Source organism: Acidobacterium sp. S8 (assembly GCF_009765985.1).
GTDB lineage: Bacteria > Acidobacteriota > Terriglobia > Terriglobales > Acidobacteriaceae > Alloacidobacterium.
Genome location: NZ_LMUM01000028.1, coordinates 274,480 through 382,401, shown reverse-complemented (window position 1 = coordinate 382,401; position 107,922 = coordinate 274,480). Strand labels below are relative to the sequence as shown.

Genomic DNA, 107,922 nt, shown 5'->3' with positions numbered 1-107,922 from the left:
ACCATGGTTGTATTGGCGGAGTGTACGAAGACAGCCTCAAGCTGGCTGAGTCGGTGGCTTGGTTCAAACAAGCTGTCGGCGAGTATCGGCAAGTGCAGCCCTATTTCTATGGCGACTTCTACCCGCTGCTGCCATACAGCCTCGAAGCAGACGTCTGGACGGCATGGCAATGGGACAGACTGGAAAACAAAGATGGCCTAGTTATCGTCCTGCGCCGGCCTAAGAGCACAATCACGGCGATGAAATTAGATATTCAACATGTGAAGCCTGGGGCATCGTACGAAGTGGAAATACGCCGCACCTATGGCAAAGCCCTGATCAAAGAGATGAAGGGGAGCGAGCTTGCTCATCTGCGAATTGAACTAGCGGATGCGCCGAGCTCCGAGCTTGTTTTCTATCGGCAAAAGTAGTGGTTAAAGCTGTAGTAATTGGTGGTGCCAATGGCAATCACAGCCACTACCAAAAGGAATGACGGCCCTTCCGAAATTCGGACACTCGCGGTCGTTACCGACGCCTCCCGGGTTGCGTCGCTCCAGTCCATCCCGCCATTTCGGGCAAAGTAAACCCACAGGCGAACCACGACGCGTCAAGCCAGAAACCGGAATCACCAGCTGGGTTTGCCAAGCGTCGCTGTCGGTAGCGAGACACCGCAGCGACACGTCTAAGCTCAATATTCGCGTGAAGTCACGATCCCCGGTTGCGGCACAGGATATCGGCCGTCGGCATCAGCAACCAGTGGCGCCGGGGAATCCATGGTGAACTTGTCTGTGTTCGGCGACATTTCGAAGTCGCAGTTGAGCATCTGGTCAAATGTCACTTCCCGGCCGGTGTGGGCGGCCATGCGGCCCATGCTCGAAACCAGGCTGGCTTCCACCCCGCGCTGCACCTCATTGTAGGGCTTATCGTCTCGAATGGCGTCCACCAAATCATTCCATTCGTTTTGATAAGGGTCGTGCTCTTCCGGTTTCACCTTGGATTCCCAAAACATCTTGTTGGTCAGGTCCTGGCTTGCATATAGGCTTGACGGCTGTCCGCAATCGCCTGCCTTCGAGGCTATTCCCGACCCTTTGGTGCCATGCAGATAACTGGAATAGATCTGTTCGCATCCGGGGATGGTGCGCCCGTCGAAAAAGAACTTGGTGCCATCGGAATACGTGTATTCCACTGAGTATGTGTCGAAATTCTGATCCACATACATGATTCCTTCAGGACTGGAGCGGTACTCTCGGCCGCCTAGCGCCTGCGCCTTCACGGGCCACTCGTTCTTCATCCACCCTAACTGATCGATCAAGTGGATATAGAAGTCGTTGAAGCAGCCGCCGCTAGCCCAGATGAAACTGTGGAAGCGCTGCACCTGGTAAAGGAGGTCGGTGATACCGGCCGGTTTCGGAAGCGAGTTGAAATATCCGCCCAGCCCGTGCATCCGGTAGCCCCGTTGCAGAATGATCTCGCCAATCTTGCCATCGTGGACGCGCTTGGCCAGTTCCTGCATCGCGCGATTGTGACGCGACATCAACCCCACGCCGACCTTTAGGTTCTTGGCCTGGGCCTCGTGGCCCAGGTTGAGCATCCGTTTGCTGGTGGGCCCGTCAGCCGTAAGAGGCTTCTCCATAAAAACATTCACACCCTTCTGGATCGCGTAAGTAAAATGCACCCAGCGAAACGCCGGCGGCGTAGCGAAAATGGCGATGTCGCCCGGTTTCAAACAATCCATCGCTTTCTGATAAGCGTCGAAGCCGATGAACTGCCGTTCCTGCGGCACGTCCACCTGGCTGGCAAATTGCGTCTGCAACTTGGTCAGGTCCTTCTGCAGGCGATCCGGGAAGATGTCGGCCATGGCCACCAGCTTGACAGGGCCGCGCTTGACGGAAAGTGCGTTGGCTGCTGCGCCGCCGCCGCGCCCACCGCAGCCGATCAAGGCGACTTGGATCAGGTCGCTGCCGGCAGCGTGGACAGCGGGAATGGTCACGTTGGCCAAAGCCGAAACCGCGGCTAATTTGCCCGTGTTTTTAATGAATTCACGGCGCGACGCCGAGGCTTGCATGGACAATTTCATGGCTGTGCAATCTCCCTATACATATGGTTACCTTTTTGAGGGTACGCAAAAAACATCGAAGACGCTGTACGTCATTCTGGCGCGAGTTTCCCGTCGTCAAGAATAATCTCATTCCCGAGTAATAGCGGTCGAGCGACTGAACAGATCTCGCTAGACGGTGATTCGGCCGCAATGGTACGAAGTGCTACCGGAAGAACCTGAGAAGAATCCGTTTAGAGGTCCACAAATAACCCAAACCTAATGAAATAGAAGATTAGGTTAATTCCCGCTGTTACCAAAAGGTTGAACGCTGTTCGTCATTAACCGGCCATTCTTCCCAGAGTCAACTTAAGTAGAAATGTTTTTCTGCAATTCAAAATCCTGTAGGCTGTGACATGTCTGTTGAGTCTACTCTGCATCCAGATGCGTGGTTCATATTCTCGTTGTCGTAGGTTTGAGGCTCTATCCTCGCACCGCCATCCAAAGCAAGCTACGACTCGCTAGAAGCTCGTCGATGTAACGGCAGCCAGTGGAATTAAGTTTTCAGTACAAAGTTTCCCATACCCACCAAATTTCTCCTCGAGACCATGGGCGCGCTGGCGTGGTTTTGATTACGACTTTGAAGATCAATAGCCGACGCCGGCCAAGCGGAGTTCAGCCAATTGAACGCTGTGGCCGCGAAGCGGTCATATTTGCGATACTCCACCGTTACTGTCCTTTGGTGGCCCGAGATGAAGTCGATTCGCATGCTTCTCGTATTGCCCTATTTGTTGACCGGGATCTGTCACGCAGCGACAACGAGTGACAGCACGACTGCGGCACAACGGTGGGTAGCAGCCAGGTTTCTCGGGGTTAACGAGCCGACCCCTTCTGCAAAGTCATTTTTAGAGGCCCGGCTCAAGCCGAATGCGCTGGTGCGCGATCGTATTGAGGGGCACCCGCTACTGATCGTCGACCAAAAATTCGACAACGGGATCGCAATGCGCTCACCTGGTGAGATTATTGTCCGCTTGTCTGCGAGCGCAAGCAGCTTCCAGGGGACAGTGGGTGTCGACAGCAATGATCTCGGTTATTACGCCAACACCGGGCGAGGTAACGTGGTGGCTTCGGTTGAAGCGGGAGGACGGCAACTCTTCGAGTCACCCGTATTGCATGAAGGCATCAAGGGTATTCCGTTTCGGGTTGAACTTGGAGGCGCGCGCGAGATCACTCTTCGGCTGAAAGCGGTCGGCGAGCGCCCATCCACCTATCAGGCCGAGTGGGATCAGGCGGACTGGGGAGATGCCACTATAACGCTCGCCGACGGTAGCAAGCTGCTACTGTCATCTCTTCCCACCAGCTCTCTAGCGCAGGAGTATTCGCTCAACCCGCCTTTCTCCTTTCAGTTTGGGGACCAGTTATCTGCCGACCTGTTAAAGAAATGGCCCGTCGATCGTAAAACCCGCCAGATGGACGATCAGAGAACAGAGTACACATCGGTCTACCAGGATCCGGCGACTCACCTGGTTGTGCGCTGCGTGGCCGTTGCATATCACGATTTTCCCATCGTCGAATGGACGGTCTACTTCAAAAATGAAGGATCGAAGCAAACGCCGATTTTGCAAGATATCAAGGCCCTTGACGCCGATTTCGAAGGTGACGCGCAGGGCACGATGGTGCTTCATCATCCCCGGGGAAGCAGCGACTCGGCGAACGACTATGAGCCACTGGAAATAGCACTGCCCGCGGGGGCACAGGAGCATTTTGCATCGGTAGGCGGCCGTGGGACCGATGGCGAGATGCCTTACTTCAACCTGGCCGCCCCCGGAAGGGGAGTGATCTTTGCTCTTGGCTGGCCCGGACAATGGTCGCTCGATCTCTCACGCGATCAGTCAGCGCAGGTACACGTAAGAGGAGGGCAGGAATTAACACACTTCTGGCTGGCGCCAGGGGAAGAAGTCCGCACACCACTCGCCGTGGTCCAGTTTTGGGACGGCGATTGGATCTGTGGCCAAAATGTTTGGCGGCAATGGATGCTCGCGCATAATCTGCCCCGCTCCCGGGGAAAGCTTCCTGCGCCTTTTGTTTCCGGAGGAAGCAGCCGCTACACCATCGAGATGCAGTTTGCGACCGAAGAGAATCAAAAGAAATATATCGATCAGACCCTGCAGGACGGCATCCCTATCAACTACTGGTGGATGGATGCCGGATGGTATCCCTTTACGGCGGGATGGTGGAAGACAGGAACATGGGATCCGGATCTAAAGAGGTTTCCTAACGGGCTCAAAGCGGTCGCGGACTATGCTCATGCGAAGAACTTAAAAGTGATTCTCTGGTTCGAGCCGGAGCGAGTGACCCAGGGCTCATGGCTCGACCAGCACCATCCCGAGTGGCTTTTGGGCCCGGATGGAAAAGACAAGCTGCTTGACCTGGGAAATCCTGAAGCCTGGCATTGGTTAGCTGACCATGTGAGCAGCATGATTGCCGATACTGGCATAGACGTTTATCGCCAGGATTTCAATTTTCCGCCGCTGCAGATATGGCGTGCCCACGATGCTCCCGATCGTCAGGGCATTACTGAGATCAAACATGTCGAAGGCTACCTGGCATACTTCGACGAGTTGCGGCGTCGATTTCCGAACCTCTTGATTGACACCTGTGCGTCGGGAGGTAGACGCAATGATCTCGAAACTCTCCGCCGCGCCGTGCCGCTGTGGCGCAGCGACTACCCATACAAACCAATATCCCAGCAAGCGGAGACCTATGGCCTTTCGCTATGGATCCCTTTCTACGGCACGGCGATCAATTCGCTCGACCCATATATCTTCCGCAGCCAAATGACCCCCGCGCTTGGTTTTGGCTTAGATCACCAGCAAATCGAAGGTCAGCATCCGATTGCGGTTCACCTGCTTAAGCAGTGGCGCGACATTGTGGACTACTTTTATGCCAACTTTATCCCGCTCACTCCGTATAGTTTGGAAAGTAGTACATGGATGGCGTGGCAATGGAACCGGCCGGAGGATGGGAGCGGCGTAATTGAGGTGTTTCGCCGCGAGAATAGTCCCTTTACGACAGCGCAGTTTAAGCTGCAAGGCCTGGATCCTGCGGCACACTACAGCGTGAAGAATCTGGATTCGCCGGCGTCGACAGAGTTCACCGGTAAGGTACTGATGCAAGAAGGCCTCGCCGTCACGCTTCAGGATCAACCCGCATCTGCACTTCTCATGTATAGAAAGAGCGCTAAAAAATGACCAGTATCAGCAGGAGAAAGTTTCTTTCGGCCATGGCCATGGCGGGTCTCGGTCGGGCAGTCATGACCGCTTGGCCGGCAAATGCAGAGGAGCCGCTTCTTTCGCGTACGGACCAGGTGTTTCTGGGCGATCAGGCACGCGCCATTCTAGACTCGGCCCGTCTGATGCCGGGGCAAGAGAAAGGAAAGTATCGCAACCTTACTCCCTATGAAGTTCACGTGCCGGGCGGGAACATGGGCTACCCAGCCTTTTGGGTTCGTGATGCCGTGATGATGCTGGAGAGTGATTTTATTGAACTGGCCGAGCTCGAAGGGTGGATTCGCCTGATGTCATCGGTGTTGCGAGACCAGGACTGGAATGTGCGGCTTGGCGTAGTGGTGCCGGCGTACGCCGTTCCCGATCACATCAATCTGGATGGCAAACCCACGTTCTATCCCGGTAACTACGAGACAGGCTCCAAGCAGGGCGGAAATCCGTGGGGAAAGTATCCGCCGTTGGATGATCACTTCTATTACATCTTTGCCGCCTACTATCAATGGAAAAAATCTGGCAACACGGCTTTCTTTCGTTCTCAAATTAAAACCGCGTTTGGTGAGATGCAGCTCGCGGAGCTTTGCCAACGTGTCTATCACGTGGCGCCAAGCGATCCCGCGACGGCGCTGTGCATAGCAGGTGATGTGGATACTGAGAACGCGAAGGACTTCGGTTTTTGTGACAGTGTGTCGAAGAGCGGAAAGCTGCTGTTCGCTTCGGTGTTGAAATATATCGCTGCGTTGCGGCTTGCGGAGCTGTTGAGCGCCGCCGGCCTTGCTGAGAAAACGGCAGCGCTCCGTAGTGACGCCCGTAAGATTAAAGCCGCCATTCCCGCGACTTTTTTGCATCCTTCATCCGATGGAAAAGAAGCATGGCTTGATTCGGCAACCGAGGTTGGGCACCAACCCGATGTTTGGGGCAGCGCCTATGCGGTGTACAGTGGTGCCGTGGATCCCGCGACGGCCACGAAGATTGGCCGCGCTCTTGTCCGCGGCTACCGAGAGAAGACGGCAGTGCGCGAAGGATGCGTAAGGAGCGTGCTATCAAACGACACCGCCAACCCCAACGGTTGGCAAAAAACAGTTTCTGCTCCGGGCGTTTATCAGAACGGCGGATATTGGGGAACGCCGGTGGGGTGGTATCTGGTGGCAATGTACAAGCATGATCGCGCCGCCGCCGCGGCGATGGCGCGTGACTATATCGGATTCCTGCGAAACCACCATCGGGCGGATGGGCTAGCCGAGTCGTGGGAGTGGTTCAACCCGGACACCGGCAGAAATGCAAATCCACTTTATGTCGCAACGATCGATCTTCCTTATGGCTGTCTGTGCGAATCAGGCTTGATTGATCGCAAGAAGTAATCGGCGTGGTAAATTGGCGTGTGATTCGATTCCTGGTTCTGTTTCTTCCTTTGGCAGTTGCGCAGGCGCAGGAGGCCGCCGTGAGCCCGGCGGTCGAGCAACTGGTTGCGGAAGCGCACCAGGCGCAATCGCAAGGCGACCTTTCTACCGCTATCACCAAGTATCAAAAAATCGTGCAGATCGCTCCTCGTCTGGCTGCGGCCTACAACAACTTGGGCATGTTGTATTTGCAGCAGCATGATTTTCCTCAAGCAGTCGCCGTGTTGGAAAAGGGGTTGAAGATCGATCCCAGCGTCGTCGCCACTTCGGCATTGCTTGGGTCGGCACAGTTTTCCATGGGGCAGTACAAGGAGGCGCGTCCGCATCTCGAGGCGGCAGTGCGCGGAAATCCCAAGGACGATTATGCCCGCAGGTTGTTAGCCCGTGATCTGATCAGCCTTAAGGATTACGAAGGTGCAGTGGTCCAGTTGCGCACGATGGTTGCCCACGATCCCAAAGATCAGGATGCGTGGTACCTCCTGGGCAAAGCACATTTGCAGCTCTCTGAGTCCGCCCTGCGGAAAGTGAACGAGATCGATCCCAACTCGGCCCTGTCGCTGGTGATTGCAGGCGAGGTAATGCAGAGCATGGGAAACAGCGACGGGGCGTTGGGCGCTTATAAGAAAGCGGTCGAGATTGCTCCGCAGCAGCCCGGCACGCACGAGCATTTGGCGGATGAATATTGGACGCTGGGAAAATGGGAATCGGCGCGCGATGAATTTCAAGCCGAGCTAGCCAACGATCCAAATAATTGCCAGGCCCGTTGGAAGATGGCGAACTCGTTGCTTAGCATGCATGAGCCGCCTGATCAGGCGTTGAAAGAACTCAATAGAGTCATTGAGCAGTGCTCCGACCTGATGCAGGCTCGAGTAGATCGCGGCCGGGCTTTGATTGCTCTGGGCCAAGCAGGGGATGCATTGCCAGATTTGCTCCTGGCTGAAAAGGCAAACCCCGACGAGCCCACCATCCATTTCTACCTTGCCAATGCTTACCGGGCACAGGGACGCGCCGATGACTCCCACAATGAAATGCAGATTTATCAGAAGCTGATGGACAGCGCGACTCAGTCGGAATCTAAGCGGGCTGCCGAAGAACAGAAGATCATGAAGGACACCCATTAGTCAGAAACTCAAGCTATTGCGGTTTCACGTGTCCGAACCCTTCACGTAAAGTCACCAAGCGGTCGGCGTCGCCCACGTCGAAGATTTCAGTTCGCCCACCGGGCCAGCGAACTTCGATCCACTCCACCTTCGATCTTTGGCCCAGGCCAAAATGCAATCGCAGATCGTTGCTTGAATCGTAGCTGGAACCACTGCGTACTTCATCGACCCAGGTGCGTTCACCCGCGCGCAGTTTTACCCTGGCGCCAATGCCATCGCGGTTCGACTGCACGCCAACCAGGCGCATTCCCAGCCAATGGTTTGCATTCTTTGCCTGGTTTACCAGCACCATCGGATGGTCGTTCATATTGTTGACAACAGCCTCCAGCCGACCATCATTCCACAGGTCGCCGATCGCAAGCCCGCGGCTCGGTCCCGCTACCGTGATCCCTGGGCCGGAAGTCTTGGAGATATCCTCAAATTTCCCGTTGCCGAGATTGTGATAAACGATGCGCGGCTCTCGATAAGTAGATCCGAGCTTCGCGGTGTCCACTTCCGGGTATACGTGGCCATTCACGACTAACAGATCTGGCCAGCCATCGTTGTCTATGTCCATGAACGTCGTTCCCCAACCAAGATCCTGTGAATTGATGCCCACCCCACTTTGAAATGTCAGGTCTGAGAAGCTTCCATTCCCATCGTTGTGGTAGAGGGTAGAACTGTCATCAGAAAAATTTGTCTTGAATATGTCGAGCCTGCCGTCGCCATCGTAGTCGCCGATCGTAGAGCCCATGCCAGCTTGCTCACGGCCTTCTTCATCGAAAGCGACACCAGCATCGGCCGCCACATCGGTAAAAGTGCCATTGTGATTATTGTGATACAGCTGGGCTGGCGTGGAATCGCAAGCGATATAAATATCCGGCCACCCGTCGTCGTCATAATCGATGGTGGAAACGCTGAAGCAGTGGTGTCCGGTTGTATTCTGAATGCCGCTGCTTTTGCTCACATCCTCGAACTTGCCATTTCCAAGGTTGTGGTAGAGGGTGTTGGGAGCGCTGGGTAAGCCACGTGGCCCACAGAAAGTAGGCGCACCCTTCCAAGTGCAATAACTTGCCTGCCCGGGTGCCGGTGTTTCTGCAAGATTGAGATGGACATAGTTGGCAACTATCAGGTCCAGCTTGCCGTCGCGGTCATAGTCGACAAACGCGCAGCCGGTGCCCCACTCTTTTCCTGTACCGGCCACTCCGGCAGCTCCCGCGACTTCCTTGAAAGTTCCGTCTCCCGCATTGTGATAGAGCCTGTTCTTGCCGTAGGCGGTTACATACAGATCGTCGTATCCATCGTTGTCGTAGTCGCCGACGCAAACCCCCTGCCCCCACGCGGTACCAAGTAAGCCGGCGTGTTCCGTTACGTCGGTAAACGTGCCATCGTGATTGTTATGGAAGAGGTGGCTACTCGGCTTGGAAGACATTCCTTGTGATGAGTCATCAAGCGTTGTGCCATTTACAAAAAAAATATCGGGCCAGCCGTCGTTGTCATAGTCCAGGATAGCTACGCCGCTGCCGGTGGATTCAATGATGTAGCGCTTTGATTGAATGCCGCCGTTCACATCGGTCATCCTGACGCCGGCGCTATCGGCTACATCGACAAACCATGCTGGAGGTTGATGATCCCGAGTGGCAGGATAGATGCCGTTCACTGGCGTCGTTGCTGGGGAAGGGAGCAGAAGGAAGGCGGTGATGACCCAGTGGGCAAGGGAGTCCACGTTCCCTCGCAATGACAAGTATTGAAGCCCGGCAAGCATCGGTCCTGATCGTATCGCAAAGCCAGTCTATTCGGTCAGGATTCGTAGCGGTTGAAACTATCAACCGCCATTCCTTGCGCATTTTCTGTCCAACATGCTAATAATGCTGGCATCACAGGTTGACATCACAACAGTGTGCAGGCCAAAATTTGCGCATAGGAATGTACGAAAGAGGGAACGACATGAATCGCAGAGACATGATGAAGCTTGCAGCTACCCAAACGGCCATGGTTGCATTGCCCGCCGTCATAGTAGCGCCTTCGGCACGCGCTGAGTCAAAGTATGCTCCTTCGACGTTGAAGAACGCTCAATTTGAATTGACGGTTACCCCAGGGACGGGGCTTCAGTGCAAGCTGGTCCATGTGCCTACCGGCAAGATCCTTGCAGACGCTTACTCGTATTCTGGCGGCTCTCCCGTCTTTTCCGAGGCGAAAAAAGACGGTGCGTCGATCGTTCTTCAAGGAAAGACGGACCTGGGTCTGGAAATCGTGCATCGATTTACTGTCGACCCAGAGTCCTCATGGATCGAAGAGCAGATTACGTTTACGAACACTGGTTCAGCGCCGCTCGATCTTCACAATGCGCGAAGTGGGTTCGTGCTCCCGTTGCAGCTCGAACGCGGGAAGGTAGAAGACGGCTGGGCGCAACATAAGCTTATTGCCATTCCGTTCCGGCGGGAACCCAATGGCCACCGGCTGCAGTATGCGGACTTTTCTCTGGATCAGATTCTTACTGGACCATATTCATCTGAACTCTGGACGATGAATACTAGCGTGACGCCTGGGTTTGCTGCTGAAGGATGGGTATGGACGGATGGCAAGCAGGGCGTTCTCGTCTCGAAATTCAGTCCAGGCGGTTTGGAGTTTGCCGTTCTGGACCGGGTGGCTCTGCCGCAAAACAAAGTGGGGTTCCGCTGGGGCGGCATCGGCATTTACCGAGGCAATCCTGAGCACGGAGCGTGGCTCAAACCGGGTGAGTCACATAAATTCGGGGTTACGCGCGTCACGGCCTTTTCCGGCGATTGGATGCAGGGCTACTATACCTTTCGCGGTGAGATGGAAAAACGCGGACAGGGAGTTCCCGACGGATTCAACCCGCCGGTTCATTGGAACGAGCTCTATGACAACAAGCTATGGTGGCTTCCCGGCGACGAGCAGAATAATCCCGCAATGAGAAAAGAGTATTACACCCTGGCAAGCATGAAGGAGGAGGCCGCCAAGGCGAAAGCTATCGGCTGCGAAGCTCTCTACCAGGATCCCGGCTGGGACACGAGCTTTGCTTCGAAGGTCTGGGATGAGGAGAGGCTTGGTTCATACAAGGCATTCACAACGATGCTAAAGACAGACTACGGATTGAAGTCTTCCCTCCATACTCCTTTGTCCGGCTGGTGCGACCCAAGCTCATATCCGCAGGATGCTCACCGACTCGACCGTTTTGGGGAGCGAGCCATGTGGGATCGCTCCAGCGGGTTTCAGGATCCAGTGCTCTGCGGAGCATCGCAACAATACCTCAACGTCACGCTCGAACGCCTTAGAGCCCTTTGCCAAGGCGGCGCCGCCTTCTTCATGTTTGATGGAACGATGTACCACGAGGAGTGCTGGGACCCCAATCACGGGCATCAGGTGCCGTCGAGACTGGAAGAGCATTGCCAGGCCACATGCCGCCTGGCGCGGATGGTCCACGCTGAGTTTCCCGAAGTCTTGATCGAGATGCACGATCCGGCCCTCGGCGGGGCACCGATGCGCGGCTGCCCGATCTACTACGGTTACGGAAAGTGTCCTGAAGGCGAGGAGGTATGCCAGGCACTGGGCTTTGATACGGTATGGGCCTTTGAGTTGATGTGGAAGCCGATGGAAGATCTCACGAGCGGCCGCAGCATTGCCCTCTATTACTACAATCTCGCCTATAGCTTGCCGCTATATATTCACATCGATCTCAGGACCGACAATCAGAATGCTTTGGTGTTCTGGTGGAACGCCTCTACCAATCGGCACCTCGGCATCGGCGGCACCCACCCTGATCCCGCGGTTCGCCAGGCACAGAAAGAAGGCATGGCCAACTATCGGCGTCTGAAGCCCTATTTTGCAGTGGGCGGGTTTTATGGAATTGATGAGCAGACGCACGTGCATGCAGATCGGCAGGGAAAGACAGCAGTGATGAACTGCTTCAACTTGGATAACCATGCAATTGAAAAGGAGATTCGATTTGAACCGGCAAAGCTGGGCCTTACATCGGGTAAGAATTATCAATTTGTCGGCGCCGCATTCAGCCGATCCAGCGATGCCTACGTGGGCAAAGTGAGCATTCCCGCATTAGGGCATACACTCGTCGAAGTCACTTAGAAATATCGAGGGTCAAGAGAATGGATCTCAGCAATAAAGTAGCAATTGTGACCGGCGGAGCCAAGGGCATTGGTCTCGCCAGCGCGGAGTGCATGCTTCGCCAGGGTGCGGAGATAATGATTGTGGATTGGAGCAGAGATGCGGCGTCCGATGCAGTCAAGAGTTTAACTGCCCTATCCAAAGGCGTCGATTCCGTGGCTGCCGATATTTCCAATGTGGCTGACGTTGAGAAAGCAATCCTGGCCACGGTCGATCGTTTTGGCGGCATCGATGTTCTGGTAAACAACGCTGGTATTCAGACCTTCGGCGATCCGGTGACCACCACGGAAGAAGTCTGGGACAAAACCATGAACGTCAACCTGAAAGGGCACTGGTTGATGTCGAAGTACGCTATCCCGGAGATGTTGAAGCGCGGCAAGGGCTCGATTGTCAATGTCTCCAGCGTGCAGGGGTTGGCGTCTCAGAAGAACGTCGTCGCCTATTCCACCAGCAAACACGCCATGATTGGCCTGACGCGATCGATGGCAGTCGATATGGCGTCGCGCAACGTTCGCGTGAACTGTGTCTGCCCCGGCACCGTCAACACGCCCATGATCCAAAGCATCATTGAACTCGACACGAATCCGGGCAAACTGAAAAGTATTCTAGACAAAATGCACCCTCTGGGGCGTATTGCGCAACCATCGGAAATAGGAGAAGTGATCGCGTTTCTGGCCAGTGACAGGGCCAGCTTCATGACGGGTTCTATCGTTGTCGTCGATGGCGGCCTTCTCGTGCCGATTGCTGGTTCACCGGAATAAGAAGGACGATCGAGCTTGAATCTAAGTCTTACGGAAATCGGCATCGTCACAGGTTTTTTGCTGGTTCTGCTCGCGGCGGTCATGAACGGCGCCTATGCCATTCCCATGCGGCTCATGTCCCGCTGGAAATGGGAAAACATCTGGCTATTGTGGACGGTGTTGAGTCTGTGGGCTATTCCTGTCGCGATGACGTGGGCTGCCGTGCCTCACCCGATCGATGCCTTCCAACAAACACCGTTAGCATCTCTTTTGCGCATGGGTCTGATGGGCTTGTTATGGGGCGCGGGAGTTCTGCTACTGGGCATGTCTTTTCCGTTGGTCGGGGTTGCCGTGGGAGCAGCAGTCGGCCTGGGATGTGCGGCAGCCATGGGCACGCTTTTGCCCATTCTCTACGCCGGCACATCGATGCAGGCATCGACAAGTGTACTAGTTGCGTTGGGCGTTCTCATGGTGTTAATCGGTGTAGGCGTGTGCGGATTCGCCGGGCGAGCGCGTGAGCAACATCAAGGAACGGGAACCATGATAGCGGGCCACTCGATGCGAGGATTTTTGTATGCCGGAATAGGTGGTACGCTCACCGCCGCTCTCAATTTGGCGCTTGCGGCGGGTGCCACCATTACTGCCGCGGTCGCACAACAACATCCTTCAACATCCGCGGCAAGCATTGCTGTGTGGCTTCCGGTTCTTCTGGCAGGCGGTATTCCGGGAGTGGTATATACGCTCAGCCTCCTAGTCCGAAATCGTACCTTCGGCCTCTTTCGCGCAGGCGGAACGGCCGGCTATTGGCCGCTGGTAGTGATGATGGGCTTGCTTTGGCTGGGGAGCATTGTGGTCTATGGGAATGGGGTAATAAAAATCGGCGCGCTCGGCCTGGTGGTTGGATGGCCGGTGTTTATGTCCGGAGCAGTGATCGCCAGTGCGGGGTGGGGTTCGCTATTTGGAGAATGGAAGAACTCGGGCAAGACGGCGAAAGTTTCCATGACGGCAGGTGTTGTCTGTTTAATGATCGCCATCACGATCCTTAGCAGAGCGGGCCACTAAAACGTTTTCCACAAATGGTGTAAGCGAAGAAGCAGCATGAAACGCAAAGAATACTTGTACATCGCTGCTTACAAAACGCGATAATATTTGTGAGTCGCCGCTACTATATTCTTTCTGAGGTTGATTTTTGGTGTGGTGTCGATGTGGTAAAAAGTCGACGGATAAGGCGTGCTTACGTATCGCTGTGTATTTCCGCTCAGATTTTGTCGAGCGTATCGATTGTGCCGGCCCAGGATCAGTCAAAGCAAACTCCAACGATTTCCTTAGCTCCCGAGCGGCCGCAGCAAGTGGTGCCACCCTTATCGTCGGAGACGCAGGATCCGCTGTTACTGCGTGCTCACCAAGCTGCGGAAGACGGATCGTTTGCCAGCGGAGATGCTACGATTCGAGAATTTCTCAGGCAGCACCCATCTTCGGCAGACGCACATTACCTCTTGGGCTACATTCTCTACCGCGAACTTCGCGCGAAAGAATCCCTGAGTGAGTACACGCTCGCGGCGCAAGATCGAAAGCCGACCGCGCTGGAGTTGGAGATCGTCGCTCTGGACTATGTGCTTCTAGGTGACTTCGTCGACGCCGACCGTTGGTTGACCACGTCGCTTTCCTGGGAGCCGTCAAATGCTTTGGGTTGGTATTACCTCGGCCGTGCCAAATATAACGAGAATCGCTTTGCCGAGGCCATCGACGCCTTTAATTTTTGCTTGAGGCTAGAACCACGCAACGTGAAAGCCGAAGACAACATTGGCCTTTCAGAGCAAGGTTTGAATCGTCCCGAAGAAGCCGCCAAGGCATTTCAACTCGCGATCAGCTGGCAAGAGAGAACGAACGAGAAAAATGCGCAACCGTTTCTTAACTTCGGGAGTCTGCTTACGCAAGAGGGGAAAGCAGACACAGGCCTACTTTACTTGCTGAAAGCAGCGGAGATGGCTCCTCGAAATCCCAAGTGTCACGAGGCGTTGGGACGTGCCTACGCCGAGCTGAAACAGCTGAAAAGTGCCCAGGTAGAGTTTGAAGAGGCTGTGCAACTCGCGCCGAACAGTTCCAGCGTGCGCTTTGAACTAGCCATGAACTATCGCGAACAGGGATTGAAAGAGCAGGCAAAACAAGAGTTCGATCGCTGTGCGGCTCTCAACGCGACTCATTCATCGGTGGAGACGCCGAACCAATAGTCAATCATGATTTGATAATCAGTTTGGCGGTGCCCTGGTTCGTCAACTGTATCAATTTGCAAACGCCGAAAAAAGTGAGGCACCTGTAGCGCGTCCTATGCTACTGGAAAAAGCCGCGACTCCATTTGAAACCTGTCTGCCGCAATTGCGGAGTGTAGCTTTCGTTCACAATATTGAACTTGCTTGACACCCTTGCGAGCCAATTTCTACAAGAGACGGTTACGCATGCTCAGAGGAGAGAATCAAATGACGGAGTTCAAGTCTATTCTGGGAATCCTATCGGGGGGGCTGATCGTTCTGATGACCTATGCCGCAGCGCCTCCTACTCCGAACGCAGATACTCGACGGGCTTCGTCCTCCTCCGTTCAGGACCGCCTCACGAAAGCGGCGAATGACAACCTGAAGACAAACCACTTTCTTTTTACCGATTCAACAGACGGTTGGACGGCTTCTCCTGGACTGTACGATTACTCGTTTGCGGCGGATACAGGAATAACTATGGTGAACTATCCCAGCTACTTTACTCCCGCACAAATCCTGAATATTGCGGAGAAGTTTATCGCCGCGAAAAATGCCTCCGGCGAATTTCCGATTTGCCTGAAGAAGACAGGAGCTGCTGAGGTCTACTATTCGGCGTGGGATCTGCTGCACCACCATGCCACTGGAGATGGCGCTTTCTATGTGCCGCAGATGGAGTACCTGTACTACCAGAAAACAGGAAACAAGTCGGCGTTCTTAAAAGACGCTGCTGCAATGAAGACTGCCCTCCTTGCCGTTCCTGTGAATGAGGGGAATGGTCTCGTCCAGGTACTGGCCGGCGACCAATGGGTTCCGTGGGGCTTCCAGGATATGGTCCGAAAGACGGGCGACGATCTTATGGGTTCGGTGTTGTACTATCAGGCTTCGATTGACATGGTTCTTCTCTATAAAGCCGTCGGAGACGCCCAAGATGCCGCATTGTTCGCCGCGCGCGCCGGCAGGATTCGCGCTAGTCTTTCCGAACTTTGGGATTCCGGCACAGGCATGTTCTATGCAGCTACGGGCCAAAATAAGCAGATTGATATCGAGGGTTCAGCCTATGCGGTCTTCGTTGGCGCAGCGAACGCTACACAAATAACAGCGATCAGCACCTACCTGGTCAACAACTACGACAAGCTGACGATGAAGGGCTACATGCGAGAAAGCTCGACGGACTGGGCCCAGTGCTATTACATCCACGGCGGGGCTTGTTCCTTTGGTCCAGGTCAATATGACAACGGCGCCTGGTCGGTTGCCAATGGATGGATCGCCTACACATTGGCAAAAACAAAGCCGTCACTCGCGGTGAAATTCATCACCGACTTCGCAAATAGTACCGACCCCACGCAGGAATACTGGGCCTGGACCGGGGCCAAGCCGCCTCTCTCCGGACAAACAACCAACCTCGAATCGCCATCCGGAGCTTTGAGCTACGTCAGGGGAAACGCTCGGCTTTTCAGTTCTTCAACCACGGGTGCAGAGCATCATTGAGAGGTCAGAACGAGGAAACGGCATGAACCTCAGATACATTTCAATGCCCGCAGGCGGGAGCGTGTTCGTCTCACCGAACATTCCTGCCGGAGACAAAGAGAGCCGCAAGACGCTCTTTAATGCGCGCAGACAGGTCGAAGTGGCGATGGCGAGGCAGATCGCCAGGACTATAAACGATGCCGACCTGGCCAAATTGAAGGTGCCTTGGAAGCAATGAGTGTTGGGGAGAGACCGACGCGACGAGATCACTGAGCGGCTCGCATTTCAAGGCCATGCAAAGCCTACGATGCCGTTGACCAACGGGATCAGGATGCCGCACAACAGGCGATGAACCAGCATCTTTCCGCAGCCTGATCGAATTGAGCTCGGCAATTCGGAGGGAACTCAGAGAGCCCATCGTCAACGTACCCGGATGGCGAGCGACCTGCCCTATGTCGACATAACCTCACAGTAACTCAGGTACGCGTCGGCGCCTCCGTCTCCCCAGGTCTTCCCTAGCGACCGCTTTGACCAATGCCAGTGTTTGTATTAGGCTTTTATCGTATTAACCTATGATGCCAGTTATTCTAGTCTGCCAAATAACCGTACAAGGAAGAGCATGAGCTTCGAGGCGGCCAAGCGCGGGGAAGGCGCAGGTACGCGGCCAAAACGGGCAACCGCGGATCGAATCGATAAATTTGCCACTGCTGTGCTGGTTGCCGCTGGAACCGATCCCGCTGCAGCGCGCTCGGTCGCTGAGGCGCTCACTGAGACGTCTTTACGCGGTGTGGACAGTCACGGAATCCGCTTGTTGGTGCACTATGCCAAGGTGGTTCAAACGGGTCGAATCAATCCTAGGCCTCAACTCGCGTTTACCCGGACGGAGCGAGGTACGGGTATCGTCGACGCCGATAACGGCTTCGGCCATCACGCCAGTTACTTTGCCATAAATCACGCTGTCACGCTAGCGCAGGAATCCGGTATCGCTGCGGTTTCCGTGATCAACTCTTCACACTTCGGATCAGCTGGATGCTATGTCCTCCAGGCGGCCCAGCGGGGATATGTAGCGCTTGGGGTGTGTAATTCAGATTCGTTCGTCCTGCCCCACGACGGAGTCAAGCCGTTCCATGGAACCAACCCACTGGCTTTCGCCGCTCCAGTTATGGGAGCGCGGCCGTTTCTGATGGACATGGCGACCAGCGTCATTCCCTGGAACCGTGTGCAGGATCTGATGAATGAAGGGCTATCGCTTCCGCCGGATGTGGCGGTCGATACCGATGGAGCGCCCACCCAGGTTCCAGCCCATTCCGCCGCTCTTTTGCCTCTAGGTGGGATCAACTACGGTTACAAAGGCGCTGCTCTGGCAAGCATGGTCGAAGTGCTCAGTGCAGTCATGACCGGAATGCCTCATTGCAGTCGCTTGCTTGGCATGGCCGGCCCGGATTTTGCTACACATCGCCGTTTGGGGCACTTCTTCATCGTCATCGATCCCAGCCGCTTTGTTTCTTCTGAGGCCTACAACCATGCGATGGATGCCTATCTTGGCGATCTTAGAGCGATGACTGGACGGAAGGACATGATGGTCATGGCTCCCGGAGACCGTGAATGGGCAGTTGAGGAGGACCGGCAGTTATACGGAATTCCTGTCGCCGACCAACTCAAGATAGACCTCGACCAAATCGCCGACGGCTTGGGTGTGGCGCGGCTTGAGTATCTATAGCCCTGGTGAGCCGCTCGCGAAAGAGGGAACTGGTTAAACAGTAAAAAAAGGAGTTTTATTTTTGGCATAACAGGTTGACACCCCAAAAGCCTATGTGACACTATTGGTCCGCGAAATCAATGGATGTTTGCGTCGCTACCGGGTTGCACGCAGAAACCTGGGGTGGGAAGAGAGACAAGGGCAAACAGCGTATCGAGGCGCAGATCTATTTTTGTTTGGAGGGATTGTGCGATGCGGGGGTCGAGTTTCTTTATGCGTTGCCGGCAACAGTCAGTTTTTTTGTTAGTGCTCCTCACGTTTTGCGTAGCCGCTGAGTTGACGAGCCTTCGGGTTAACGCCCAGGTCGCATCCGGTATCAACGGAACGGTTGACGACGCCACAGGGGCCACACTTCCCGGCGCAACAGTCTCGGTTGAAAACCCTTCGACCGGCTTTGCCAGCAGTACAACAGCCAATTCGAGTGGAGACTTCATCATCACCGGATTAAATCCCGGGCACTATACGGTCACCGCTTCGGCAGGCGGCTTCAAGAAGCAAGTGCAGATGGATGTCCTGGTTGAAGTCGGCAAGATGACACCAGTCGAGCTGCATATGACACCAGGTGAGACTACTGAGACGGTAAATGTGGAAGCGCAGGCGCTTTCCATTAGCACCGCCGCGCCCGAGTTAGGCACGACTCTTGAACCCGCGCTGGTCAGCCAGCTGCCGATTGAAATTAACGGAGGCGCCCGTCAAATCGATGCTTTTGTCTTCCTTGCACCCGGTGTGCAGGGAAACTCGTTTAATAAAACCATCAATGGTGGAGTCAATTTCGAGAGTGAAGTGGAGTTCAATGGAATTCCTGCGGTTCAGGCGGAGACTCCCGGTTTCCAGACTCTGCTCAACCCGCCATTCGAAATGATCAATGAGTTTCGCGTGGTCAGCTCGGCTTTCTCCGCGCAGTATGGGCTGGCAAAAGGCGCCGTTACCTATCAAACCGCTTCCGGTACCAATCGGCTCCATGGAGATGCCTATGACATCCTTCGTAACCAGCTCTTTGACTCCGCCGGGTTTTTCCCTACTGCATTCAGCCCTGATGGGAACCCCAGAGCGCCGGTCAACCAGCAGAATAATTATGGATTCACCGTCAGCGGGCCAGTTTGGATACCTAAAATCTACAAGGGATTGAACAGGACATTCTTTCTGTTTACAGACGACTGGTACCGCGAGAATCTTGCCCAGAAGCAAGTGGGAACAGTTCCGACCGCCGCGATGAAGCAAGGCGACTTTAGCCATTTCGTGGATGCTACGGGGACAGTGATTCCTATTTACGATCCGCTGACCGGGCAGCCGTTCCCGGGAAATATCATCCCGCAATCTCGCTTCAGTCCCTTGTCTGCATCGATTCTGCAGGATATTCCTGATCCCAATCGATCGGGTCTCAATAGCGGTAATCTATCGAATATCGGTCCACAAATTCCGTCGCTAAGTATTAAGCAGAATTTGTGGGGATACACTATCGATCACAGGCTGACCGATTCCCAGACGATCCGCTTTTCCCAATGGCGCGCTCCGCTGGATTCCGCAACTCTCTCCTCGGCAAATGTGGCTCCCGCGACCAGTCCGATCTCCAGTCTGAATATTGAGCCGAGCCTCGGATCGGGCTGGCTGCTGAACTATGTCAAGACCTTCAATCCCAACCTGGTTATGACGTGGGGAGTTTCTGTCATTGGAGCGATCAACTCGCAACACAACGCCCTGCAGAATGTCAGCTTTCCCGCTGTCGCCGACAGTGTGATTTTTCCGAACGTCCTCTTCGACGGGCAGAACGCCCCGTCGACCTGGGGACAGGGCTTGATCAACTTGGTCAACCGCAAGCTGGGTATCTCGGTAGTGAATAACTATTTGTGGACTAAAGGCCGGAATAGCTTCAATATCGGTCTTGAATACCGCAAGGTCATCATGGATGACAATGAGTGCTTGGTGGCATGCGGCGGTACTTTCAACTTCAGCCAGCGGACCACGTCTGTTCCCAATGTAAACGATCCTAATTTCGGCACGTACGGCAGTTCGTTCGCGAGCTTCCTCTTGGGGCAAGCAGATGCAGCCAGCCGGCAATCCAACAACGCGCTTGCCATGCGTAGCTATAGCTGGTCGCCTTATATCGAAGACGACATCAAGATGAATGACCGCCTGACGGTTAACCTCGGCCTTCGCTGGGATATCCTAGTCCCGCTGACCGAGGACATCGATAACCGTATTACGTACTTTGATCCCAACATTGCCAACCCTGGGGCTGACGGCCTGCATGGCGCGGCATCGAAGCTCGGCACGTGCACAGGCTGCGCTGGCGTACGACGTGCGGACATCCACTGGCCGGCCTTTGGACCCAGAGTTGGTTTTTCCTACAGAATCAATGACAAAACAATGCTCCGAAGTGGATTCTTTCTGTCTATCCTGAACGGAGGCGCCTATGCCCCGGGAGACAACCGCGTCGGCCAGGACTACGACATCATTCTGAACGGCACTTTCTTCCGCAACTCAAACGGTACCGCTAGTCCAGCCTTTGGGAGCTGGGACGCGAATAGTCTTCCGCCCACAAATCCGGTTCCCTTCAGTCCTTCTGTGGGCAACGGGTCGGTTCTTTATGGCTTCGATGTCAAGACATCAGGTTTGTGGCCATATAACGAAGCGTGGAATGTAAGCGTCGAGAGGAATATTGGCTGGAATATGTTTCTTACGGCCGCCTATGTCGGTAACCGGGATGTTCACCTTCCTTCTCAGTTGAATCCCTACGACCAGTTAGATCCAGGCTATCTATCCTATGGCGGCCTGTTAGGTTCGCTGGTTACTTCACCTCAGGCCGTCGCCGCCGGGATCAAGGTTCCCTATACTAACTTCACGTCGGATTTCGGGTCTTCGGCTACTGTCTCACAAGCGCTCTTGCCTTATCCGCAGTATGCCGGGTTGCAGAACAATTTCGACTACAAAGGAAGTGCTTTCTATAACGCAATGCAGCTACAGGCAGAGAAGCGCTTCTCCAACGGTCTTAGCTTCCTGGTAGCCTTTACCCTATCGAGAAACCTGGCGAATGTGAACTCGGGTTTCGCAGCATTCGCAGCCAAACCATTGAACAAATTCAATCAAAAGCTTGAGTGGTCACCCTCGATTTTAGATCAGACCTACGCGAACAAATATGTGGCTACCTACGAGCTGCCCATCGGCCCGGGTAAGAAGTTCCTGAACAAGGACAATGTCGTCAATCGGCTCGCTGGGGGGTGGCAGGTCAGCACGATTCTGGACTATGAGGGCGGTATGCCCTTCGGTCCGACCGAAACATTCAACCCAGTCAATAACGGGTTTGACCGGCCGAACCTCGTAAGTGGAGTCAAGATACAAACTTTCAGCTATAGCCGCACTAAGAACTATCTAACTGGACACTCTTCGACCGCCCCGACACAGTTTTCAACAAATGCATTTGCGCTCACCAATCCATTCGCGCTGGGCAACACCTATCAGACGTATGGCGCTCTACGTTCGCCTCCTCTTAGGATAGAATCCTTTAGCGCAGTCAAGCGCTTCCCAATCACCGAAGGATTTTCGGCCAGCCTGCGCGTGGACTACTTCAACGCCTTCAATCGAACGCAGCTGCAAGGTCCGGACGCGACTGTCAACGATACGACATTCGGTCAAGTCACCAACTTATCGTCGCAAATCAGCAATCGACAGGGTCAGGCGACCTTCCGAATAGAATTCTAAAAAAGAAAACGGCAAAGACGGGGCGGCAATATCGCTTCGTCTTTCTGCTCCTGGGCCGCAAATTCTAACACCAACTGATAATGCGAAGCCCGTTTCTCGGCGCAAATTGTTACGTGCGGAGTGGGATTAGCTGTGGCTGCTGCGTTCCCTCGACACCGGGGACTCAGCCAACGCATCAGCGCGAGCACAACGAGCAATTCTTATAGACATATCCGCGGGTTCAATTACCAACCGAGTTGGAGTTCCAATGGGTTTGCCATCTGGCGGCAATTCAAGCAGGAGGACTTTCATCGGGAACTGGGTCAGGGAAAGAAATATTTCCCGGGTATCAATACCATCCGCCTTTGGCTCTCCTTCGATGCATATGCTGGCGCAGATGCGGCGGTGCAGAAGACTGTCGCCGCAAATTTCCAGACTGCGTTGCAAATAGCAGATAGTTACCACTTGAAGGTGATTCCGGTTCTATTCAACAACTGGCATAGCGTGCCCGATTTTGGCGGCATCGCTAACGAAATGATCGAGTACTGGATGAACGACCATGATCGCAATCACACCATTCCGGTCAATGTATTTATATCGTATCTGGAGGCATTCGCTGGTGCGCATGCGACCGACGACCGTATTTTGATTTGGGACCTATGCAACGAACCCTTCAACAGCGGAGTTACGCCCGCGCTCTCGGAGTGGCTTACATCCCTTTACCGCAAATGCAAAGAACTGAAAGTCCGGGCTCCCTTGACTGTGGGAATGGCGCCCAGCGTAGACAATTTAAGACTGCTCGATCCGGTAAGCGATGTCCTGACCATTCATCCTTATGGCAATCAAGAATTTCTTGATGCTGCCATCGCGTACGGAGAAAGGGTGGGCAAGCCGGTCCTGGCAACCGAATCTTGTTGGGGATCGCTCGACGATGCCGAGAGGGCAAGAATAGTGGCCATGGAATTGGGTCAACTACGAGACAGAAACCTTGGATTTCTAGCCCACGTCCTGCACCATAGCCAAGTGGCCGACTGTCACCGCCCAAAATACGGGCCCGTGAGCGGCGCCGGCTACATGGCTTTCATTGAGGAGGACGGATTACTGCGACCGCATCACGACATCTTCAACACGTTTGTGTGACGTCTATGTCGAAAACCTCAGCGCTGTTCCAGCTGCTTGGCCCATACAGACCACGAAGAAGATAGGTGCTTGTTCATGGCTTTTTCAGCCGCATCTGGGTCGCCCTTGCCGACGGCGTTGGATATTTGCACGTGACCCTGGTAGGCAAGTTTTTCCGTTGTGTCGGTGCGTTCGATCTTGCGCCAGCGCTCCATCAGCCAGTTCACGACGGCGGTATGCACCGCATCGAAGACCGGATTATCACAAACGCGAAAAAGAATGCGATGGAACTCGATATCCGTCTCCATGAAGCGAGTGCGATTGCCAATCGCCTGGCGATTGTCTTCCAGTGCCTTTCGTAGCTCGGCCAGATGGACCTTGTCGATCACTACGGCGGCTTGTCTGGCCATGGCTGCCTCAACGAACCTGCGTGCATCGAACAGATTTTTGAGACTTTCCCGCTTACTGATCATCATGCCGACGACGCTATCAAGGGTAGTAAAGATATTGTCGACGCTGGGTACCGTAACCCGCGCTCGCCGTCCCGATTCCGTCGTGATGAAACCCTTGCTCTGCAGGGAAAGGAATGCTTCGCGTACAGCTGGCCGGCCGATGCCATACGCGGCCATGATGTCGCGCTCCGATGGCAGTCTGTCGCCAGGTTTCAGTTCGCCCGACCGGATCATTTCTTCGAGCTTTTGCGAAACCAACTCGTGGAGCTTTGAGCGCCGTATAGGGCTTGGCTCGAGGATCAAATCGCGCGTCCCATCAGGGCACATTTGAAGACTTCCTCCGAACAGTGGTCCAACCGCAGACATATTTTATTATGTCGTTCTAAGCTTGCCTGGTTAAGATGCTTCGAGAACAGAGTATCGTTTTGCGGGCTGAATTGTCTTCATCATCGCCGCTCAACGCTTCTCAGAGAGTGCTCCTCCTAATATTAGACTTGGCAAGGTATCCCCATGTTAACCTGTGATGCCAGTATAATCTCGATCAAGAGAGGTAGAACAAGCTGCTCTCTTTCGAGTGGAGCCGCGGCTATGCAGAGCGTTATGAATAACCGAATTCGCTGCACGGCCTGAACAGCATGATGACTGGAAGATGAATTCTTCAGGTAACTATGTTTGTGTCTCCGTCGATCGGCTAATGGGGGATGGGCTATGGGATCAACTTCGCGAGAGTCGGCTACTGATGTCGGTGCTCTATCGGTCCGCTGGAATAACCGCGAGGCCGTGCGGCTGAGCAACGGTGTTGTTGAGCTTGTAGCCCTGACCAGCGGAGGGCACGTGGCCGAGTTGCGGTTCCTAGAGCATGACGGTTACGCGTCACTGAACACCCTTTGGAAGGCTCCGTGGGTTACGTTTGATCCGGAAGAGACACCAGGGGAAGATCTGCCGGCAACCTATGGGCCGGCAGACGTACGCAAGTTTTTCGTCAGCTTTACTGGGCATTGCTTGTGTTTGGATTACTTCGGCGTACCCTCGGCTGAGCAGGCTGCGGCTGGCCTGAGCTTGCATGGGGAAGCGGCCAATGCACGCTGGAACCTATTGTCGCCGGCGCCGTCCGGTGAAGCCCTCGCGAGGTGGCAGGTAAGGCTTCCAACAGCACATCTTGCCTTCGAACGAGAGATTCGCCTGGGTATGGGTGAGAGCGTAGCCTACGTACGCGAAACAGTCACGAATGAGAGCGCGGCGGAGCATACCTTCGATTGGGTGCAACATGTCACCTTCGGTCCGCCCTTATTAAAGGAGGGCGAGAGCACGCTATTCGCTTCCGGAAACCGCGGAATAACCTGGCCAGCCGACTACGACGGTGGCTCCATGCTCGCGAACGATCACGAGTTTGCATGGCCTCATGCACCGCTCGCCAACGGGAAGGGATTCGCCGATTTGAGTCAGCCTTTTGCTGAAAAAGGTTTCGGCTTTATCGCCGGCGTGCAACTTGATCCGCAGCGTAAGCAGGGGTATATGCTGGCAGTGAATTGGAAAGAGCGTCTGGGGATTGGCTACTGTTTCCGCCGGGCTGATTTCCCGTACATGACCATCTGGGAAGAGAATTACTCGCGGCTGGACCCTCCCTGGAATGGAAGAACGCAAGCGCGGGGCATGGAATTTGGTACAACCCCGCTACCGCTGGGCTCCGAGGAGACAGTTCGCCGCGGGCCCCTATTCGACACTCCCCAGCGGTGTGTTATTCCTGCCGGCGGGAAGAAGATAGCGCACTACATTATCTTTCTGTGCAAGCTGCCGACTGGGATTGACTCAATTACAAACATCGAGGCTGCAGGTGCAACGATAGTCCTCTCCAGCGTCAGCGATCGTCCATCGGTATTTATTTCGGCTGACGGGTGTGGGGATTTTCTAGCTTGATCGCGAGCGGCAGAAATTATTTATAAGCGATCTCTGCCAGCCGGGCGTCAAAATCCGCTGGCAAGGCAACTGTGCGCCTATCCCTTGTATGTTGGTATGACGCATTACTCGGTGATCTGGATTTGGGGCGACTCTGCCGAGAAGCACAGGCTGGCGACGAGAGGTTTTGCACTAGATGTGATCTGCAGAGTCGCGACCATGGTGACATTTGCCCGTTTAGTGATGATCGCGTATGACAAGCCCCGTACGGGCGTATTTGCGAGCAAGGTGGTGAGGGGAATTATCGCATACGACTAGGCCATGGGTAAGGTGAGTAAATCCATCGCATCCCAGGTAAACCAAGAGTCATTGGATACGCGAACATTAAGAATGTTAGTTCCCGTTTTCAGCGTCCCAGCAGGCAGTGCGAATTGCGCGGTTGCCGGGAAGGCCAGGTGAGCGGGGTCGGAGAGTTGGATACCGAGCCCGGATCCTAAATGCTCTTCGAATTTCTTACCGTTCATGCCTATCTCGATCAGCGGACCCTCACCGCTATGGCGATCGGCAGTATGAATTCTTAGTCGCGACTGAAGAGTCGCTTTAGAGCGGCTGACATCGAAGGAGAATCGTATATGTTGTCTAGAACCGCGTAGCAAGGATGGAACTAGAGAAGAATCCGGGCGACCACCTTTTAGCTCTACTACGCTTGTAGGCAGGGCTGCTCCGTATTCGCGACAGGTCGAGTCCCGCCTTCCGAGCGAAAGCAGAATATCCTCGCTTGGTTGAATCAAAATATCGTCTGCATTCCAACAGGAGATTCGCCAGCCGATCTGAACCAACGATAGTTCGTCCTTGATCGGTGCACGGAGCGAAATTGTGCCGGACTCTCCGGGTGGAACAAAAGCATGATTGTTGAGTATCGTGATGTCTGTTCGGTATTCCAATAACGGGTGCGGCTCGCAGAAGAGAGCCGTCATCTTACCCGTGTTCTTAACTTGAATATTAATCGTCTCGTCTTCGCCTTCGGTCATCGCGGGCGTGCAACGCGCTTCTAGGTTCGTCCGCCGCACTGGCCGAATCAGGCGGGTGTCCTTTTCCGGAAGACTAAATCCACTCACCACTTCATCCGAAGCTCCTGACAGCCAGAAGAGCAAACGTGCCATGAAAAAGGGAAAACCATCCCAGGATTGAAGACTCCAGCCCCAATCGACGTTGGCTCCTTCATAGCCGTCGATCATGGGGTAATTGACCCACCCATTGTTGCCAACGAGGCCCGATGCATATGCGACGGTCCGCCCTTTTCCGTGGGTGCTAGCGACCAAAAGACTGTCCCCATTGGTCGTTTCAATCAGGACATCCGCTTTATCTTTTGGCATAACGAGGTTATAGCCGCTGACGTTGGGAAAAGAAGCGCCTACCTTTCCGGATACGAGAGGATGAGCGTTATTTTTAACTTTAATGGCACTTCGACCACGTGTTTGCGCATTTCCTGCCCCCGCAAAGGTAACTGGCAATGCCTGAGCTAAAAGGGTGCTTTCCAGGCCTGTGTTCCCGTAACCGCTCCATCCGCCCTCGATACCAAGTCCCACGCCAGAAGCCACAGCTTTGGCAAGTATGGCAAGGCTCCTTGAGCCAAGCCTGGAGGCAAGCGAAGTCGCTTTCTTGTAATCGCCTTCTCCTAACCAGATGGCGTCGTAATCTTGTGCCAGTCCTGCGGCTACTTTTTCGATAGCCTCGGGGTTTGCGGAGATAAAGGTGGAACGAACCCCAAAGCGACGCAAAGACCACGCGACATCCCGGTATCGATCTTCATTTGTATCTTGAATCCATAAAACCCGGATGGTGCGTGCCCCGGATGCAATTAATGTCTGATCATCGCCATCGATGTCAGAATTTCGAAGCAGCCCATCAAAGGGCCAAAGGAACGTATTGTCTGCCCCAAAGATATGAAGACGCTCGGCCATAAGCGCCCCCTCACTGTCCTTCAACTGTAGTTCTATAAAGATCGGCCCTAAGGCTGTTTGCATGGGCGGCTTAACATTCAGTTGACCTAATGGAATGACTTGCTGCGGAAGAACTGAAGAGTTTCCTCTTGCTTGCGTGATCACATCTCCACGCCGATCTCGCGCGACCCACTGCCAGTTCAGTTGTGACAGCGGAGTTGGCGCGTCGCTGGTAAGCCACACTGTGGCATTCAGTCCTTGCGCTGGATCATAGAGGATAGAATCGTAACGCAGCGTCACGCTAACCGGAGCAAGAGCTTGCCTGACAAAATCGTACTTCATCAAAGTACGGCCGTCGTAGTCTACCAAGTAGCTGCCAGCTCCGTTGGTCCAAGGCTCATTGAAATCCCAGCTAGTGATGCTTCCAATACGGTTTCCTTTGCGACGTAGTTCATCGTAGGCGTAACGAAGTCCCTCGGCACCAATAAACTGACCGGCCTCGACAAGAGTCTGGAGGTCGTCCATGGGGCCGAAAAGCTCTTGTATTACAGGCTTCATCAGCCAATACAAAGGAGTGAACGCGGCTTGAACAACATTTTTGTGAATCAGTACCGGGTCAAGGAGATCATCCAGCGGCCATTGTGATGCAGGTGGGAAGTCTCTCAGAAAGACCTCAAGATTCGCCGGGCTCTGCGTGCCAAATTCACCATAGCGCATGGCGTTTATGGTATTAACACCCAAGTCAGGATTGGCACCAGAGATCGACTCCAAGACGGCGTTGTAGTGCTGATAGTGACTTCGCGGTTCGTAATTCCACGGACCGTGTAACGAACCCTGCATTGGATCTGTGGCTCGGAAGAGTCTTGAATCATTGAGTGCGCAGACTTGTTCCAGGACATGAAGAGCGGGATGGTCAGTTCCTTGTTGCCAGGGCATCTCATTGCCCCCGACCCATTCAACGATAGAGGGATGGTTGCGCAGCTGTTTTACGATGCAGGTGATGGTCTCTCTTAAATTAGCGAGAAAGACAGGTCCTGTTTCGGGCAACGAGTTAGCAAGGGGAAATTCTTGCGAAAGCATGATGCCGAGCTCGTCAGCCTGGTCATAGAACTGAGCGGGCAACGTAACTCCACCGCCCCATATGCGCAGAGTGTTCATGCCTGCTGCTTGGGCCAGTTGAACCAGCCGTGTAGCACGCTCAGCATTGCGGCCAAAGAACAGGTCGGGAGGAACGACATCCGAGCCCATCATGCGAACTGGCCTGCCGTTCACTAGAAGAGAGTAGGGATTGATAAAGTCAGGTGGGGCACCTTGAGTTGCCTGCCAGCGGATTTCCCGTATCGCGAATCGTGTACTTTTGAAGTCAAGCACGCTTCCAGAAGTACTCTCGACCAGCCGGACTTTTAAATTGTATAACGGTTGCTTTCCTTGACCGTTCGGCCACCAAAGCGCGGGCTGATCGAATAAGAGTTCAGCTTCAATAAAGTTGTTTCCCTCTTGCAATCGACTATCTACAGCCACGGTATTGTCGGGACCGTGCCCTTGGGCAAGGAAAGATGCTTGGGTATTCACAGCAACCTTGCTATCGACTTCGAGACGTACTCTTACCGTTGCGTGACGGTAGTCATCTGAAAGCAATGTTTCTATCTGCACCCATTGAATCGCGCTGGATCCGGTGGCCTCAAGCCAAACATCCTGCCACAGACCGAGGGTGTAGACGTTAAATCCCCAGTCGTAAGCGAAATTTGTAACGCTCTTGAGACCCTGCAATACCTGGCGTGTATGAACGTAACAAGCGATGAAGTCATTTGGTGTATCCGCACCGCTCAATGCGCCGTCAGAAACGGCGAGGCAATGACCAATCTCCTGCGGCATGTGCGCGATCTTCACCGCCAGTTTATTTTTCTCGCTGGTCTTCATGACATCGGTAACATCGAATTCAAACCGGCGAAACTGTCCCGCACAAGTGCCAAGAAGATGTTCGTTGACCCAGATCTCTGCCTCGAAATCAATGCCACCGAAGATCAGGCGCAGGCGCTTATTTTGTAATTCTTGAGGTAAATCAAACTCCTTGTGATACCACCAATCCTTCGTGGCGACCTCCCCCAAGCGAGGATCGCCAGTCCCATACCAAAGAGGAGTTAGCAATCGGGCTCTTTCGAGATCGGTCTGGATATTTCCTGGCACTTGCGCCGGTATTTGAGGTTTGTTTGTGCCAGCTGCCTGAATCCACCAGTCCGCACCGCTCAACACCAACGTGCGGTCAAATAACTGCGGGTCGACGTGGCTGCCGTTCTGATCCGATAAGGAGCTCGCCCGGGAAGAGAAGTGGCCTACTGAAGCCAAGACCAGGGTTGCCGTCGACGACGCAAGAAAGTCTCTACGAGTGAGACCAGTCGAAGTTGGCCGCTCGTCCTTCACGCGTATCCTTTCCCTGGGATGAGGCTATCGGCTACGCGGAGTCTCTTCACTTCCATCATCCCCGATTCCTGCGGGTGAAATCGTCTGGCTTAAGCAAGCCACACGGATCACGCTGGTGCGAAAGAAACTGTTTTCCTTCCAGCCTGTAAAAGGCCTTACCCCGTCAGGGGATTGCATCACTACGTGACCTCTATGAGCAAGTGTCCTTCGGCGGGGATGCTCACTTCGCCGATGTACGTGTCTCCAGAGCGATGAAAGCTTTCGCTGGAAAATTGATAGGTTTTGCCAGAGGCCATGCCCAGCTTTGCCGGGGCGAAGCGAATTGTCCTCTCGGCCGTTACCTTGCTGAGATTGAAACAATTGATCACTGCGGTGTTGGTCTTCACGTCAGTGTGCACATGTGTCTGTTCATCGATTCCATAAAATGTTCCCGCGGCAAAATAATGCTTGAGCCGCCGGTAGCTGAGCATGCCCTGCTTCTGCGCTTTGCGGACCGCCGCATCGGGATGAGTGCCGCCAATTCCCAGGTGCCGGCAGGTAGAAGCATTCCACCAGAAGACCAAAGCGTTTTGATTATCCGTTCTAAGATCGATGTGCAAATAGATGGGTAGGCTGTAGGCCAGGTTGTAGTAATACAGCGCGATGCTATGACCGCTGAGAAGGTCCTGCATAGGTTGCCACATCAATTCGAAGCCCCAAATGCTATCGAAACCCTCACCTTGACAAGCACCTTGACCTTCCGGACAGTGTCCATGTCCATAGTATAGAGGAGTTGGATTATGCATTTCGATTAATACATTCGGATATTCAGCATGGACCATGCGCGCTAAACGGCATTTTGCCTGATCGTGTTCTTCACGGCGTGCTGGCAAGCGGTGTCCGTGATTTGGATCCCAGCATTCTTCGTGATAGTTGGTGCCATCGAACATGAAAAAGGCCGCGCCGCCCCTCGCCAGGGTTTTCAGACGATCGGCTGTAGTGTTGATGTACTGATCAGAGGATCCGCATAATGGCGAGTCGAGAAACCCTTTTTCTCGTATCCACATGCGCCGTCGTCCAAAGCGATCTACGCGATTTGCAGAAGTTGGATAGGAACTGGGATCACACCATCCGGAAAGCGGAGTATGCAACGACGACTTTAAGCCATAATCCCGCTGCAGCATGGTAGTGAAGGAATCGTATGGGCCAAGTCGCTCTTCGTCCCAGATCTTTGATCCAAAGTTTGTGTCCCATCCGGGGTCCATGTACAACGCCTCACAACCAATCTCTTTAGCCTTTGCAGCTTCTTCTTTCATGCTGTCTAGTGAGTAATATTTTTTGCGCATCGCAGGATCATCCTGTTGATCGCCCGGCAACCACCATAATTTATTGTCGTAGATCTCGTTCCAATGAATGGGCGCGTTGAATCCTGGTGGGCAACCATGTCCACGCTGTTCCATCTCTGCGCGGAAAGTGTAATAGCCCTGCTGCCAGTCGCCTTTATATGCACTGATACGTGTAGCCCCAAAGCGATGGGACTCGCCCGGTTGCAGCCAGGCTCCATGTTCAGGATTTCCGCGATAAATGCCGACGCCTCCCCAGCGCAAGCCTGGCTTTCCCGGAGAGATAATTACACGATCTAAGAGGGCAAGCTCCAATCCCCCCGGGCTGTATTTCGTAATCAGAAATCCTTGTTTACCATCGGTCCATGCCCACGCTTCCGATGCAAAAGCTGAGGTGACAGTAGTCTCATCCCACCATAGTTCACAAAAATACTGCTCGCTTAACACCTGGTTTAAAGTGAAATCTGCATATTGTTCATCATGCCCCGCTGGGTCTCTTCTGAAAGGGACCGCAGTGAACTTAAATCCAGCCCAACTCGCCGGCACCTGCTTTCCCTGCAATGGAACCGGGAGCACGAATCCTGTTCGAACATCATGAAGATCGAGAGGAATATCCCCGTGATTGCTAAGTCCCAGTTGTTCCTCGATCCATGGGTTCGCAGGATCCGCCGTAAATCGGTGCTGAATCATCATGCCTGTTTTAGGGATGCTGCCTTGAAGCAACAAAGAGTTTCCCTCTTTCTGCACTCGGGAGAAAACAGGGGTTCCGAAAGAATAAGAATAGGCGTCTTCTGCCAAGACTCTGCCCGTAGGAACATGGAGCAGGCGGCACTGTAGGTTCTCACTCGGCGTGACAGTTAATTGAAATTGAGCATTGCTCACTGTTACGCTTTCAGCATTTTTAGAAGTGGCCTGAGCAGCTGTTTGCACAACTACGCCGCCTGGCACTGCGACCATAGCCGCCTGCGCGACGCCGAGCTTCACCAAATCTCTGCGATTCATTTTGTCTCCTCGTCCATTCATCCGCCGAAGGGCACTTCCGGCAGGCCAGCTACATCCGTCGAAAGGGCAAAAAGCGAGCCCGCGAGCGGTCCGTTCTTCAGCGCATTCCAGCCAAGCTCCACGCAAGCCGAGGTGATATATAACGTTTTCAGGTCGAGGCCGCCGAACATGCAACTGCTCGGCCTCTGCACTGGCATGCGTATTGTGCGCTCGATGGTGCCGTCGGGCGCATAGCGGAGGATGCGCCAACCGTCCCAGACAGCAGACCAGACGAAACCCTCGCTGTCGACGGTCAGTCCATCCGGAAAGCCGTCAGTCGCTGCCAATGTAGCGAATACTCGACGCTCCCCGAGCGTTCCAGTCGCCAGATCGAATTCGTAGGACCAGATAGTGCGGACCATGGAATCGGTAAAATACATGGTGCGATTGTCGGGACTCCAACCTAATCCGTTGGAACATACAAACCCAGTTGCCGTTTGGTTGATAGAGCCATCTGGATCGAGCCGATAGAGACTTCCAGTGGGCTCGGGGCCTTTCTCGTTCATGGTGCCTGCCCAGACGCGGCCACTGCGATCAACTTTCCCATCATTGAAGCGGTTCTGGGGAAGATGGTTTTCAGGATCACCGATGCGTGTGACCTCTCCCGTCTGGAGATCGAGAAAACCCAATCCTTCGGTGTCTCCGAATACCATGCCGCCGGATTGCGTCGGTGAAGCGAACCCTACTGGTCGAGGCATCGGCCAGAGGCCCGTTTGGCCACGCATAGGATCCCAACGAAAGATTGCAGGCCGTTTGATGTCCACCCAATAAAGCACGTCTTCAGCGCTGCTCCACGTGGGTCCTTCGCCCAAGAGTGCATTCGCCTGCTGCACACATTCAATTTCACCCCAACTCATGCCTTGCCCCGTTCATGCAATTAGTGATTGATATGCTTTAGGGGTGTTAACCTATCATACCAATTGGAATTGTGGCAAATAGTTTGACGGAAAATACCCGCAAGGGGATCCTGATCTCGAACGAGGTCGGCAACGATGTCGTCCCGGTCTATACGCTCGGTCGCCGCTTCCGTAACGTGTGGGCGCGAGAGCAACCAGCGCGGGAACCGAGTTCTCGGTTTCCAAGGCAAGGAAGTCGATTCGTGCAAGGTAGGATTCAGTGGGAACGCAATGCGAATCTTCCGCGTTTTCTGGTCGTCTTGATCCTGTGTGGCGCCCTGACTCAACCTACGCTCCCGGATTCTCCCTCATTTTCCTACCTAAGACAGGCGCATTGTTCTCTTTATTTAGGATCATTCATTCTCCGGCCGCAGGAGGCAGTTTTGTGCTTCCTTGGCGAACAAACCCCTCTATTTCTTGGCATTTCGCTACTGCATATCAACTGGGGCAGTGTGATCGTGAACAGAGGGCCGAATTCGGAAGTTAGGTGATATCCGTGAGCTACGTTTCGATCCTGTTATCGCATCGAAGCCCGCGAGCAATTTCTGGTTTGTATTGCAAAACGAAGCGCAGTTGCGTTATTTTGAATTTCGGACAATGTTGAAGCAAGTTACATCCCGCCTTTCCTGTTGTCTTCGTCTCGCATAAGACCTGCCCAGTGCGTTTCTTGAAATCGTTCTAATTTTTTTCCAGCATTTGGGTTGCGTATCTTCCTCGCTGTGCATTGTTTTGCTATACGTCGGAGACTACATGTATTCGTCGTCATTCGAGTCTGCTTTGCAAGGTCAAAGAGTCTGTTTTCGGCGATGTTTCTTCTCTGTCCAAGCCTGAGTATCTGGCATGAGCCCGGCCTCTGGACAGCGTCTGACGCTTAGCTTTGCTCAGAAAATGACGATCTGAGTAGGGTGACTAGCCAGAGATCTTTTCTCATTTTTACGGAGGTCAGAAAATGCACTTACGAATGACGCAATGGTTGCGGGACATTACTATCACTGTCGCAGTGTTCGCGATTTGGGCATTCCCAGTAAACGCGCAAACATTTCGAGGTGGAATCAGTGGCATCGTGACGGATGCTTCAGGAGCAACCGTCTCTAGTGCTAGTGTGCAGGCAGTTAATGATGGCACCGGGCAATTGCATCAAACCGTTTCTTCCAGTGCAGGCGAATTCACTTTCCAGGACCTACCGCTGGGCAGCTATACCATCACTGTTTCAGCGCCAGGTTTTGAAACGGTGAAGACGAACAGGGTCCCCGTATCGGCGGGGGCGGTCTATAGCCTGCCAGTCAAGCTTTCCCCCGCCTCGCAAAATACGACAGTAGAAGTATCTGCTTCCACTCTGGCTCTGGATACGACGTCTCCTACGCAGACCAGCACAATTGCAGAACGGTCGGTGCAGGATATTCCGCTAAATGGCAGAGACTTTACTCAACTGCTTGCACTGACGCCTGGTTTTGCAGGGTACTCGGCGAATGGCACAGACGGTTCCCTGAACGGTACTCGAACCAATCAAATCAACTGGCAGATCGACGGTGTAGATAACAATGACGCTTGGCACAACATCCCAGCTGTGAATCAAAGTGGTGTCTCAGGTATAGCCGGTGTGATAATGCCCGTCGATGCGGTCGAGTCTTTTTCCGTGCAAACGCAGTCCGCTCCGGAAGCGGGGCGCAATCCTGGTGGCACGGTCAACCTCGGCCTAAAGTCAGGCACAAATCAATTCCATGGCACCGCATATTACTTCAACCGGAACGAGTTCTTCGGAGCGGGCTCTCCATTCCAGGACACGAAACAGAAAGTTCGCAACTATAACGTCGGCGGATCTTTCGGCGGCCCGATCCTTCGCGACAAGTTGTTTTTCTTTGGAGCTTTTGAGAAGCAGAGGTTTGTCATAGGACTTTCAGGCAGGTCCACGCAACCTTCCCTCGCCTACCAGGCACAGGCTTCTGCTCTACTCACTGAGCACAATGTGCCGATCAATACTGCCACCCAAGCGCTGCTGAACACGCTTTGGCCAGCAAACGCACTCAACGGACCAGCATCTCCAAACAATTACAGCAGCTCCGATCCGGAGGATGGCTATAGCTACAACGGCATCATCAAAGCGGATTACAACATCAACGATCACAACAGTATTTCATTTCACTGGTTTTCAGGTGAGGGAAACTCCGCGGCTCCGGTTGGCTCGCAACTGCAGTGGTATTATCAGACCGCACCGACACATGTTCAGAACTATGCGATCGTTGTGAACTCACAACTCTCACCTACGATTACAAATCAGGTTCTTGTCGGTGTGAATTACTTTAATCAGGTATTTCTGGATTTCAATACCGATTTCGATCCAATTGCACTCGGCTTCAATACTGGCGCTAGCATTCTTGGAGCGCCCGAAATCAAGCTCGGTCAGCAGGCGACTTCGCAACTTGGAGAAGTCGGACTTACTCCGCCGCTGGGCCGTAACGATATCACTGGCCACATAACGGACGCACTTTCATGGACGGTCGGCGCGCATCAATTCCGGTTTGGCGGCGAATTTCGCCAAGTGCAGTTGGACGAGTTCTATCACACAAATCAACGTGGCACATTTACCTTCTCCGGCCAGCGTGGACCGTGGGCAACTGCGCCAACTCCAAGTGACTTGAATGCGGACACCAATACTCTTATCCTGGCGGATTTTCTCGGCGGATATCTTGATCGAGGTACGATTGCCCGTGGAGATCCAGAGCGTCAGGTGTTCGTAAACACGTTTGCTCTCTTCGGCCAGGATGCGTGGCAGCTTTCTCATAAGTTCAACCTGAACTATGGCATTCGGTATGACTACGAGGGTCCGCTGCACAATGACACCAAGGACCTCTCGGTTTTTGTTCCGGACAAGGGTGGTATTGTCTTTCAAGGCGCTGGTATCGGTTCGGTTTATCCAGCGGACTATATTAGTCTGAGCCCGCGTTTAGGTTTTGCCTGGCAGCCAGAGGACAATGGCAACACAGTGATTCGGGGCGGAGTCGGACTGTTTTTTGATACTCCAAATCTGAATATCTTCTTGTCCCAGAACCCTGGCAATGGCGGAGCCGTTGGTTTGCAGGGAAATCCGGCAGGCCCAAGTCCTGTCCTGACACTTGGTATTCCAACGCAAGTGATCGTGCCTGACCAATTGCTCGCTCCAACGGGCGTCGATCCCGAAACCGCTTGCATCGTCACATCTGATAATGTCAGCCCGTGCGGACTCTTCTCCGTAGATCAAAATCTCCGCAATCCTCACGATGTGAATTACAGCTTGAATATCCAGAAGAGCTTCGGGTCGAAAGTAGTTACGCAGCTTGGTTATGTGGGAAGTGCAGGCAGGAAGCTGATTTTATTGCGGGACATCAATCAACCGGCGTTCAATTCTGCAGGAGCAAATGTAGATGCGTATACCCAACAGATCAGTCGGCCCTACTATTCTGCATTTCCAAACTACGGCGCTATTAACGAGGCGGCCAGCGCCGGCAACTCCAATTACAACGCGCTGCAAGCCGTAGTGCGTCTGAGGAGTTGGCATGGGCTTAGTTCTCAAGCCTCCTATACATGGGGCCATAGCCTGGATGAAGGCACTCAATGGCGCAACGTGCTTCCACAAGACAGCACGAATATTCAGGGAGATTATGGCAACAGTGACTACGACGTCAGAAACACTTTCAGTGCCTATTTCATCTACGATGTGCCCGGATTATCTTCCGGACCACATTGGCTTTCGCATGGCTGGCAGGTAAACAGTCTTGTCTCACTTCATGGCGGAGAGCCGTTTTCTGTACTGAGTTCCAGCGACAACTCAGGAACAGGCGAGGGCTACCAGCGTGCGGTACAGGTACTGCGTGATCCTTATGCGGGCGTTAGTCACAAGTTCGCGGATCAGCAGGTAACCTGGGTCAATCCTGCTGCCTTTGCAGATGGGCCGGCGGGCACGTTCGTCGGAACTTCAAGGCGCAATCAACTCTTTGGGCAGGGATTTGAGGATGTTGACCTCTCCGTTTTCAAGACAGGCAACATCGGAGAATGGGTCAAAATCCAGTTCCGCGCGGAGCTATTTAACGTCTTCAATCGCAAGAATCTTGCTCCACCCTCGAATACAGTCGGCGATGGCTTCGGTATCATTTCCGACACGATTGGCGATTACAACGGTGCCCCGGGCATTGGGCCAGGAGAGCCTTTCAATACACAATTTGGATTGAAAATTATTTTTTGATCTGAGCCGGGTATGCATTCGTATTCAAAAAGATGCATTGTGAGCGCTCATTCTCGCCTCATGGTGAGAAAGACGCTACTTATGACCAGGGCCGCCCCGAACAGAGTTCGGAGGGTGAGCTGCTCCGATGCGAGGAAGTGACCGAGGGCAAGGGCCACGATTGGATTCACATAGGCATGGCTAGCAACTTTACTGGCGGGCATACGGCCCAACAGCCAGACAAAGGCGGTGAAACCGATGAGCGATCCTGCGGTGATGAGATAAACCAGCGAAAAAATGGCTTTGGCCGGAAACGCGGGAAAAGGGCGCAATTCGCCTGCAACTGCGGAGAGAATTAGCCGCCGAGCATCATCTCAGCTGCGGCGGTGACGGTACGAGATCGCGGTAGCGACAGGGCTTTGGTGAGCACCGAGCCAAGCGACCAGGCCGCGGAGCCAGCGAGAATGATGAAGCAGGGAAGAATGGGCAAGCCCGGACCACCATCGCGGAGCAGCATGAGCGCGACTCCGGCGAATCCGATTGTGACGGCGAACATGACACGCCAGCGAAACCTTTGTTGGCGGAAGACAAAGACTTCGAACAGAACGGTGAGAAGTGGCAAGGTGGATTCGAGTACGGAGGTGATCCCCGAAGGGACGTATTGCTCGCTCCAAAAGAGCGCTCCGTAAGTGACGGAAAACATCAGAAAGCCGATGATGGCGAGGCTTCGCCACTCGCGCAGCGATGGAGCTTCGGCGCCTCGCAGACGAACGAAGACGTAAAGGATAACGCCGGCAGTAAAAAACCTGATCCCAGCCGAAAACCATGGCGGTACCAGCAGCACGGCGGTGCGGATGGCCAGGAAGGTCGATCCCCAGATGACGTAAATGGCGAGGAACGCCAAGATGATCCGGATGTCAATGCGCCTGCGGGTGACCGGGGCTGTGACCAATATAACCACCATATGCTCTATAGATGGTTATAACTATACTTGGAGTTTCTTCACCTGTAAAATAAGTTTAGGGGGTTAGATGTTATGAAGCCTCACAAGCCAGTCAAAGAATTTCAGCTGCTGGCCGGAAACACGGCCCTGGACTTGGTGAATACGCTCGATAACCGCTTCCGCGAGAGCGGGCCGGATGAACTGCTGGTGAGCTATGACGATCTGCTACGCTTTGTCCAGCAGGCCGGGCTGCTCACCGCGGAGCAGATTCGCAGGCTGAGAAGAGCGGCAGGTGTGGAAGCAGAGCGCCGACGAGTTCTCGAGCAGGTTAAGGAGTTGCGCGAGGCCTTAGCCGGCGTGGGTTACGCGTTACTGACCGAGGAAGAACTGCGGAAGCATGAGGTTCATTTGCTGCAAAAGTATTTCCATCGTGCCAACGCGGCACGGCTGCTGGGCGACGATGGGAGGCGCTTGGCGTGGAGTTGGCCGAAGCGGGAAGAACTATCTGCTCCATTGTGGCTGCTGGCGCAAGAGGGAGAGAAGTTCTTTCTGTCGGAGCAGGCCGAGCGGCTCCGCTGCTGCGCCAGCGATACCTGCCGATGGCTCTTTCTAGACACCAGCAAGAACCACACGCGGCGATGGTGCGATATGAAGATTTGCGGCAACCGGATGAAAGCGCGACGGTATCAGGCGCGGTTGGCCAGCGATTAAAACTCCGTGAGCAGATCCAGCACCATATCGATGACCAATAGAACGACGGCTCCGTTGGGTTTGACGCACACAGGTATGACAGTAGATGAATTTTCTTTTCGGATCGACGGCCGGATTTAGCCGATAAGGAACTCTTATCTACGGGGATCTGCAGTGAATTGGCCAGGGCATTCGTTTCGGCTGCCATGCCGAGAACCGCCAGGAATTCAGCATATTGCTCATCGGAGAGACCTTTGGCGCGTGCCGAGGCCGTGTGCGAGTGGACGCAATAGCTGCAGCTATTCGCCATAGATACCGCTATATAGACCAGCTCTTTAGTAAGAGGATCGAGCGCTCCGGGCTCAATCATCACCTGTTTGACACTTGCCCACGTTCGCTCAAGGATGGCAGGCTGATTCGCGAGAGCGCGCCAGAAATTATTCACAAAATCTGACTTTCGCGTAGCGCGTATATCGTCGAATACGGCTTTCACGACTGGGACAGCTGTGGCCTCCTCATCGGTCCAGAGCTTTACAGTAGCCATCCGACAGTCCTCCAATTGCAATCATAGAGGTTGTCCGCCGTTCTCTTCCATTCGTGGCGAAAAAATATCGCAAGTGTGCGAACAAATTGGTCATCAGATGCCGACTTGGTTTACCCATAAGGATGTCGCGGGGATCGTTAAAGCACGGATGGAGCGGCGTCATCAATTTTTCGGCGATTCAGACTTTTGCGTGACAGCCCGCTGCCAATGAGTCATTATCGCGGACCAAAGACGGACGGATCGGCAATGCAATGGGCGGATCAACCCGGTTGACTTATTGCCTCTGGCTGGGCGCCGGCAGCGAATTGCTGGAATCTGCTCAAAGGCATAGCGCCGGCCGATGCTCAAACATTGACCCGATTCTTCGAGCTATGCTAGCGTCAAGTCATGGCGTTTCCTTTGTTCCATTGTTGTCGCTGCGACCAGCCTTTCGTTGGGTGAGCCGCGACATTCTCAGATATTCCTGAAACGCCTTCTCCAAAGCTCATCCGAAATCCGCAATCGTTAGCGCGTGGTGTCCGTCGACAGGCAGATATCCAATTCCGCGCTTTGTTTGCGACCGTTCAGCTATGGAGAGATCTTATGCAATTCGCTGCTTTCACTAAGCGCATCTTCTTGCTCTCATTTCTGGGAATTCTTTCGCTCCCTATCGCCGCCCAGACCAGCCATTCGAAACCGGAGACGGTGGAATGGGTTTACAGAGTCCGGTATGGCTTCGAGGACGAGTGGCTTCAGATTTTCCGCAAATATCAGCTTGCCATCCTTGAGCGGCAGAAGCAGCTTGGGTATGTGCTCGATTACACGGTCTGGACACCAAGCCTGCACACGAGCGAAGAATCACGTTGGGACTATCGCGTCGTCATCACCCGGGCGTCGCACGACGCGCCACTTGGACAATCCGAGGCGGAGGTCGGAAAGCAGCTTTTTCCCGACCAGGCAGCGTTTAAACGGGACGAAAACCGACGATGGGAGCTGACTGCGAACCATTGGGATCTCCCTATTCATCGGGTCAACCTGAATCAACCGGAGTAGCCGGAGGGCACAGCATGAATCAGAGTATGAATGATGTTCTGGACCTATCCGGCGCGGGCTCGAGAACGCCTGAGGAACTCGCCAGCTTCGTTGCGCGTTTCGCGTCGTCTGATGGATGGATGGACCGGGTTCGGCTGCGTGCCGAACGGCGCTGGTATGAGCGCCTATATCACGGTCCCGACTATGACATTTGGGTGATCAGCTGGATGCCAGGACAATCCACCGGCTTCCACGATCACGGTCCATCATCGGGAGCTTTCGTTGTGGCAACCGGGATTCTTGAGGAGCATTGTGTTGATGAGCGGACCCGCGTGATACATCCGGGCAAGCCGCGCGCATTCGGCCCCGACTACGCGCATGACGTTCGTAACGTCTCCCTCGCGCCAGCCATCAGCATTCACGCATACTCCCCTCCACTCAATGAGATGAACGAGTATGAGCTGGATGGAAGTCGACTGGTTCCGCGTGACGGCGGGTCTGAGCGGGCAGAGACGCTCGATGATGAGTGGAACGCGCAAATCCGGAAATCCGGAAACCGGACCGGTGTAGTGAGCATTGAGCACGTGCTTTCAGCGGCACGTACCCGGCTGCGACGACTATCTCCGAATGAGACCTATGAGGCGATGGTCAAAGCAGAGGCGACTCTCGTCGATATTCGTCCCGAGGGCCAGCGCGCGAGCGAGGGCAGTATCGCGGGAGCGGTGGTTGTCGAACGTAACGTGCTCGAGTGGCGGTTTGACCCGGGTTCCAGTGCGCGGCTGGCTGTCGCGACTGATCACGACCTACAGGTGATCGTGTTCTGTTCTGAGGGCTATGCCTCAAGCCTCGCGGCCACAACTCTGCAGGATCTCGGACTCTGGCGCGCGACGGATATGGTCGGTGGATTTCATGCATGGCGAGCAGCGGGTCTGCCGATTGTGCCACCAAGCAAGTCTTCCTAGAATCGATCCTGCTACAGGGTGTACGCTCAGCTCTTGGACTTTGCTGGCATGGCTGCCGCCACGAATGGGCTGGTCAGGATCGTGAAGTTGGACTTGCCATTTCTTTAACCAGAAAGCACGTCGCTCATGCTCGTGCGGGCCACTGAAACCTTTATCCAAATGGATGTGACATAGTTTGTCGGCACCCCTTTGACGCGTCCGTGCAGACGACCGAACGATACATCGGCTGCCGGCAGAAGTTCAAAGAAGCGGTCAACGAACGATTCCAAATCTTGCTTGCCAACACGGCGTGATAATCCGGTTTATCTTGTTTCTTAACTGACGTCAGTTCTTGTTGCTGCTATTTAGAAACTGGCAACTCCTTGCTCGGTGATGGTTTTGCCGTTGGGCTTTGGTGTGCCATCAGAGTTGCAATCGGCTGTGCCGTCTTCTCGGATAGTGAAGCAAGTGAACTCGGCGCCGGTAGAAAAGGCGTAGACCGGGAACGAGCCTGCGTGCTCGCGCATCGCGATTACGATCTCGTTCCCAAGCATTGCGACGTCTGCATTGTGTTTGAAATAAGCCTGCTGTCGCTTACGAATAAGGTCGCTGTTGACGGGTTCGTTAACTTTACCGATCGCACCGGGCTCTGCTCTTCTTTCCTTGGCCGCATTTCCGATGCTGTAGCTCACTTTGTACGGGATATTGTCGGTGGGATCTTTTGTCTCCACCGCGATGTAACCAGTACCCATGTCGAAGCCGTGTGCCAGTTTCACGCGCGTCATCTCGCTGCGATACCCGAGGATCAACTCGTACAGCTCCGGAATCTCCATCCTGAGTGCCTTCGCATATCGAACGAGTTTGTAGATCACATATTGATCCTCCGGCTTCGAGAGGGGTAGAAAACAGAAGTACGCTTTCCCTGGTCCGCTGTGGTGGCTCTGGGCCTTGACGCCCTTGTCCTCGAGATTCTTGATCCTCTCAGGCTCTTTGATCTGGGCCGCAGCGTACCACTTACGGCCCGGTATCACCAGTTTTACACTGAGATCGTGGAGGCCAAGTTGGTACTTCAGCTTGCGGGTCTTGAAATTCGCCGGCTTCATAAACGCCGTGGTGTTGATCCCGCGATTAGGAGCGCCGTACACTACCGGTGGTTTGGGGTTGCGGACGGTCCAACCCATGCCTGTCGGCTTCGGGTCGACGATCGCATTGAACTTCTCTTTGTGGCATGTTGCCCCTGCGGGAGGTCCCGCGACAGGTTGACGATCAGAGTTGGCATAGAACCTATCTTCGGAGGCTATGTTCATCGGTCCCGTCTTATTCAGCAGTTTGTCAAAAGCCCCGCTGAACGACCGCATCGTCATTCGATGTTCCGCAACAGCCTGATTGAAGGTGTCGGCGCTTTCCCAAGCTTTGTAGGCGCTCCACCACTCCTTGATCAGGCGCTCTGCCTTCCCCCAGTCCTGCCGGATGACAGTGGTTGCCGCGACTTTCCCCTGATCGTCATCGTTTAGGTCGAGATCAAGGATCGCCTCATGAAGTGCTTTACGATTTTTTTCTAAGCTCATAGTGATCCAAGCCCCTGCATAGTCCGCGCATGAACCCGCGTTCTGCTCAATTGTCACGCCATCTATCGGGGACTTCCTCCTTTGTTTCGACACCTCGGCACTATACTCCGGATAGTTTCTGATAACCAGCATTATCAAAAGTCCTCGGCACGTCCGGCTAGAACCATTATTGCAACTTGGCCCCAAGAATCCCTCACTTGGAATGAGCTAAATTGACTCGGCTGGAACGATTGACATAGATCTTCAGGTTATTTACTGGGTGAACGATCAAAACACAAATAGGAAAATCGATTGGCACCTTCCCCGTCTGGTCAACTAAGCAGATTTACTCAGGCGATATCACAACCTGCAGCTCTGTCCGAACTTTTGTCCTTCGGTATTATGGCCCGAAACTAGGCTTAGGTGCCTCCCTTAAGTCTTACTCGACTTAAAATTCTCATGGGCCTAAAATCTGACCACTAAGGATGCATTCTGGGTCTACCACTTTAGGGCGACAGGCTGCTATGCGAAATCACAGCTTCATCTCATCCGCGATAACCATGTTTCCTAATATTGATACGGCACTCCTCGGTAATGCGGCGGAACGCTTGGCAAAGATCATGGGAAGCAAATAAGGGGAGTTAAAATCGCCGAGGCGCTACCCCTACTCTGCCATGCACGGCAGAGTTCGTGACTTGATGAAAGCCCGGGCCGCGAACGAAATCTCAATGACATTGCATGAACTCGACAAACTTGGCGTTGCAGCGAAATCGTTCGAAGCCGACATAGAACGGGCTGTATTGTTCCAGCAACTTCGAACGCAATTGAGTGATCGCGATCGATTCATATTGATCCTCCTTACCGAACTTGATGCAGGCCCTAAAAACGTAGCTCACGCTCTTGGGATCAGCACCGAAGCCGCCACGAAGGCTATTCAGCGGGTGCGGCAACGGCTCGCGGGATGCCTTGATACCGCAGCAAATTTTCCAAAGGAAAAGAGAATGAGATATCCATTTCGAAAAGGTCTCACAAGAGAATGGATTTAATTAGGCAGTTCTTTCTAGGAGCTTTCCTCAATCCTCAACGCGTTGACTGTCCGGGAGAAGAGGTAACGATGGCGCTTGCAGAGGAACGACTGCCACCCGACCATCCGGCATGTTTGCATGTGGCTTCGTGTTCGGAATGTTTTGCCGAATTCACCGGCAGCATTCTAGAGCTTAAAAAAACTGGAGATTCGAATAGCATCCGAGTTCAGGACTCTCCATACAAGGTCCAGATTGGACTGAGATAGCCTCGGCGGTGAGCGGGGAGGACGTTGCCTCAGTTGCATTGCAACGACTGCGCGACCGTATCGCACTCTATCGTCGGAGGGGAGAAAAGCAAGGCACCTAAAGCTGATAGCATCCAGCAACTCGGCTCAGCGCGCCGTCTTGCGCATGGTGAATTCGACCAAGCTCCGTGCTGATCCTCTCGGATCCTACCCTAATGGATATTCCGCAAAGCTTGGAACTGCCGTGAACTCATGGAGAAAAAAATTCTCTCTTTAAATTTTTAGAATTGGCAGTTTAGGCTCTACAGCGCGACTGAATGCCGCGTCTAGGAGTTGCTCATGAAAAAGTTCTCTGCTGGGGCTAACCATAGCGATTTCACTCACCGCATTTCCAGCTTAGGCATCGATACATGGAGGAGGTAACCCGAAGTCGCCCGGCAGACTGATAGCCACCGAGAAGGCCCTACCGCTGAACTCAAAACATAAAAATTTGCTCAACGCGATCCGTTCATAAAGGTCCAAGTTTTGGCCATCTCAATGATTTCTACCGCTATATTGGTTCGGCGCGCCGGGAGTTGGAACGCTATCGGAAACCTGCGCTCCGTTGGTATGAGTCCGAGTTAGTGGAGTGATGAGGCTGATGCCGCTACCCGAGATCTGAGCGCCTGCCGTGTGAGCACGAGCGAGGGGTGCGACGACGGTAATGGTGGCGGCACCACGGGCCCTGATCGATGAAACAACAGCCGTTTCAGCATTTGCTCCTTCGTCGATCGTGATTGTTTGGCCTTTACCAAAGCCAGTCACGCTTACGGCAGGCAGAAGAGTTGCTCCAGCATCAATGGAAGTGCGTACCGTCGTGGCACCTGCCGTTCCAACCGCGGCGATGACGGCAGTTTCAGTATCTGCACCAGAATCAATATGAACTGTCTGGCCTGGACGGAAGCCTTCCGTACTGGCGACCTTGATGTTCGTTGCACCCACAGCCGACGTAGCCGACAAAGAGGCAGCGGCCTGCGTTGAAAAATCTGCACAGTTGCTGTCGGTATCGGCGCCGTCAGGAAACCGTCCCGCGCTTGTATTGATGGCAACAGGCGCCACAACCGTCGACCAGGGGTTGAAAACTGAGCCAGGTGCCGGGGCGTAGCAGCCACTTAACTGAGTTCCTGAGACAGCCTGATCCCCTTCTGCGGCCCATGGATCGACAAGGCCTCCATAGTTAAGGCTGTCGGCAACCACGCCCGAGGGATCGCGTAGTATGATGCTGCCTTCTTCGACGGTGAGAGTACGGCCGAATTGCGGAGACTTCGTGGTTAATTCCGGTCCGCCGAACCACTGGTTGGGCGTTGGCATACCCTGGTATCCGGCGGTCTTTACTGCGGCATCGCGTACGGCCGCGTGGATCGCGTGATCGTTGGTCAGTGGTCTATCCAGCGTTATGCCTGTCCCGAGCGCCTGGACTGGCTCGTTGCTCGAATGGGCAAAGGCAGTTGCTGGCTGGAAGCTGATTCCCGTGCCGCGATCGCTGAACGGCAGGTTGGCCGCATGATTAAACCGTAAGGGAGCTGCCAGGTCCAGGCCGGTTCCTGGAGATACCACCCATTCACTGACTACATGAGGTTTGGCAAGGGCGGGTGTGAAGTCGATGGGCGTACCATCCGATTCCGGGGTGCCCACAGCGGTAACGGTAACGGTTTGCTGGCTTGCTGGCGTACCGACTGTGATCTTGTCGCCTGCGGCGAAACCCTCCGCTCGGCGCACGCTGATCCGGGTTGCTCCGGCGCTCGCAGGAGCTGAGAGATTGGTCTGATTCGCTGCTGTACCGACATGGGCCACCGTTACGGTTTCGATCCCGTGACCAACGCTGCCAATGTCCAACCTGATCTTGTCACCGGTGGAGATATTTGTGAGGGACGTCACTTGGATGTTGGTGGCTCCCGCAGGTGCTTCCATCGCCAGATATGCTTGTGTGCCAGGCTTACCAACTGCCGTCACTGTCGCAATCTCGTACTGCTCCCTAGTATTAGCAACGATCGGATAGGTAGAGCCATAGCCAAGCGCAATCTTCTGACCAATGACAAAGCCAGATGCATCTTCAACCGGCACATTGGTCGAGCCGGCAGGAATCGCGATCACTGGTTCTTCGGGAAGCGATTGCCACAACGTTGTATGGTTGCTGACAGCCGTCCCCAGGCTTGCGATCTTGCGCGCTTCCATACTGGAGCCGATGCCGATGTTGATCGTGTCGCCGACCGACATTCCGTCGGTGTTTCTGACATGGATGGTGCTGTCACCTGCGTGTGCGGGAACCGCCAGCCCCGAGTTAGAGAGCCCGAGCAGGTAGAAGCCACCGGCTGCAAGCTTCGTTCCGGCCGGGATCTTTACCGTCGAGAAGATTGCCTGGTGGGCTGGGTGCTCGGTCAATGTCCAGTTGGAGAGATCGACGCTTTGAGAACCTGCGTTGTAGAGTTCGATAAATGAATCTGTCGGGTTGCCGGGAGCGCTTGAGTTAACTCGAAACTCGTTGATTTTGACTGGTCTTGCATTACGAATCTTTTCAACCGCCGTTTCAACCTGCTTTCTGCCATTGGTCGAATTCATCCACAATGCATGGCCGACGAGATCACCGTTGAAGGCTGCTGACGCTGAGGTGACTGTGAAAGTCTCGCTCACGCTCGCACCTGGAGCGATCTGTTGAGCGAACGTCTTAGACTTTTCGTTCGTGCCTGAAACGACAGCAGTCCACTGTTTGCTAGGTACAGCGATGCTCAATGAAATGTCCGATGCGGGCGCACCTGTTGTATTCGTGAATGTCACGGTGAAGTCTCGCGAGGATCCCGGAGTAAAGGTCTGCGGGCCTGCATGCGTTTTTGCTGTCGCAGCCGGAGCCAGACTAAGTGGAGCCACATCGTATCTAGCAGCCACAATGTTTGCCTGGACAAGCTGGTCGCTAGCGTTCGATGGGAACGTGCCAGCCGCAGTCATCGCTCCTTCATAGAACGTTCCTTGTGAACCGACACTATTGTCACCCCCGTTGCCCAGGAGAATCGCCCCCTGTTTGCGCATCGGGTCGTAGGTTGGATTCACACGGTGCCCATCGAACATGAGTGACAGAACGCCCTTTTGCGCGTCACCACCCATGGATGTCCAATGGTGTGGTTCTCCTTTACCGATTGCGGTTACAAAGCGCCAGGGGATGCTCGGTAAATTGGGACAGCCTTTGGTCCCATCCTCGTTGACGCACCCGACAAGATTATTTTCCTGATCGGTCATGATCCACGGCCCGTCACCAGCTCCGCTGTACCACGGCGTGGCGTTACCGAAGTAGAGGGTCTCCATAGTGCCGTTATCATCATCGCGACTGTCAATCTCGGCATTGCCGTAGTCGAAACAGCAACCGGCGTTGAAATGCTTCCCGCTGACGACCCAGTATTGCCCCTCCGCCTGGTCGTCGACTGCGGTGCCTTTCACATTGTTCTGGCGAAGTCCCATGCCTGGTTCGATGAAGACACCGTAGACCTTGTGCCCCATGATCGTAATTGGCGCCATATCGGCAATAGGAAGGTTGTTGAAGCCGCCCAAGGCCGTGCCGCTGAATCCGCCACGGGGAGCCTGAATTAAATCGTTGTGTTTGGGAGATTGGTCGTAGATGATGCTGATCCAGCAATAGGTATCGGCGCAGAATTTATCCTGTGCGGCTGCGTCCGCGTATCCGCCGGGATCCGGCACTTGCGTAGCAGTAGCCTGGACAACGCCAATGTCCAGGGTCTTACCGTCCGATTGGCGCAAAACCTGGTAGAGGGGGCCGTTATAGGTCGCATATAACGCACGGGTAGTGCTATGTGCCGCGACACATGGGTCACCGGCAGCCGCGTAAATGTCGCACGAGCCTTGAGGCCTGTCTGGAGGAACGACGCCACCCGCAGGAGACTGTTGCGCCATCGCGAAGGTGGTGCCAACAATCGTAAGTGCGAGCGTAAGCACAAAATCGATTCTCTTTTTCATTCTTATCCTGACCTGCTGCAAAGAATTCTTTGAGCTCCGAGGAGGACGGAACCTTCTCAGTTTGAGACGCAATCTATTCAAATTTCGACGTCGGGAATACGTATATCACTTAGCTCGGATCTTGCTCCAATCGGTAATGCTAATCGACTGGTTGGCAAGTTCCCCGTAGCTTGATCACTCAAAGGCATCGCTGAAGTAGCGTGGAACAGCCCAGGCGTGGCTCGATGCCAGTATTAGTTAGCCGTGTATAGCGCAGGTTGAAACCTCAATGAGTGCTTTGGCCTGATAGCGTCAACTGAGAAATCTGGAATGGAATTCTTTGAGATGCGGACTGCTCCATCGTACTTCGCAGCTAACGCAGACTAGCGCGAAAAGCACCTATGTCCTTCAGCACCTCAGCCTCGTTTGACAGAAATACATAGTGATTCGCACATGGCAGTGTAATCACATGCACCGTGGGCACGCCATTTTTCACCGACTCCTCCTGCCTCTCCGTTAGAGCTTCCAATGCAGTGGAATAAGTCTTGGCTGCGGTTTGCACCGAAGGATCTGTATTTTCGTCAACCCACATTCCTTGGCTGTGCGGGTTTGCAAAAATGACAAGTGCCGGGGCCGGAATAGCAGTGTATTTCTTCGTGCCCGTCATCAGTGGCATGAACAAGGCGGTACCAGGAAGATCGCGTTGTTTTCCCACGCCTCCATCAGAAGTGGATTCCCTCTGCGCGCGGAGTTCTGCTTCGGGGAAGCGGAATCCGTTCACGCGCTCATAATATTTCTGCAATGCACTGAAACTGGACAAATCCCTTTTACTGGGCGGCGGAGGTTGAGGTCCCTGGAGTTTCTGGATTTCCATAATGCTCCCTCCGTTACCGTCGTCAAATGCGTAAGAATACGCGGCGTCCAGGTAGACCAGTCCCGCAACTCGATGTGGATGGCTATTTGCAACTGAACTCAACTCCACCCCAGCGATCGAATGTCCCACGAGGATAGGTCTGTCCAGATTGAGCGCGTCAATCACATCTATTACGTCATCGCCGAGGCGATCAGCCGGGTGATCCGTTGCTGAATAACCGGAGGCGCCGAACCCACGCCGGGTAATGCCGTAGACATGGTAGTGATCCGTGAGCTTCGGCGCGAAATCGTCGAAAACGTGAGCCGTATTGCCGCCCCCGGCGAGTAGAACGATCGGCCTGCCAGAACCGCCCCAATCGAGCACTTCCAACCGAACGTCCTTGTCTACGGTTACAAATCGCGTAGTGTGTGGTGATGGGTCTCTCCAGACGGCTAAGCTCTGCGAATGAAGGGGAACAGCCGCGAGGAAAGCGAGCAGCACAGAACCAGCTAAACAACTGCGACGAGACATAGGGCTGTCCACTCCTTGTTCCAGTACCTACGCAGCACCTGTTCCCGGTGTTCCATCATCAACTACATATTGGACTACCTGAACGCACCCAGTTGACGATAAATCGCCACTGCACTCAGCAAAGCCGAACTACTCAAAACTTCGAGTTCTGGGCGTGTCACCACCATTCCGGACAGAACTCCCATTTTGACTGCCTCGGGGCGGATTGGGGGAGGTTGGGCGACCATACGTATGGAACAGCTAGAAACCCTCCTGCGCACCTGCTCAATCAGCGCGTTGCCTTTTCACGCCAACGGAAATCCAGGTGCGAGAGATCCGGTCACCACAAACTGGCTTCCCTCTGCGAATCGGGAGCTGAATCTTTGTTGACCGGCAGGAGCATTCCTCACTTTCGCGCCGACCACTCTCGTTGCGCCGATTCCATTGCGTCGCGATTCGCAAGGTAAAACTCGGCCATAGTTCTTAGACGTTCGCGCGTTTTCCTGCTGGACGAACTTCGGGCGCCCTCCTTAATCAAAGCTGCCAATCGTTCCAGTGATCGTTTTTGTGCATTGATCATTCCGCTATAGTCGTCCGATGGCTCGAACAATGCCCTGCGGGTGCCGCGCTGGCCGCTCCGGCGGACCAGGGTATACATCTCCAGGAGATGCGCCGCAACGCTTGCCGTGCTCTTGCTGATTTCGAGGTCAGCCACGATGCGGTCCAAACTGACTGGGGCATCGCTGAGCAGCAAGTACCCGTATAGCCGTGCCGCGGTCTGCGGAACCCCAAGGGGCACAAGAAGGTCGGCCATGCCCTGAATAAAGCGGTGACGGATTTGTTGCGGTTCTTTATTTCTTATATTCGGCATATCCCGAATATACTAAATGCATGCTCGTTGAGCGATAACAGAGGAGGTTCCCGATCATGAAAAGCCATTTGACTCCCGCAAGAGTACTTGTCTTCAGCCTCATCGCTGGAACCGTGCAATTCGGGCTGGCGATGATCGTACTCGGTGGATGGACGGCGTTCTTCAGCCATCCGGCACTGATCGTGTTAGCGGTAGCCACCCTAGGGATGATGTTTGTCGCACCCTTTCGGCAATCTAAACCTGAGTTCCGGCGAAAAGGAGGATCGCGCCAACCGCTGGGTCTTCGTCGCCCTCGGCCTAATCGCGTTGACCAGCGCCATCCTGCCGCCCTATACAGATCGGCTTGGACTGTGGACCATCGACGGAGAAACAACTCGCTGGATAGGCGTGATTCTGTATGTGCTCGGCGGAGCACTGCGACTGTGGCCGGTCTTTGTGCTGGGTTCGCGGTTCAGTGGGTTGGTGACCATCCAGTCGGGCCATAGGCTGGAAACACACGGCATTTACAGCCTTGTTCGCAACCCCAGCTACCTGGGAATGATTATCAACATGCTGGGATGGGGGCTGCGTTTCGCGGCTGGTCCGGCGTTGTAATTGCTTTGCTACTGTTGATGCCGCTCATCCCACGCATTCACTCCGAAGAGCGCCTTTTGAGGGCACACTTCGGAGCCGAATACGATGCCTACGTCGCGCGAACCTGGCGGCTGATTCCGGGGGTCTATTGATTCAGAACTTGCGCCGTTTGGGATGGAGTTCAGAGTTCCGGGAGATCACGGCCAACTCGGCAGTGGTCAATGACTTAGACGGCAAAAGCAGGATTAGTACCGAAATGTCGGCTTCTGTTTACCATTCGCTCCAGTTCAAGTGGGCGATGAACGACCCACGATTAAAAACGTTGGTAGAAGATCGACCTTAAAATGGCCAAGGACCAGCTACGACGTTCTTGCGAATAATAACTTCAGGCTAACTCGCGTTTCGAGATCAGATTTGCTCAAAGCGAGCTTCGGCGATTTGATTTAGAGACAACCTCGAGATTCACCACCGCCAGTCTATTCAGTACGCAGCGCGATCACCGGATCGACCAATGCTGCGCGGCGAGCGGGAATATAGCTTGCCAGGAGGGCCGAAACGCCTAGAACTGCGGCTACTCCCCCCAAAGTTGGAAGGTCCCATGGATGAATCCCGAACAACAAACCACGTAAGAGTGTGGCGGCAGCCAACGAGCAAACCGCTCCAATTGCGATTCCGGTAGTGGTGAGCCAACCCGCTTCTCGCAAAACCATCTGGTGGACAGACCAGCGTTGCGCGCCAAGCGCCATCCGGATGCCGATCTCCCTCGTCCGTTGGCTTACCGAATATGCAATCACTCCATACAGCCCCACCACTCCAAGCAACAGTGCCATCGTGGCAAAGCCTCCCACCAGCCACGCCGAGGAACGGTGCAGATAGGCTGCCGGCGAGTCGCGAATGTGGTCGGTCATGGTCACGCCGTTATGAGTGGCAATGTTGGGATCTACCTCATGAATCGAGGTCTCCATTGCAGGTAGCAGGGATTTCGGATCTTGCGACGTGCGCACGATGACGAAGAAGGAATTGTCCGGGCTCTGGGCGAAGGGCATATACATCGCAGGACGAGTAGCGATATCCAACGGCCCTTCTTTAATGTCATCCACGACGCCGACGATTTCCAGCACAGACTTCACATCGCCGAAGTTAATGCGGCTTCCTAACGGATTCTCTCCCGTGAAGTAGCGTTTTGCGAACGTCTCGTTGATGATTATTACCCCTGGCCGGGAGGCGTCGTCCGCCTCAGTGAAATATCGGCCTCGCAACAGCCGTGCCTGCAGGGTCGTGAAATAGGTGGAACTCACCTCCCGGTCATTCACTTCGTTGTAATCTCCCAGGTTCGGCTTACCGACGATTCCGATCGCCTTGATACCATCACCATCCCCGACTGGCAGATCGCTCGAGACAGCAACCGATTTCACTCCTGGGATAGCCGCAAGCTTGCTCAAGACCTGCCGTTCCATCGCAACCTTTTGCGGATCCTTCGCGTAGCTGGAGGCTGGTCCCCAGATCTGTAACATAGCCAGATTCTCCGGCTGGATACCCATCTCCACATGCAACAGCCGGTAGAAGCTCTTGCCCAGCAAACCGGCAGCCACCAGCAGCATCATGGCCGTGGCAAGTTCGATGACGACAAGGTTTGCGCCGAAGCGCCTCCACACGACACCCGCGCCTGTCCGTCCTCCCTCCGCCAGGCTTTGCTGCACGGTCACCAATGACAGCCGCAGCATCGGGGTAAGAGAAAATATCGCGCCAGCCAGCAATGAAATTGCGCCAGCGAAGAGCACTACTCGAACGTCCAGCCCAACTCCAGACAAATAGGGCATCTCCGCGAGCCTCTCCGGCGGAAGTAGTTTCAGGAGAATCTGCGTGGCGGCATAGGCAGATGCGATACCGAGCACGCTGCCACTCGCCGCCAGAAGCAAACCTTCCGCCATGAATTGGCGAATCAACCGCCCCGGCGTCGCCCCCAGAGCACCGCGCACGGCAATCTCTCGTTTCCGGCTTTCGGAACGCACCAGCAACAGGCTCGCAACATTCACGCTGGCAATTAAAAGCAACAAACCTGCGCCGCACAACAGCACCAGCAGAATTGGGCGAATGTCACCAACGATCACGTCTGTCAGAGGTAGGATCAGCGCGTCGCGGGTGAGATTCGAATCGGGATACTGCTTTTGCAACTGCCCCGCGATCTCCTTCATCTCCGCGTCAGCCGCAGTGACGGAGATTCGCTCTTTGAGCCGGCCGACTCCAAAGGAATTGTGACAACCTCTGTTTTTGTTACAGTTACTCGATGGATCGATCGTCAGCCAGAATTCAGCCGGTCCCGCCGGAGCAAAATGAAAGTTGCGCGGCAACACTCCGATGACGCTCGCCAAAGTCCCATTCAGAGTTACCGTCTGCCCAACTACGTCTGCCCTTCCACCAAACCACTTCTGCCACGCAGCGTAGCTCAGCAACACCGTACCGGAAGCCGATTTAATATCTTCGCCGTCATAGAAATCTCTACCCAGCGTCGGAATCACCCCAAGCGTCCGGAAGAACCCATCGCTCACCCGCGCTCCGTTGGCTTGTTGCGTGCCTGTGGACGTGTTCAACATAAGGTCGTCCTGCTCGTACTCCGCCATCGAACTGAAGACGTGATTGAGTCTCTTCCAGTCCAGATAATCCAAATAGGACAGATGGAACCTCGGCCCGGTCTGATTGCTCTCAAACATGTTGACGAGCCGCGATGGGCTTTTATATGGCAGCGGCTTGATCAATGCGGCATCCACAAAAGCGAAGATCGCAACACTCGCGCCGATGCCCAGAGCAAGCACGAGGATCGCGGTCGCGGCGAAGCCCGGATTCTTCATCAGCTGGCGAAACCCATACTTAAGATCGCGCCCCAGATTGTCCAGCCACACGATTCGACTCTTCAAATAGAAACGCTCTTGCGCCGCAGGAACATTGCCAAACTCGACCCTCGCCTTCCGCCGCGCTTCATCGTCGCTAAAGCCTTCACGTCGGAGTTCATCGGCTTCGAGTTCCAGGTGCGCCTTGATCTCCTCCGAGAAATCCTCTGTGCTACGCCTGTGCTTGAACATCTCTAAGCCTCCTCGCCACCCGGCGCCGTGCTCCCGCCCAGAATCAGCCCCATCGCCCTCGTCAACCGCTCCCACTCCGTCGTCTTCTCGACGAGTTGCTCGCGACCCTTCGCCGTCAACGAATAGAACCGCGCCTTGCGGTTGTTCTCGCTCACGCCCCACTTGGCGCTGATCCATTTCTTGTCTTCAAGCCGCTGCAGCGCCAGATAGAGCGAACCATGATCTACAAAGAAAACCTCTTCCGATTGGCGCTGGATCAACCGCGCCACCCCTTGGCCATGACACGGCCCCAACACGAGAGTCTTCAAAATGAGCAGGTCCAGCGTTCCCTGCAGAAGGGCGATACGGGCATCGGTATTTTTTTGGGAAGGCATCCGACCCAAGTGTTGCACCGCTCGGGTCGGATGTCAACATGAACAGAGATGCTCGATCGTCACTTCTGCGCGTAGAGCAATCACGTCAATAGAGGATGTTGAGTAGCAGTAAAGAGGACTATGCATGCATGCATTCACCCCCGGTCGGCTATGCCTCTGGCAAGTTGCCGAAAAACCGGCATCTCGGACAGATGGATGTAATTGACTCGTAGCCGCTGCCTCGATGAGTGGTAAATCGCCAAGTCACTCATCGAAGAGTCGATTAGTCCCCGAATCCGGGAAACCAGCGCTGGTGAAGGAAGAGCAAAGAAGAAAGCGGTTTAGCAAACACGCCGGGCTGGTTTCTGCGATCCTTATGAGCAGCCATGGCTTCTTTGCTTGCCTTCGTTTCCAGGACATTCCCGCAAGTTTCTCGAAGCGTTGCGCCGGTTTCAATCAAAGACGATATCGCATCAAAACAGTGATCCAGAATTGCCATGGTTCTGAGTCACCTCATGATGAATTGTCGCTTTTGAATTCGGCGCGTTCCTTGGCATAGAGCGTATGCGTAATGCGGGGCGGATTTTCGCCACGGTGAAAACTGACCACGCGATCTCTAATCGTCCGATCCGAAGCTGTGAAGCGTTCACGCTGGCGTAGATAGTCGATCCATGATTCCATGACGAATGTCTCATTGAGATGACGAGGATTGTCCGCATCCTGAAAGATGCCCCAGCGAATGGCGCCGTCACGCAGCCGGATATCCTTGAGTTCGTGAATAGCATGGACGAATGCGTTATAGTCTTTCGGATCGACCAAGTAATCAATGAGGACACGCACCGGGCCGTCAGTCATCTCCGGCTCGATGGAGAGTTGCGGGGGCAAGAATTTCGAGCGAAAGGGGGTCAGGTCAGGCTGCTCTCCACGTAGCACATGCAAGCGGCTGCCAATGGGTATCGTCACGAGCAGGCCGATGGCGGCGCTGGTGAGAGAAACTGGCGTCGAAATATGTTCGGCTATCATCCCCCAGATCACGCTGCCGATCGCCATGCCACTTGAAAACACCATCTGGTAAATGCCGAGCGCGCGTGCCTGTACCCAGTTTGGAGCTAACACTTGTACGGCAAGATTCAAAGTGGACATGGTGCTGGTCCAGGCAAAGCCGGCGAACAACAGCATTGCAATGATGATCAACGCATAGTGGACGAAGGCGAGTACCAGCAAAGTTCCGATGAAGACGCCAGTCGACATCGTGATAATCATGTCTGCCGAGAATTTGCGGCGTACACGTGGCAGGCTTGTGGCGCCTATAACCGCACCGAGTCCCATACTGCCGTTCAGGATTCCGTAACCCAGTGCACCTTGATGCAGCACGCGCGCCGCTACGACTGCGAGAAGCGACCACACAGCACTAACAAAAATGGTGAAGATGAATGCGCGCGCCAGAGTCGCCTTCAACGACGGAGTGTACTGGATATAGCGAAGTCCGGCGCGCATGGATCCGAAGATGCGCTCAGCCGGCAGCGCACTTTTGAAGAGTGGATTGCGCTTCCACTGATAGAGAACGAGAATGACTCCCACGAACGAGAGTGAATTCAGAAGGAAGACTGAAGCCGCCCCTGTATCTGCGCGGGTAAAAGCAGCGACCCCCAGACCTCCAAGCGCGGGACCGAGGGCACGAGCCAGGTTGAAGCCAGCGCTGTTGAGCGAGACTGCCTCGGGGAGTTGCTCGCGCGGCACCAATTCCGGCATTATCGCCTGCCAAGCCGGACTGTTCATTGCCGTTCCTATGTTGAGCAGGAACGTGAGGATCAGGAGCACCCATGGCGAAATAACATTGAAAAAAGTGAGTAGGCTGAGTAGCGCGACGGCAGTGAGCATCCAGGCCTGCCAGAAAATGAGGAGTCTTCTCCGATCGAAAATATCCGCAGTTGCACCCGCCAACAGACCCAGCACTACTACAGGCAGGCTGGCCGCTGTTTGCATGAGGGCAATGAGGAGAGGGGATGACGTGAGAACAGTCATCAACCAGGTACCGGCGGTGTCCTGCATCCATCCACCAAGGTTTGAGATGGTGGATGCGATCCAAAGTTTGCGAAAGAGCGGCGACTGCAAAGGCTCGAAACCTGTGACAGATTTGGCCGGCTCGGGTGCGGTGACTGGAGGCGGATTGGGAACGGGAGGCAGAGGCATTAGAGGATTAGTGGACTGGGAATGAACGATTACCATGATACCGGGATGACAATCCTCAACCAATTTACAAAAGATTTTGCTTTGCCTAAATCCAGCTAATTGAACCGAATCCGGCCTCAGCTTTGTATAAGCAACGCTGATTTGTACCTTTGTTAGGTTACCTTTTCAGTGCCTAACGTTCCGCAGCTCTTCATAGCTATGACAATGTAGCGAAGGCAAATCTGCCACGTTTCAGCAAAGCTCTCGAGCACTGCGAAGAGGCGCATTCGAGATCTTTGCGCGATTTCGAGCTTCTGCCGCGCCGAATACGATATCGGGGTTAGCCACACGACATCAATGTGTCGGCGTGTCGTCTTCTGGCCGGCGCTTCCGAACATTAGACCAATCAGGAAATCGGGTAGACGAAGCAATTCATTTTTTATCGGCGCCATTCCACAGTGCACTCTGACGAAGCACAACTCACCTGCGAGCTGTCTGGGGAGCAGCCTGGAATTTCTCCAAATGGGCCTTTGCTAAATCAGGTTGATTCAATTTCCGATAGACATTTGCCAGGAGAAAATGGATCTGGGCATCGCTGGTGCCGAGCGCTGGCAGAGTCAGGGCTCGTTCTCCTTCGAGTGCGGCATTCTTGGGATCTCCATCGCGATCCAACCCCTTTGCCAATTCATAGTGTGCATCGCGAGAGTCAGGGTCTGCCTCAACGGCGCGTCGATCTTTTTCAATACTGTCCTCGTTGCGGCCCTGTGAAAGTAGAAACCTGCCGTATGCCACAAGAATCGACGCGGTTTGCGCCGATTTCTGCGGGGAAAGATTCTCTGCCTGCTGGTAGAGCTTCAAGGCGTTGGCGTCTTGTCCCATAGCTTCATGGGTCATCGCAAGATAGAAGACGGGCAGTGGATTTTCAGGAGAGAGGGTTTGGGCTGTCTGCAGCGGTGAGATCGCCAATTTGAAATCGTTTTGCATGTAGTAAAACACCCCAAGAAAGAACTGCGCCTCTTCGGATGTTGGATCGGCTGTGATGGCCGTGATGAGACAGCTCTTGGCAACATCCGGACGATGCGCAAAGGTGGCTAGCCGAGCCTTGAGGACCAGGGCCGGAACCATATATGGGTTCTCATGCAGGGCTGCATCAACTTCGCTAACGGCCTCGGAAAATTTCCGTTGGGCAAAATCCTGTTTGGCGTTCTCATAATGTTGTGCTGCGCCGACTGCGAGTTGCAGTGCGAGAAGCAGAATCATAGAAGCTTCCCCCCAGGCGACAAGGAGTAGTACTTGCCAGCGCGCACATGTTCGAAGCGGTCTGTGCGTCCGATGGCCGCGGGCCATCGAACCTGAATCCAGTCGGCATATTCCGCCGCGCCCAGGCCCAATACATCGCGCGGATCACAGGAAGAGAGATAGCTTCCACCGCCTCGCTTGAAAATACTGTGCTCAGCTCCGTTGACCGACCACGTGATCCTGGCGCCCACTGTAAGTCCGGTAAGACTCAGACCGATCCAACGATTTGAATTGCTAACTACATTGTGAAGGACCAGGGGAGCTCCGCCACTGATCCCGACAACCATATCGACACGCCCGTCATTATCGAGATCTCCCACAGCAAGCCCCCTGGCTGCATACGACTCTTTGAAGGCCGGACCACCTGCAGCACTGACATTGTCAAACCCATTGCCATTGTTGTGAAAAAGTAAAAGAGGCTCTCGATACTGCAAGCTGCTGTTGACCGATTCGATGAGATCGTCCGGGTGTCCACTGACCAAAATCAAATCCTGTCTTCCATCCAGATCGAAATCGACAAAGCGACAGCCCCACCCCGTATACATCGCAGTCGCCATGCCTAGTCCAGTCGCGCCGGCTGCATCCACAAATGTATTGTGCCCGGTATTGCGGTATAGAGAATCGCGTTCACGACTAATATTAGCGACGAGAAGATCTTCCCGGCCGTCGCCATCAAAATCGGCCGCGTCTACGCCCATGCCCGAGCGCGCCGCACCATCCGCACTATATGCCACACCCGCCTGGAAACCGATCTCTTCAAACTTGCCGCCTCCCTTATTCAGATACAGGAAGTTGGGAACGGAATCATTTGCAACAAACAGATCCAGCAGGCCATCGTTGTTGATGTCAGTCGCGACAACCCCAAAGGCCTTCCCCAAATACTTCCCAATCCCGGAAGGAGCGCTTATGTCGGTGAAGGTTCCATCGCCGTTGTTCTTATAGAGACGGCTCGCCCAAGCTTCATATGTCTTTGGATAGCAATAGTGGCGAATCCCGTTTACGCTGCAATCCTGTTCCAGCGATTTGCCGTACTTTACGAAGTGACAGACGAACAAATCGAGCAGGCCATTGTTGTCAGAATCAAACCAGGCAGCGCTGGTGAACAGGCCCGGCTCATCCAGGCCTGCGGCTTTGGTCACATCTGTAAAGGTTCCGTCATGATTGTTGTGATAGAGAATCAGCCGTCCATAGGTTGTTACCAGGATATCTGTCCATCCGTCTCGATCGTAGTCGGCGGCTGCAACGCCAATGCCGAAATCTCTTCCCGCCACTCCTGCCTTTTCCGTCACATCGGTAAAGGTTCCGTCGCGGTTGTTGTGGTACAAAGCATTGCGTAGCGGTTTTGCAGGCTGAAAGAAATCCGCAGGACCGCTATTTACAAAATACAGATCCATCCAGCCGTCATTATCGTAGTCGAATATACCCACCCCCGGCCCCATGGATTCTGGCAAATAGCGAAGTCTCGAGAGTGCATTGTCGTGTTTCCAGGTGATTCCTGTTTTCTGTGCTGTCCATGTCTCGAAATATTGCTCCCGAGGTTTCTCGGAATCGTGCTCGGCATCCTGAAAAGAAGTGCGCAATAGCGACAATGCCCGGGAGTCCAATGTTCCCGAACTTAGAGCAGCCAAGCCTGTTAGAAAGTTACGTCGCGTGATTGCCAACTTCATTCTTCCGCACAAATCATTCCAGGTGGGGTTGCACCAGTCAGCTCCATAACACCCATCCTTTTCTTGGATACCAATTTTGCTACATGTTGTCCGTACAAAACACTTTCGTGCAAGTTAACAGGCCAGATGAATTCATCTGGCCTGTTCGTTAGAGTTTGGCTGAATGGACGCTAGAATTCGATTCTCGCGACGAACTCGCCACTTCTCGGAGCAAAGTTGCCGCCCGCGCCGGAGATGCCATCTCCGAAGAAGCCGAAACCGTTGGAAATGCTTCCGTCGCTCGCATACTGAGGAGTCTGAAAAGGATTTGACGTGTTATTCAGGTTAGGATACGCCCAGCGATTAAAGACATTGAAGAAATCCGCGCGGAGCGAAAATTTCAGCCCCTCCTTAAGAGGGATGACCTTGCCGAAGCCCAACTGTTCGTTTGGATATCTCGGACCACGATAATCGCCATAGAAAGGCTTGGAAGTAGCGTAGGTTCCGGGGGCCGGCTCTGCCCACGCAGCGGGATTGAGAAAGAACGTAGTGTGGGGATCGACGTTGTGGCTGTTGAGGCTGTGCAGGAAGAGCTTCTGACCTGGAACGCGATTCGCCCAGACTGCGTTACCGAACGTCACAGAAGTTAGAGGGCTCGTCGAATTCGGTGTTTGTATCGGAAAACCGCTCTGGTAATGGAAAATTCCATCAGTTGTCCAGCCGGTTAATAGCAGGCGCTTCCAGCCCGTTTGCGCAAAACTGAATCTCGGCACCTCGTAATTGAAGTAAAAATTGAGCATGTGCGGCTGGTCGATGGCCACATAGGATTTTGCGTTCTTGGCCGGCTGGCTGGGATCCTGTACCGGCATCGCCACGGTGTAAGTTCCAGTACTGGTGATGGTTCCCAGATTCTTCGACCAAGAGTAACCGAGACCACCCGACAATCCGTTCTTGAGACGTTTGGTAACCTGGATTTGAAGCGCGTCATACCACCAATTGCCATTGTGCTCGTAGTAGTCGCCAATATTACCGAATTGCGGGAATGGCCGTAATGCCTGGGCCAGTGTGGCTCCAGACGGGAAAGTGGAGTACGGAGCCACGAAGCCTCTTGCCGCCACGGCAGGAGAAGAGATCGGCTGCGTCAGCAGATTGAAGTCGTTTGGGTTGGCAACATTTAAACCATATTTCTGTGAGAGGACCGTAGGAGTGAGCTCGTTTATAGTATTCGTGAGCCCGTCGGAGTTGAGCCAGGCACCGCGGTTACTGAGGTAGGATATTTTGAGCGCCAGGCTGTTTGCAATCTCGCGCTCGATGGAAACGGTTGATTGCAGGAAACGTGGCGGACGACCATTGTTGGGAACAATGAACGGCGGGGGCGAGTTGAGTTGACCGATGTTCGGATAGGCGCCAGGGTCGAAGTCGGTAGCTGTCAGAGCAGCCGAGGAGTACGGTATGCCATTAGAAAGCTGTCCAGCGGCAATGCCATACGAAGGACTGGTCAGGAACACCTGGTTAAAGCCAAATCCCTGGTTGCTGTAGATCTCTTCGTTCATGAAGAGCTGCGGGCCAGAGTAAAGTCCGGTCGCCGCATGGAGTACGGTCTTTGGATCCAGTTGATAACTGATACCAAGGCGAGGTTGAACCATCCAGGGATAGAACTTCTCGAAAATGCAGTTGCAACGTCCTTGCCCATATCCCTCGTATTCGGTTCCACCCAGCAGGCCGCCAGCTGACGGATTCACGACAGTGGGACTAAATTGCGTTTCCCGGTCATGTTGTTCACGTTGCATCTGTTCGAGATCCCAGCGCAGTCCATAGTTCACTGTGAGGTTGCGCGTGAGCTTCCAGGTGTCCAGCACGTAAAGCCCGCCTTCCAGACGGTGAAACCACTGAATGTTATCGTTCCCGATGCTTGCGCCACTCAATTGGCCAAGAACGAAGCTCGCGAAACCGTCGCCGAGGCTCGCTCCATAAAGGTTTTGGCCCTGGGACGACGGCAGAGACGTCTGATCGGCAGAGAAACCGTAAGACCCGGCCGACAGGTCGTTGTGAGTGCCAAACGACTGATGACGGAAATCGCCGCCTAATTCGAAAACATGGCGGCCGTGAACCCAGATCGCGGACTCAGTGTTGTACCAGTTATTGTCAATAAACGGCGCGTTGTTTATTCCCAGTTGCGGAACACTCTGACGGTTGACGGTAAGCCCGGAGAAGATCGGAAAAGTATTCGCAGCGCCGCCTGGCATATTTGCCGCCGTGTTCAACCCGAGAGTTGACGCTTTGAAATCCTGCACCGCCGAATTCTGCAGGGCGTTGTGACGCGTAAAGTCGAATCCGGCGTGCAGCACCAGATTCGGCGTGGCCGTATAGTCCGCGTTGAGATATATCTGCGGGGCGGGCGTCATATTCCAGCGGGTCGAGCCTCCCGCGGTGTTTATGCCGTTAGCAGCATTGTCTTTGTTGGAATACTCGGCAATGTAATAACCCGAGAAGTGCCACTTCTCACCGATCGAGTGATCGATCTTGATGCTCGTCAGGTACTGGTACTTGTTGTTCGGCTGCAAATTGGGATAGTTGTTGGTCAGCGCATTGGCAGTAGACCCGGAGGGAGTAGGCATGTAAGCAAGAGCCTTCTGGGCCACCGGATCCCATGTGCTGGGCGCGCCGATAAAATTATTCGGGAACGGATCCCGGACCGTTTTGGTTGAGCCATCCGTGCAGGTTGCTACTCTGGTCGTCGCCGGGTTGTACACTGCGCCATTGATCATCGGCCGACCCAGACAATCGAGGACAGGGGCCCCATTGGAATCGACAATGGGACCAAGCAGGAGAGAGCTCAGATCGCCATTCAGATAGGCGTTCGTGGGAACCGTGATGGTTCCCTGGTTGAGCGTTTGCGTGTTGTGGTATTCCTCGTACGCGAAGAAGAAGAAAGTTTTGTTGCGGCCGTCGTAAAGGTGAGGAATCACCACCGGTCCGCCGAAAGAACCGCCGAAGTCAAGCTGCCGTTGCGCCGGGTTATATTTCTCGCCGCTTGGGGTGTAGTTGAAGGGCTGTCCGGCGTTCAGGTCCTCATTCTCGAGGTACATGAAGGCCGACCCATGCAGTCTCCTGGTGCCTGATTTCGAGGTGTAATTGAAGATTCCGCCGCCGGACTGACCAAATTTAGCGGAATAGTTATTGATCATCACGGATTCTGACCCGAGCGATTCGACTGAGGGCTGCTGCTCATCGGAGATCGCGCCCTTTACCGCCGAGGTGTCATCCAGTCCGTCCATAAAGACGCGGTAGGTCGTCGCGGGCGAGCCGCTGATGTGGATATCGTTCCAGCCGCCCGCGATGGTTCCCGGCACCAAAGCGGCAAAACCCATCGGGTCGCGCACAGCTCCGATACCGGTAATGTTGATCGGAAGCTCATTGAGGTCCCTCGTGGTGACCTGGACATTGTTCTGTGCACTCTCTGTCTGGAGCAGAGGAGCATCCGCTGTCACCGTAACCGTCGACGTGACTTGCCCAACACCCGGTTTCAAATCGACACGTGCTGTCTGCCCAACCAAAACCGTAATTCCGGTGTGGATCAGCTCAGCAAACCCAGGCGCAACTACCGTCACAGAGTATTCGCCTGCGGCTAATTGCGGGATCGTATAGTTTCCTGATTCAGTCGTGACAGTAGAGTTCTGCGTGCCCATTGCGATATTGGTAGCGGTGATCTTGACCCCCGGTATTCCGGAGCCTGATGGATCGGTGACGATTCCCGATATACTGCCGCGATCGCTTTGCGCAAAGCTCAACACACTCGCGCAACATACTGTAATGAGCACGAAACTCAAATGAAAGCGCTTAAGCCAACTTCTTCGTTGTGTCATCCTGACCTCCGTGGGTTCTTACAAAGTGCAGCAATAGTCGGCAGGGAGCGATTTGTGACCGGAAACAAATGGCTATCCTGCTGTCGAATCGAGTCAAAGCGGTGATTCGATCTCCTGCTTTTCATTCCACGGATCACACTACGGCGGTGGGAAGATGCTTTGGCAAGGTTAGAGACGGTTCCTAACTATGCCGTATCTCTTTGATATGGCTGGACAGTTTCGGGCGGGACACACGTAACGGTAGCCACCTCGGGATGCTGGCAGCATAACTGAAGGTCCGATGAGCAAAGACGGATCAGCCACGACGAGTGAGGTTCAGCCTGGGTGGGAAGCTGCGCCGACCAGATGAGCTGCCAAAAGCTAGCTGGCTTTGAGAATCGAGAGCCGGGGGCAGTCCGCTATATCGATCGTTCTGGTTGAACTGGCATATTGTTGAGGCGCACGAGAAGCTCGAAATTACGTAGTCGCGTACCTGAGGAGATCCGATAAAAGTCCATGGCACGGTGTCCAGCCTCGCAAACGCTGTCCAAGAATGTTTTGACTCAAATAACTCTATGATTGGTCAGCCGACCAGATAGCGCGAATGGCAACTTCGTCGCCAAGACCATCCGGTACGGCTGCGCTGGGAGCATTGGCGTAATACCAGTTGCGGTGATCAAGCGGCGACCGCATCGTCCGGCTACCCGGCATTTCCAGGTAGCCGTTAGGATCTATTTTCCTCACCCAGTTCCAGGCATAGTGCAGCCAGTCGCTGCGATATTGTTTGTTCTGGTGCGCGAACCATGTAATTTCATCGTAGCCCCAGACCCAGTTGCCCCCTTGCCGCGATTGCCCTGGATGCTTACTGGCGCCCCAGTTGTCTAATTCCACCAGATAAGGAAGATGCTCGCAGGACCAGCCGCTATAAGTGACGCCGCCTTTGCTCCGTCCATAGATACCATCGGAGAAGCCAATCTTCAGGATTGCCTTCTCCGGCTGATCGGGCATTTCCATAATGCGCAGCGGGAAAGCGTGAAAATCCAGCAATAGTTTGCCGTTACGCACCAGACCGCCGCTGGGGACATGGGCATTGCAGAGAACCATACGCCGACGCGCATGTTTCGATGCATAGTCGCGCACCAGGGTGAAGACCTGTTCCCAGTGGGCGAGGTCAGGATCATTGCCGTTCATGATCTCGGCCTGCCCGAAATGGATCCCCTCAACCCCGAAGTCGATATACGATCGCGCCAGGAAATAAAACCAGAGCTTCGTTTCCGGGCGGCTCACATCGGGTACGGACGAGCCAACGCCCCACTGATCTTTGCGCGGTCCCTGCGCATAAGCGATGTCTGCATAGCGGAAGTTTCGCTTCTCAATCGGCTGTCCCAGCGCAGCGAAAGCCCAATCCGGCACCGGCACCTGTTCCACCTGGGTTGTGACGATTTCAAAGATGCACGCCTCAAGCACCATCTCCGGATCGGCGGCGTGCACTTGCGGCAGCTGCCGTCGCGCTCGTTCAAGATTATCTATCAGCTCAGCTTCCTTGGCCCATAAGCAGATGCTGCGGCCAATATATTTCGCTCCAGCGCTCGCCAGCATGCGAATGTCGTCCGTCAGATCGCCTCGGCCATTCAGCAGGCCTTCCATTGAGATCGATCGGGAGAGATAGTTGTCGAGCACCTCTCTTGAAATCGTTCTATGAAAGTTGTAATTACGGCGGTGCGAAGCCTTATGCGCGCCAAGCGACAATCCCGGTGCCTTGTTCGCCAGCGATGCAGCGGATAGAGCAAGAGCAGAAATCAAAAAGCGTCGTCTTTCCATCATGTCTCAGCTTATGTGGTCATGGACGGTGGGGAGGCCTCAGCTTTGGAGCCGAGGCTTTCATTAGGCCGGTCCGTTAGTTGCCACTCGATATGGCCGCCTCGCGCGATGGAAGAGTGGCTGAACCAAAGCCGGGTATACGGTTCGCCGTTGAATCTCAAGGAGTCGATATATTGGCTGTTTGCCGAGGCTCGTTTCGCCTCAAGGATAAGTTGACGGTCTTTTCCCATATCGATAGTCATCCTGTCGAACAGCGGCGTGCCGAAAACGTAATTAGCGCTCACTGGATCCACCGCATAGAAGCCCACAGCGCTCATGACATACCACGCAGACATCTGCCCGCAATCTTCGTTCCCGGCGAGGCCATCGGGCTTGTTGTCATACATCGTTTCCATCAGGCTGCGGACGCGTTCCTGCGTCTTGTAAGGGGCGCCGGCATACACATAAAGATAGGCGATGTGATGACTTGGTTCGTTTCCGTGCGCGTATTGTCCGACGAGTCCAGCAATGTCGTCTGGCGCATCGGCAGGCATAACGGAACTGGCGTTGAAGATGCCGTCCAGTTTTTCCAGCAGCATTTCACGTCCGCCCATAAGGTCGGCCAACCCCTTAGGATCATGCTGTACCGCAAAGGTCGCTTGCCAGGCATTCGACTCAGTGAAATCGCGCCACTTCCGTGAGTGCCCCATCTCGTTCGGCGCAAACGGCTCTGCCCACATGCCATTAGCCAGGCGTGGACGCACGAAGCCCGTTTCCTTGTCATATAAATTGGCATAGCTGCGCGCACGCTCCAGGAGAAAACCAGCATCCTTCTGCTCGCCTGCGACGCGGGCTACATAAGCTACAGCCCAGTCATCATACGCATAATCCATGCTTTTACCCATGGATTCCGCTTCCAGATCGCACGGAATGTAGCCATGCTTTCTATACAAAGGAAGGCCCTTGTAGTTGCTTTCCAGCGCCTGTTTTTTCATTGCAGCATACGCGCCAGGAACATCGATTCCGGGGAAGCCCTTTTGCAGAGCCTCGGCTATCACTACCACGGAATGGTAGCCGGACATGCATTCGGTTTCTTTCGCCTGCAGCGGCCACACCGGCATGCCTACAGGGCTTTCATGTGCCATGCGAATCAGGCAATTTACGAGATCAGGCACACGCTCCTGCTGGACGAGTGTAAGCAGCGGGTGTGCCGCGCGGTAGGTATCCCAAAGCGAGAAGGTGCTGTAATTGTGAGCGCCCGGTGGAAGCTGATGGACTGCGTCGTCCATGCCACGGTAGCTGCCGTCCACATCGTCAAAAAGGGTGGGAGCCAGCAGGGAATGATAGAGCGCGGTATAGAAGATCTCTCGCTGCTTTTGCGTTCCGCCCTCGACTCTAATTTTCGACAGCGCCTGTTCCCATTCATGAAGAGCCTGAGCAGTCACCTCGTCAAAGTCCCATCCGGGAATCTCCGCCTCAAGGTTGCGTAACGCGCCTTCTGCGCTTACACCTGAGATACCAGTCTTGACCAGTATCGTTTCCCGGGCTTTTGTCGCATAGTGGAGTACGCATTTGAGAGATTTTCCTTTGGCTTCCTCGTGGAGGTCCTGCAGATTCCTGCCGTCCGCTTGCACCTCGACCCTGTCGAATGGCCGGGAAAACTTCATAGCAAAATAAATTTCACGTCCTTTGGCCCAGCGTGCTGTGCTGCGTCCGCCAACGATCGTATCGTTGCCTACTATTTTTATGTTCGCCCATAGAACGCTGTCGGGGCCGGTGGCGTAGCCGTGATCCAGATCGAGAACAAAGTGACCGCTGTCACTCGCCGGAAAGGTATATCGGTGAATGCCCGCCCTGGCGGTCGCGCTCAGTTCGGCGCGAATCTGATAATCGCGCAGAAGTACCGAATAATATCCGGGCACGGCAACTTCCTCGTCATGTGAGAAGCGAGAACGGTAACCCGCATCGGGATTTTCACGGCTGCCGGGAATCGTTTTCACCGTTCCCGTACAGGGCATCAGAAGAACATCGAGCATGTCTCCGATACCGGTGCCGCTCAGGTGTGTATGACTGAAGCCCATGATGGAGTTGTCGGAATAGTGGTATCCGGAGCACCAGTCCCATCCCTGGTTATAAGTGTCCGGACTGAGCTGAACCATGCCGAACGGAACCGTTGCGCCCGGATAGGTGTGTCCGTGGCCGCCGGTTCCAATCGCGATCTTTACAAAGCGCGCAACACCTTCAGGATCGGGTTGAGGATGCTGTGGGAGTACCGCATGGTGCGAAGCGCCGCGAAGCTTTTTGAGGCCATGCAAAGCGAGAGCCGAACTGCCCGCAAGAAAACCTCTTCTGGAAATCAATTTGGATTCTCCTGTTCCCTCGCCTCATGGCGTTGTCCATGTCAATATCGCGACGCAAACCATACGATATTGGCTTTTACTTCTTTCACAATCTATGAGACGGCATGCGGTCGACGCAACGTTAGGCAGGACTCGTAACATTGCTGTATCTATATGAAAAATGAGAGAAAACAGACCGTTGGCGGGCGTAACGGTAGATACCTGTTGTGCATCGCGTGCAGTATTTACGGGTGAGGCCGCAGGAAAAGAGAGAATCAGAAAGGTCGCATACAAAGCCCGATAATCCTAATGGGCGGCACTATCGGGCAAAATGTGGCATGCCTCGACGTTGACGTTGGTAGGAGACCCCGTCATCATGTTCAATCGCAAGAGCAGTTCAAAGTGTTGTAGCGCGCCACCGGGAGGAATACCGCAGTCTCCAAGCGCGGCTGTCAGGCGAGGAAGGTCGGTCACAAGCTTGCTCGCAGCTTCCGTGCCTTCAGCATTGGCTCCCCCAAGCAGAAGCACCTGCCCATTCTGATCGGGATTGCGAACCAGAGCGACGATAGCGTACGACTGGCCGGTGGCCCATCCAAGAGCCGTCGGTACATATTGAGCTTGCTCGTGTGGTCGCGGGTGTAGATTGCGAATGATTTCCTGTCCGGAATTCTTGTCATAGACAAAGCGGAAATTGAGCTGATCGCTGAAAAAAGTGCTCCATGGATTCGAGCGCGGGCTCCCGAGAAGGACGAAATTATCATCGGTCTGCAGGTTGGGAAGCTGTACGCTTCGCGCGGGATGGACTTCAATTTTCTTCGAATTGGCCTGCGCGAGTTCCGCGATGCTGACGGCAATCGGCGTATCCACCAACGAAGCTTTATTCCCACGCAGCAGGATCTGGCAAAGCTGAGATATCCCGGGCGTCAACTTATCTGGATTCGGAATGTAATTGTGGTTGGCGTAGTCGGACACAGAGATCTGCTGGTCGGTATATCCCTGTATTTCGCCGATATCCGGATCGCTGGTGATGAGTTGCAAGGCGTGCGGAGAATTGAACAGCACGGACCATGGAAGCGTGGAAGACGCTTCGGTTCTCCTGCGGGCAAAGTGGTTCCAGAGGATGCCCCACAGCGCTACGTTAGCGATTGTGAGAACCAGGCACGCAGCGAGCCATCGCCGGCGCTTCTTCTGATTCAGGTCTGCAATGGTCGTGAGAGGAGCCGGAGCAGGAACAGATATTTCCGAAGAAACGATGTGGCCATTCGGATGTGTTACTGCCTCGGAATGCGGATGTTGGACTTCATGTGCGGCTTCCTGATGTGGCGAACCGGCTACAGGAGGTGTATCGCGCCATATTTCAGGAATGTAAGATCCCAGCGGCAGGCTGATGCGGAACTGCGAAATCGAGCCATATCGGCCGTAATGCTGTAGAAGGCGCTTGCGCACGTCGCTCGCTGTTACACGCACAATAGCGTCATCGCCCGTGTCATAGGAAGGAGCACGTCCAAATAATTCGACTCCGATGACACGTTCTTTAAGGGACTCGAAATGACCGGCGATCGCCTGGTCGACGATGTATTTAAGAAATTGTCCGCTTCGATGGCTTCCCTTGAATGCGGCCCCTTCGACGACTTCCTTTACGTGTTGCTGGATGAGCGCGATGTCTTCCTCAGTCCCAGCGATTTTCGCTAATTCTATCGTTCTGGCTTCATTCTGATGGGCTTGAGACATAGTGGAATTCAGCGAAAAGTAATTCTAGCACTCCTTTCCAAGAAGCGTTCGCAAGCCGCGGCATGCATGGCCGAATCGCATTTCGTTCGTGGAGTGTATCTACCGTTAGCCTGACATCATTCGGATAAGCGTATTATTTTCCATCACATATGCGCACGTTACAAATGCGCCTAACGTTGCGGCTTCGTGCTGAATTCGTTAATTTGATGGGGCGAGAAATTACGCAGAAATCGATGCTGCAATGAGAGGCTCGAAACAATTTGAAATACGAAGGGAAGATGTTCGGATGCGATTGTGTACGGGAGAGCGGATTTTTATTGCATGAAGATGGCGGAATCGGCAGACGTTTTTTCCGCAGCCCAGGAAGAAAAGCCTTGGCAGCACGGTGTATTTTCTTTCTTTTTTTCGGGCTGATTTCTTCGGTTTCTCTCGTCTTTGCCCAAAGTCAGCCATCTGCAATACCTGGACAAGGCGCCGTATACCGGCAGTCCAACGCTCCGATCGAAAAACGGTTGGACGACCTGATTGGTCGGATGACGCTGGAAGAAAAAGTACGGCAGCTGGATTTGTATGCGGGCGCGAAAGATATCGTCGATAAGCACACCGACGATACCCACGCTTCTGCGGATGCTGTTTTTCTTCCGGCGAAGGCGCAGAGTGTATGGGGAAATCTGGGTGTCGGCGGAATTCACGATCTCTATCCGACGCCGGAGCAGGCAAATGCCGCCCAAAAGTGGGTCATTGAGCATAACCGCCTTGGTATACCGGCAATGTTCATCGAAGAGGGCCTGCACGGTTACAACACAGGAACCGTTTTTCCCGCGCCGATCAATCTTGCTGCCACCTGGAACCCCGAGATTGCTGAACAGACCGGCGCGGCCATTGCGTCGGAAGCTCGCGCCAATGGCGTCGACATGATTCTTGGTCCTGTGCTCGATCTCGCACGCGAACCTCGATGGGGCCGTATCGAAGAAGATTTCGGCGAGGATCCATATCTGACCGGTCAGCTGGGCCTTGCCTACGTGCGCGGAGCGCAGGGTGAAAGCCTGAGCACCGACCATACCGTCGTCGCAGAACCGAAGCACTTCGCCGGACATGGTTCTCCCGAGGGTGGGACAAACACATCGCCGGTTCACATCGGCGAGCGCGAGTTGCGCAGTGTCATGCTGAAATCGTTCGAGCCGGCCTTCCGTGAAGGGCACGCGATGGCGACCATGGCCGCCTATCATGAGATCGACGGCATACCGGTCACCGCCGACCCATTCCTGTTGAGAACCATACTGCGAGACGAGTGGGGTTTTCAGGGATTCGTGCTCTCCGACCTTGGCGCGATCCAGCGCCTGTATAAGGTGCACCATGTCGCAGCATCGCCGAAGGACGCTTCCTGCATGGCCATCCGCTCCGGCGTCGACATGCAGTTTTACGATTTCGATCATAAGGTCTTCCAACAGGCCCTGATCGACTGCGTGCACGAGGGCTCTCTATCGCAGGCCGACCTCGACCGGGCCGTGCGTTCTGTCTTGAGGGTAAAGTTTGCTCTAGGGCTTTTCGATCATCCCTATGTCGATCCTTCGCTCGATGCGCGCGCCTATCGCTCCCCGGCGCATTTGGCGCTTTCGCTTGAGTCGGCCCGCGAGTCCATGACCCTGCTCAAGAACGAGGGCCATCTGCTACCGCTTTCGAAAACGGTGCAACGCATCGCGGTGATCGGCCCGAACGCCAATGTGGCGCGCTATGGTGACTATGAAAAAGAAGAAAACGGCGAGCACATCAGTTTGCTGGCCGGCATTAAAACGCTAGTTCCGCAGGCGAAGATAACATTTGACGCGGGCAAAGACATTTCAGCGGCCGTAGCGGAGGCGAAGGATGCGGACGTGGTCATCCTCGGACTCGGGGAGTGGCAGGGAATCTCCGGCGAGAGCTTCGACCGGTCCAGGCTGGACCTGCCGGAAAATCAGGAGCCATTGCTGGAAGCTGTGGTGGCGACCGGAAAGCCCGTGGTCCTTGTGCTTGAAAACGGCAGGCCGCTGACGATTGACTGGGCCAAACAACAGGTGCCTGCGATCCTCGAGGCATGGTATCCCGGCGAGTTCGGTGGCAGGGCGATCGCGGAAACCCTGTTTGGAGAAAACAATCCAGCAGGACGTCTGACCATCACTTTCCCCGAGAGCGTCGGCCAGCTACCGATGTTCTACAACAGCCACCCGTCGCGCACTTATAAGTATGTCGATAACGACGGAAAGGCGCTCTTCCCTTTCGGATTCGGCCTTAGCTACACAACATTTCGCTACGATCACCTCGCTGTGCAGCCTCCGGTGCCCGGCAGCGGTGGAAATGTCAAGGTGACCGTTGACGTAACGAATACAGGAGGCCGCGAAGGTGACGAGGTAGCGCAAATTTATCTTCGAGAGGATGTGAGCAGTGTCGAAACCCCGAGGAGTTCGCTGAAGGGATTTTCCCGGATACACCTCAAGCCTCAGGAAACGAAAACCGTCGTTTTTCGCATTCCGCAGGTGCAGCTAGCGGTGTGGAATGTGGAGAAAAAATGGGCAGTCGAGCCGGGAAATTATACGGTTTGGACTGGTGGTTCCTCGGAAGCATCGTTGAGCGAACGCTTTCTCCTGCGTCCCTGAAAGCCCGCAACGGATCTCCTCGTCGTTTTTTGCGCTCCACATAATAGATATAGGTATCGTGGGTTCGTAAATTCGTAGAGGAGAATCTCGCCAAACTGAAAGAAAGCAGTCGCTCGCGTCGTTGCCTACCGTTAAAGCGATTTTAGATTCTAACCTACTGATTTCAGTGCCAAGTCTTCCACCGTTATGCAGACTTCTAACGTTGCCAGAACCCCTTTATCGCCCCATAGGCTTTGCGTGCTTGATCAGGTACGGTTTCAAGCTGACGAAATGCAGTCCGGGCAGAATCTGGCTTCGTAGTTTCTGCAAATATCGGGCCCTGCTGCGGAAGTTAGCCGGAAGCCACGGAGAAGCAAATTGTTCGATCAGACGAAATGGGAATACTGCATGTGAGGATGAAGCTTCCAGCACGGTCCGTCGTTCTTATCAAGCAAATCGACCAATGATCCGGGAATTGTCTGAAGCAAAAATAAAATTACGCAAACTGAGACTAGAGATTTGGAGATAAAGATGAATTCTCATAATGAAGCCGAGACGATATTGCAAGGCGAGAAGGTAACATCACGTCGTCGTCTCCTATCCCTAGGGGCGGCTGCAGGCATGGCAACATTTCTGGAGATGCCGGGATCAGCGCATGCGGAAGGCAAAACAGAAGGAGTTGTGCCCTTTGCTGTAGATGTCAGAAATCACGGTGCTCGCGGAGACGCGTCGACCGACGACACAGCAGCCTTCCAACACGCACTGGATACGGTTTATAAAGCAGGCGGAGGCACAGTCTATGCTCCACCAGGGCGATATCTATTTCGCGCAGAGCTCAACATTCCTGACGGAGTGACACTTCGCGGCTCCTTCACCTGCGTCCCTTCGCACAATGGGCTCAGGGACAAAGGGCAACCGAAGCCGGGGGACGACGGAACCGCGCTTTTTGTCGATGCGGGCCGTGGCAGCGAAGATGGAAAGCCGTTTCTGCTCAATACCAACAGCTCTATATGCTGAATTCATCGCTATGCAAATCTTTGGAGTCAGTCCGCCTTATGGGCGAAAATTTTGGAGTGGCCTTCGTTGCAAAAGCGATTGCGGAACAATTCAGGGGCCAAGGCATCGCCGTACGGCCATTGCTCCATCCATCACTTCAAGTGTCTTCGTATCTCGTCCTTCGTTCCGACCAGTCGTCACGTCTTATTAACGACTTCGGACGTACATTCCTTAAGAAGGTCGTTCCCCACAATAAGCCCGAAGCAATTTCTGGCCAGCACCTTCTTCGTTTGTCATGAGTGATCTCTGTCGATCAATAATCTCTTTCATTGGGTGGTGTGGTCACGATTCGGTATAGGGATGAGCCACCTACTTACTCATAGAACAAGGTCAATCCGAGGATTAGCCCCACCAGGATACCGATGAGAGCATTGTAAGACTTCAAATAGCTGGATTGGGTTGCCTTGACACTGTCCGCAATCGTTGGTTGCACTGCTAGATATCGGACACCTACGGCTGAACAAGTGGAATCTGCAAAGAGATCTGGACATCGATCAGCATTTGCGTTTTGCGCTCCACCTGCTCATATAAAGCAGTCTTCTTCGGGGACAATACCTTATGAAAGATTGGCACGTACTTCTGCCGCAATGCCGCTACATTTGCATCCAGTTTCAGGATGCGCCCGGTCCAATCATCTGCCTGCGCATCGGTCATAGTGTCGTAGCTCTTTGCATACTCTTTGATGAGTGCGTATTTGTCGTTGTTTATCTGCACCAATTCGGCAGTGTATTGGTCATACACCGGCCAGAAGTTCTGCGCCTCGGCGTCAGTGAGCGGCACGTTGGCGGCGATGATCTGTTTTTTCTGGGATCGAATGTCCTTTCGTAGCAGGTCAATATTCTTGTCGATCGAATCCTGGGAGTTTTGGCCAGCACTTGCTTGTGTACCGCCGGACTGTGCAAATGCCGAAGTTTGGATAAGCAGTATGGCTCCGCTTAATGCCAACCATGCAAAGAAAGGCTTTTTCATTGTGCTGTTCCTTGGGTTATCCGATGAATCTGCCGGTCGCTTTCGTTTTTCTCGTCTAAGAACGATTCGACAACCGGTTGATAAGTGGGTTCTTCACAAAAGCCTAATCGCTCGCCGATGATGCAGATACGCATCGGGACCTATGAAAATGGTAGGGTTTTAGAAGCCTCCTCAATTCAGCGATTGATGAGCCGTTATGCACTCTGCCCGGGGCGCTTAAGGCCGTTCAACGTCACGTTCAGGCCACTATTATTGCCCGTACGGTATAATTTTGGTCGTTTCCGTACAACTGTTAAAGTTACCAGCGAAGGTCTAAAAGGATCTGTTAAAAGATCTAGTTCCAAGGTCGAAGCTGCTACAGATGATCGGCGATGGGAGACTTGGTCGGTAATGCCCGTCCTGACAGTTGCTTCCATTGCGGAATGCAATATTCGAATCACATTTCCGAGGGTTGATTGCTGTGGGTTGAAGTGCTTTTCCCCAGCGGGCCAGATTTATCAGTAGCACCCTTTTGTTGGAGGGTCCTGTGGCCATGGAGTGCCTTGAATCCGGAAGCTCCCGAAATGCCGAACCGGAAACGGCAAGCGCGCACACTCGTCTGAGCGCAGCCCGCAGATTCGTTGCGAGCTTTTTTGGCTGGTGCGAACGTTGGAATCAAAGGCGGTTTGGCTGCGCGATTGCGGCTCCGATCCCTGCGATTATTCATGGATTTTCTGGACTTAATTTCGACCAGACGTCGTCAATTGGCGCGCTTACGGGTGTGACCATTGGGCCGACCGGAACCGGACTGTCTGGGATGGCAGTTCACCTGATTAACCAGGGCACAGTTGAATTTGCGAATCCAATACGAACTTTAGTTTGCCTACTTTTGGTGTCATCAATGGCACGTCAATGAGTGCGCGCCTGATTCAGCTGGCGTTTAAATTTGGATTCTAGGAAACCGATTCAAATGTAAGCCAAATCCAATGTGACGCGGGAAGGTGAACATGTTGACACCAGTTACGCGTGGGTCGATGTCGGCAGTCAGTGGTTCTCATGGGAGTGGAATCGTCGCGAAGTGGATAGTTGCCCTGGCGCGGCTATTGTTCCTCATCCTCGTTTGCGTCTCGCCCTGCCTTGGATTGCAGGAGCACAAGACCAAGAATGTACTGATTCTTCATGATGGATGGCGGGACCTTGCCATGAACTCGCTTTCCGATCGAGAGCTAAGGCAAGTTCTAAGCTCTGATCAAGCTTTGGATATTCAATACTTCGAGGAATATACGGAAACCTATCGCCTAGGGACCCAGTATCCTGCCCTCGCCGATATTCTGCGCCAAAAGTACTCCACTCAACGAATTGATCTTATTGCGGCAGTGGGTCAAACTGCACTCCGATTCCTCTGCGCTTACAGCGACAAACTATGGCCGCAAATTCCGGTGGTCTTTTTTATGGTGGAATCGGATGAACTCCCGGAAACGTTGCCGCCGAACTCCACTGGAGTCACCGGCAGTCTTGATTTTTCAGGCACTTTAGCCCTCGCTTTGCGCCTACAACCTGACACTCGTCATGTTTTTTATGTGTCAGGTGTTTCCGTTGACGAAGGTATCAATCTCCGTTCTGCAAAACGTGCATTTCAGCCCTTCGCCAACAAGGTTGAGATTAGCTATCTCGTTGGCGATCCATTGCAGCGATTGCTTACCCGATTGAGACAGCTTCCGCCTCATAGCATTGTTATCTACACTCAGATTCTCCAGGATGCGAACGGGGACACTTACGTTCCAACGGAGGTTTGTCCGGCAATTAGCGCCGCCGCCAATGCGCCAGTCTACGGAGTTCTGGAGACACAGACAGGTCTCGGAATTGTCGGCGGCAGTATTATGGCGATGAAGCAAAATGCCCGAGAGGGGGCGGAGCGGAGTCTGCGGATTCTGAAAGGGAAATCGGTTCAAAGCCTGCCTGTGAAACACTTCACGCCTAGCCATATCATTATGGATTGGAGGCAGATGCAGCGTTGGCAGCTGGCTGAAACAAGATTGCCTTCAGGCAGTGTTGTTTTGTTCCGTGAGATATCGTTCTGGGAGCGATACAGCGCGCCCATCATAGGCACAATTATTTTCGTCCTCGCGCAATCTGCTCTGATTGTGTGGCTCCTTCTGGAGAGGAAGCGGCGGAAACAAGCGCGATCCTCTCTGGCGAGGCTGTATAGCTTGGAACTCGTTGCTTCGGAGCTCGCAACAAAATTGTCGGACTGTCCAGCCGACCGGGTAGAGGCTGAGATAGAAAGCGGTCTATCGGGAATTCTGGCCGCGGAAAGGATCGACAGAGTTTCGTGGTTTGTGATTCCGGAGGCTAATTTGCCAGTAACCCAAATCTACTCCGTTTCTCGTACAGGCATTCCAGAAGAACCATGCTTTTTCTCGCGCGCGGAACTGCCCTGGTGTACAGCGCGCTTATTGAGTGGAGAAGTCGTGACAGCGACCGGCATAGAAAATCTCCCGGCAGAAGCCAGCTGTGACCAGCACTATTTCACGGAACGTTGGGTGCGCTCAGTTGCTCTCATACCTTCGACTTCGATCACCTCAGGCAAAGGAGTGCTCGCTCTGATTTGCTTTGTGGTTGAACGGGAATGGCCCGCTTCACTGATAAGTCGACTTGGTGTGTTGGGGAATATTGTAGGCAGTGCGTTGAGCCGCAAATGTGCGCAAGAGCAGCAGCGCGAGAGTGAGCAGAGGTTTCGCCACCTGTTCGAGCAATCGTCAATTGGAATCGCATTGGAGGACACCGAGGGCCGTCTCTTGTACACAAATCCCGCTTTGTCTTCCATGCTCGGGTATACGGACGAAGAGATGCGAGGCTTGAATTACGCGCAACTGACCGGGTCTGACGAGGAGGAGGACAGGATACTGTTTGAAGAGCTGTTAGTGGGTTGCCGGGAAAGTTATCAGATCGAGAGACTCCATATGCGGAAGGACGGTACCCGAATCTGGGGACGTCTGAATGTTTCAATGCTGAAGAGTGCTGGGCAGCCCACCCCGCTCGTGATTGCCATGGTGGATGATATGACTGCCCGTAAAGAGTCTGAGCGCGAACTGGAGCAGGCGCATCACGAGCTACACAACCTCACCGGAAGACTCATCCAGGCTCAGGAGCAGGAGAGGCAGCGGATTGCGCGCGAGCTGCATGACGATGTCGGGCAGCGTTTGGCAGCTCTGCTGGTGGAGATGAACATACTAAATCACTGTTTACCGGCGGAATTAACAGCTGAGCATGCAGCAGTATCTGACATTCTCCGCGAAGCGGATGAACTGGCAACTGACGTTCACGATATGTCCCATCGGCTACATTCTTCTACTCTGCGACATCTCGGTCTCAAATCTGCGTTGAGGGAGTTGTGCACTCATTATTCGACACACTCCCAACTGCACGTGGAACTCGCCGCTGGCGAGGTGTCCGCGGCGCTGCCCGAGGAATTTACCCTCTGCTTCTATCGAATTGCTCAGGAAGCCTTGAACAATGCTGTCAAGCATAGCGGCTCGAATCGAGCCACCGTCCGCCTGTTAAATCCCGATGGGGTCATCCGAGTGGAGATCAGAGATTTTGGTGTGGGATTCGATTCTACGGCGCCGAGAACGGGCTTAGGACTGGCAAGTATGCGAGAGCGGCTGCAAATGATAGGAGGACGGCTTGAGGTGAATGCAGCATTGGGTGGTGGAGTTGAAATTATCGCCGAGGCGGAAGTGCACCAGGCAAGCCTTATGGCAAAAGCGCGCTAGGCAATACTATCGGGGTCTTTGTCGGCTACAACTCAAGGTTCGATCAAAACTTTCTGGTCGATCGCAAATCTCACAAGCCCCGCACTTGTGTGGATGCCGAAGTTTTCCATAATTCGATACTTGTGAAAAGCTGCCGTCCGTGGCGCAATGTGGAGGATCGTTCCAATTTCCTTTATAGTGTGCCCTTCGGCCACCAGCTGTAGTACCTCGCGCTGACGTGACGTCAAGGTCCTTACGTGGTCCGGACGAGGATTGCGGACAAACTCCTCCGCCAGACCCTGCGCCATTTTCGGTGTCACGTAAGGCTTGCCCCTTAAGACGTCCCGAATCGCAATTACCAACTCGGGTCCCGCCGATTTCTTGAGTAGATATCCGGAGGCCCACTGCGCAAGTGCGTGCGCCGCGAGTTCAGAATTTTCGCTCATGGTGAGGACAATCAGCTTGATCAGGGGCATGGCCTTCTTGAGCTGCTGCCCCGCATCCATACCATTCAGCGACGGCATGCTGAGGTCGATCACCACCACGTCAGGTTTCAATTTTGGTGCTATGAGTAAAAGCTCGCGTCCATCAGAGACGGTGCCGACAATTTCAAATTCGGGTTCCAAGAGCTTCCCGAGTGCCGCAACAATGAGACTGTGGTCGTCTGCCAGTAGGACTTTCGGTTTCTGCATGGCCGACCTCCTGCATGAAGAGCTGCTGGCCCGACACTGCCACACCGGTGATATCAACCATGCAAGCACAGAGTTTCCATCTCAACTACTGTCAAGAAATACAGGTATTGGCATCCATCATGAAGTCGGAGTGCAGCATCTGGACTAAGCGATTACATCTACGAATCGTCAAAAACGCCATGAACGGTCTTGTAAATCTGCGTTGGCCTGCGAAAGACAATACGCTCAGATGTGAGAGATACCAGAGCTTTCTTCCCGTAAGAATTGACAGATCATAACCATACAGATTGGGATCTGTTGTTATCGCCAGTAGCAGGCTCGTCCGAGATCTGTTGAAATTTAATAGCTCAACATAAATTGAAAGCGATTTCTGACGCCTATGGACAAGATAGACCAACGTCCAACAGTTTTACTGGCTGACGATAATCAGCGGATCTTGGATATTGTTTCCAGACTGATCAGTTCGCGGTTCAGGGTGGTCGCAGCTGTTAAAGACGGGCAGACTGCAGTGGAAGCCGCCAGCGATCTGATGCCCGATCTCGCCGTACTGGACATTACTATGCCGGGAATCGACGGTTTTCAGGCTGCGCGGAGTATTAAGCGAGTGAGTTGTAAAACCAGAATTCTTTTTCTCACAGCGCATGAAAGCGATGAGTATGTCTCAGCGGCGTTCGAATCTCATGCCCAAGGCTGTATCTTCAAAACCAGAATCTACTCGGACTTGATAGCAGCGATAGAACAGGCTCTAGCCGGCCAGGTCTTTATTTCTTCCAGTCACGTAAGAAAAACCTGAGTGTTCTCACTTTCGCACAACTCCTGAAAATACCGGTACATAGATTCCGTTCAGCGGGGCACGTTCGGATGATCTTCCTAATTGAGAGGCGCGAAAGTTCTTAGCGGCGGGTCGCAACAGGGCTGTGGATGGCGGTCTGTTGAACCTCGTACCTGTACAAGTTGCCAAGGGACGAGAGAAGTACCTGTCAAAAGATGCAGTTGTTTATCTGTTGCGCTTATACCACTCTAAACAAGTTTCACCATCTGTTGAGCCTCCTATGAAAGTTGTGGGAAGGAGCGAAATTTATGTCTGCCAGCGGCAATATCCGTCGACTTTCTGTCACTCTCGAGCAGGAGAAGGAATTCGAAAAGCTCAGCCCTTTCGAATTGAAAGATAAGGTAATTCAGGTGGCTGGTGACACCGCCCAGCATAGCGCGAGATCGATGCTGAATGCAGGGCGTGGTAATCCTAACTGGATCGCCACAACGCCGCGCGATGCCTTCTTCACTCTTGGCCAATTCGCCATAGAAGAAGCAAAAAGAGCGTGGGACCTGCCCGATCTTGGTGGCATGCCACAAAAGCCTGGCATCGCGGGCCGTCTGGCAGACTTCGCAAAGCGACATGACAAGGCCCTGGGTGTCGGGCTGCTCACTTCCGCTGTCAAGTATGGCGCCAGCGAACTGGGCTTCGATCCAGATGCATTCGTGCACGAGTTGGTTGACGGAATCATTGGCGACCAATATCCAACGCCGGACCGGATGCTGGTGCATGCCGAACGGGTGGTACACGAATACTTAGTCAAGGAGATGTGCGCGGGGAAACCGCCAGCCGGCAAGTATGACATCTTCGCGGTGGAAGGCGGAACCGCCGCCATGTGCTACATCTTTGATTCCCTGATGGTGAATCATCTCCTGCATCGCGGTGACAGGGTTGCCCTGGCCCTGCCGATGTTTACTCCTTACATCGAGATCGCTCACTTGGATCGCTTCCATTTCGACGTCGTCGAAGTCAACGCGAACGAGGTTACGCAGGAGGGCCGCCATACTTGGCAGTACCCCGACGAAGAAATTGACAAACTGACTGACCCTTCCATCAAAGCCCTGTTCTTTGTGAACCCCAGCAATCCTCCTTCGGTGGCCATGCGCGCCGAATCGATGAGTCGGCTCTCGACACTAATTCAGACGAAGCGCCAAGATTTGATGATCGTTACGGATGATGTGTACGGGACTTTCGTACCCGGATTCCGCTCGCTCATGGCGAATGTGCCTCACAACACGATCGGTGTTTATTCCTACTCGAAATACTTCGGATGCACCGGATGGCGGCTCGGAGTCATTGCTATCCATCAGGACAATGTCTTCGACAAGATGATAGCCAACCTGTCCGCTGCGCAGCGCGACGAGCTCAATACTCGCTACAGTCCACTCACTCTGGAACCCGAGAAGATCAAGTTCATTGACCGCATGGTGGCGGATAGCCGGTGCGTGGCGCTAAACCACACGGCGGGGCTCTCGCTTCCCCAACAGGTTCAAATGACTCTATTTTCACTTTTCGCGTTGCTTGACAAGGAAGACCGGTACAAGAAGTTGACACAGCAGATCGTCCATCGACGGAGACAGGCGCTGTGGGATGGCATGGGACTTGAAATGCCGAAGGATCCGAATCACTCGGAATACTACACCACGCTCGATCTTATGGTGTGGGCCGAAAAAATGCACGGTCCGGAGTTCATGGAATTCCTTCGGAAGAATTATCACCCCTTCGATGTACTCTTCGCACTCGCAGAGAGGTATTCGACGGTTTTGATGAATGGCAGCGGTTTCGCGGGGCCAGAGTGGTCGGTACGCGTGTCTTTGGCAAACTTGCCTGATGATGCGTACCCGGAAATCGGGAAGCAGCTTGCGGCCGTAGTTCAGGCAGCTGTCGATGCATGGAAAGCGCAAGAGACATCATGACAACGGTCAGCTGCGCCTTAACGTTTGGAACAGTATCGAATGCGGCGCCAGAAGTAATTGGTTCTTCCGCTCCTTGGGGCCAGTGAGAGAAAGTCTCGGAGAAAAACTATGCAATGGCTAGTGGGCAATCTGCGTGACCATCCTGAAATTGCTTTATTCCTAGTCCTCGCGGTTGGCGCTTGGGTCGGTTCGTGGAAGTTCAAAGGCTTCAGCCTCGGCGTTGTGACCAGCACGCTCCTGGCTGGCGTTCTGGTCGGTCAACTGAACATTGTGATGTCGTCGAATGTGAAGTCGGTGTTCTTCCTTATGTTCCTGTTCGCGGTGGGCTATGGCGTAGGACCGCAGTTCTTCCGCGGCTTGCGAAGCGGCGGCCTGCAACAAGTGATCTTTGCGGTCATCGTGTGCGTGGCATGCCTGCTCTCCACGTTTGTAGTTGCTAAGCTTCTCCACTACGATGTCGGCCTCGCAGCAGGTTTACTGTCAGGTGCTTGTACGATTTCCGCCGTGCTGGGCGTGGCGACAGACAGCATCAACCAACTTGCCATTTCACCTGAACAAAAGAAAGCGCTCATCGACGTCATGCCAGTGGCGTATGCGGTTACCTACATCTTCGGTACAGCCGGGTCCGCATGGTTCCTGGCTACGTTGGGGCCGAAGATCCTTCGTGTCGATTTGCCCAAAGCTGCTAAGGAACTGGAAGCCGAGATGGGCGCAGGAGAAATGGAGCCGGGCGTAATTTCTGCCTACCAAGGTGTTGTGGCTCGGGCGTACCAGGTTACCAATCCGAAGCTCATAGGAAGAACGGTCTCCGACATCGAAGCAACTGCCGCACAGTACCGTGCGACAACCACACCCGCAGAATCACCCAGCCGCGTATTCATTGAGCAGATTCGCCAGGGTGGAATAATCTCTCCTGCTGAAACGGACACAGTAGTGCAAGAAGGAGCTGTCATTGCAGTTGTGGGCCATCGGGAGGCGGTGCTGCTGCATGATCACCAGGTCGGTCCGGAGGTGAACGACCGGGAACTTCTCGACTTTCCGGGCGAGAGGTTGGATGTGGTTCTCACGAATAAGGAGCTGGGGGGGAAGACGTTGCGGCAGATCATGGAGTCTCCACTAGGCCAGAAAGGGAGGGGCGTGTTTTTGCGCAAGCTCATGCGTGGTGGAATCGAGATGCCGTATGGTCCTAACACAGAACTAGATCGAGGCGATGTCTTGACGCTTGTGGGGGCCAAGCGGGAAGTAGAAACCGCGGCGAAGGTCATTGGCTACGCTGATCGGGCTACCGAGAACACCGACATGGTCTTTCTGGGTATCGGCATCGTAGTGGGCGCACTTGTCGGTGCTATCACGATTCACGTTGGTGGGGTTCCACTTAGCCTAAGCACCAGTGGCGGCGCGTTGATCGCGGGGCTGGTGTGCGGATGGCTGCGCAGCGTAAATCGCACCTTTGGTCGGATTCCCGGTCCAGCTCTATGGGTCTTTAACAACGTTGGCTTGAATACATTCATCGCTGTTGTTGGCCTCACGTCTGGACCAGGCTTCGTGAGGGGGCTGCAGCAGAATGGGTTGAGCTTGTTCTTCGCGGGCGTGGTGGTAACCACGCTGCCATTCATCATCGGCCTGCTGGTCGGCAAGTACATTTTTAAAATGAATGCGGCACTTCTCCTTGGCGCTTGTGCCGGAGCTCGCACAACGACGGCTGCACTTGGAGCAATTCAGGAAGCCGCGGAAAGCAAGACGCCGGCGCTCGGTTACACGGTGACTTACGCGGTAGGAAACACGTTGCTGATCATCTGGGGCGTCGTCATCGTTCTGATGATGAAGTGATGTCACTAACGGCAGGCTGCAGCTCTGGACAGCCACTTCTAGTGCCGGTCCAGTTTTACGGCCAGATGTGGTGAGGAGTGATTAGTCATGGATCCGATTAAGCTCGTCAGGTCTTTCGGTCTCTTGGTCTTGCTCGCCTCGGCTTTCGGTCACGCTCAGACCTCAGCTAACGGAACACAAGTGGAAGAGTTGCGGAAGCAACTCAATGAATTGCGGAAGCAGATGAGCGTCATTGAATCGAAACTTGACGCAATGGAGACCTCATCAGCGAACGCTCCGGCGACTCCACCCCCAGCCACGCCGGCGGCGACTGTACCGCCTGAGGAAAGCACGGTTCAAACTGTACAGGCAATGCCTACGGGGCCAGTCTCCGGCCAAATCGGAGAGCAGACACGCGACTACCGCACATTTTCAGAAGATCCCCTCGCAGCTGCGCGCCTGAACAACATACCTGTTGATCCGAAATATCACGGATTTTTCTTTTTGCCTGGGACGCGCACGATGATGAAGATCGGTGGTTACGCCAAGAGCGATTTCATTTACGATCTTAAACCTGCGGGAAATACCGACGAGTTCATTCCGGCGACGATTCCCATACCCGCTCCGGCCGGCGTGAATAATGCGACCATCTCGATTCGTCCAACACGTTTGACGCTCGACTTTGTAATCCCGGCCTCAAAGTTTGGCGATGTGCGCTTCTATTTCGAGGGAGATCTTTTCGGAACGAATGCGACAACGCCGCGACTGCGTCACGCCTATGGGCAGGCCAACAACTTCCTACTCGGCCAGACTTTTACAAATTTCATGGATCCAGATGCCTTTCCTGACACTCTCGACTTCGAGGGTCCCAACTCGATGGTCAACATCCGCAATCCGCAGTTCCGATATGGATTCGGCCTGGGCAAGGACGGGAGCTTCTATGTTTCGGTGGAGAAGCCCAGCTCTGATGTGTCCTTTACGACACCCAATTTCTCATCCGAGCCCAGTGCGCCCAGCCCGGATGGCGCCCTTCGCTTCCGGCAGGAGTTCCCGGCTGGCCATTTCCAGGTGTCATCGATTTTCCGTTCAGTCGGAGCGGCGGTGGGAACGGGGACAAATACTAAAACGGATTTCGTCTTTGCCTGGGGCATCAACGCTGCAGGAGCTGTCAAGACCTTTGGCAAGGACAACCTGATCGCTGAAGGAACCTATGGACACGGGATCGCCCGGTATCTTCAGGACACCTCAGGACTGGGCATTGATGCCGCTGTAATTTCAGTAGACGACCCTCATTTACGAGCAACGCCGGAAGTTGGCGTCTTTGGAGCCTATCAACACTACTGGACGAAGTCAGTCCGTTCGAGCGTAGTTTACGGATTTGCTCAAGTAGAGAACACGGACTTCCAACCCGGCTCAACCTACCATAAAAGCGACTACTCGGCTGCCAACCTGATTTGGAATCCGATCGGATCTTTTAATGTAGGCGCAGAGTTTCTATATGGCTGGCAAGTGTTAAAGGACGGGCAGTCGGGTAATGCGCCTCGCATTCAGTTCAGCGCGAAGTACAACTTTGTAAATTTAGGCCCGAGCCCTAAAAAGTAATATAGGAAGGTCCACTGCGGAACTCTGGGAGATCATCCGCCGAGCAGAGGAGAAACGCATGCAGGAAATCACGGCCTCGCTCCATCGATTTCCAGAACTTTCTCTTTTCGTCACCATCTTTTTCGGCACGTTGATCGGTCGCGTCCGCATAAAGGGTTTTAGCCTTGGCTCGGTTGTCGGCTCCCTTATTGCCGGCATCGTGATTGGCATCTTTGCCAAGCCTGAGTTCCCGCAACTACTACGCTGGATATTTTTCTATCTTTTCTTGTTTTCCGTCGGCTACTCGGTCGGCCCGCGATTCTTCGGGAGCCTGCGCAAGGAAGCGATTCCGCAGATTATCCTGGCAATCACGATGGCCATCACTGGGCTGGCGACAGCGGTTACGGTGGCGTCCGTTCTTAAGTTTGATGAAGGCATCTCCGTGGGTTTGCTGTCCGGCAGCCTGACACAATCGGCAGCGTTGGGAACCGGGCTGAACGCTATTGCCGCGCTACCGGTTTCCGACGAAATCAAGGCACAGCTTTCTGGAAATGCTCCTCTAGCTGACGCCATTTGCTATGGTTTCGGGGATCTGGGACTGATTCTTTTTATCAGCGTCTTCGGTCCGATGATGATGCGAGCGAATCTGAGGGATGACGCGAAAATATTGGAGGCTCAGCTATCAGGCGGTGGAGCGGCGGCCAGTCCCCTTCTCGTAGGCAGTCGCTTCGCCTTTCGTGGCTACCGTGTCGAAAACTCTTCCATAGCAGGTATCACCATCGACGAACTCGAAGAACGATACGCGGTCGGTCGTTTATCTGTTCAACGCTTAAAACGTGGGGATGAATTGATCTCGCCCATGCCTCAAACTCGCATACAGATTGGCGACCTGCTCGTCATTGCTGGTCTGCGCGCGATGCTTGCCAATGCGGATCGAGAGATTGGACCAGAGTCCGATGATCTCGAAGCACTAGCGGCCCCCTTGAAATCTGTAACCGTTGTAGTGACAAAAGGATCCGCAGTGGGAAAGACACTTCGTGAGATGGCCGCCGATCGGCAAGCCGCACGCGGAGTGTATCTGGCATCTCTCAATCGAGGTGAAGAGGAGATGCCGCGCGACATGGGCATTAAGGTGGAACGGGGTGATGTCATGCGGCTTGTTGGCTCACCCCAGGATGTAGAGCGTGCCGGGAAGTGGCTCGGCTACATCGAGGCTGACCTGACAAAGACCGACCTCACTTTTGTTGCAGCAGGAATCGCGTGCGGAGTTCTTTTGGGGTTGCTTACATTCAATGTTAATGGAGTTCCCCTGGGATTAGGCACTGCGGGTTCGATACTTGTGGTTGGGCTTTTCGCGGGCTGGGCTAGGAGTCACTATCCCGTATTCGGTTCGATCCCAGAGGCGGCACAGCGCGTTCTCGCGGACGTCGGCCTGATCGTTTTCATTGCGATCGTGGGCTTGGGAGCCGGGCCCCACGCGGTCCAGGCATATATGGAACGTGGCGGCGGCTTCTTCGCCAGCATCTTTTTCGGGGGCATGGTCGTAACAACAATTCCCCCGCTGGTCGGCATGATCATGGGCCGATGGATTTTCAAGATGAACCCGTTGATGGTCCTTGCAGGCGTAACCGGTGCGCAGACCTGCACGCCTGCGCTGAATGCGCTGCGAGAAGCCAGCGGAAGCAATATCGGTGCACTCGGCTACACCGTTCCGTACGCAATCGGGAATATCCTGCTCACGATTTGGGGTCCTGTCATGGTGGCCATCATGCATTCTCTGCGCAAGTGAGAGAGCGGCAGCAGTTGGTGTTCACGGAAATCGATGTATGAAGTGTGATGTATCAACAACAATTCCTTATTCAGGATTGTCGCAAAAACACAAAGGAGACTAAGAAATGGCAACCTCAGTCAAGCCGCACTCGGAAGCCGCGCACCTCCCTCATAGTCCTGAGAAAGAGACGCCCTTTGATCAATTCAACTATCCGATCCCAAAAGAGTTTCCTTCTGAGGGCATGTCAGCTAGGGCTGCCCACGCAATCGTGCAGAGTGAGTGCTGGACCGACGCGAACCCGATGCTCAACCTTTCCTCTTTCGTAACAACATTCACAGAGCCCGAAGCTCGCGAAATCTTTGCTTCTGGGTCGTTTCGGAACTTCGCCGATCCAGACATGTACCCGCACACCAAGGACACCGAATTCGTCTGCGTTCGTTGGCTCCACAGCTTGTGGAACGGACCTAAGGATGCCGAGCCCTATGGCGCCGCCACGATCGGATCCTCTGAAGCCTGCATGCTGGGCGGCTTGGCGCACAAGTGGAACTGGCGCGAGGCACGGCAGAAGGCCGGAAAGGACGCCAGCCGACCGAACATGGTGACCGGTGGCAATGTACAGATTGTCTGGAAGAAATTTCTGCGCTACTTCGATGTCGAACCTCGAATCGTTCCCTTAAAGCCTGGCAACTATCGCCTCACAGCTGAATATCTCGACAAGTACGTTGACGAAAATACGATCTGCGTCGTGGCTATAGCCGGACAAACCTTCACGGGTGAGGATGATGACATTCAAGAAATTCATGACTGGCTCGATGCGTATGAGAAGAAAACTGGCGTCTCCATCCCGATGCATATCGACGGTGCCTCTGGTGGCTTCGTAAACCCATTCCTCGATCCGGACTACAAGTGGGACTTCCGGTTACCGCGAGTCCAATCAATCAATGCTTCAGGACACAAATATGGACTGGTACCGCCTGGCCTTGGGTGGATCATCTTCAGAGACCGCAAAGTCTTCAATGAAAACCTCGTCTTCTACGTGAACTATCTCGGTGGGGAAGCTCCGACTGCCACCCTGAATTTCAGCAAAAGTTCGGCTACGATTCTTGTGCAGTACTACGCTTTCCTGCGCCTTGGACGCGAAGGCTACACTCGAATCATGAGACACGCCCTCGAGCACGCTCAGTATCTGCGCGATCGTCTGACTAAGAACGGAAAGTTCCAGATCATGAACAAGACGCAGCGCATACCGGTGGTTGCGCTAACGCTCGATAAGTCTGTGACACGTTACAACGAGTTCGATATTTCGAATAAGGTGCGAGAACGTGGCTGGATTCTGGCCGCCTATTCGATGCCTCCCGATGCCCAGGAGATCAACAGTCTGCGAATTGTTGTTCGTCCACATCTGAACCGTACCGTAGTCGAGATTCTGGCAGACGACATCGAACGAGCTTGCGAATTTCTCGAGATGCACGGGGGTAACGCCACGCCTCCGAAGCTGCACGATTCGCATAAGACATCTGTAGCCAAGTGTTAGTGGTATCAAGGCATAAAGCACACCCCAGATGAGGCTCGCTTATCGATTTGGGGGGTGCAACCCAAGTCGCAGGGATTGATTACCGAGGAGAGCAAAAGCTCCGCTGCCTTCAGCACACGACAGAAAAGAAAGACTGCAGCGGACTTTTGATCTTCCTTATGAGTCTTGATCTTATTTGTGATGAGTGAGTTTGAGATTGCGCACTCATTGAGTTTCCGAAGTTTGCATTCGATTGATTGTCGCGAATCCAAGCCGCTACACCGTTACGGTGGTATCTCGTTCAGGACTTAGATTTACAGCACCCTTGAGAACGGCGAAGTGTCGTCAGGGATTGTTCCCGGCTGCCCCACTGGTCGGCGAAGACTCCGGCACAAGTCGCAGCCTTCTGTTAATACTCGGCCAGTATTGACGTAGCAGATTCCCGCCGAATTTCCATCCCAGGTCGGAAGCATAGCGTGTGAAGGTGCTGCCGACAGTACGGTTTTCGTCGGGGTAGTAGGCATTGGCGAGTCCTTCGCCCATCAGAGGGCCTATCAGACCCGAATAATTGACTTCCCTCTCTCCGGAGTCACTACGCGTGATGAACAGCCTGACGGCTGCATATTCCAAAGATTGCTTAAACGACAGATTCTTTTTTACATAAAATCGCGGGTCCTGATGCAAAGCAGACGCCAATAGAAAGGTTCCGAACATGTTATCCGATGTGGCACGAGCCATGTCTGCCCCGAAGCGCTTCCCGTACCCCTCCGCGCCCTGGTGATACCCCGAGGGGCTATTGATCGCCTGTCCGTACGCTGCTCCGATCGCGGCTGCTCCAATCGTCGACAGTGCGATGCTGTTGTTTGCTGCCAACTCGAACTTTTGCCGACTACTCAACTGTCCTCCGTTGGTGGCGAGGTCAGGAAACACCAGAGATTTCTGCTGCAGTAGTTTAAAGATCTCTACGCCGCCTTGTATTGGATTCGCCGTCTGTGGTGTTGTCGTCGGTGCTTGGGTTTGAGATGGCGCATCCGGCAAAGAATCAAATCGCGATTGTTGCGCCTGACCGCCATTGCATACCAGGAGGCATGCGATGGCCGCGAGTATCAGACGAAGCACGCCGCGTCTCTGCTTAACCATCACGACCGAATATACCGAGGTTGACAAGCCATGGCAAAGAGAAACGGGACGGCGATATCAATTCGAGTTGCTGTCGTCATGACACTATCTTAACGGTATTTACATTGGGCCGTTCCGACACGATCTAACACGTTAGCGTTGTCCAAGTTCAGGAAAGGTGTGGATGTGAATACCCCGGCTGCACGATTTCGTGATTAGCTGCAAATGTTGCGCAGAGAACATCGCCGCACCATATCAAACAATGCCAAACACTTGGATCGTTGTGTCCACTTTGCCATGAAAGCGCCGATACCTGCCAGCCGATATATTTAGAGACAAGCTGTCCTTCGATTTCCAGCAGTGGGCGCAGAGGTCTGGTCGTGTTTGACCCTTAGCGCAACATGCCGCGAATCAACCGAGGAATGGTTTATCTTGGCGCTTGCATGATAGCTGGCATTCGGCTAGCGAGAGAACAGCAAGTGAACGTCAGGGTAATTCCATTTCATGATGCTGTCTCGGAGTCCGTGGAATTGGCAGAGGATATCTATATCCGCGTGTTTGCCAGACCTGCAAAGAAGATGGCAGAAAGGGTGAGTAGCATGGATCAAATGAACATTGGTGTTAGGTCGAGCGCATTGTCACTGTTGCTATCAAACGGCGGACGAGCCTGGGAAAAGGCAAAGCTTGCATAGACAACCAATCTTTGGTCGATCATGGCGGTCGAAATCCGGTTTCCTGGAAACGGATCGCGAATGTACTGGCCGGATTGGCCGGATGCAAGAGACTTGGATCGTTGCTGCGTGCCTTGGTGCCGTCATTTCTCAAATGATTTTTGACACCACTCGGGTGACCCGATTAGTCCGTGCGCAAGGCCGTTGCGGGCTCCACGTTCGCTGCGCGTCGGGCAGGAATAAAGCTCGCAAGCAGCGCACTCATAAGCAAGATGGCGGTGGCAATTCCCAGTGCTGCCAGATCGACCTCTCCCACTTCATAAAGGGTTGAGTGCAGCATCCGACCGACGACGAAGGATAACGTGAGCCCCAGCACGAGGCCAAGCGCCACCTGCGCAAAAGCCGCCCGCGGCACCAGCAGGATTACGTTAAAGCGTGTTGCGCCCACGGCCATGCGTACCCCGATCTCTACAGTGCGGCGAGCAACAGCATAAGCCATCACTCCATAAAGCCCTATCGAAGCAAGGAGGATGGCAAGGCCGCCGAAGAGCGTGCTCAGCTCAGCCACCGTGCGCTGCTGGTCATAGTGCACATCAATCTGCTCCTGCAGCGGATGGATGCTGATAATGGCGAAGTTGGGATCGACCTCGGCAAAGACCTTCCGCATCTGAGGCTCCAGCCGGCTCATGTCACCGTTAATCCAGATTTGCGCGCCATTGATGAAGCGATTTTAAGACCATCAAAACAGCGCCTGTCGAAGTAAATAAGAGCCGTGCTCCGTTACACGCGCAGGCATTGGCGATATGTTCAGCACCATGCAAATTTACCGCCGTTGCCAGCTCGGGTTCTCGCTGACAGCGATCGATATCAGAGATCGCCGCCAGCAATAGCACTGCGTCGGGCTGCACCTCATCTATCGCAGCCCGCACGCTCGCAGCCTCCGCGACATCCACCACCAGATCGGTTTCGCCGCTCTCACGCGTCCGGTCGGCTCGCACGACTTGATACCGGCTGCTGCTACGGGTGATAAAGCTTCCCAGGAACCCTCTGGCTCCGATCACCAGGAGCCGCGTACAGATTTCCGTTTTCCGACAAACTCATTTCATCCTTTTGCAACGCTCATCGCCTTTGTTCTATGGGCTATGACGCGAAGATCCTTCAGTTAAAACGAAAAACGAAGTGAGAACTGCAGACGTCTGTTATCCACGGAAGTTGACGACACCTGCACTTCCGAGCCATCTCCCACAACCGAGTCGGGTGTACCGAAATCCGGGTGATTGAAGGTATTAAACGCATCGATCCGGAACTCCAATTGCGTGCCTTCTACTAGAGCAAAAGTCTTTTCCAGAGAAGAATCGAGCTGTATCTGATCGTCACCATGCAATGGATTGATTCCGGCATTTCCATATGTTCCTTCTGTCAGGTGATTTACGAAGGCGGATGTATCAAACCACTTATCAATAGTAGGGTGACTCAGCGTGCCGTTGCCAATTCGATCGGGGCGATTCGACTGGCCATTGTTCAATGTGCCCACCGCGGATGTAACGTCGAACCGGACACCGCTTCGCATATGCAGCAGAGCAGAGTATTCCCAGCCCCCGATCAATGTATCCACCAGCCGGCTACCATGACTCATGTATGTCTTGCCCCGACCTACCGGTAGCGCATAATGGGCCTGCGCATTGAAGATATGCGCGATATCCTGCTGTGTTGGTCCGTAATACTGGCGAATATTCGTCTGGTCAATGTTGTTCCCGTCGGCAAAGTTGCGTCCATGTGCGTAACTGGCATTCACATTCAAATCCTGCCCCACATTTGCCGCAAAGCGCACGGTTAATGCATCGTAATAGCTGCTTGCCCGAGAAACAGATATCGGCACATCTCCGAGGTCAGGGTAGAGATTGTAGAGCGGTCTGCTGGTCTGATAATCATTGCTCGCGTCTGTTGAGGGAGGTGCCTGGTTGATATTCAAGGAGTGCAAATTATGATGTCCCCGCACATTCATATAACCGATATCCAGAATCATCCCCGGGCGGATTTCTCGCTCAATGTTCACCGTCTTCTGGTCAACGCTCTGCGCTCTCCAATCCGGTTCGACACCGCGAATCACTGCATTGTCGGGAATAACCAGGTTGCCTGAAGCATCTGTCTCAGCGGTCGGAACCGGAATTCCATCTCTCGATAACAACAGCGATGGAGTCAGATTATTGGGTGTCAACAGTGAGGCCTTTGCATAGTTGGGATAGGTCAATCGCAACATCATGGCCGATTCGGTGAAATTTCCATCGGGCATCAAAGCGTTGGCAGACTATATCCACTCAAAAGGTCTAAAGTTTGGCATCTATTCTGACGCTGGCACCAAGACATGCGGTGGCCGTCTAGGCAGCCAGGGCCACGAGTACCAGGATGCATCGACTTACGCGCGTTGGGGCGTGGATTATCTCAAGTACGACCGGTGCTTCACTGGAACACGTAACAGCGAAGAAGCTTACGCACTGATGGCCGATGCACTGCGTGCTACCGGTCGCGACATCATCTTCTCAATTTGCAACTGGGGTGTGAATCGCCCAACAATGACCGATAAATCCATGCCTTGGGACTGGGGGCAGAAGATAGGTAATTTATGGCGCACTACTGAAGACATCTACGATGCCTGGGCTGGGCGCAAAGGCACGAGCCTGGGCATGGTTAACATCGTCGATCTTACGGAGCCATTGTACGGCTATGCAGCCCCAGGTCATTGGAATGATCCAGACATGCTGGAGATTGGCAATGGCGGCATGAGCACAACCGAGTATCGCGGCCAGTTCAGTCTATGGGCGATCATGGCGGCTCCGCTGATAGCGGGCAACGACATTGCTGCTATGGACGACGACACACGCAACATTCTCACCAATCGCGAGATCATCGCAGTCGACCAAGATCAAATAGGCATAGCAGGTCGCCGTGTGCGTGACGATGGTGATTCGCCCGCGGCAGTGAGGTTCATTCCGCCGCGATCGCGTTCAAAGATTTGAATGTGAAGGGCGTCTTCTAGATCGTTGATTTGGCGGCTAAGAGCGGATTGAGCCAACGGAAGGCGTGTGGCAGCGGCAGTAATTGTGCCCTCTTCCGCTATTGCGACAATGCTCTTGAGGTGTTTGAACTCAAGGTGATCGTAGACACTCATGGACATGCCCCCCGAAACTCAACTGAGCGGTGGTGCTGCCGTAACGGGAGTTCTGTCCCGGAACTTCTTTCACTTCAATTAGTACCAGATTGGTTAACAAAAGTTGCGTGCTCCAAGGCAACCCGGTGAACGCGCAATAGTGAGACGCAGCAATCCCCATCTCGTTTAAGCATAGCCATCCATCGCAATAAAGTATTGGACGGCGCCATATCGAACGGGCACTATCACCGGAAGGTGTCATTCCTGTCCCAGGAGGTCCCGCTTGCTCTCCGACCAAAATCTCCCGCCTAAGAAACCGTCAGATCGCGTGCGAACGGACGCTGGCCGCTCAGCGCTGCCAAATGCTCTGGAAGAGGTCAGTTTCCTGCGTCTACCAGACGTGAAATTGGTCACGGGGCTATCGAAGTCTAGCCTCTACGCACTGATCCGTGCGAACAGTTTTCCGTCTCCCGTCCGATTTGGACCGCGCACAGTCGCATGGGTAAGATCAGAAATTAAGCAGTGGGCTGCTGAGCGTGTCCTTACGTCAAGATCCACTACTTTGAATCCAGGCAGGAAACGGATGCCGCAGCCCGCTCTTCGCGAAGCGTGGGCTTCCTCGAAGAAATGGGCCTAGGCGCGGCCAATGCTCTCCTACCCTTAGCAAGCTGCGCTTCCAGATAGTCGGCCCACCACTGCATCATCTCCGTGCGCTGTTTTAGATACTTCGCGTGGTTGTAGGCTGCGGACACCTTGTTCCGCTTCATGTGGGCCAGTTGCAAATCTACATGCTCATCGTCAAAGTCGTTCTCATTGAGGATGGTCGAAGCTAGTCCACGGAATCCGTGTCCCGTCATGCGGCCCTGATATCCAAGCCGGTAGAGCGCGTACAGGAGCGTGTTGTTGCTCATGGGCTTCTTCTTGTCCGTGGCCCCTGGGAATACCAGCTTGCCATTGCCGGTTAGCAACCTAAGCGCTCGAAGTACCTCGACGGCCTGGCGTGAAAGAGGAATGATGTGAGGGGTCTTCATCTTCATACGCTCAGCAGGAATGTCCCATCGTGCTCTGTCCAGATCGAATTCAGTCCACGGCGCTTCGATCAGCTCGCTTGTGCGAGGAAAACAGTAGGCGAGAAGCTTGAGTCCAAAGCGTGTGAGCGCGTCTCCGTTGTAGTCATCCATCTTCGCCAGCAGTTCGGGCAAATCCTTCTCGTCTACACGGGCGAAGTTTTCTGAGTCGGCTGCCGCCAATATGTCTCGCGGCTTGAAGTCAGCCGCGGGATTCCGGCTCGCAAGTTCGCGCGCGATTGCGAAACGGAAGATCTGCCCGATGGACTGATGCGCTCTCTTGGCGACATCGCTAGCGCCCCGCGTCTCAATCGTAAGCATGATGTTCCGAATATGGGCCGTTTGGACGGCATCGATGGGCAAGTGCCCGACGACGGGGAAGACGTCAGATTCAAGCCGATTCATCAAAGTCTCTGCGTGCCTTGGAGACTTGCCGATCGACCACCATGCCCACCACTGTCGGGCTATTTTCTCAAAACTGCTATCAGCTTCACGCTGGAGCGCCTTGGTTTCCTCCCGCTTGGCTTCGGCCTCTGCTTTGCGTTCGCCCATCGGATTGACGCCGGTAGCCAATAGTTTCTTCGCAGCGAAGTGAAGCTCGCGGGCATCCTTGGGGCCGACATGCGGGTACTCCCCAAATGACATATTCTTCTCGATACCATCGAACCGATACCGCCAAAGCCAGAGCTTTGCGCCGGACGGTTTGACGATAAGGCATAGCCCGCCACCGTCTGCCAGTTTGTATTTTTTGGCCCGTGGCTTTGCGTTTTCAATTTCCTTGATAGTCAGTCCCATAATGAGCCCTCGAAGGTGTGGGGTTTTTCGATCCCCACACTTTTGCTCATCGTACCCCACAATAATCCCCACATAAAAGTCTGGCTGTAGTAGCACGCCCTAGAACGCTCTCGCACACTATTACCTTGTATGTTATTGCAAAACAACAACATCCTCGCGTGCGAGGATGTTCGGGGAGGTGCAAGGAAGTTCAGGTTTTAGGTGTTTTGGTTGCCCCCCAGGGATTCGAACCCCGATATGCTGCTCCAGAGGCAGCCGTCCTACCATTGAACGAGGGGGCAATAAGATGCCGCGCGATTGCGCTACTCCTCACATAATAAAAGCTGCAGGAACTTAGGTCAACCTTCGTCCGTCTATTCTCATATCGGTTCACATAATCGATTCTGCTGTTCAAGTACAATCACACTGTAAGCGTGGAATTGCTCCTCAATATCGTTTGGCTGCTCTTATCGCTGTCGCTTGTCTTCCTTTGGAAGAGGGGCGTACGCCGCTTTGGTACGCAGTCAAAGCTTCCGGACCTACGCATTCAACTCATCGCTCTCGCCTTATTGGTAGTTATTTTGCTCCCCGTCATCTCTATGACAGACGATATCCAAGCCATATCCACGGCGGAGATTGAGCACGTGACCCGAAAAGTCGATATGGCGCCCGTGGCCGAGCAGCCAGCCAGTCTCGCAGATCATCTGCATGTCGGACTTTTTTTATCCTTCCACCTCACCGGCTTACATTCCTTTATGCGGCTTGAACCCGCCGTACAGATTGCGAAGCCGTTGATCGGATCGATCCGGCAGGCGGCAAAGCGGCCTCCGCCTTTGTTTGCCTGATCATTCTGCCTTCTGATTTCAGTTTTTAATTTGTATCGCCAGGACTCACGTTGCCGTCCCGGGATGGGTGTATATGAAACGACTTTTCGCTCGAAGTACTACCTTGCTTGCCGTCTGCCTCACATTTGCGGCCTCGCAGGCGCAAACGGCGCAGCCTCCGCTGACCCTGCAGCAGGCCCTTGACATAGCGCGCACCAGAAATCCAAATCTTCTTTCCGGACAACAGCATGTCATTGCTACCAAGGCCAATGAGATCACCGCCGGGCTGCGCCAGAATCCAAATTTTCAAATCTCTGGTACTGATGTCAGCCTCCCGGCCGACAATCCCAGCAACCCCTATTCCTACGCTGCGAATGTCAATCGTCTCTTCGAACGCGGAGAGAAGCGCCGCTGGAGACTCGACATCGCCCACGCCACTACCGATGTAACCCAGAGCCAATATAAAGATACTGAGCGGCAGACGGCACTCGCTGTAAAGCAGGCATTCACACAGATGCTGGCAGCGAAAGCAGGGCTAAAGATCGCGGACGACAATTTAACCAGCTATCACAGAACAGTTGATCTGACCAAGGCGCGCCTCGATGCAGGGGACGTCAGTGCGACAGATTTTGAACGAATCGATCTTCAATTGGCGGAATTCGAATCCGATTTTGACAATGCAAAGCTCAACCTCGTGCAGGCAAGCGATCAGTTACAACTGCTACTGGGGATTGAGAAACCCGCCGATGCCTTCGATATCACCGGAACTCTCGACCCGCCGACTCTGACTGCACCATTGGCACAGATCGAACAGGAAGCACTTCGAGGCCGTCCGGATTATCTCGCGGCACAGCAATCTGTGCGCCTGGCCGATTCCAACATCAAACTCGCAGATGCAGACGGAACCACGGATCCCACCGTTGGCGGCGAATATGAACGCACCGGCACCTACAACAGCGCGGGCTTTCAAGTCAGCATTCCCTTGCGCATCTTTGATCGAAATCAGGGAGAAAAGCAACGCACCCGCTATGAATCACAATCCAGCAGGTTCGCTGAAACAGCAGCGCATAACCAGGTCATCAACGATGTTGATCAAGCATGGGCAGGCTACCAAACCGCTGTTAACATGGCCAATCGATACCATGGCCATTACCTCCAGGAAGCTGCACATGTGCGCGACAACATGGAGTACAGCTACAGGCACGGCGGTACAACGCTGCTCGATTACCTTGATGCCCTGCGCGACTACCGCCAGACGAACCTCGATGCCTTAAACGCAAATACCCAGGTCTGGCTAGCTATTCATCAACTCAGCTTCGCTGCTGCAACGGAGATCGTCCCATGAGCAAGAACTACTTAGCTGCGTTTCTTCTTCCCTGTGTCTTGGTAGTTACAGCCTGCAAGCATCCGGCTGAGGAATCCGCGCCAACGCCAGCCACCGGCAAAGATGTAGTCGATACTGTCGCAGTTCATAACGCAGAGGTAACAGATACTCTGAATCTGCCAGCTCGATTGCTGGCAAATCCAACGGATGTCGTACATATCTATCCGCCGCTTAGTGGCCGCGTGATCGCGCTTAAGGTTTTGCCCGGCCAGGAAGTCAGCAAAGGTCAGCCGATCGGCACATTGCAGAGCAGCGATGCGGCATCCGCGCGTTCCGATTTTGAAAAAGCGAAGATAGAAGCGGCCCGTGCAGATCTGCAATTGCAGCGCGGTAAAGAACTTCTACAACACGAAGTCATGGCGCAGAAGGATTACGACGATCTGAAGGCGTTGGACGACGCGGACCATGCTGAACTCGAGCGGACGCGGCAGACTTTGAACAATCTCGGGTTTTCGGAAAATGATACGTCGGCAAACCTGCCGCTTCGCTCTCCCATCAGTGGCGTCGTTCTCGACGTAGGCACGGCTCCTGGAAAAATGCAGCGCTCGCTCGACAATGCAACCGCCATTGCGACGATCGCGAATATCGATTCCATCTGGGCTCTCGGTGACCTCTATCCAAATGACGTCGGCGCGGTGCGCCGCGGACAGTCAGTCGAAATCCGAGTCAACGGATATCCAAATGAGGTCCGCACTGGCACGATTGACAATATCTCCGATGCCGTCGATCCTACGACGCTCACTCTTAAGGTGCGCGTCGTCATCCCCAACCCCGGGCATAAGTTCAAGCCACAGATGTATGCGACCATCTCCGTTGCTGATCTCAAGCGACAGGCTATCGTTGTTCCCTCGACGGCTGTGATCCGCGACGGCACTAAGAATTATGTCTTTGTCTCCACTCCTGATCACAAATATGCGCGGCGCGACGTGGAATTGGGCGAGACTCACGAAAAGACTGTCGAAGTTACGCATGGGCTTGAAGATGGCGAACAGGTTGTAGCGACAGGCGCAGAACTGCTGCGCCAGGCAGGAGCGCAGTAAAAATGCAGGCGTTTATTCGCACACTCCTCCGCTACCGAAACATTATCCTGATTATTTTTCTCGCATCGCTCGCCGGTGGCATACTCGCATTCCTGCGCCTTGATATTGAGGCCTATCCCGATCCCTCTCCACCGATGGTTGAGTTCATCACGCAGAATCCATCGTGGTCTGCGGAAGAAATGGAGCAGCAGGTTACAGTTCCGCTCGAAGCCGGACTGAATGGTACGCCTCATCTTGACCAGATCCGGTCGATCAGCATCTTTGGCCTTAGCGACGTCAAACTTTATTTCACGTTTGACAGCGATTACTTCACCGACCGTCAGGAAGCCCTCAACCGTCTGCAATCGGTCAACTTGCCGAATAATCTGCAGCCACAACTCTCTCCTGAATCTCCTATCGGCGAAATCTATCGCTACCAGCTCACGGGCCCGGGCTATTCGTTGAATGACTTGAAGGCCACACAGGACTGGCTCCTCGTGCGCGAGATGAAACAGGTGCCAGGCATCATCGACGTGGCCACCCTCGGAGGCACGACTCGCCAATACCAGGCAGAGATTGACCCAAACAAACTGCTTACCTATGGCGTCACCATGACGCAGGTAGCGAACGCTATCCAAAGCAGCAACGCCAACGCAGGCGGCAACTATCTCACACTCGGAAGCCAGAGCGTGAATGTTCGCGGCATTGGCCTTCTACACTCCATTGCCGATATGGAAAATATTGTCATTGCAGAGCGTAATGGCGTCCCCGTGCTTTTGAGAAATGTTGCCGATGTGAAAGAAGGCCATCAGCCTCGGCTCGGCAAGGTGGGATATGACGAGCAACCGGACGTCGTGGAAGGCATCGTGCTTCTGCAGAAAAACGAGAAGTCACTGCCTGCCCTCGCCGGATTGCGCGCCAAGATCAAAGAGCTGAATGAAGGCAATCTATTGCCTCCGGGCATGAAGATTAAGACGCTCTACGATCGCACCGATCTCATTAACACCACGACGAAGACAGTCCGTCACGTGATCATCACCGGACTTATTCTCGTCACGCTGGTTCTTCTCAGCATGCTTGGCGATCTTCGCATTACCGCAATCGCTGCAATCACCATTCCCTTTGCGGTGCTTTTTTCATTCGCCATGATGGTACTCACAGACCATTCGGCGAACCTGATTTCGATCGGAGCCATCGACTTCGGCATCCTTGTCGACGCCTCAATTGTGGTGCTGGAAAGCGTCTACCGTAAGATCTCCCGCCGCGTGCAGGGCGAAGAAGTCTCCGAGCTGATCATGGAAGGCGTGGGCGATGCGGCAAAGCCCGTGCTATTCGCAACGCTGATCATCCTGGTTGCCTTCATTCCTCTCTTCACCATGCAAGGCGTCCCGGGCAAGATTTTCGCGCCTATGTCAGTCACATATGGATTCGCGCTGACGGGTGCTCTCATTTTCGCTCTCGTCTTTGCTCCTGTTCTGGGCTCGTTCGCAGTTCCCAAACAGATCAAGCATGAAGCCGAAGACACCTGGCTGAGTGGTTTCTTTCGCCGACACTACGATAACGGCCTGAAGCGTGTACTCAAGTTCAGCAAGATTGCCTGGCTCGGAGCTCTTGCCGCACTTGTCGCAGCTATTGTTCTTTTCATCTTTGTCGGCGGAGAATTCATGCCGGCACTCGAAGAAGGCAACCTGTGGATTCGTGCCACCCTGCAGCAGGACATCGCTTTTCCGCAGTCAGAAAATATGGCCGACAAGATTCGCGCCACCCTGCGCTCCTATCCGGAAATCACACAGGTTATCTCTCAGATGGGACGTCCAGATGACGGCACGGATGTCAGCACATTCAACAATATCGAGTTCTTTGCGAGCCTCAAGCCCGCGGATGAATGGCGTCCGCGGTTCCACGGCGACAAAGATAAGTTAATCGCTGCCATTGAAAGGGATTTTGCACAATATCCAGGCATCGATTTCAACTTTTCGCAGAATATTCAGGACAATGTGGAAGAATCCATGTCGGGAGTGAAAGGCGAAAATTCTCTCAAGCTTTTTGGTAATGACTTCGACGACCTGACGCGCATCGCCGATCAAATACAGAATGTAATGGGCAAAGTGCAAGGCATTGCCGACATAGGCGTCTTCAACGTGACTGGCCAGCCAAGCTTGATGGTTTCGATAGATCGCAGCAAAGCGGCGCGTTATGGCCTGCAGCCACAAGATGTAAACAGCGTGGTGCAGGCAGCTGTAGGAGGAGCTCCGGTAACGCAGATTATCGACGGAGATCGCCGTTTTGATTTTGCTTTGCGCTATGCCCCGCAATTCCGGGACACACCGGAAGCGATAGGCAAAATACTTCTGCCAACTCCGGATGGCACGGAGGTGCCCTTGGGCGCAATCGCCGATGTCAACATCAAGAATGGCGCCTTTATGATTTATCACGAAGGCGCTCGCCGCTATATCCCCATTAAATTCAGTGTGCGTGGACGTGATCTCGCCAGTGCGATCCAGGATCTAAAACAGCAGCTCGCCCAGAAAGTAAAATTACCATCCGGCTATGAGTACACCTGGGCTGGCGAATTCGACAGTCTGCAAAAAGAGCAGCGCCGTCTTGCATACATCATTCCGGTCAGCCTTGCCGTAATCCTGGTGCTTCTCTATATACAGTTCCGCACCTGGACAGACGCCTTCATTGTGGTCGGCACGCTTCCCTTCGCTGCGATCGGTGGCATTCTCGCCTTATTCATTACACGCACTTCATTCAGCATCTCTGCCGCGGTGGGTTTCACTTCGCTCACAGGAGTCGCAACGCTCGGCGCTGTTGTTTTCCTGTCAGGCATACGTCGCGCCCAGCGAGAAGACGGCTTTGATCATGGCCTTGAAAGAGGCTGTCTTGACGAGATGCGTCCCGTAGTCATGGCATGCATGGCGGCTGGCCTCGGCCTGCTTCCTGCAGCTATCTCCAACGGGATTGGTGCACAGGCACAGCAGCCTCTCGCACGCGTGGTGGTTGGAGGAATGCTCACAACAGTTTTCTCGATCCTATTTGTCATGCCACTGCTGGTGAAGCGCTTTACATCACGCAAGAGTTTTGAAGGCGTCGCAGAGGAATAGCCGCATGATACGCCGCATGATACCCATACGTTCCTGCCACGGAATGTATGGGTGCCTACTCTTCCCGCAGCACTTCGAGCGGCTTCTGCCCAAGAATTCGAAAGCTGGCAATCCACCCAGTTACTACCGCGAGCAGCGCAGTAGTGAGAACCGCTATCAGGCTTGCAAAAATCTCCGGATGATATGGCACATCCATCTTGTGGAGTAATATCCTGCTCAGCAGATTCGCGAAAACCGCGCCTACGCATCCTGCTATCAAGCCAAGCACGGTGAACTCGATGCTGAAGACGGTCACAACGCGGTTTCGAGTGGCTCCAAGAGTTTTCAACACTACAACCTCGCGGATACGCCTGAAACGCGTGCTCGCTATGCTCGATGCAAGAATTACTGCGCCTGAAAACATGGAGAATGCTGCCAGAAAGCGAATCACCAGCGTGATTTGATGCACCACACCCTGCACTGTTTCGAGAATATCTGCGATGTTGATAACTGTTACCGTCGGATACTCCTGAAACAATTCCCTCTCCATAACAGAAATCTGCTTCGGCTGCACGCGCACCGCTGCATACCAGACATTGGGCAAACCTTTGAGAGCTATGGATGGCAAGATAAATTCGCTCCGCGCAAATACATGTTCGCCCTCAGCCTTGTAAATCACCGCTACATGCGTATGAATCGTACGCTCACCCGATTCGAAATCTACCGCAGAGCCGGGATGCAGCTTCAACCGTTTTGCAGCGTGATCAACAATAGCCACACCATCTGCATCACTCTTCTGCCACCATCTTCCCTGAGTAACTTTCACGCCATCCGGAACTGAGTCCGCCCAGGTAACAGCCACGGAGGAAAGCAATCGCTTTGGATAATTTGTTAGATTGAGATGGTCTACCGGTACGCCGTCGATCGCTGTAATCCGGGCCGAAACGATAGGGATCGATTCAAATTTATTATCTACGCCCGGTTGATGTAGAAGCAGGTCTTTCACGCCGTCTATTTCATCCTGACTGATATCGACGAGAAAAATATTGGCAGCGCTGGTAGCAGCATCGGTATTCATACGGCTCACGATGGCATGCTGCATAATGTAGACACTTAGAATCAGCATGACACCCGCGCCCAACGCGGCCAGCACCGCGGCGGTTTGATTTCCTGGACGGTAGAGATTTGCCAGGCCATGCCGCAACGCAGAATTCAGATGCAGCCGGGTCTTATCGAGAAGAGCGCGCAGGCCTCGCAATGTAATTGCAGTGATGACCAGGATAACGATCAGCAATCCTGACAGCGCAGCAGCAAACCACTTTCCAACCAGTAACGAATCCGCGAGGCCGGCGGCGATACCACCCAGGGCGAGGACAACGACTACCGAAGAAATCCACTGCGCCTTGTTCTCAACAAGCTTCTTCCAAAAGCCGCGCCTGCTTCCCGCATCTTCACTATCGACGGCTTTGCGCAGCACTACGCTGGGTCGAATCCGCCGAACATCGAGCAGAGGCGGTAAGCAAAAAAGTATCGTGGTCAGAATGCCGGTGCCAAATGCCGCTGAAACCGAACGTAACGGAAGTCGTAGTGGAGGCTGGATGGGAAGCAACTTGCCAAAGAAAAATGGGAGAGCCCACTCTACACCGAAACCAAGAACGATGCCGATCAGTCCTCCCAGCGATCCCAGCAGCAGCGTCTGCAGCAAATAGATTCGTAAAATATCAGATGACCGGGCCCCGATCGATTTCATAATTGCGAGCACTTCGATTCGCTGTTGCAAATGCGCCCGCATTGCCATTCCTACACCAATCGCACCGAGCACCATCGCGACCAAGCAGATCAGGCTCAGCAGGCCGGTCGCATGATCCAGCCCTTCTGAAAGGGCGGGGCTCGTCTCGCGAAAATCTGTAATTTGCGCGTCTGGCAATATCTTTTCAAGATCGCTGCGAACATTCGCAATCTTCCCACTTTGCGGTGCAAGCTTGAACAGATACCTCTCAGTCGCTCGGCTTCCCTGCTGCAGCAGACCGGTTCTGTTTACTGCTTCGCGAGTCATCATGACCCGCGGGCCCAATCCAATCCCGGCAGTCAGGCGATCCGGCTCTTTCTCAATCACGGCTGCAATTCTGAATAGTTGGCCGCCGATCTTCAGCGAATCTCCGGTCTTTGCATGCAACCGCACAAGCAGATTGTCATCGACAACGACAGAGCTGTCAGTTAAGACCGAGCTGATATCTCCGGCCGGATTCAACAGAACCGTTCCGTAGAACGGATACCTTCCAGGATCGACGACCTTCAATGACACCAGCAATGGAACTGGGTCACCTCGCAGCGAAGCCATCGACACCATTTCTGTCACCGAGGTGCGCTCCACATTTCTGGAAGTCGCCAGCGCGTCCAGCTTTGCGTTCTCCTGCGGTGTTGTTTGCCGAAACATGCGCGCCGAAAGGTCGGCGGACATGATACTGCGCGCCTGGTTGAGCAATGCTTTTTGAAATGACTCGCTAAAGCCGCGCACGCCGGTCAACGCGGCCACTCCAATTGCAACTGAAAGAATTACAAATAGGAACTTCGCCCGCGAGGCTCGCAATTCCCGCCATGCGATCTTCGCGGCCGTAGTCCATCCAAGAGCAGGCTTTTGTTCAGGCCCCATAGCCATTCTTCTTTCCGTCTTCGTCGGAGACAACGCGTCCGTCACGCAGAACAATGCGGCGATCCGCGCGATCGGCGATTTGCTTGTCGTGAGTCACCAGTACCAGCGTGGTGCCTGCTTCCCGCTGTCGCTCCGTAAGCAGATCGAGCACATGTTGACCATTCGGCGAGTCGAGATTTCCTGTGGGCTCATCAGCCATTACGATTGGAGGATCCAGAACAAAGGCGCGAGCCAACGCTACCCGCTGCTGCTCTCCGCCGGAGAGTTGCACCGGATAGTGGTGTAGCCGATCTGCCAGCCCTACAGATTCCAATAGCGCAACTGCGCGCTTTTTCCCATCGCCCTTCGCATTCAATTCATATGGAAGAAGAACGTTTTCGAGTGCGGTAAGTGTTGGAATGAGCTGATAGGACTGAAAAACAAAACCAATCTTCTTGCCGCGCACTTGCGCCAGCTTGTCCTCGGGCAATCGGCTGATGTCGGTTCCTTCCACCAGCACTTCGCCTTCCGTCGGTGCGTCGAGCCCGGCGAGTAATCCCAGCAACGTGCTTTTGCCGCTGCCGGAGGAGCCCATGATCGCGAGAAATTGTCCCCGCGGCACGCTTAGATCGATGCCTTTCAATATCTCCACTGTTCGGCTTCCATTGCGAATCGACTTCTTCAGTCCTCGCACTTCAATCATTCCCGGCTCCCATCCTCTGGCTACAATGTCTATGTGACGCGTCGACACGGCCTGCTGCTTCTATTTACGTTTCTTCTTGCAACCACGTTCCCACTCGCGGGGTACGCTTCCGCAAATCCCCCGGTCATTGTCTGCTTTGGCGATTCGCTGACGGCTGGCCACGGTGTTGAAGCTGCCGCCGCCTATCCAAGCTATCTGCAGCAGCTACTCACCCATCACGGCTATTCCTATCACGTTGTCAATGCAGGAATCGACGGCAATACATCCAAAGACGGCACCGACCGCCTAAAAGACGTGCTCGCGCTACATCCCCAGATTGTGATCGTGGAATTTGGAGGAAATGACGGATTAAGAGGATTGCCGCTCACGTCTACGCAGCAGAATATGGATCAGATTATTTCCACCCTGCTGAAAGCCAGAATCGCGGTCGCCCTCGCCGGAATTACGCTGCCCCCGAATTATGGCCCCGACTACATCCAACAGTTCAACGGCATATACAGCGACCTCGCCAGAAAATATCACCTGCCGCTTCTTCCCTTCCTCCTCAAAAACGTCTACGGCACGCCCGGCTCCATGCAGGAAGACGGCATTCATGCGACGGTCAAAGGCAATCAGCAGGTAGCCGCAAATGTCTTCGAGCTGATTCGCCCTCTCCTCAAAAAATAACTATGCCATCACCACAACCGGCTGGAAGAGAGTCCCGGCAATGCGCTTGGCGATTGCGACCAGGGTTTGCTGGTCCTCGAAGACTTTAACCAGCGGCGCGGAACCAAACTCCGGCAGGTTCACCGCCGCCCCATTTCGTAAGCGGCCCATGGAAAACTTGTCCGCTGTCACGCACGGCAACTCGGCCAGCAATGTGCGTGGATGCGGCATTTTTTGGCTCAACATTTCGGCTGTATTCGCCTCAATCTCCGCTAAAGGAATCGCATTCTCCAGCGCAAACGGTCCCGCGGCCACACGCCGCAAGCTTGCCAGATGTGCGCCGCATCCGAGTTCAATACCGAGTTCATGAGCCACACTTCGAACATAGCCGCCAGCGGAAACCGTCATCAGGAATGAAGCGGTATTGTCAGCAAGCGATGTAATCTCAAATTTTCTGATATGGATTCGCGCCGGCTTCAGCAGTGGAGTTTCGCCTGCACGCGCCAGTTGATACGCCCTTTTACCGCCGGTTTTCTTGGCGGAAAATGCAGGCGGCATCTGCTCGATTTCTCCATAGAACTTTGCCGCAGCGGCACGCACCTGTTCCAGCATGAGAGGAATCTGCACCACCTCGCCCGTCGGCTTGCCCTCTGCGTCATAGGTGTCTGTGGCGAATCCAAAACGGATGGTGCCGGTATAAGTCTTCTCAAGCGAGCCGAAGTACTGCGCCAGTCGCGTGTATTTTCCGAGCAACAGCGGCAGTACGCCGGTTGCCATCGGATCAAGAGTGCCCAGGTGCCCGATGGAAGACTCCCCCATCGCCCGTCTCACCCGTGAAACGACGTCATGCGATGTCATGCCGCCTGGTTTATCAACAATCAGAAGCCCATTCACTCTGAATACTATAGTTGCTCAGAATCCCGTTTGAGCGCGCTCGCGCACTAATGAAAGAAATTCCGCCCGTGTATTCTGCTTCTGAAAAACTCCAACCATCGCCGACGTTACGGTCGACGAATTCTGCTTCTCCACACCGCGCATCATCATGCACAGATGCCTTGCCTCAACCACCACGCCGACGCCCTGCGGCTGGATCGCATCCTGAATCGCATCGGCGATCTGGCGCGTCAAACGCTCCTGCACTTGCAGCCTGCGGGCGAACACCTCCACCAGCCGTGGAATCTTGCTCAAGCCTATAACCTTGCCATTCGGAATATACGCGACATGCACCTTGCCGAAAAACGGCAGCATGTGGTGCTCGCAAAGCGAAAACATCTCGATATCCTTGACGATCACCATCTCGTCGTAATCCACATCGAAGAGCGCGCCCTGCAGAATCTCTGTCGGATTTTCGTGGTAGCCTTTGGTCAAAAAAGTCAGCGACTTTTCGACACGCTCCGGAGTCCGCTCCAGGCCGTCCCGTGTCGGGTCTTCGTCAAAGCGGCGAATAATCTCGCGGTAAATGTCCTGCGTGGAAATATTTTCCAGCCCTGTCGTCAAAGCCTTGCGTACAATCGCCGGTCTCGCCATCTTCGTTCTCTTTTCTATTCCGTTCATCGTCAGCGCTTACTCACCGGGTACTCGAATGAGTTATTGCTCGTTTCCTCTATGCGTACCCTCACCAGCTCTGCCTTATTAAAGTCCGCAAGAAGTTCGTATATCTCCATACATAGATTCTCCGTGGTCGGCACTTGATGCTGAAAGAGTGGATCGAGGTTCAGGTTCATGTGGTCAAATCGTTCGATCACGTTTTTCTGCACACACGTATCCAGTTCCACCAGATCGCACACCATTCCGGTTTCCGCACCTACCTGGCCGCCCACGGTCACTTCAATGGTGTAGTTATGCCCGTGCCCATACGGGTTGTTGCACTTGCCATATATATCGCGGTTCTGTTCTTCGCTGAATGTATCGGTATGCAGCCGATGCGAAGCGCTCAGGCGGTATCTGCGCGAAAAGTACGCCCTCATGGCTCACCATAATAGTCCGCGAAAAGATCCGGCATCTCGTATACGCGTACGCGGTGCAGCTTCGCTCCGGGAATTTTTCCTTCGAGCCGCTTCCATATGGCGATCGCGATGTTTTCGGTAGTCGGAATCATCTTGGCGAACTCAGGCACTTCCAGGTTGAGATGGCGATGGTCATACACGCCCACCACTTCCCGCTCCATGACGTCCTTAAGCTCCTTCAGGTCCACGACAAAGCCAGATGTCCCGTTCACCTCGCCGGCGACCGTTACTTCGAGCGTGTAATTGTGCCCGTGGCCATTCTTGTTCGCACACTTGCCAAAAACACGCACATTCTCTTCCGCAGACCACGCTTCGTTCCAGTAATAATGCGAAGCGGAAAACTCAGCTTTTCTCGTCAATAAGATCATTGTTTCCAGTGTCGCAGACGCATCCTGCCGCCTCTCAGCGGCCTCCGCCTGCGTATTCACGTCCCTTCCAGACTACGCGCTTCGTCACCGTGTGGTCGAACCAGCTCTTCCACAGCAACCACACGAACAAAGGAAGGCCAAAGATACTCAGTAAACAATCCGCCACAGAAAAATTGGATTGCACCACCCTGCGATAGAAACGCCACAGCGTTCGTGCCCAGATCAGCAGAATCACCAGCCGCGCCGTAATCCACGGCGTGCTTAAGCTGAGTGGACCCGCAAAATACCACGCCAGAACAGGCAGTCCAACGAGCAGCGCAATATCCAGCATCTTCCATGCGGCAGTAATCAGCGTATTGCCGAAGAGCAGCGCAAGATTCTTCGTCCATCCCTCGCACATTTGTCCGAAGCTGCGATACATGCGCACACTCAGCGCATCCGGCGCGTACCGGAAGCGCAGTCCCAGCTTGCGCCGCTTGATAAGGTAGGCCAAATCCACATCCTCAAGCATCGATTGCGCAACGGCCTCGTGACCGCCAATCTGCAGATAAGCATCACGCCGCACCAGCAGGAATTGCCCGTTCGCAGCGGCCAGCCGCGATTCGGGATCAGACACCTTTGCCGGAGGATAGGCCAGCGCCAGTTCACTGAAGACCAGGGGCATGAGCGCGCGCTGCCAGAATCCAGTCACAATCTGTCGCGGTGAATAAGAGAGCATGGCGACCTTGTGCTTCTCCGCCTCATGGATCGCGCGGCGCAAATCACCCGGTTCATGCACCGTGTCCGCATCGGAGAAAAGCAGCCATTCCCCGCGAGACTGTTTTGCCGCAGCCCACGCCGCAT

The 107,922-nt window shown here is 54.1% G+C and carries 73 protein-coding genes, 1 tRNA gene and 1 pseudogene (1 of these 75 only partly in view); 36 read left to right on the top strand and 39 right to left on the bottom strand.

Annotated features, from left to right (window positions below; genetic code table 11):
- Positions 1–410: hypothetical protein (locus GSQ86_RS13365; protein ID WP_216841144.1), on the top strand; the 410-nt coding region annotated here is incomplete at its 5' end.
- Between the two features lie 257 nt (positions 411–667).
- Here GSQ86_RS13365 and GSQ86_RS13360 read toward each other — a convergent pair.
- Positions 668–2,056 (bottom strand): Gfo/Idh/MocA family protein, encoded by a 1,389-nt coding sequence (locus GSQ86_RS13360; RefSeq protein WP_158750429.1) that lies wholly within the window; start codon positions 2,054–2,056, stop codon positions 668–670.
- Positions 2,057–2,766: 710 nt separating this feature from the next.
- Between GSQ86_RS13360 and GSQ86_RS13355 the strand changes: the two genes are divergently transcribed.
- The 3 genes from GSQ86_RS13355 to GSQ86_RS13345 are packed head-to-tail and all read left to right on the top strand — an operon-like array spanning position 2,767 to position 7,819.
- Positions 2,767–5,265, top strand: coding sequence for an alpha-galactosidase (locus GSQ86_RS13355; protein ID WP_158750428.1), 2,499 nt, complete (start codon positions 2,767–2,769; stop codon positions 5,263–5,265).
- The gene (locus GSQ86_RS13350; protein WP_158750427.1) at positions 5,262–6,659 is read left to right on the top strand and encodes a hypothetical protein; all 1,398 of its coding nucleotides are present in this window, start codon (positions 5,262–5,264) and stop codon (positions 6,657–6,659) included. Before GSQ86_RS13355 ends, GSQ86_RS13350 begins: the two co-directional genes overlap by 4 nt.
- Before the next feature lie 5 nt (positions 6,660–6,664).
- Positions 6,665–7,819, top strand: a complete 1,155-nt coding sequence (locus GSQ86_RS13345; protein ID WP_158750426.1) for a tetratricopeptide repeat protein — start codon at positions 6,665–6,667, stop codon at positions 7,817–7,819.
- 13 nt (positions 7,820–7,832) lie between these two features.
- On the opposite strand, the gene GSQ86_RS13340 is transcribed toward GSQ86_RS13345, so the two are convergent.
- Positions 7,833–9,563 carry a CRTAC1 family protein gene (locus tag GSQ86_RS13340; RefSeq protein ID WP_254062359.1) on the bottom strand — a complete coding sequence of 577 codons (1,731 nt, stop codon included), beginning with the start codon at positions 9,561–9,563 and terminating at the stop codon, positions 7,833–7,835.
- 221 nt (positions 9,564–9,784) lie between these two features.
- Here GSQ86_RS13340 and GSQ86_RS13335 point away from each other — a divergent pair, with 221 nt between their 5' ends.
- From GSQ86_RS13335 to GSQ86_RS13295, 9 genes are all read left to right on the top strand, one after another.
- A complete protein-coding gene (locus tag GSQ86_RS13335) occupies positions 9,785–11,944 on the top strand; it encodes a hypothetical protein (protein WP_158750424.1) in 2,160 nt (719 codons plus the stop codon).
- Between the two features lie 20 nt (positions 11,945–11,964).
- A complete protein-coding gene (locus GSQ86_RS13330) occupies positions 11,965–12,744 on the top strand; it encodes an SDR family NAD(P)-dependent oxidoreductase (RefSeq protein WP_158750423.1) in 780 nt (259 codons plus the stop codon).
- Positions 12,745–12,759: 15 nt separating this feature from the next.
- Positions 12,760–13,785: an L-rhamnose/proton symporter RhaT gene (locus GSQ86_RS13325; RefSeq protein WP_158750422.1), complete on the top strand. Its 1,026-nt coding sequence runs from the start codon at positions 12,760–12,762 to the stop codon at positions 13,783–13,785.
- A gap of 290 nt (positions 13,786–14,075) precedes the next feature.
- Positions 14,076–14,954: a tetratricopeptide repeat protein gene (locus tag GSQ86_RS13320; protein WP_216841143.1), complete on the top strand. Its 879-nt coding sequence runs from the start codon at positions 14,076–14,078 to the stop codon at positions 14,952–14,954.
- A 246-nt stretch (positions 14,955–15,200) separates the two neighbouring features.
- On the top strand, positions 15,201–16,463 hold the full coding sequence (locus GSQ86_RS13315) for a hypothetical protein (RefSeq protein WP_158750420.1): 1,263 nt from the start codon (positions 15,201–15,203) through the stop codon (positions 16,461–16,463).
- A gap of 22 nt (positions 16,464–16,485) precedes the next feature.
- Positions 16,486–16,680, top strand: a complete 195-nt coding sequence (locus GSQ86_RS13310; protein WP_158750419.1) for a hypothetical protein — start codon at positions 16,486–16,488, stop codon at positions 16,678–16,680.
- A 381-nt stretch (positions 16,681–17,061) separates the two neighbouring features.
- Positions 17,062–18,162, top strand: coding sequence for an Ldh family oxidoreductase (locus tag GSQ86_RS13305; protein ID WP_158750418.1), 1,101 nt, complete (start codon positions 17,062–17,064; stop codon positions 18,160–18,162).
- 285 nt (positions 18,163–18,447) lie between these two features.
- The gene (locus GSQ86_RS13300; RefSeq protein ID WP_254062366.1) at positions 18,448–21,900 is read left to right on the top strand and encodes a carboxypeptidase-like regulatory domain-containing protein; all 3,453 of its coding nucleotides are present in this window, start codon (positions 18,448–18,450) and stop codon (positions 21,898–21,900) included.
- A 132-nt stretch (positions 21,901–22,032) separates the two neighbouring features.
- The gene (locus GSQ86_RS13295) at positions 22,033–23,019 is read left to right on the top strand and encodes a cellulase family glycosylhydrolase (protein ID WP_158750416.1); all 987 of its coding nucleotides are present in this window, start codon (positions 22,033–22,035) and stop codon (positions 23,017–23,019) included.
- A gap of 17 nt (positions 23,020–23,036) precedes the next feature.
- Here GSQ86_RS13295 and GSQ86_RS13290 read toward each other — a convergent pair whose 3' ends face one another.
- Entirely contained in the window at positions 23,037–23,777 is a 741-nt protein-coding gene (locus GSQ86_RS13290) for an FCD domain-containing protein (protein ID WP_158750415.1), read from the bottom strand.
- A 381-nt stretch (positions 23,778–24,158) separates the two neighbouring features.
- On the opposite strand from GSQ86_RS13290, the gene GSQ86_RS13285 reads away from it, so the two are divergent.
- Positions 24,159–25,367 carry a hypothetical protein gene (locus GSQ86_RS13285; protein WP_158750414.1) on the top strand — a complete coding sequence of 403 codons (1,209 nt, stop codon included), beginning with the start codon at positions 24,159–24,161 and terminating at the stop codon, positions 25,365–25,367.
- A 293-nt stretch (positions 25,368–25,660) separates the two neighbouring features.
- On the opposite strand, the gene GSQ86_RS13280 is transcribed toward GSQ86_RS13285, so the two are convergent.
- The 3 genes from GSQ86_RS13280 to GSQ86_RS13270 form a co-directional block, all read right to left on the bottom strand.
- Positions 25,661–29,710: a sugar-binding domain-containing protein gene (locus GSQ86_RS13280; protein WP_158750413.1), complete on the bottom strand. Its 4,050-nt coding sequence runs from the start codon at positions 29,708–29,710 to the stop codon at positions 25,661–25,663.
- Positions 29,711–29,889: 179 nt separating this feature from the next.
- Complete coding sequence (locus tag GSQ86_RS13275) at positions 29,890–32,034, bottom strand: hypothetical protein (RefSeq protein WP_216841142.1); 2,145 nt, start codon at positions 32,032–32,034, stop codon at positions 29,890–29,892.
- Between the two features lie 17 nt (positions 32,035–32,051).
- A complete protein-coding gene (locus GSQ86_RS13270; protein ID WP_158750411.1) occupies positions 32,052–32,930 on the bottom strand; it encodes an SMP-30/gluconolactonase/LRE family protein in 879 nt (292 codons plus the stop codon).
- 988 nt (positions 32,931–33,918) lie between these two features.
- Here GSQ86_RS13270 and GSQ86_RS13260 point away from each other — a divergent pair.
- Positions 33,919–37,188 (top strand): TonB-dependent receptor, encoded by a 3,270-nt coding sequence (locus tag GSQ86_RS13260; RefSeq protein WP_158750409.1) that lies wholly within the window; start codon positions 33,919–33,921, stop codon positions 37,186–37,188.
- Between the two features lie 47 nt (positions 37,189–37,235).
- Here GSQ86_RS13260 and GSQ86_RS13255 read toward each other — a convergent pair whose 3' ends face one another.
- Together GSQ86_RS13255 and GSQ86_RS13250 are read right to left on the bottom strand one after the other, a co-directional pair.
- Positions 37,236–37,499, bottom strand: a complete 264-nt coding sequence (locus tag GSQ86_RS13255) for an EamA family transporter (protein WP_158750408.1) — start codon at positions 37,497–37,499, stop codon at positions 37,236–37,238.
- 23 nt (positions 37,500–37,522) lie between these two features.
- Positions 37,523–38,131, bottom strand: a complete 609-nt coding sequence (locus tag GSQ86_RS13250) for an EamA family transporter (RefSeq protein WP_158750407.1) — start codon at positions 38,129–38,131, stop codon at positions 37,523–37,525.
- Positions 38,132–38,203: 72 nt separating this feature from the next.
- Here GSQ86_RS13250 and GSQ86_RS23085 point away from each other — a divergent pair, with 72 nt between their 5' ends.
- Entirely contained in the window at positions 38,204–38,821 is a 618-nt protein-coding gene (locus tag GSQ86_RS23085) for a CGNR zinc finger domain-containing protein (protein ID WP_216841140.1), read from the top strand.
- A gap of 205 nt (positions 38,822–39,026) precedes the next feature.
- Here the strand turns inward: GSQ86_RS23085 and GSQ86_RS23940 are convergent.
- A pseudogene (locus tag GSQ86_RS23940) lies at positions 39,027–39,170 on the bottom strand (carboxymuconolactone decarboxylase family protein); the annotation flags it as partial.
- A gap of 756 nt (positions 39,171–39,926) precedes the next feature.
- Between GSQ86_RS23940 and GSQ86_RS13235 the strand changes: the two are divergent.
- The gene (locus GSQ86_RS13235) at positions 39,927–40,376 is read left to right on the top strand and encodes a hypothetical protein (RefSeq protein ID WP_158750406.1); all 450 of its coding nucleotides are present in this window, start codon (positions 39,927–39,929) and stop codon (positions 40,374–40,376) included.
- Positions 40,377–40,390: 14 nt separating this feature from the next.
- Positions 40,391–41,317 carry a rhodanese-like domain-containing protein gene (locus tag GSQ86_RS13230; RefSeq protein WP_216841139.1) on the top strand — a complete coding sequence of 309 codons (927 nt, stop codon included), beginning with the start codon at positions 40,391–40,393 and terminating at the stop codon, positions 41,315–41,317.
- Between the two features lie 344 nt (positions 41,318–41,661).
- Here GSQ86_RS13230 and GSQ86_RS13225 read toward each other — a convergent pair whose 3' ends face one another.
- Complete coding sequence (locus GSQ86_RS13225; RefSeq protein WP_158750405.1) at positions 41,662–42,996, bottom strand: hypothetical protein; 1,335 nt, start codon at positions 42,994–42,996, stop codon at positions 41,662–41,664.
- A 542-nt stretch (positions 42,997–43,538) separates the two neighbouring features.
- Here GSQ86_RS13225 and GSQ86_RS13220 point away from each other — a divergent pair.
- Positions 43,539–43,889 carry a hypothetical protein gene (locus GSQ86_RS13220; RefSeq protein ID WP_216841138.1) on the top strand — a complete coding sequence of 117 codons (351 nt, stop codon included), beginning with the start codon at positions 43,539–43,541 and terminating at the stop codon, positions 43,887–43,889.
- A 758-nt stretch (positions 43,890–44,647) separates the two neighbouring features.
- Here GSQ86_RS13220 and GSQ86_RS13215 read toward each other — a convergent pair.
- From GSQ86_RS13215 to GSQ86_RS13205, 3 genes are all read right to left on the bottom strand, one after another.
- A complete protein-coding gene (locus GSQ86_RS13215) occupies positions 44,648–48,115 on the bottom strand; it encodes an arabinofuranosidase catalytic domain-containing protein (RefSeq protein ID WP_158750403.1) in 3,468 nt (1,155 codons plus the stop codon).
- A gap of 352 nt (positions 48,116–48,467) precedes the next feature.
- Positions 48,468–49,478: an alpha/beta fold hydrolase gene (locus GSQ86_RS13210; protein ID WP_158750402.1), complete on the bottom strand. Its 1,011-nt coding sequence runs from the start codon at positions 49,476–49,478 to the stop codon at positions 48,468–48,470.
- A gap of 385 nt (positions 49,479–49,863) precedes the next feature.
- Positions 49,864–50,271 carry a GbsR/MarR family transcriptional regulator gene (locus GSQ86_RS13205; RefSeq protein WP_216841137.1) on the bottom strand — a complete coding sequence of 136 codons (408 nt, stop codon included), beginning with the start codon at positions 50,269–50,271 and terminating at the stop codon, positions 49,864–49,866.
- Between the two features lie 270 nt (positions 50,272–50,541).
- On the opposite strand from GSQ86_RS13205, the gene GSQ86_RS23505 reads away from it, so the two are divergent.
- A complete protein-coding gene (locus GSQ86_RS23505; protein ID WP_254062358.1) occupies positions 50,542–50,922 on the top strand; it encodes an isoprenylcysteine carboxylmethyltransferase family protein in 381 nt (126 codons plus the stop codon).
- Between the two features lie 455 nt (positions 50,923–51,377).
- Here GSQ86_RS23505 and GSQ86_RS13195 read toward each other — a convergent pair whose 3' ends face one another.
- From GSQ86_RS13195 to GSQ86_RS13150, 10 genes are all read right to left on the bottom strand, one after another.
- Complete coding sequence (locus GSQ86_RS13195; RefSeq protein WP_158750400.1) at positions 51,378–53,981, bottom strand: ABC transporter permease; 2,604 nt, start codon at positions 53,979–53,981, stop codon at positions 51,378–51,380.
- A gap of 2 nt (positions 53,982–53,983) precedes the next feature.
- The gene (locus GSQ86_RS13190) at positions 53,984–54,355 is read right to left on the bottom strand and encodes a PadR family transcriptional regulator (protein WP_158750399.1); all 372 of its coding nucleotides are present in this window, start codon (positions 54,353–54,355) and stop codon (positions 53,984–53,986) included.
- 262 nt (positions 54,356–54,617) lie between these two features.
- On the bottom strand, positions 54,618–54,833 hold the full coding sequence (locus GSQ86_RS13185) for a hypothetical protein (protein ID WP_158750398.1): 216 nt from the start codon (positions 54,831–54,833) through the stop codon (positions 54,618–54,620).
- A gap of 14 nt (positions 54,834–54,847) precedes the next feature.
- The gene (locus GSQ86_RS13180; RefSeq protein WP_158750397.1) at positions 54,848–56,527 is read right to left on the bottom strand and encodes an MFS transporter; all 1,680 of its coding nucleotides are present in this window, start codon (positions 56,525–56,527) and stop codon (positions 54,848–54,850) included.
- Positions 56,528–56,986: 459 nt separating this feature from the next.
- Positions 56,987–57,766, bottom strand: coding sequence for a lipopolysaccharide assembly protein LapB (locus GSQ86_RS13175; protein WP_158750396.1), 780 nt, complete (start codon positions 57,764–57,766; stop codon positions 56,987–56,989).
- Positions 57,763–59,256: a CRTAC1 family protein gene (locus GSQ86_RS13170; RefSeq protein ID WP_254062357.1), complete on the bottom strand. Its 1,494-nt coding sequence runs from the start codon at positions 59,254–59,256 to the stop codon at positions 57,763–57,765. Before GSQ86_RS13170 ends, GSQ86_RS13175 begins: the two co-directional genes overlap by 4 nt.
- 386 nt (positions 59,257–59,642) lie before the next feature.
- Positions 59,643–63,317, bottom strand: coding sequence for a carboxypeptidase-like regulatory domain-containing protein (locus GSQ86_RS13165; protein WP_158750394.1), 3,675 nt, complete (start codon positions 63,315–63,317; stop codon positions 59,643–59,645).
- 552 nt (positions 63,318–63,869) lie between these two features.
- Positions 63,870–65,099: a hypothetical protein gene (locus GSQ86_RS13160; RefSeq protein ID WP_158750393.1), complete on the bottom strand. Its 1,230-nt coding sequence runs from the start codon at positions 65,097–65,099 to the stop codon at positions 63,870–63,872.
- Between the two features lie 29 nt (positions 65,100–65,128).
- Positions 65,129–67,456 carry a GH92 family glycosyl hydrolase gene (locus tag GSQ86_RS13155; protein ID WP_158750392.1) on the bottom strand — a complete coding sequence of 776 codons (2,328 nt, stop codon included), beginning with the start codon at positions 67,454–67,456 and terminating at the stop codon, positions 65,129–65,131.
- A 285-nt stretch (positions 67,457–67,741) separates the two neighbouring features.
- A complete protein-coding gene (locus GSQ86_RS13150; RefSeq protein ID WP_158750391.1) occupies positions 67,742–69,166 on the bottom strand; it encodes a hypothetical protein in 1,425 nt (474 codons plus the stop codon).
- A 374-nt stretch (positions 69,167–69,540) separates the two neighbouring features.
- On the opposite strand from GSQ86_RS13150, the gene GSQ86_RS13145 reads away from it, so the two are divergent.
- Positions 69,541–71,799 carry a glycoside hydrolase family 3 N-terminal domain-containing protein gene (locus tag GSQ86_RS13145; RefSeq protein ID WP_254062356.1) on the top strand — a complete coding sequence of 753 codons (2,259 nt, stop codon included), beginning with the start codon at positions 69,541–69,543 and terminating at the stop codon, positions 71,797–71,799.
- 510 nt (positions 71,800–72,309) lie between these two features.
- Positions 72,310–72,795, top strand: coding sequence for a glycoside hydrolase family 55 protein (locus tag GSQ86_RS13140; RefSeq protein ID WP_216841136.1), 486 nt, complete (start codon positions 72,310–72,312; stop codon positions 72,793–72,795).
- A gap of 489 nt (positions 72,796–73,284) precedes the next feature.
- Here GSQ86_RS13140 and GSQ86_RS13135 read toward each other — a convergent pair whose 3' ends face one another.
- Complete coding sequence (locus tag GSQ86_RS13135; protein ID WP_254062355.1) at positions 73,285–73,803, bottom strand: hypothetical protein; 519 nt, start codon at positions 73,801–73,803, stop codon at positions 73,285–73,287.
- Between the two features lie 1,181 nt (positions 73,804–74,984).
- On the opposite strand from GSQ86_RS13135, the gene GSQ86_RS13130 reads away from it, so the two are divergent.
- Complete coding sequence (locus tag GSQ86_RS13130) at positions 74,985–77,558, top strand: PAS domain S-box protein (RefSeq protein ID WP_158750390.1); 2,574 nt, start codon at positions 74,985–74,987, stop codon at positions 77,556–77,558.
- A gap of 32 nt (positions 77,559–77,590) precedes the next feature.
- On the opposite strand, the gene GSQ86_RS13125 is transcribed toward GSQ86_RS13130, so the two are convergent.
- On the bottom strand, positions 77,591–78,229 hold the full coding sequence (locus tag GSQ86_RS13125) for a response regulator transcription factor (RefSeq protein WP_158750389.1): 639 nt from the start codon (positions 78,227–78,229) through the stop codon (positions 77,591–77,593).
- A gap of 379 nt (positions 78,230–78,608) precedes the next feature.
- On the opposite strand from GSQ86_RS13125, the gene GSQ86_RS13120 reads away from it, so the two are divergent.
- The 6 genes from GSQ86_RS13120 to GSQ86_RS13095 all read left to right on the top strand — a co-directional run bounded on the left by GSQ86_RS13120 (position 78,609) and on the right by GSQ86_RS13095 (position 87,654).
- Positions 78,609–79,022 (top strand): response regulator transcription factor, encoded by a 414-nt coding sequence (locus tag GSQ86_RS13120; RefSeq protein ID WP_158750388.1) that lies wholly within the window; start codon positions 78,609–78,611, stop codon positions 79,020–79,022.
- 287 nt (positions 79,023–79,309) lie between these two features.
- Positions 79,310–80,959, top strand: a complete 1,650-nt coding sequence (aspD, locus tag GSQ86_RS13115) for an aspartate 4-decarboxylase (protein ID WP_158750387.1) — start codon at positions 79,310–79,312, stop codon at positions 80,957–80,959.
- Positions 80,960–81,067: 108 nt separating this feature from the next.
- Entirely contained in the window at positions 81,068–82,789 is a 1,722-nt protein-coding gene (gene aspT, locus GSQ86_RS13110; RefSeq protein ID WP_158750386.1) for an aspartate-alanine antiporter, read from the top strand.
- Between the two features lie 87 nt (positions 82,790–82,876).
- Positions 82,877–84,370, top strand: coding sequence for a DcaP family trimeric outer membrane transporter (locus tag GSQ86_RS13105; RefSeq protein ID WP_158750385.1), 1,494 nt, complete (start codon positions 82,877–82,879; stop codon positions 84,368–84,370).
- A gap of 58 nt (positions 84,371–84,428) precedes the next feature.
- The gene (locus GSQ86_RS13100; protein ID WP_158750384.1) at positions 84,429–86,138 is read left to right on the top strand and encodes an aspartate:alanine exchanger family transporter; all 1,710 of its coding nucleotides are present in this window, start codon (positions 84,429–84,431) and stop codon (positions 86,136–86,138) included.
- Positions 86,139–86,244: 106 nt separating this feature from the next.
- Entirely contained in the window at positions 86,245–87,654 is a 1,410-nt protein-coding gene (locus GSQ86_RS13095) for a glutamate decarboxylase (RefSeq protein WP_158750383.1), read from the top strand.
- Positions 87,655–87,978: 324 nt separating this feature from the next.
- Here GSQ86_RS13095 and GSQ86_RS13090 read toward each other — a convergent pair whose 3' ends face one another.
- The 4 genes from GSQ86_RS13090 to GSQ86_RS13075 all read right to left on the bottom strand — a co-directional run bounded on the left by GSQ86_RS13090 (position 87,979) and on the right by GSQ86_RS13075 (position 91,716).
- On the bottom strand, positions 87,979–88,752 hold the full coding sequence (locus GSQ86_RS13090) for a hypothetical protein (protein WP_158750382.1): 774 nt from the start codon (positions 88,750–88,752) through the stop codon (positions 87,979–87,981).
- A gap of 855 nt (positions 88,753–89,607) precedes the next feature.
- Positions 89,608–90,111, bottom strand: coding sequence for an FtsX-like permease family protein (locus GSQ86_RS13085; RefSeq protein WP_158750381.1), 504 nt, complete (start codon positions 90,109–90,111; stop codon positions 89,608–89,610).
- A gap of 7 nt (positions 90,112–90,118) precedes the next feature.
- Positions 90,119–90,484, bottom strand: coding sequence for a sugar nucleotide-binding protein (locus GSQ86_RS13080; RefSeq protein ID WP_158750380.1), 366 nt, complete (start codon positions 90,482–90,484; stop codon positions 90,119–90,121).
- Positions 90,485–90,585: 101 nt separating this feature from the next.
- Complete coding sequence (locus tag GSQ86_RS13075) at positions 90,586–91,716, bottom strand: hypothetical protein (protein ID WP_174239964.1); 1,131 nt, start codon at positions 91,714–91,716, stop codon at positions 90,586–90,588.
- A 7-nt stretch (positions 91,717–91,723) separates the two neighbouring features.
- Here GSQ86_RS13075 and GSQ86_RS13070 point away from each other — a divergent pair, with 7 nt between their 5' ends.
- Positions 91,724–92,440, top strand: coding sequence for a glycoside hydrolase family 27 protein (locus tag GSQ86_RS13070; protein WP_254062354.1), 717 nt, complete (start codon positions 91,724–91,726; stop codon positions 92,438–92,440).
- Here GSQ86_RS13070 and GSQ86_RS23935 read toward each other — a convergent pair.
- Positions 92,347–92,592, bottom strand: coding sequence for a LysR family transcriptional regulator (locus GSQ86_RS23935; protein WP_216841135.1), 246 nt, complete (start codon positions 92,590–92,592; stop codon positions 92,347–92,349). The two genes, GSQ86_RS13070 and GSQ86_RS23935, sit on opposite strands and share 94 nt — an antisense overlap.
- A gap of 307 nt (positions 92,593–92,899) precedes the next feature.
- Here GSQ86_RS23935 and GSQ86_RS13060 point away from each other — a divergent pair, with 307 nt between their 5' ends.
- Positions 92,900–93,208, top strand: coding sequence for an AlpA family transcriptional regulator (locus tag GSQ86_RS13060; RefSeq protein ID WP_256366838.1), 309 nt, complete (start codon positions 92,900–92,902; stop codon positions 93,206–93,208).
- On the opposite strand, the gene GSQ86_RS13055 is transcribed toward GSQ86_RS13060, so the two are convergent.
- On the bottom strand, positions 93,129–94,433 hold the full coding sequence (locus tag GSQ86_RS13055; protein ID WP_158750376.1) for an integrase arm-type DNA-binding domain-containing protein: 1,305 nt from the start codon (positions 94,431–94,433) through the stop codon (positions 93,129–93,131). The two genes, GSQ86_RS13060 and GSQ86_RS13055, sit on opposite strands and share 80 nt — an antisense overlap.
- A gap of 207 nt (positions 94,434–94,640) precedes the next feature.
- A tRNA-Gln gene (locus GSQ86_RS13050) sits at positions 94,641–94,714 on the bottom strand.
- Between the two features lie 342 nt (positions 94,715–95,056).
- On the opposite strand from GSQ86_RS13050, the gene GSQ86_RS13045 reads away from it, so the two are divergent.
- From GSQ86_RS13045 to GSQ86_RS13030, 4 genes are all read left to right on the top strand, one after another.
- The gene (locus GSQ86_RS13045) at positions 95,057–95,257 is read left to right on the top strand and encodes a hypothetical protein (protein ID WP_158750375.1); all 201 of its coding nucleotides are present in this window, start codon (positions 95,057–95,059) and stop codon (positions 95,255–95,257) included.
- Positions 95,258–95,330: 73 nt separating this feature from the next.
- The gene (locus GSQ86_RS13040) at positions 95,331–96,581 is read left to right on the top strand and encodes a TolC family protein (RefSeq protein WP_158750374.1); all 1,251 of its coding nucleotides are present in this window, start codon (positions 95,331–95,333) and stop codon (positions 96,579–96,581) included.
- Positions 96,578–97,660, top strand: a complete 1,083-nt coding sequence (locus GSQ86_RS13035) for an efflux RND transporter periplasmic adaptor subunit (protein ID WP_158750373.1) — start codon at positions 96,578–96,580, stop codon at positions 97,658–97,660. Before GSQ86_RS13040 ends, GSQ86_RS13035 begins: the two co-directional genes overlap by 4 nt.
- 2 nt (positions 97,661–97,662) lie before the next feature.
- Positions 97,663–100,746 (top strand): efflux RND transporter permease subunit, encoded by a 3,084-nt coding sequence (locus tag GSQ86_RS13030; RefSeq protein WP_158750372.1) that lies wholly within the window; start codon positions 97,663–97,665, stop codon positions 100,744–100,746.
- Positions 100,747–100,801: 55 nt separating this feature from the next.
- Here GSQ86_RS13030 and GSQ86_RS13025 read toward each other — a convergent pair whose 3' ends face one another.
- The gene (locus GSQ86_RS13025) at positions 100,802–103,378 is read right to left on the bottom strand and encodes an ABC transporter permease (RefSeq protein ID WP_158750371.1); all 2,577 of its coding nucleotides are present in this window, start codon (positions 103,376–103,378) and stop codon (positions 100,802–100,804) included.
- Positions 103,368–104,060 (bottom strand): ABC transporter ATP-binding protein, encoded by a 693-nt coding sequence (locus GSQ86_RS13020; RefSeq protein WP_158750370.1) that lies wholly within the window; start codon positions 104,058–104,060, stop codon positions 103,368–103,370. The genes GSQ86_RS13025 and GSQ86_RS13020 overlap by 11 nt, the downstream gene beginning before the upstream one ends.
- A 33-nt stretch (positions 104,061–104,093) precedes the next feature.
- Between GSQ86_RS13020 and GSQ86_RS13015 the strand changes: the two genes are divergently transcribed.
- Positions 104,094–104,726, top strand: coding sequence for an arylesterase (locus tag GSQ86_RS13015; protein WP_158750369.1), 633 nt, complete (start codon positions 104,094–104,096; stop codon positions 104,724–104,726).
- Here GSQ86_RS13015 and truB read toward each other — a convergent pair whose 3' ends face one another.
- The 5 genes in view from truB to GSQ86_RS12990 are tightly spaced (at most 34 nt apart) and all read right to left on the bottom strand, a layout consistent with a single transcriptional unit that may run on beyond the window.
- Positions 104,727–105,599, bottom strand: coding sequence for a tRNA pseudouridine(55) synthase TruB (gene truB / locus GSQ86_RS13010; protein WP_158750368.1), 873 nt, complete (start codon positions 105,597–105,599; stop codon positions 104,727–104,729). It lies immediately after the preceding gene.
- Positions 105,600–105,617: 18 nt separating this feature from the next.
- The gene (gene folE, locus GSQ86_RS13005; RefSeq protein WP_158750367.1) at positions 105,618–106,232 is read right to left on the bottom strand and encodes a GTP cyclohydrolase I FolE; all 615 of its coding nucleotides are present in this window, start codon (positions 106,230–106,232) and stop codon (positions 105,618–105,620) included.
- Between the two features lie 29 nt (positions 106,233–106,261).
- Positions 106,262–106,672 carry a 6-carboxytetrahydropterin synthase gene (locus tag GSQ86_RS13000; RefSeq protein WP_158750366.1) on the bottom strand — a complete coding sequence of 137 codons (411 nt, stop codon included), beginning with the start codon at positions 106,670–106,672 and terminating at the stop codon, positions 106,262–106,264.
- Complete coding sequence (locus GSQ86_RS12995; protein WP_158750365.1) at positions 106,669–107,079, bottom strand: 6-carboxytetrahydropterin synthase; 411 nt, start codon at positions 107,077–107,079, stop codon at positions 106,669–106,671. The genes GSQ86_RS13000 and GSQ86_RS12995 overlap by 4 nt, the downstream gene beginning before the upstream one ends.
- Before the next feature lie 34 nt (positions 107,080–107,113).
- Positions 107,114–107,922 carry the 3' portion of a glycosyltransferase family 2 protein gene (locus GSQ86_RS12990; RefSeq protein WP_254062352.1) on the bottom strand. The gene runs 235 nt beyond the window's last position, so the window shows 809 of its 1,044 coding nt (coding positions 236–1,044); the start codon falls outside the window, past its right edge; the stop codon is at positions 107,114–107,116.

Excerpts from the sequence above, each read along its gene's own strand:
- GSQ86_RS13360 (WP_158750429.1), bottom strand. The coding sequence starts at position 2,056 with ATGAAATTGTCCATGCAAGCCTCGGCGTCGCGCCGTGAATTCATTAAA.
- GSQ86_RS13355 (WP_158750428.1), top strand. The coding sequence starts at position 2,767 with ATGAAGTCGATTCGCATGCTTCTCGTATTGCCCTATTTGTTGACCGGG.
- GSQ86_RS13350 (WP_158750427.1), top strand. The coding sequence starts at position 5,262 with ATGACCAGTATCAGCAGGAGAAAGTTTCTTTCGGCCATGGCCATGGCG.
- GSQ86_RS13335 (WP_158750424.1), top strand. The coding sequence starts at position 9,785 with ATGAATCGCAGAGACATGATGAAGCTTGCAGCTACCCAAACGGCCATG.
- GSQ86_RS13330 (WP_158750423.1), top strand. The coding sequence starts at position 11,965 with ATGGATCTCAGCAATAAAGTAGCAATTGTGACCGGCGGAGCCAAGGGC.
- GSQ86_RS13315 (WP_158750420.1), top strand. The coding sequence starts at position 15,201 with ATGACGGAGTTCAAGTCTATTCTGGGAATCCTATCGGGGGGGCTGATC.
- GSQ86_RS13310 (WP_158750419.1), top strand. The coding sequence starts at position 16,486 with ATGAACCTCAGATACATTTCAATGCCCGCAGGCGGGAGCGTGTTCGTC.
- GSQ86_RS13305 (WP_158750418.1), top strand. The coding sequence starts at position 17,062 with ATGAGCTTCGAGGCGGCCAAGCGCGGGGAAGGCGCAGGTACGCGGCCA.
- GSQ86_RS13290 (WP_158750415.1), bottom strand. The coding sequence starts at position 23,777 with ATGTGCCCTGATGGGACGCGCGATTTGATCCTCGAGCCAAGCCCTATA.
- GSQ86_RS13285 (WP_158750414.1), top strand. The coding sequence starts at position 24,159 with ATGGGATCAACTTCGCGAGAGTCGGCTACTGATGTCGGTGCTCTATCG.
- GSQ86_RS13275 (WP_216841142.1), bottom strand. The coding sequence starts at position 32,034 with ATGAATCGCAGAGATTTGGTGAAGCTCGGCGTCGCGCAGGCGGCTATG.
- GSQ86_RS13270 (WP_158750411.1), bottom strand. The coding sequence starts at position 32,930 with ATGAGTTGGGGTGAAATTGAATGTGTGCAGCAGGCGAATGCACTCTTG.
- GSQ86_RS13260 (WP_158750409.1), top strand. The coding sequence starts at position 33,919 with ATGCACTTACGAATGACGCAATGGTTGCGGGACATTACTATCACTGTC.
- GSQ86_RS13250 (WP_158750407.1), bottom strand. The coding sequence starts at position 38,131 with ATGGTGGTTATATTGGTCACAGCCCCGGTCACCCGCAGGCGCATTGAC.
- GSQ86_RS23085 (WP_216841140.1), top strand. The coding sequence starts at position 38,204 with ATGAAGCCTCACAAGCCAGTCAAAGAATTTCAGCTGCTGGCCGGAAAC.
- GSQ86_RS13235 (WP_158750406.1), top strand. The coding sequence starts at position 39,927 with ATGCAATTCGCTGCTTTCACTAAGCGCATCTTCTTGCTCTCATTTCTG.
- GSQ86_RS13230 (WP_216841139.1), top strand. The coding sequence starts at position 40,391 with ATGAATCAGAGTATGAATGATGTTCTGGACCTATCCGGCGCGGGCTCG.
- GSQ86_RS13225 (WP_158750405.1), bottom strand. The coding sequence starts at position 42,996 with ATGCTGGTTATCAGAAACTATCCGGAGTATAGTGCCGAGGTGTCGAAA.
- GSQ86_RS13215 (WP_158750403.1), bottom strand. The coding sequence starts at position 48,115 with ATGAAAAAGAGAATCGATTTTGTGCTTACGCTCGCACTTACGATTGTT.
- GSQ86_RS13210 (WP_158750402.1), bottom strand. The coding sequence starts at position 49,478 with ATGTCTCGTCGCAGTTGTTTAGCTGGTTCTGTGCTGCTCGCTTTCCTC.
- GSQ86_RS13205 (WP_216841137.1), bottom strand. The coding sequence starts at position 50,271 with ATGGCCGACCTTCTTGTGCCCCTTGGGGTTCCGCAGACCGCGGCACGG.
- GSQ86_RS13195 (WP_158750400.1), bottom strand. The coding sequence starts at position 53,981 with ATGTTCAAGCACAGGCGTAGCACAGAGGATTTCTCGGAGGAGATCAAG.
- GSQ86_RS13190 (WP_158750399.1), bottom strand. The coding sequence starts at position 54,355 with ATGCCTTCCCAAAAAAATACCGATGCCCGTATCGCCCTTCTGCAGGGA.
- GSQ86_RS13185 (WP_158750398.1), bottom strand. The coding sequence starts at position 54,833 with ATGGCAATTCTGGATCACTGTTTTGATGCGATATCGTCTTTGATTGAA.
- GSQ86_RS13180 (WP_158750397.1), bottom strand. The coding sequence starts at position 56,527 with ATGCCTCTGCCTCCCGTTCCCAATCCGCCTCCAGTCACCGCACCCGAG.
- GSQ86_RS13175 (WP_158750396.1), bottom strand. The coding sequence starts at position 57,766 with ATGATTCTGCTTCTCGCACTGCAACTCGCAGTCGGCGCAGCACAACAT.
- GSQ86_RS13165 (WP_158750394.1), bottom strand. The coding sequence starts at position 63,317 with ATGACACAACGAAGAAGTTGGCTTAAGCGCTTTCATTTGAGTTTCGTG.
- GSQ86_RS13150 (WP_158750391.1), bottom strand. The coding sequence starts at position 69,166 with ATGTCTCAAGCCCATCAGAATGAAGCCAGAACGATAGAATTAGCGAAA.
- GSQ86_RS13140 (WP_216841136.1), top strand. The coding sequence starts at position 72,310 with ATGAATTCTCATAATGAAGCCGAGACGATATTGCAAGGCGAGAAGGTA.
- GSQ86_RS13135 (WP_254062355.1), bottom strand. The coding sequence starts at position 73,803 with ATGAAAAAGCCTTTCTTTGCATGGTTGGCATTAAGCGGAGCCATACTG.
- GSQ86_RS13130 (WP_158750390.1), top strand. The coding sequence starts at position 74,985 with ATGAACTCGCTTTCCGATCGAGAGCTAAGGCAAGTTCTAAGCTCTGAT.
- GSQ86_RS13125 (WP_158750389.1), bottom strand. The coding sequence starts at position 78,229 with ATGCAGAAACCGAAAGTCCTACTGGCAGACGACCACAGTCTCATTGTT.
- GSQ86_RS13120 (WP_158750388.1), top strand. The coding sequence starts at position 78,609 with ATGGACAAGATAGACCAACGTCCAACAGTTTTACTGGCTGACGATAAT.
- aspD (WP_158750387.1), top strand. The coding sequence starts at position 79,310 with ATGTCTGCCAGCGGCAATATCCGTCGACTTTCTGTCACTCTCGAGCAG.
- aspT (WP_158750386.1), top strand. The coding sequence starts at position 81,068 with ATGCAATGGCTAGTGGGCAATCTGCGTGACCATCCTGAAATTGCTTTA.
- GSQ86_RS13105 (WP_158750385.1), top strand. The coding sequence starts at position 82,877 with ATGGATCCGATTAAGCTCGTCAGGTCTTTCGGTCTCTTGGTCTTGCTC.
- GSQ86_RS13100 (WP_158750384.1), top strand. The coding sequence starts at position 84,429 with ATGCAGGAAATCACGGCCTCGCTCCATCGATTTCCAGAACTTTCTCTT.
- GSQ86_RS13095 (WP_158750383.1), top strand. The coding sequence starts at position 86,245 with ATGGCAACCTCAGTCAAGCCGCACTCGGAAGCCGCGCACCTCCCTCAT.
- GSQ86_RS13085 (WP_158750381.1), bottom strand. The coding sequence starts at position 90,111 with ATGAGCCGGCTGGAGCCTCAGATGCGGAAGGTCTTTGCCGAGGTCGAT.
- GSQ86_RS13075 (WP_174239964.1), bottom strand. The coding sequence starts at position 91,716 with ATGCCCGATGGAAATTTCACCGAATCGGCCATGATGTTGCGATTGACC.
- GSQ86_RS23935 (WP_216841135.1), bottom strand. The coding sequence starts at position 92,592 with ATGAGTGTCTACGATCACCTTGAGTTCAAACACCTCAAGAGCATTGTC.
- GSQ86_RS13055 (WP_158750376.1), bottom strand. The coding sequence starts at position 94,433 with ATGGGACTGACTATCAAGGAAATTGAAAACGCAAAGCCACGGGCCAAA.
- GSQ86_RS13040 (WP_158750374.1), top strand. The coding sequence starts at position 95,331 with ATGAAACGACTTTTCGCTCGAAGTACTACCTTGCTTGCCGTCTGCCTC.
- GSQ86_RS13035 (WP_158750373.1), top strand. The coding sequence starts at position 96,578 with ATGAGCAAGAACTACTTAGCTGCGTTTCTTCTTCCCTGTGTCTTGGTA.
- GSQ86_RS13030 (WP_158750372.1), top strand. The coding sequence starts at position 97,663 with ATGCAGGCGTTTATTCGCACACTCCTCCGCTACCGAAACATTATCCTG.
- GSQ86_RS13025 (WP_158750371.1), bottom strand. The coding sequence starts at position 103,378 with ATGGGGCCTGAACAAAAGCCTGCTCTTGGATGGACTACGGCCGCGAAG.
- GSQ86_RS13020 (WP_158750370.1), bottom strand. The coding sequence starts at position 104,060 with ATGATTGAAGTGCGAGGACTGAAGAAGTCGATTCGCAATGGAAGCCGA.
- folE (WP_158750367.1), bottom strand. The coding sequence starts at position 106,232 with ATGGCGAGACCGGCGATTGTACGCAAGGCTTTGACGACAGGGCTGGAA.
- GSQ86_RS13000 (WP_158750366.1), bottom strand. The coding sequence starts at position 106,672 with ATGAGGGCGTACTTTTCGCGCAGATACCGCCTGAGCGCTTCGCATCGG.
- GSQ86_RS12995 (WP_158750365.1), bottom strand. The coding sequence starts at position 107,079 with ATGATCTTATTGACGAGAAAAGCTGAGTTTTCCGCTTCGCATTATTAC.